102 protein-coding genes, 1 tRNA gene, 1 pseudogene and 1 riboswitch (2 of these 105 only partly in view) are annotated in these 112,198 nt (G+C 69.1%); of the genes and pseudogenes, 55 read left to right on the forward strand and 49 right to left on the reverse strand.

The window, feature by feature from the left end; genetic code table 11:
* Positions 1–719, forward strand: partial view of a 1,4-alpha-glucan branching protein GlgB gene (glgB, locus tag ACLNGM_RS08880; protein WP_416358023.1) — the 3' portion only. Its footprint begins 1,501 nt before the window's first position; 719 of the gene's 2,220 nt are visible here — the last part of the coding sequence; the start codon falls outside the window, past its left edge; it ends in the stop codon at positions 717–719.
* Between the two features lie 4 nt (positions 720–723).
* On the opposite strand, the gene ACLNGM_RS08885 is transcribed toward glgB, so the two are convergent.
* The 4 genes from ACLNGM_RS08885 to ACLNGM_RS08900 all read right to left on the reverse strand — a co-directional run bounded on the left by ACLNGM_RS08885 (position 724) and on the right by ACLNGM_RS08900 (position 8,548).
* Entirely contained in the window at positions 724–1,860 is a 1,137-nt protein-coding gene (locus tag ACLNGM_RS08885; RefSeq protein WP_416358024.1) for a diguanylate cyclase, read from the reverse strand.
* Between the two features lie 97 nt (positions 1,861–1,957).
* A complete protein-coding gene (locus ACLNGM_RS08890; RefSeq protein ID WP_416358025.1) occupies positions 1,958–2,857 on the reverse strand; it encodes a transglutaminase family protein in 900 nt (299 codons plus the stop codon).
* A 2-nt stretch (positions 2,858–2,859) separates the two neighbouring features.
* Positions 2,860–5,238 (reverse strand): circularly permuted type 2 ATP-grasp protein, encoded by a 2,379-nt coding sequence (locus ACLNGM_RS08895; protein WP_416358026.1) that lies wholly within the window; start codon positions 5,236–5,238, stop codon positions 2,860–2,862.
* Positions 5,228–8,548 carry a DUF2126 domain-containing protein gene (locus ACLNGM_RS08900; protein ID WP_416358027.1) on the reverse strand — a complete coding sequence of 1,107 codons (3,321 nt, stop codon included), beginning with the start codon at positions 8,546–8,548 and terminating at the stop codon, positions 5,228–5,230. The genes ACLNGM_RS08895 and ACLNGM_RS08900 overlap by 11 nt, the downstream gene beginning before the upstream one ends.
* Positions 8,549–8,743: 195 nt before the next feature.
* Here ACLNGM_RS08900 and ACLNGM_RS08905 point away from each other — a divergent pair, with 195 nt between their 5' ends.
* From ACLNGM_RS08905 to ACLNGM_RS08955, 11 genes are all read left to right on the forward strand, one after another.
* Positions 8,744–9,898, forward strand: a complete 1,155-nt coding sequence (locus ACLNGM_RS08905; protein WP_416358028.1) for a zinc-binding metallopeptidase family protein — start codon at positions 8,744–8,746, stop codon at positions 9,896–9,898.
* 191 nt (positions 9,899–10,089) lie between these two features.
* Complete coding sequence (gene treZ, locus ACLNGM_RS08910; protein WP_416358029.1) at positions 10,090–11,967, forward strand: malto-oligosyltrehalose trehalohydrolase; 1,878 nt, start codon at positions 10,090–10,092, stop codon at positions 11,965–11,967.
* Complete coding sequence (malQ, locus tag ACLNGM_RS08915; protein WP_416358030.1) at positions 11,967–13,826, forward strand: 4-alpha-glucanotransferase; 1,860 nt, start codon at positions 11,967–11,969, stop codon at positions 13,824–13,826. Before treZ ends, malQ begins: the two co-directional genes overlap by 1 nt.
* Positions 13,823–16,531, forward strand: a complete 2,709-nt coding sequence (gene treY, locus ACLNGM_RS08920; RefSeq protein WP_416358031.1) for a malto-oligosyltrehalose synthase — start codon at positions 13,823–13,825, stop codon at positions 16,529–16,531. Before malQ ends, treY begins: the two co-directional genes overlap by 4 nt.
* 64 nt (positions 16,532–16,595) lie before the next feature.
* Positions 16,596–17,381, forward strand: coding sequence for a ThuA domain-containing protein (locus tag ACLNGM_RS08925; RefSeq protein WP_416358032.1), 786 nt, complete (start codon positions 16,596–16,598; stop codon positions 17,379–17,381).
* Positions 17,378–18,436, forward strand: coding sequence for a Gfo/Idh/MocA family protein (locus ACLNGM_RS08930; protein WP_416358033.1), 1,059 nt, complete (start codon positions 17,378–17,380; stop codon positions 18,434–18,436). The genes ACLNGM_RS08925 and ACLNGM_RS08930 overlap by 4 nt, the downstream gene beginning before the upstream one ends.
* Positions 18,437–18,743: 307 nt before the next feature.
* Positions 18,744–19,634 (forward strand): DMT family transporter, encoded by an 891-nt coding sequence (locus ACLNGM_RS08935; RefSeq protein WP_416358034.1) that lies wholly within the window; start codon positions 18,744–18,746, stop codon positions 19,632–19,634.
* Positions 19,635–19,756: 122 nt separating this feature from the next.
* Positions 19,757–20,152, forward strand: coding sequence for a VOC family protein (locus ACLNGM_RS08940; protein WP_416358035.1), 396 nt, complete (start codon positions 19,757–19,759; stop codon positions 20,150–20,152).
* Positions 20,153–20,275: 123 nt separating this feature from the next.
* The gene (gene pyc, locus ACLNGM_RS08945) at positions 20,276–23,740 is read left to right on the forward strand and encodes a pyruvate carboxylase (RefSeq protein ID WP_416358036.1); all 3,465 of its coding nucleotides are present in this window, start codon (positions 20,276–20,278) and stop codon (positions 23,738–23,740) included.
* Between the two features lie 95 nt (positions 23,741–23,835).
* The gene (locus tag ACLNGM_RS08950; protein WP_416358037.1) at positions 23,836–24,651 is read left to right on the forward strand and encodes a DeoR/GlpR family DNA-binding transcription regulator; all 816 of its coding nucleotides are present in this window, start codon (positions 23,836–23,838) and stop codon (positions 24,649–24,651) included.
* The gene (locus ACLNGM_RS08955) at positions 24,648–25,859 is read left to right on the forward strand and encodes an MFS transporter (protein WP_416358038.1); all 1,212 of its coding nucleotides are present in this window, start codon (positions 24,648–24,650) and stop codon (positions 25,857–25,859) included. The genes ACLNGM_RS08950 and ACLNGM_RS08955 overlap by 4 nt, the downstream gene beginning before the upstream one ends.
* Before the next feature lie 28 nt (positions 25,860–25,887).
* On the opposite strand, the gene ACLNGM_RS08960 is transcribed toward ACLNGM_RS08955, so the two are convergent.
* Positions 25,888–26,046 carry a DUF3309 family protein gene (locus ACLNGM_RS08960; RefSeq protein ID WP_082505214.1) on the reverse strand — a complete coding sequence of 53 codons (159 nt, stop codon included), beginning with the start codon at positions 26,044–26,046 and terminating at the stop codon, positions 25,888–25,890.
* A gap of 88 nt (positions 26,047–26,134) precedes the next feature.
* A complete protein-coding gene (locus ACLNGM_RS08965; RefSeq protein ID WP_416358039.1) occupies positions 26,135–26,293 on the reverse strand; it encodes a hypothetical protein in 159 nt (52 codons plus the stop codon).
* Between the two features lie 198 nt (positions 26,294–26,491).
* Here ACLNGM_RS08965 and ispG point away from each other — a divergent pair, with 198 nt between their 5' ends.
* From ispG to ACLNGM_RS08980, 3 genes are read left to right on the forward strand one after another with little or no spacing between them, the layout of a single operon-like run.
* Positions 26,492–27,757 carry a flavodoxin-dependent (E)-4-hydroxy-3-methylbut-2-enyl-diphosphate synthase gene (ispG, locus tag ACLNGM_RS08970; RefSeq protein ID WP_090966613.1) on the forward strand — a complete coding sequence of 422 codons (1,266 nt, stop codon included), beginning with the start codon at positions 26,492–26,494 and terminating at the stop codon, positions 27,755–27,757.
* Entirely contained in the window at positions 27,754–28,602 is an 849-nt protein-coding gene (locus ACLNGM_RS08975; RefSeq protein WP_090966611.1) for a lytic transglycosylase domain-containing protein, read from the forward strand. Before ispG ends, ACLNGM_RS08975 begins: the two co-directional genes overlap by 4 nt.
* Before the next feature lie 5 nt (positions 28,603–28,607).
* Positions 28,608–29,063: a GNAT family N-acetyltransferase gene (locus ACLNGM_RS08980; RefSeq protein ID WP_090966608.1), complete on the forward strand. Its 456-nt coding sequence runs from the start codon at positions 28,608–28,610 to the stop codon at positions 29,061–29,063.
* Here the strand turns inward: ACLNGM_RS08980 and ACLNGM_RS08985 are convergent.
* Genes ACLNGM_RS08985 through ACLNGM_RS08995 form a run of 3 tightly spaced genes read right to left on the reverse strand, consistent with a single transcriptional unit; the run spans position 29,060 to position 30,908 of the window.
* The gene (locus tag ACLNGM_RS08985; RefSeq protein ID WP_090966606.1) at positions 29,060–29,356 is read right to left on the reverse strand and encodes an AzlD family protein; all 297 of its coding nucleotides are present in this window, start codon (positions 29,354–29,356) and stop codon (positions 29,060–29,062) included. The two genes, ACLNGM_RS08980 and ACLNGM_RS08985, sit on opposite strands and share 4 nt — an antisense overlap.
* Positions 29,353–30,054, reverse strand: coding sequence for an AzlC family ABC transporter permease (locus tag ACLNGM_RS08990; protein WP_416358040.1), 702 nt, complete (start codon positions 30,052–30,054; stop codon positions 29,353–29,355). The genes ACLNGM_RS08985 and ACLNGM_RS08990 overlap by 4 nt, the downstream gene beginning before the upstream one ends.
* Entirely contained in the window at positions 30,051–30,908 is an 858-nt protein-coding gene (locus ACLNGM_RS08995; RefSeq protein WP_416358419.1) for a polyprenyl synthetase family protein, read from the reverse strand. Before ACLNGM_RS08995 ends, ACLNGM_RS08990 begins: the two co-directional genes overlap by 4 nt.
* 214 nt (positions 30,909–31,122) lie before the next feature.
* Here ACLNGM_RS08995 and mtgA point away from each other — a divergent pair, with 214 nt between their 5' ends.
* Together mtgA and rpmF are read left to right on the forward strand one after the other, a co-directional pair.
* The gene (gene mtgA, locus ACLNGM_RS09000) at positions 31,123–31,806 is read left to right on the forward strand and encodes a monofunctional biosynthetic peptidoglycan transglycosylase (RefSeq protein ID WP_416358041.1); all 684 of its coding nucleotides are present in this window, start codon (positions 31,123–31,125) and stop codon (positions 31,804–31,806) included.
* Between the two features lie 230 nt (positions 31,807–32,036).
* Positions 32,037–32,222 (forward strand): 50S ribosomal protein L32, encoded by a 186-nt coding sequence (gene rpmF, locus ACLNGM_RS09005; protein ID WP_090966598.1) that lies wholly within the window; start codon positions 32,037–32,039, stop codon positions 32,220–32,222.
* A 120-nt stretch (positions 32,223–32,342) separates the two neighbouring features.
* Here the strand turns inward: rpmF and phaR are convergent, their stop codons facing one another.
* Positions 32,343–32,939, reverse strand: a complete 597-nt coding sequence (phaR, locus tag ACLNGM_RS09010; RefSeq protein ID WP_090966596.1) for a polyhydroxyalkanoate synthesis repressor PhaR — start codon at positions 32,937–32,939, stop codon at positions 32,343–32,345.
* A gap of 303 nt (positions 32,940–33,242) precedes the next feature.
* Here phaR and ACLNGM_RS09015 point away from each other — a divergent pair, with 303 nt between their 5' ends.
* From ACLNGM_RS09015 to ACLNGM_RS09055, 9 genes are all read left to right on the forward strand, one after another.
* Positions 33,243–34,430, forward strand: coding sequence for an acetyl-CoA C-acetyltransferase (locus ACLNGM_RS09015; protein ID WP_090966594.1), 1,188 nt, complete (start codon positions 33,243–33,245; stop codon positions 34,428–34,430).
* 177 nt (positions 34,431–34,607) lie between these two features.
* Positions 34,608–35,333, forward strand: coding sequence for an acetoacetyl-CoA reductase (phbB, locus tag ACLNGM_RS09020; protein ID WP_090966592.1), 726 nt, complete (start codon positions 34,608–34,610; stop codon positions 35,331–35,333).
* A gap of 125 nt (positions 35,334–35,458) precedes the next feature.
* The gene (locus tag ACLNGM_RS09025) at positions 35,459–35,800 is read left to right on the forward strand and encodes a hypothetical protein (RefSeq protein ID WP_090966590.1); all 342 of its coding nucleotides are present in this window, start codon (positions 35,459–35,461) and stop codon (positions 35,798–35,800) included.
* A 138-nt stretch (positions 35,801–35,938) separates the two neighbouring features.
* Complete coding sequence (locus tag ACLNGM_RS09030; protein ID WP_416358042.1) at positions 35,939–36,283, forward strand: PepSY domain-containing protein; 345 nt, start codon at positions 35,939–35,941, stop codon at positions 36,281–36,283.
* Positions 36,284–36,345: 62 nt separating this feature from the next.
* Entirely contained in the window at positions 36,346–39,600 is a 3,255-nt protein-coding gene (locus ACLNGM_RS09035; RefSeq protein WP_416358420.1) for a helicase-related protein, read from the forward strand.
* Positions 39,601–39,612: 12 nt separating this feature from the next.
* Positions 39,613–39,921: an RNA-binding S4 domain-containing protein gene (locus ACLNGM_RS09040; protein ID WP_416358043.1), complete on the forward strand. Its 309-nt coding sequence runs from the start codon at positions 39,613–39,615 to the stop codon at positions 39,919–39,921.
* A gap of 195 nt (positions 39,922–40,116) precedes the next feature.
* The gene (gene fdxA, locus ACLNGM_RS09045; protein ID WP_416358044.1) at positions 40,117–40,455 is read left to right on the forward strand and encodes a ferredoxin FdxA; all 339 of its coding nucleotides are present in this window, start codon (positions 40,117–40,119) and stop codon (positions 40,453–40,455) included.
* A gap of 412 nt (positions 40,456–40,867) precedes the next feature.
* Entirely contained in the window at positions 40,868–41,479 is a 612-nt protein-coding gene (locus ACLNGM_RS09050; RefSeq protein ID WP_416358045.1) for a CarD family transcriptional regulator, read from the forward strand.
* Between the two features lie 300 nt (positions 41,480–41,779).
* The gene (locus ACLNGM_RS09055) at positions 41,780–42,646 is read left to right on the forward strand and encodes an RNA polymerase factor sigma-32 (protein WP_055886390.1); all 867 of its coding nucleotides are present in this window, start codon (positions 41,780–41,782) and stop codon (positions 42,644–42,646) included.
* 76 nt (positions 42,647–42,722) lie between these two features.
* On the opposite strand, the gene ACLNGM_RS09060 is transcribed toward ACLNGM_RS09055, so the two are convergent.
* From ACLNGM_RS09060 to thiB, 4 genes are all read right to left on the reverse strand, one after another.
* Positions 42,723–44,222: a M48 family metalloprotease gene (locus ACLNGM_RS09060; RefSeq protein ID WP_090966581.1), complete on the reverse strand. Its 1,500-nt coding sequence runs from the start codon at positions 44,220–44,222 to the stop codon at positions 42,723–42,725.
* Positions 44,223–44,417: 195 nt separating this feature from the next.
* Entirely contained in the window at positions 44,418–45,143 is a 726-nt protein-coding gene (locus tag ACLNGM_RS09065; RefSeq protein WP_416358046.1) for an ATP-binding cassette domain-containing protein, read from the reverse strand.
* Positions 45,140–46,783: a thiamine/thiamine pyrophosphate ABC transporter permease gene (gene thiP / locus ACLNGM_RS09070; protein ID WP_416358047.1), complete on the reverse strand. Its 1,644-nt coding sequence runs from the start codon at positions 46,781–46,783 to the stop codon at positions 45,140–45,142. Before thiP ends, ACLNGM_RS09065 begins: the two co-directional genes overlap by 4 nt.
* Entirely contained in the window at positions 46,759–47,769 is a 1,011-nt protein-coding gene (gene thiB, locus ACLNGM_RS09075; protein ID WP_416358048.1) for a thiamine ABC transporter substrate binding subunit, read from the reverse strand. Before thiB ends, thiP begins: the two co-directional genes overlap by 25 nt.
* Positions 47,770–47,818: 49 nt before the next feature.
* Positions 47,819–47,920, reverse strand: a riboswitch (TPP riboswitch).
* A gap of 98 nt (positions 47,921–48,018) precedes the next feature.
* Here thiB and ACLNGM_RS09080 point away from each other — a divergent pair.
* Positions 48,019–48,651, forward strand: coding sequence for a thiamine diphosphokinase (locus tag ACLNGM_RS09080; RefSeq protein WP_416358049.1), 633 nt, complete (start codon positions 48,019–48,021; stop codon positions 48,649–48,651).
* 817 nt (positions 48,652–49,468) lie between these two features.
* Here the strand turns inward: ACLNGM_RS09080 and ACLNGM_RS09085 are convergent.
* Positions 49,469–49,780 carry a helix-turn-helix domain-containing protein gene (locus tag ACLNGM_RS09085; RefSeq protein WP_055889399.1) on the reverse strand — a complete coding sequence of 104 codons (312 nt, stop codon included), beginning with the start codon at positions 49,778–49,780 and terminating at the stop codon, positions 49,469–49,471.
* Positions 49,781–49,972: 192 nt separating this feature from the next.
* Between ACLNGM_RS09085 and ACLNGM_RS09090 the strand changes: the two genes are divergently transcribed.
* A complete protein-coding gene (locus ACLNGM_RS09090; RefSeq protein WP_416358050.1) occupies positions 49,973–50,629 on the forward strand; it encodes a hypothetical protein in 657 nt (218 codons plus the stop codon).
* A 382-nt stretch (positions 50,630–51,011) separates the two neighbouring features.
* Complete coding sequence (locus ACLNGM_RS09095; protein WP_416358051.1) at positions 51,012–52,964, forward strand: AAA family ATPase; 1,953 nt, start codon at positions 51,012–51,014, stop codon at positions 52,962–52,964.
* A gap of 131 nt (positions 52,965–53,095) precedes the next feature.
* Here ACLNGM_RS09095 and ACLNGM_RS09100 read toward each other — a convergent pair whose 3' ends face one another.
* The 4 genes from ACLNGM_RS09100 to ACLNGM_RS09115 form a co-directional block, all read right to left on the reverse strand.
* The gene (locus tag ACLNGM_RS09100) at positions 53,096–56,269 is read right to left on the reverse strand and encodes an efflux RND transporter permease subunit (RefSeq protein ID WP_416358052.1); all 3,174 of its coding nucleotides are present in this window, start codon (positions 56,267–56,269) and stop codon (positions 53,096–53,098) included.
* The gene (locus tag ACLNGM_RS09105; protein ID WP_416358053.1) at positions 56,266–57,771 is read right to left on the reverse strand and encodes an efflux RND transporter periplasmic adaptor subunit; all 1,506 of its coding nucleotides are present in this window, start codon (positions 57,769–57,771) and stop codon (positions 56,266–56,268) included. Before ACLNGM_RS09105 ends, ACLNGM_RS09100 begins: the two co-directional genes overlap by 4 nt.
* On the reverse strand, positions 57,771–58,175 hold the full coding sequence (locus ACLNGM_RS09110; protein ID WP_416358054.1) for a FixH family protein: 405 nt from the start codon (positions 58,173–58,175) through the stop codon (positions 57,771–57,773). Before ACLNGM_RS09110 ends, ACLNGM_RS09105 begins: the two co-directional genes overlap by 1 nt.
* A gap of 126 nt (positions 58,176–58,301) precedes the next feature.
* Positions 58,302–58,742 carry a hypothetical protein gene (locus ACLNGM_RS09115; protein ID WP_416358055.1) on the reverse strand — a complete coding sequence of 147 codons (441 nt, stop codon included), beginning with the start codon at positions 58,740–58,742 and terminating at the stop codon, positions 58,302–58,304.
* Positions 58,743–58,954: 212 nt separating this feature from the next.
* Here ACLNGM_RS09115 and ACLNGM_RS09120 point away from each other — a divergent pair, with 212 nt between their 5' ends.
* The gene (locus ACLNGM_RS09120) at positions 58,955–59,377 is read left to right on the forward strand and encodes a hypothetical protein (RefSeq protein WP_416358056.1); all 423 of its coding nucleotides are present in this window, start codon (positions 58,955–58,957) and stop codon (positions 59,375–59,377) included.
* A gap of 101 nt (positions 59,378–59,478) precedes the next feature.
* Here ACLNGM_RS09120 and ACLNGM_RS09125 read toward each other — a convergent pair whose 3' ends face one another.
* Positions 59,479–60,516: a helix-turn-helix domain-containing protein gene (locus tag ACLNGM_RS09125; protein WP_416358057.1), complete on the reverse strand. Its 1,038-nt coding sequence runs from the start codon at positions 60,514–60,516 to the stop codon at positions 59,479–59,481.
* Between the two features lie 340 nt (positions 60,517–60,856).
* On the opposite strand from ACLNGM_RS09125, the gene ACLNGM_RS09130 reads away from it, so the two are divergent.
* From ACLNGM_RS09130 to ACLNGM_RS09140, 3 genes and pseudogenes are all read left to right on the forward strand, one after another.
* Positions 60,857–61,168, forward strand: coding sequence for a type II toxin-antitoxin system HigB family toxin (locus ACLNGM_RS09130; protein ID WP_416358058.1), 312 nt, complete (start codon positions 60,857–60,859; stop codon positions 61,166–61,168).
* A pseudogene (locus tag ACLNGM_RS09135) lies at positions 61,159–61,512 on the forward strand (helix-turn-helix domain-containing protein); the annotation flags it as partial. The gene ACLNGM_RS09130 and the pseudogene ACLNGM_RS09135, both read left to right, overlap by 10 nt.
* Before the next feature lie 438 nt (positions 61,513–61,950).
* Positions 61,951–62,352: an ImmA/IrrE family metallo-endopeptidase gene (locus ACLNGM_RS09140; protein WP_416358421.1), complete on the forward strand. Its 402-nt coding sequence runs from the start codon at positions 61,951–61,953 to the stop codon at positions 62,350–62,352.
* Between the two features lie 148 nt (positions 62,353–62,500).
* On the opposite strand, the gene ACLNGM_RS09145 is transcribed toward ACLNGM_RS09140, so the two are convergent.
* The gene (locus ACLNGM_RS09145) at positions 62,501–63,856 is read right to left on the reverse strand and encodes an Nramp family divalent metal transporter (protein ID WP_416358059.1); all 1,356 of its coding nucleotides are present in this window, start codon (positions 63,854–63,856) and stop codon (positions 62,501–62,503) included.
* Between the two features lie 117 nt (positions 63,857–63,973).
* Between ACLNGM_RS09145 and mntR the strand changes: the two genes are divergently transcribed.
* Complete coding sequence (mntR, locus tag ACLNGM_RS09150) at positions 63,974–64,402, forward strand: manganese-binding transcriptional regulator MntR (RefSeq protein ID WP_416358060.1); 429 nt, start codon at positions 63,974–63,976, stop codon at positions 64,400–64,402.
* A gap of 64 nt (positions 64,403–64,466) precedes the next feature.
* Here mntR and ACLNGM_RS09155 read toward each other — a convergent pair whose 3' ends face one another.
* Entirely contained in the window at positions 64,467–65,483 is a 1,017-nt protein-coding gene (locus ACLNGM_RS09155) for a L,D-transpeptidase family protein (protein ID WP_416358061.1), read from the reverse strand.
* 144 nt (positions 65,484–65,627) lie between these two features.
* Complete coding sequence (locus ACLNGM_RS09160) at positions 65,628–66,050, reverse strand: MerR family transcriptional regulator (RefSeq protein WP_416358062.1); 423 nt, start codon at positions 66,048–66,050, stop codon at positions 65,628–65,630.
* A gap of 68 nt (positions 66,051–66,118) precedes the next feature.
* Here ACLNGM_RS09160 and ACLNGM_RS09165 point away from each other — a divergent pair, with 68 nt between their 5' ends.
* Genes ACLNGM_RS09165 through ACLNGM_RS09190 form a run of 6 tightly spaced genes read left to right on the forward strand, consistent with a single transcriptional unit; the run spans position 66,119 to position 71,226 of the window.
* Positions 66,119–68,302, forward strand: coding sequence for a heavy metal translocating P-type ATPase (locus ACLNGM_RS09165; protein ID WP_416358063.1), 2,184 nt, complete (start codon positions 66,119–66,121; stop codon positions 68,300–68,302).
* A complete protein-coding gene (locus tag ACLNGM_RS09170; RefSeq protein ID WP_416358064.1) occupies positions 68,299–68,901 on the forward strand; it encodes a methyltransferase family protein in 603 nt (200 codons plus the stop codon). The genes ACLNGM_RS09165 and ACLNGM_RS09170 overlap by 4 nt, the downstream gene beginning before the upstream one ends.
* Before the next feature lie 21 nt (positions 68,902–68,922).
* The gene (locus ACLNGM_RS09175; protein ID WP_416358065.1) at positions 68,923–69,417 is read left to right on the forward strand and encodes a copper chaperone PCu(A)C; all 495 of its coding nucleotides are present in this window, start codon (positions 68,923–68,925) and stop codon (positions 69,415–69,417) included.
* Positions 69,414–70,109, forward strand: a complete 696-nt coding sequence (locus tag ACLNGM_RS09180; RefSeq protein ID WP_416358066.1) for an SCO family protein — start codon at positions 69,414–69,416, stop codon at positions 70,107–70,109. Before ACLNGM_RS09175 ends, ACLNGM_RS09180 begins: the two co-directional genes overlap by 4 nt.
* Positions 70,106–70,576: a disulfide bond formation protein B gene (locus ACLNGM_RS09185; RefSeq protein WP_416358067.1), complete on the forward strand. Its 471-nt coding sequence runs from the start codon at positions 70,106–70,108 to the stop codon at positions 70,574–70,576. Before ACLNGM_RS09180 ends, ACLNGM_RS09185 begins: the two co-directional genes overlap by 4 nt.
* Positions 70,573–71,226, forward strand: a complete 654-nt coding sequence (locus tag ACLNGM_RS09190; protein WP_416358068.1) for a DsbA family protein — start codon at positions 70,573–70,575, stop codon at positions 71,224–71,226. Before ACLNGM_RS09185 ends, ACLNGM_RS09190 begins: the two co-directional genes overlap by 4 nt.
* 34 nt (positions 71,227–71,260) lie before the next feature.
* On the opposite strand, the gene ACLNGM_RS09195 is transcribed toward ACLNGM_RS09190, so the two are convergent.
* The 5 genes from ACLNGM_RS09195 to ACLNGM_RS09215 are packed head-to-tail and all read right to left on the reverse strand — an operon-like array spanning position 71,261 to position 75,239.
* Positions 71,261–72,430, reverse strand: a complete 1,170-nt coding sequence (locus ACLNGM_RS09195) for an MFS transporter (protein WP_416358069.1) — start codon at positions 72,428–72,430, stop codon at positions 71,261–71,263.
* Positions 72,427–73,731: an arsenic transporter gene (locus ACLNGM_RS09200; protein WP_416358070.1), complete on the reverse strand. Its 1,305-nt coding sequence runs from the start codon at positions 73,729–73,731 to the stop codon at positions 72,427–72,429. Before ACLNGM_RS09200 ends, ACLNGM_RS09195 begins: the two co-directional genes overlap by 4 nt.
* Before the next feature lie 22 nt (positions 73,732–73,753).
* Positions 73,754–74,479: an arsenical resistance protein ArsH gene (gene arsH, locus ACLNGM_RS09205; RefSeq protein ID WP_416358071.1), complete on the reverse strand. Its 726-nt coding sequence runs from the start codon at positions 74,477–74,479 to the stop codon at positions 73,754–73,756.
* Positions 74,476–74,889, reverse strand: a complete 414-nt coding sequence (gene arsC, locus ACLNGM_RS09210; RefSeq protein WP_416358072.1) for an arsenate reductase (glutaredoxin) — start codon at positions 74,887–74,889, stop codon at positions 74,476–74,478. Before arsC ends, arsH begins: the two co-directional genes overlap by 4 nt.
* Positions 74,886–75,239, reverse strand: a complete 354-nt coding sequence (locus tag ACLNGM_RS09215) for an ArsR/SmtB family transcription factor (protein WP_416358073.1) — start codon at positions 75,237–75,239, stop codon at positions 74,886–74,888. The genes arsC and ACLNGM_RS09215 overlap by 4 nt, the downstream gene beginning before the upstream one ends.
* A 254-nt stretch (positions 75,240–75,493) precedes the next feature.
* Here ACLNGM_RS09215 and ACLNGM_RS09220 point away from each other — a divergent pair, with 254 nt between their 5' ends.
* Positions 75,494–75,772: a metal/formaldehyde-sensitive transcriptional repressor gene (locus tag ACLNGM_RS09220; RefSeq protein ID WP_416358074.1), complete on the forward strand. Its 279-nt coding sequence runs from the start codon at positions 75,494–75,496 to the stop codon at positions 75,770–75,772.
* 14 nt (positions 75,773–75,786) lie between these two features.
* Positions 75,787–76,773 carry a CDF family Co(II)/Ni(II) efflux transporter DmeF gene (gene dmeF / locus ACLNGM_RS09225; RefSeq protein WP_416358075.1) on the forward strand — a complete coding sequence of 329 codons (987 nt, stop codon included), beginning with the start codon at positions 75,787–75,789 and terminating at the stop codon, positions 76,771–76,773.
* A 92-nt stretch (positions 76,774–76,865) separates the two neighbouring features.
* Here the strand turns inward: dmeF and ACLNGM_RS09230 are convergent, their stop codons facing one another.
* The 14 genes from ACLNGM_RS09230 to ACLNGM_RS09295 all read right to left on the reverse strand — a co-directional run bounded on the left by ACLNGM_RS09230 (position 76,866) and on the right by ACLNGM_RS09295 (position 89,707).
* Entirely contained in the window at positions 76,866–78,260 is a 1,395-nt protein-coding gene (locus ACLNGM_RS09230; protein ID WP_416358076.1) for a hypothetical protein, read from the reverse strand.
* Positions 78,223–79,329: a nucleoid-associated protein gene (locus ACLNGM_RS09235; protein WP_416358077.1), complete on the reverse strand. Its 1,107-nt coding sequence runs from the start codon at positions 79,327–79,329 to the stop codon at positions 78,223–78,225. Before ACLNGM_RS09235 ends, ACLNGM_RS09230 begins: the two co-directional genes overlap by 38 nt.
* Positions 79,330–79,580: 251 nt before the next feature.
* On the reverse strand, positions 79,581–80,501 hold the full coding sequence (locus ACLNGM_RS09240) for an NAD(P)/FAD-dependent oxidoreductase (protein WP_416358078.1): 921 nt from the start codon (positions 80,499–80,501) through the stop codon (positions 79,581–79,583).
* 268 nt (positions 80,502–80,769) lie between these two features.
* Positions 80,770–81,144, reverse strand: a complete 375-nt coding sequence (locus ACLNGM_RS09245) for a hypothetical protein (RefSeq protein ID WP_416358079.1) — start codon at positions 81,142–81,144, stop codon at positions 80,770–80,772.
* 148 nt (positions 81,145–81,292) lie between these two features.
* A complete protein-coding gene (locus ACLNGM_RS09250; protein ID WP_416358080.1) occupies positions 81,293–81,616 on the reverse strand; it encodes a hypothetical protein in 324 nt (107 codons plus the stop codon).
* Positions 81,617–81,716: 100 nt separating this feature from the next.
* The gene (locus ACLNGM_RS09255) at positions 81,717–82,001 is read right to left on the reverse strand and encodes a copper-binding protein (RefSeq protein WP_416358081.1); all 285 of its coding nucleotides are present in this window, start codon (positions 81,999–82,001) and stop codon (positions 81,717–81,719) included.
* Between the two features lie 38 nt (positions 82,002–82,039).
* Positions 82,040–82,531 (reverse strand): cupredoxin domain-containing protein, encoded by a 492-nt coding sequence (locus ACLNGM_RS09260; RefSeq protein WP_416358082.1) that lies wholly within the window; start codon positions 82,529–82,531, stop codon positions 82,040–82,042.
* Between the two features lie 43 nt (positions 82,532–82,574).
* Positions 82,575–83,963: a multicopper oxidase family protein gene (locus tag ACLNGM_RS09265; RefSeq protein WP_416358083.1), complete on the reverse strand. Its 1,389-nt coding sequence runs from the start codon at positions 83,961–83,963 to the stop codon at positions 82,575–82,577.
* Positions 83,964–83,977: 14 nt separating this feature from the next.
* Positions 83,978–85,432, reverse strand: a complete 1,455-nt coding sequence (locus ACLNGM_RS09270) for a TolC family protein (protein ID WP_416358084.1) — start codon at positions 85,430–85,432, stop codon at positions 83,978–83,980.
* Positions 85,429–85,671 carry a hypothetical protein gene (locus ACLNGM_RS09275; protein ID WP_416358085.1) on the reverse strand — a complete coding sequence of 81 codons (243 nt, stop codon included), beginning with the start codon at positions 85,669–85,671 and terminating at the stop codon, positions 85,429–85,431. The genes ACLNGM_RS09270 and ACLNGM_RS09275 overlap by 4 nt, the downstream gene beginning before the upstream one ends.
* 189 nt (positions 85,672–85,860) lie before the next feature.
* Positions 85,861–86,268 (reverse strand): hypothetical protein, encoded by a 408-nt coding sequence (locus tag ACLNGM_RS09280; RefSeq protein ID WP_416358086.1) that lies wholly within the window; start codon positions 86,266–86,268, stop codon positions 85,861–85,863.
* Positions 86,269–86,460: 192 nt separating this feature from the next.
* The gene (locus ACLNGM_RS09285; protein ID WP_416358087.1) at positions 86,461–86,661 is read right to left on the reverse strand and encodes a heavy-metal-associated domain-containing protein; all 201 of its coding nucleotides are present in this window, start codon (positions 86,659–86,661) and stop codon (positions 86,461–86,463) included.
* Positions 86,662–86,720: 59 nt separating this feature from the next.
* Positions 86,721–87,185, reverse strand: a complete 465-nt coding sequence (gene cueR, locus ACLNGM_RS09290; protein WP_416358088.1) for a Cu(I)-responsive transcriptional regulator — start codon at positions 87,183–87,185, stop codon at positions 86,721–86,723.
* Positions 87,186–87,217: 32 nt separating this feature from the next.
* Positions 87,218–89,707 (reverse strand): heavy metal translocating P-type ATPase, encoded by a 2,490-nt coding sequence (locus tag ACLNGM_RS09295; protein WP_416358089.1) that lies wholly within the window; start codon positions 89,705–89,707, stop codon positions 87,218–87,220.
* Between the two features lie 221 nt (positions 89,708–89,928).
* Between ACLNGM_RS09295 and ACLNGM_RS09300 the strand changes: the two genes are divergently transcribed.
* The 4 genes from ACLNGM_RS09300 (at position 89,929) to ACLNGM_RS09315 (ending at position 92,472) form a co-directional block, all read left to right on the forward strand.
* Positions 89,929–90,384 carry a DUF411 domain-containing protein gene (locus ACLNGM_RS09300; protein ID WP_416358090.1) on the forward strand — a complete coding sequence of 152 codons (456 nt, stop codon included), beginning with the start codon at positions 89,929–89,931 and terminating at the stop codon, positions 90,382–90,384.
* Positions 90,385–90,508: 124 nt separating this feature from the next.
* Positions 90,509–90,874: a hypothetical protein gene (locus ACLNGM_RS09305; RefSeq protein WP_416358091.1), complete on the forward strand. Its 366-nt coding sequence runs from the start codon at positions 90,509–90,511 to the stop codon at positions 90,872–90,874.
* Positions 90,875–91,103: 229 nt separating this feature from the next.
* Positions 91,104–91,556, forward strand: coding sequence for a DUF305 domain-containing protein (locus ACLNGM_RS09310; RefSeq protein ID WP_416358092.1), 453 nt, complete (start codon positions 91,104–91,106; stop codon positions 91,554–91,556).
* Between the two features lie 130 nt (positions 91,557–91,686).
* Positions 91,687–92,472 carry a glutaredoxin family protein gene (locus ACLNGM_RS09315; RefSeq protein ID WP_416358093.1) on the forward strand — a complete coding sequence of 262 codons (786 nt, stop codon included), beginning with the start codon at positions 91,687–91,689 and terminating at the stop codon, positions 92,470–92,472.
* Positions 92,473–92,631: 159 nt separating this feature from the next.
* On the opposite strand, the gene ACLNGM_RS09320 is transcribed toward ACLNGM_RS09315, so the two are convergent.
* From ACLNGM_RS09320 to ACLNGM_RS09330, 3 genes are read right to left on the reverse strand one after another with little or no spacing between them, the layout of a single operon-like run.
* On the reverse strand, positions 92,632–93,333 hold the full coding sequence (locus ACLNGM_RS09320; protein ID WP_416358094.1) for a hypothetical protein: 702 nt from the start codon (positions 93,331–93,333) through the stop codon (positions 92,632–92,634).
* Entirely contained in the window at positions 93,326–96,394 is a 3,069-nt protein-coding gene (locus ACLNGM_RS09325; protein WP_416358095.1) for a VPA1269 family protein, read from the reverse strand. Before ACLNGM_RS09325 ends, ACLNGM_RS09320 begins: the two co-directional genes overlap by 8 nt.
* A 48-nt stretch (positions 96,395–96,442) precedes the next feature.
* Positions 96,443–97,951 (reverse strand): tyrosine-type recombinase/integrase, encoded by a 1,509-nt coding sequence (locus ACLNGM_RS09330; RefSeq protein ID WP_416358096.1) that lies wholly within the window; start codon positions 97,949–97,951, stop codon positions 96,443–96,445.
* A 1,046-nt stretch (positions 97,952–98,997) separates the two neighbouring features.
* On the opposite strand from ACLNGM_RS09330, the gene ACLNGM_RS09335 reads away from it, so the two are divergent.
* A tRNA-Arg gene (locus tag ACLNGM_RS09335) sits at positions 98,998–99,087 on the forward strand.
* 114 nt (positions 99,088–99,201) lie between these two features.
* The gene (locus ACLNGM_RS09340) at positions 99,202–99,624 is read left to right on the forward strand and encodes a ribonuclease H family protein (RefSeq protein ID WP_246717011.1); all 423 of its coding nucleotides are present in this window, start codon (positions 99,202–99,204) and stop codon (positions 99,622–99,624) included.
* Between the two features lie 250 nt (positions 99,625–99,874).
* On the opposite strand, the gene ACLNGM_RS09345 is transcribed toward ACLNGM_RS09340, so the two are convergent.
* From ACLNGM_RS09345 to ACLNGM_RS09360, 4 genes are all read right to left on the reverse strand, one after another.
* Complete coding sequence (locus ACLNGM_RS09345; RefSeq protein ID WP_416358097.1) at positions 99,875–100,936, reverse strand: SDR family oxidoreductase; 1,062 nt, start codon at positions 100,934–100,936, stop codon at positions 99,875–99,877.
* A gap of 73 nt (positions 100,937–101,009) precedes the next feature.
* The gene (locus ACLNGM_RS09350) at positions 101,010–102,071 is read right to left on the reverse strand and encodes a ketopantoate reductase family protein (RefSeq protein WP_416358098.1); all 1,062 of its coding nucleotides are present in this window, start codon (positions 102,069–102,071) and stop codon (positions 101,010–101,012) included.
* A gap of 52 nt (positions 102,072–102,123) precedes the next feature.
* Positions 102,124–103,854, reverse strand: coding sequence for an extracellular solute-binding protein (locus ACLNGM_RS09355; protein ID WP_416358099.1), 1,731 nt, complete (start codon positions 103,852–103,854; stop codon positions 102,124–102,126).
* A 68-nt stretch (positions 103,855–103,922) separates the two neighbouring features.
* Complete coding sequence (locus tag ACLNGM_RS09360; RefSeq protein WP_416358100.1) at positions 103,923–104,861, reverse strand: NAD(P)-dependent oxidoreductase; 939 nt, start codon at positions 104,859–104,861, stop codon at positions 103,923–103,925.
* 298 nt (positions 104,862–105,159) lie between these two features.
* Here ACLNGM_RS09360 and ACLNGM_RS09365 point away from each other — a divergent pair, with 298 nt between their 5' ends.
* The 7 genes from ACLNGM_RS09365 to ACLNGM_RS09395 all read left to right on the forward strand — a co-directional run.
* Positions 105,160–106,296, forward strand: a complete 1,137-nt coding sequence (locus ACLNGM_RS09365) for an ABC transporter substrate-binding protein (protein ID WP_416358101.1) — start codon at positions 105,160–105,162, stop codon at positions 106,294–106,296.
* A gap of 66 nt (positions 106,297–106,362) precedes the next feature.
* A complete protein-coding gene (locus ACLNGM_RS09370) occupies positions 106,363–107,853 on the forward strand; it encodes a sugar ABC transporter ATP-binding protein (protein WP_416358102.1) in 1,491 nt (496 codons plus the stop codon).
* 14 nt (positions 107,854–107,867) lie between these two features.
* Positions 107,868–108,827 carry an ABC transporter permease gene (locus ACLNGM_RS09375; RefSeq protein ID WP_416358103.1) on the forward strand — a complete coding sequence of 320 codons (960 nt, stop codon included), beginning with the start codon at positions 107,868–107,870 and terminating at the stop codon, positions 108,825–108,827.
* Positions 108,824–109,804, forward strand: coding sequence for an ABC transporter permease (locus ACLNGM_RS09380; RefSeq protein ID WP_416358104.1), 981 nt, complete (start codon positions 108,824–108,826; stop codon positions 109,802–109,804). The genes ACLNGM_RS09375 and ACLNGM_RS09380 overlap by 4 nt, the downstream gene beginning before the upstream one ends.
* 14 nt (positions 109,805–109,818) lie before the next feature.
* Complete coding sequence (locus ACLNGM_RS09385; protein ID WP_416358105.1) at positions 109,819–110,607, forward strand: glucose 1-dehydrogenase; 789 nt, start codon at positions 109,819–109,821, stop codon at positions 110,605–110,607.
* 65 nt (positions 110,608–110,672) lie between these two features.
* Positions 110,673–111,440 carry an SDR family NAD(P)-dependent oxidoreductase gene (locus ACLNGM_RS09390; RefSeq protein ID WP_416358106.1) on the forward strand — a complete coding sequence of 256 codons (768 nt, stop codon included), beginning with the start codon at positions 110,673–110,675 and terminating at the stop codon, positions 111,438–111,440.
* A 13-nt stretch (positions 111,441–111,453) separates the two neighbouring features.
* Positions 111,454–112,198: the 5' portion of a 2,3-butanediol dehydrogenase gene (locus ACLNGM_RS09395; RefSeq protein WP_416358107.1), read on the forward strand. 338 nt of this gene lie beyond the right edge of the window; only the first 745 of its 1,083 coding nucleotides appear in the window; its start codon is at positions 111,454–111,456; its stop codon lies off the right edge, out of view.

Genomic DNA, 112,198 nt, shown 5'->3' on the forward strand with positions numbered 1-112,198 from the left:
TGCACGACACCCTGCATTTCATGCAGGAGGACCCGATCAACCGCAAATACCACATGCACCACATGACCTTCGGCATGGTGTATGCGTATTCCGAGAACTTCGTCCTGCCGCTGTCCCACGACGAGGTGGTCTACGGAAAGGGCTCGATCCTCGGCAAGATGCCGGGCGACTGGTGGCAGAAGTTCGCCAACCTGCGGGCCTATTACGGGTTCATGTGGACCCATCCCGGCAAGAAGCTGCTCTTCATGGGCGGCGAGTTCGGGCAGTCGGCGGAGTGGAACCACGACCAGTCGCTCGACTGGCACCTCCTCCAGTATCGCGAGCACGAGGGCGTGCAGCGCCTGATCCGCGACCTCAACGCGCTGTATCGCGGCGTCCCGGCGCTCTACGAGAACGACTGCGAGCCGGCCGGCTTCGAATGGGTCGACACGTCCGACGTCGACCAGTCGATCCTCTCGTTCCTGCGCAAGGACAAGCACGGCGGCGCGGCGCTGGTTGTCTGCAACTTCACGCCCAACGTCCACCACGGCTATCGCGTGGGCGTGCCGCATGGCGGTTTCTGGGCGGAGGCGATGAACACGGACGCCGAGATCTACGGCGGCTCGAACGTCGGCAATTTCGGCGGGCGGGAGGCGGAGGAGGTCCACGCCAACGGCCGGCCGTTCTCGCTATCGCTGAGCCTGCCGCCGCTGTCGACGATCGTCCTCGTGCCGCGCTGAGGCGTCAGGCCGCCAGCGCCTCCGGCTCGACCCGGTTCCGGCCGAGCCGCTTGGCGCGATAGAGGGCGCGGTCGGCGGCCGCCATGGTCTCGTCGAGACCGCGTCCCATCGTGGAGGCGACGCCGACGCTGACTGTCACGGGGATGGCGCGCGCGCCGGCCTCGGACGCGTCGCGGAAGCGGCGACGGAGGCGGTCGGCCATCTCGGCTCCCTCCCGCATGTCGCAGGCCGGCACGAAGGCGACGAACTCCTCGCCGCCGAGCCGCCCGATCACCGCGCTCGACTTCATCTCGCTTTCCGCCACCCGGGCGAAGAGCTTCAGCACGTCGTCGCCGGCCTGATGGCCGAACGTGTCGTTGACCTGCTTGAAATGGTCGAGATCGAAGACGAGGAGGATGCCGGCCGGTAGATCGGGTCCGATCCGCTCGCTCGCCTGCTGGGTGAAGCTGCGGCGGTTGGCGAGCCCCGTCAGAAAGTCGGTCTGGGCCGCCACTACGAGACGGTTCTCGCCCTCCTCGCGCACCATGGCCAGAAGCGCCATGGGCGCCGCGACGGCGTAGAGGACGCCTTCGCCCATGGTCAGGATCGACAGGACCTTGATGATCCCGGCGTCCGCCACCGTGTCGAGCAGCGGCATGGCGATGACGCGGATCATGTAGACCGCGCCGTGGATGGCGAAGACGGCGACGGCGAGGGGGCGCGAGCGCATGGCGCCGAGCGTCGGCGACAGGAGCGCGGCGACGCCCGCGAACTGGATGCAGGCGATCACCAGCGCTGCCATTGCATGCCAGATCGGTAGCGGAAGGTTCGGCCCCACCCAGAGCCAGAGGGCGGCACCGCCCACAAAGGCGGCGAGCGGCGGGGCAACGTCGCGGCCGCCGATGCGGGTGATGCCGGCGACCATCAGGCCGTAGCCCGTGAAGATCAGGATGTTCGACAGGCCAGAGCCGATGACGGTCGGCAGTTCCTCCCGCCAGGACACGAGCATCGATCCGGCGAGGAGAAACAGATAGGCGAGCGACCAGAGCCGCAGGACCCGCTGGTGGCGCGGATTGAAGAGGCTTTCGCCGAAGGCCATGGCGCTGGCGACGCCGAGAACGGCCGCGCAGAGGACGTAGATGGTGAACAGGTCGATCTGCATGGGCCCCGCGCCTTTCCGATCGGCGGGACTGTGTGCCTCGATCCGCGAAGGAAGTCTTATGGACGGTGGCCGGGCAGCGTGTCGGATGGCGGTGTCGTTAAGACGCTGTTACCTCGGGCTCGACCGGCACCATGTCGACGGCGTGGTGGTGCTTCTGCGGGCCCGCCGTGATCAGGACGCCGTCGATCGGCGCGACGTCGGCATAGTCGCGGCCGAGCGCGACGAGGACGTGGTCCTCGCCGGCGAGGCAGCCGTTCGTCGGATCGAGGCCGATCCAGCCGGCATCCGGGCCCGCCCAGGCCTCGACCCAGGCATGCATCGCGTCGGCGCCCGCGAGACGTGGCCGGCCGGGCGGCGGCTCGGTGCGCAGGAAGCCGCTGGCATAGGCGGCGGGAACGCCGCAGCCGCGAAGGCCCGCGATCATCATGTGCGAGAAGTCCTGACAGACGCCGCGGCGCATCGCGAACGTCTCCTCGACGCGCGTCGCCACCGACGACACGCCGGCCTGGAAGCGGAACTCGGACCGGATGCGCCGGGCGAGCATGAGGAGCCCGAGGCCGATCGCAGGTGCCGCCTCCAGGGTCTCCGCCGCATAGGCGGCGACCATGGCCGATGGCGAGACGAGGCGGCCGGCCCCGCCGAAATGGATCGGGCTGTCGCCCTCGCTCTCGACGGAGGACGCGCTCCATTCGCGGACCTGCCGCAGCGTCGGCGTGCCTTCGAGCCGCGGTGCCGGACGCTCGACGCGAACGCGTGTCTCGAGTTCGACCCGCAGCGCGTCGTGCGGGCGCGCGATCAGGCCGTGGGCGGTGCGGTTGCCGAAGAAATCCGTCTCGCGCTGCAACTCGCTCGGGGTCGGCTCGAACCGCAGCCGGCTCGCGAGGACGCGCTGTCCGCGATCCTCGCGCGGCTCGACGCGCAGGATGTGACGGGCGTCCGCCACGAAGCCGGGATAGTGGTAGGCGATCAGGAGGCGGATGTCGTAGATCACGGGCACGCCTATTCGCTGCCGAAGCGTTCGATCGACCCTTGCGGGGCGACGGCGAAGTAGCGCTCGGAGAGAAGGTCCGAAATGTCCCGAAGATCGCGTGCCACGCGGGTGAGGAAGGCAGGCGTGATCTCGGCAGGCACGGCGGTCTCGAGACGCACGTGGAGGCGCGCGATGCGCCGCGCCGCCAGATCGAGGCTCTCGCCGGCATGGGTACCCGGCAGGTCCGCCATGGCGCGGCGCGCCGCGGCGACCTGATAGGCGACGGAGCGCGGGTTGAGGGGGTCGAGCAGGCAGAGATCGAGGACGGTCTCGGCATGGAGCTCGACCGAGAAGCGACGTCGGTAGGTGAGGCGGCTGTCGGTGAATTCGAGCAGCGCCTCGAAGACGCCTTCGCCGCCGGCGGCGAGGAAGTCGGCCGTCGCCGTCGCCGTCGCCTCGCCGCGCTCGATGCGGCGGCCGCACTGGAGGAAGCGCCAGCCGGAGAACTGGTACATGTTCTCTTCGACGAGACCGGAGAAGCCGGCGAGCCGCGTCAGAAGGCGGCCGGCCAGCGCCGGATGGTCGGCCGGGTCCTTGCGGCGGCGGGCCTCGTCGAGGAGTTCCACCACCTCGGCCAGGACGCGCCAGGCGTCGGGCGAGAAGCGGTCGCGGATGCGCGATGCGATGTCGAAGGCCGAGCGCGCGGCGCGATGAAGCCCGGCAAGCGGGTCGTCGTCGCGAACGCCGGACCGCTTGAGAAGCGCACGGCGCGCGGCGTCGACGGCGGTCTCGCGCTCTTCGCCGCGACGCTCCAGCGCCGCGCGCCAGAGACGGACCGCGACCTCGATGCGCTCGGCGCTGCGGCCGAGCCAGAACAGGTTGTCGGCCGCGCGCGCCGGAAGCGATCCCGGCAGGCGGCGGCGGAATTCGCGGCCGGAGCTCAGAAGGGTGATCGGCGCGTCCGGTTCGTCGCCGGGGATCCAGACATCCATCGAGCGCCCGCCCGCACCGATCGCGGGCGTCGCCTCGCCGCGGTGCGCCGCTCGCGCGAAGCCGCCGGGCATGACGTCCCAGCCCTCGCCCGAGCGCGCGAGGAAGACGCGCAGCGTGACGGGCTGGCCATCCATCGCGCCGTCCGCTTCGACGGGGACGCAGGAGAGGGGCGGGGACCTGCGGGCGACGAGGTGATCGGCATCCCCGCTGGCGGGAAGCCGGGCGACGGCCGGCTCGAGCATCTGTCCGGGAAAGGCGGAGCCGAGCGTCCAGCCGGGCTCGACGGCCGCGCGCGCGCGCGAAGCGGCGTCGCCGCACCAGAGCGTTTCGACCGAGCGAAGCGCCAGCGGCTCGCCGACGAGCCGCGTCGCCAAGGCGTCCTCGAAGGCGGCGAAGGCCGGCGTCTCCAGGATACCGGAGCCGAGCGCGTTGACGAGTTCGAGATGCCCGGCGCGCACGGCGCGAAGAAGGCCGGGCGTGCCGATGCGGGACTGCGAGAACAGCTCCAGCGGATCGGCATAATCGGCGTCGAGGCGGCGCCAGAGAACGCCGACCGGGCGCAGGCCATCGACAGTTCGCAGCTTGGCCCGGTCGCCCTGCACCACCAGATCGCCACCTTCGAGAAGGTGGAAACCGAGATAGCGGGCGAGATAGGCGTGTTCGAAATAGGTCTCGTTGAAGGGGCCGGGCGTCAGCAGCCCGACGCGGGCGCCGTCCTGGTCGTTCAGTCCCTCCAGCGTCTCGCGGAACCGCGCGAAGAAGCCGGCGAGGCGGCGCACGTGGAGCTGCCGCGCGAGATCGGGCAGGGCGCGCGAGGTCGCGACGCGGTTTTCCAGGGCGAAGCCTGCGCCCGAGGGGGCCTGCGCCCGGTCGCCGAGAACGCGCCACACGCCATCCGGCCCGCGCGCGAGATCGACCGCGATGAAGCGGATCAGCGGGTTCCCACGAAGGGCCTGTCGCGCCAGCGGGCGCAGGAACTCCGGATTGCGGCCGAGGAGACGGCCGGGAAGGATGCCTTCGCGCACCAGGGCCCGCTCGCCGTAGAGGTCGGCGAGGAGACGCTCCAGATAGGTCGCGCGCTGGCGCAGGGCCGCTTCGAGGCCGCGCCACTCCGTCGGGTCGATCACGAAGGGCGGAAAGGCGAGCGGCCATTGCCGCGCGCCGCCGTCCTCGCCCGCCCGGTAGTAGACGCCGGCTTCGCGCAGGTACTGCTCGGCGGCGCCGAACCGGGCCTCGCGCTCGGGCCGAGACAGGGCGGCGAGCGCGTCGACGATTGGCCGGTAGACCGGCCGCACGCTGCCATCGGGCGCCAGCATCTCGTCGTAGGCCCCGGCGACGGGGCGCCTCGGGGGCTCGACGGCCGCACCGAGCCGCCCCTGCGACTGCGACTGGCGCTGGGTTCCCTCAGTGCGCAAGCGAGGCGGGCCGCCGGAGGTCGAGCGTCGTCGGGAAGCTCGGATCGGGCATCTCGGACGCCGGCCGGAACGAACCCGGCGTATGGCCGATGTCCTCGAAGCGCGCGAGGCGCCGCGCCTCGGCCTCGTAGGCGTTGACCGGGAACGTGTCGTAGTTGCGCCCGCCGGGATGGGCGACGTGATAGACGCATCCCCCGAGCGAGCGTCCCGACCAGCGGTCGAAGATGTCGAAGGTCAGCGGTGCGTGGACCGGGATCGTTGGGTGGAGACCGGAGGCCGGCTGCCACGCCTTGAACCGCACGCCGCCCACCGCCGTCCCCGACTCGATGCCTGGGCTGAGCGGCACGGGACGCTGGTTGCAGGTGACGACATGGCGCGAGGGATCGAAGCCGGACAGCTTCACCTGAAGCCGCTCGACCGAGGAATCGACGAAGCGAACCGTGCCGCCGATCGCCCCCGTCTCGCCCATGACATGCCACGGCTCCAGCGCCTGGCGCAGTTCCAGCGACAGGCCACCCTCGCGGGTCACCTTGCCGCAGAACGGGAAGCGGAACTCCCATTGCGCCTCGAACCATTCGGACCGGACGGGATAGCCGGCAGCGGCAAGTTCATCGAGCACGGACAGGAAGTCGGCCCAGACGAATTCCGGCAGCATGAACCGATCGTGGAGCTGCGTTCCCCAGCGCGCGAAGCGGCCCGCCAGCGGCCGGCGCCAGAAGGCGGCGACCATCGCGCGGATCAGAAGCTGCTGGGCAAGGCTCATGCGCGCGTCCGGCGGCATCTCGAAGCCGCGGAACTCGACGAGCCCGAGCCGTCCGGTCGGCCCGTCCGGCGAGTAGAGCTTGTCGATGCAGATTTCGGATCGGTGGGTGTTGCCCGTCACGTCCACGAGGAGATTGCGGAACAGGCGGTCCACCAGCCAGGGCGGCGGCGCCGCGCCCTCGCCGGGGCCGGGAACCCGCGCCATGGCGATCTCGAGCTCGTAGAGCTGGTCGTGCCGCGCCTCGTCGATGCGCGGCGCCTGGCTGGTCGGGCCGATGAAGAGCCCGGAGAAGAGATAGGAGAGCGACGGGTGGCGCTGCCATTGCAGCACCAGCGACTTCAGAAGGTCGGGCCGGCGCAGGAACGGGGAATCGGCCGGCGTCGCGCCGCCGACCACGACGTGGTTGCCGCCGCCTGTGCCGGCATGGCGGCCGTCCACCATGAACTTGTCGGTGCCGAGCCTCGACTGGCGCGCCGCGTCGTAGACGGCGGTGGTGATCTCGACCGCCTCGCCCCACGATCGGGCAGGGTGGACGTTGACCTCGATGACGCCGGGATCGGGCGCGACGCGCACGACGTCGAGCCGCGGGTCGAACGGGGGCGCGTAGCCCTCGATGCGCACTGGTTGCCCAAGCGCGCGGGCCGCGTCCTCGATCGCGGCGAGAAGGTCGAGATAGGCCTCCACCGTTTCGAGCGGCGGCATGAAGACGTGGAGGATGCCATCGCGCGGCTCGATGCCGAGCGCGGTGCGCACGGCGCCCACGATCTCGTCGTCGGCCGACGCTTCCGGAGGCGTCCAGGTCGGCGGGTCCTGCTTGTCGATGCGCGCCAGAGCCTTCCCAAGCGCTTCGGGCTCGGGCAGCGGCGCGAAGGACTGCTGCGGGTCTGCCGGGTGGGTGTAGGGGTAGCGCGCCGGCGGCAGGTGGGCGAGCGAGGAGAGTGGCAGGCGATAGCCCATCGCGCTGTCGCCCGGCACTAGGAACACATGGCCGCGCCGCGTCGCCCAGCGCTCCGACATCCAGCGCCGGGGCAGGGCCTGCCACGCCTGCACGGGCAGCACCACGCCGACCGGCCGGCCGAGCCCCCGGTCGAACACCTTGGCGAGGCGCGAGCGCTCCTCGGCGTCCTCGAGGCGCGAGTCGCCGGGCGTCACGTTTTCGGGCAGCTTCGCCTCGCGGGCGATCCAGTAGGACGGGTCCTCGAAGGTTTTGAGCGCGTTCGCGGGATCGATGGCGAGCCGCTCGGCAACGCTGCGGATCAAGGTCTCGGCAGCCTCGACGGTGGCGCCGGCGGGCGGCGCGCCGTCGGCGGCGAGCAGCGCCGGGTCGCGCCAGATCGGCTTGCCGTCGCGCCGCCAGTAGATCGAATAGGTCCAGCGCGGCAGGGTTTCGCCGGGATACCACTTGCCCTGACCGTGGTGCAGGAAGCCGTTCGGCGCAAAGCGCGCCTGAAGGCGGCGGAGCAGCCCGTCGGCTAGCCCCGCCTTGGCCGGGCCGGTGGCGTCGGCGTTCCACTCCGCGCCCTCGAAGTCGTCGATCGACACGAAGGTCGGCTCGCCGCCCATCGTCAGTCGCACGTCCATCGCCCGCAGGTCCTCGTCGACCCGATGCCCTAGCGCGTCGAGCGCCTCCCAGCTCTCGTCGGAGAAGGGCTTGGAGACGCGCGGCGCCTCCGACACGCGTGTCACGCTCATGTCGAAGTCGAACTCGACGTCGGCCGGGTCGACGCCGCCGACGATCGGGGCGGCGGAGCGATAGTGCGGGGTCGCAGCAAGCGGCACGTGGCTCTCGCCGGTCATCAGGCCCGAGGTTGGATCGAAGCCGATCCAGCCGGCGCCCGGCACGTAGACCTCGACCCAGGCATGGAGGTCGCAGAAGTCGTGGCTCGTACCGGCCGGGCCGTCCAGCGCCACGAGGTCGGGCTTCAGCTGGATCAGGTAGCCGGAGACGAAGCGGGCCGCGAGGCCGAGGTGTCGGCACGCCTGGACGAGGAGCCAGGACGAGTCGCGGCAGGAGCCCGACGCCTTCTCCAGCGTCTCCTCCGGCGTCTGCACGCCCGGCTCCATACGGATCGTGTAGTCGACCGCCGCCTCAACCCGGCGGTTGAGGGCGACCAGGAAGTCGATCGTGCGCACGGGCGTCCGGTCGACGGAATGCAGGAAGGTCTGGAGCCGGGGGCCCGCCGCCTCGGTCTGGAGGTAGGGCTTCAGGTCGGTCGAAAGGTCGTCGCCATAGGCGAAGGGGTAGGTCTCGGCCCATTCCTCGACGAAGAAGTCGAACGGGTTGTAGACCGTCATGTCGGCGAGGAGATCGATTTCGATGCGCAGCTCGCGCGCCTTTTCGGGAAAGACGACGCGCGCCAGCCAGTTGCCGAACGGGTCCTGCTGCCAGTTGATGAAGTGCTCGGCCGGCTCGATCTTAAGCGAGTAGGCCGGCGTTCTCGTGCGCGAGTGCGGGGCCGGGCGCAGCCGGATCGTCTGGGGTCCCAGCGTGACCGGCCGGTCGTAGCGGTAATGGGTCAGGTGACGGAGCGCTGCGAGGATCGGCATCGGTTCCCGGACTCGACGAATGGATTCGACCACCCGCAGTCTATGCACAAGGTGCGCCGTCTGGAACTGCTGCAATGCGGCATGGCGCGATTTCCTCGATCGATCCGTCACTTCCGGTCACGGGAACCGTTTGGGCACGCCCGTGTTACCGCGCCACACCCGCCGACCGGCCGGCGGGGGCGCGAGGGATCCCCGATGAAGCTGTTCTCATGCCCGTCCTGTGATCAGGTCGTCTTCTTCAACAACGTTCGCTGCGAACGCTGCGGCCATGCCCTGGGCTACGAGCCGCGCACCAACCGCGTCCTGGCGCTGGAGCCCGCCGGAACCAACTTCGTGTCGGTCGGCCGCGGCAGCGACGGATCGCATTGGCGCTACTGCGACAACTACCAGTACGGCGTCTGCAACTGGCTGGTACCGGCCGACAGCTCCGAGCTTTACTGCCTCGCAGACCGGCACAACCTCATGGTGCCGGACCTGTCCAACCCCGACAACCAAGTGCTCTGGGCGAAGATGGAAGCGGCCAAGCACCGCCTGTTCTACACGCTCCTGCGCCTGCGCCTGCCGCTCTACACGCAGGCCGAACATCCGGAAGGGCTCGGGTTCAAGTTCCTGGCCGACGATCCGGCGAGCGGCGAGAAGGTGATGACGGGGCATGCCGACGGCGTGATCACCGTGGCGCTCGCCGAGGCCGACGACGCCGAGCGCGAGAAGCGCCGCACCGCGATGGGCGAGCCCTACCGCACGCTGCTCGGCCATTTCCGACACGAGGTCGGCCACTGGTACTGGGACATCCTGGTCCGCGACGGCGGTGCGCTCGACGAATGCCGGGCGATCTTCGGCGACGACCGCCAGGACTACGGCGAGGCACTGAAGACGCACTATGCCAACGGGCCGAAGCCGAACTGGCAGGAGGAGTATGTCTCGTCCTACGCCGCGGTGCACCCTTGGGAGGACTTCGCCGAGACCTGGGCGCACTATCTCCATATCGTGGATTCGCTGGAGGTCGCCGGTTCCTGGGGCATGACGATCCATCCGCGGCTCGACCGCGACGGCATCCTCACGACCGACCTCGACTTCAAGGTCTACGACGAGGCGACCACGATCGAGCAGATCAACGACGGCTGGCTCGCCGTCAGCCAGGCGCTGAACTCGATGAACCGTGCGATGGGCCTACAGGATCTCTACCCGTTCGTGCTGTCGCCCACGGTGATCGGCAAGCTCGGCTTCATCCACGACCTCGTGCACGGCCGCATCGGCCATGCTGCCCGGCCGGCCGAGCGCGCGGCGCCTGTCGAGCCCGTGCCCGCGGCGGGCGCCACGGCCTCGGCCGAACAGCCCGTCGCCGCCTGACGAGAGCCGCCACGACGCGGGGGTGCGATCCACTTATCCCGCTATGCAATAAAGCGTCGCCCGGCCCCTGCCGGACGGCGCCCACGCTCCACTTACCCACACGCTGGCCGGGCACCGAGGGGGATCCGGCGCGGCGTTCAGCGCGGGCGCCCGGCGTGCCCGCTCCCCCATCGACATGAGGCACAGCGGGCATGAGCGGCGGCGACACCTTCTCCTTCGACACAAGCTGGGGAGCACGCTACGCTCCCGAGGGCAGCCGGTTCCGTCTGTGGGCGCCGAGCGCCAAGAGCGTCGAACTGGCCGTGGCGGAAGTCGATTCCACCGAGCCCGACCATTTCCAGCCGCTGACGAAGTCGGACGACGGCTGGTGGGAAACGGTCGCGACCTCGATCGGGCCCGGCATGTCCTACGGCTACCGTCTGGACGGCGAGACGCTGGTCGCCGACCCCGCGGCGCGCGCCCAGTCCGGCGACGTGCACTGGCTGTCGCGTCTCGTCGACCCGCGCGCCCACCAGTGGCGCACCGCCGACTGGAAGGGGCGGCCGTGGCACGAATGCGTCTTCTACGAGCTTCATGTCGGCACCTTCACAGAGGAAGGTACGTTCGACGCTATCATCCCGAAGCTCGATTACCTGCGCGACGTCGGCATCACCGCGATCGAGCTCCTGCCCGTCGCCCAGTTCGGCGGCCAGCGCGGCTGGGGCTACGACGGCGTGCTCCTCTACTGCCCGCATCAGGTCTATGGCGGGCCGGAGGGGCTGAAGCGCCTCGTGGACGCCGCGCACGAGCGCGGCCTCATGGTCTTCCTCGACGTCGTCTACAACCACTTCGGGCCCGACGGAAACTACATCCCCACCTACATTCCGGAATTCTTCCATCAGGAGATCTCGACGCCCTGGGGCGCGGCAATCGCCTATGACGAGAAGCCGGTGCGCGACTTCATGATCGAGAACGCGCTCTACTGGATAACCGAGTACCGGATCGACGGCCTGCGGCTCGATGCGATCGACTCGATCAAGGACACGACCGACACCCCGCTCGTGAAGGAGCTCGCCGCGCGGGTGCGCGAGGTGATGTCGGACCGCCATGTCCACATCACCACCGAGGACGATCGCAACATCACCTGGCATATCGAGCGCGGCGAGGATGGCTCGATTCCGCTGGTATCGGGCGAATGGAACGACGACTTCCACCACACGGCCCATGTTCTCGCGACGGCCGAGCAGGAGTCCTACTACTCCGACTACACGCGCGAGACCGCCGCGCAGATGGCGCGTTCGCTCGCCACCGGCTTCGTGTTCCAGGGCGACATGTCGAAGCACCGCGACCGGGAGGTCGGCAACCCGTCGGCGCACCTGCCGCCGACGGCCTTCGTCAACTTCATCCAGAACCACGACCAGATCGGCAACCGGGCTTTCGGCGACCGCCTGCGCTCCCTCTCGTCGGCGCGCATCTACGACTGCGTGCAGGCGATCCTTCTCCTGTCGCCGCAGATCCCGCTGATGTTCCAGGGCGACGAGTTCGGCGACTGCAACTCCTTCTGCTTCTTCACCGATTTCGACGGCGAGTTGGCGAGCGCGGTCTCGCTGGGCCGCCGCAAGGAGTTCCGCAAGTTCGCCGCCTTCGAGGACGAGGAGGCGGCCGAGGTTTTCCCGGACCCGAACTCGGAGCGCACCTTCGAGATCTCGCGGATCGACTGGGATCTCGTCACCCGGCCGATCCAGCGCCGTCGCCTGCAGGTCACGACGAAGCTTCTGAAGCAGCGTCAGGACGTTCTGATGCCGCTGCTCGACGGCGCGCGCGGCGGCTGCGGCAAGTCGTTGGTGGACGGTCTCGGCTTCGTGGTATCCTGGGAACTGCAGCCCGGTCGCGTCTATCACCTCTTCGCCAATCTATCGGACGAGGCGTGGACCATCCCGGAAGCCCTCGACACGGCCAGATTGTCGGGCGCCGAGATCGTCTACGCCAACCACAAGCAGTCGCACGAGGAGCTCAGCGCCGGCCGCGTGCCGGCCATGACCGTCGTCTTCGCGCTCGCCGACGGGCAACTCTTCGGCGGGGTGCAGTGATGGCTGGTGTTCCGCTCGACGATCTCGCCGATAGCCACGGCATCCAGATCCGCTACAAGTCCGAGCTCGGCGAGGCCAAGGCGATCCCGGACGAGGCGAAGTCGGCGCTCCTGAAGGCGCTGAAGGTCGATCCCGCGTCTGGCGAGGCGGGGGCGTTCGGCGAGGCCGAGCACCGCCCGTCGCTCGCCTGTGCGCTGCCCGATGCCGCGCGCGCCAAGCGCTGGGGCGTGACGTGCCAGCTCTACGCGCTCCGTTCGGCCCGCAGCCTCGGGATCGGCGACTTCCAGGATCTCGGCCATCTCGCCGAGATCGCGGGTGCCGAGGGCGCGAGCTTCGTCGGCGTCAATCCGCTGCACGCTCTGTTCCTGTCGGACGCCGGACGCTACAGCCCCTACTCGCCCTCGACCCGGCGCTTCATCAATCCGTTCTATCTCGCGGTCGACGATCTCGCCGGCGGGGCGGAGGCGATCGCGAAGGCGCGCGAGAGCGACGCAGCCGCATTCGAGGCGCTCGGCGGCGATCTCGTCGACTATCCCGCCATGGGCCTTCTGAAGCACCGCCTCCTGCGTGCCGCCTTCGAGACGGCGCGCGGCGGGCTCGACGCGGACGAAAGCTTCCGCGCCTTTCAGGAGAAGGGCGGTCCGGCGCTCCGCGACTTCGCGCTGTTCGAGGCGATCTCCGCTCACATGCGGGGCGAGGGAGGCAGTGCCGGCTGGCACAACTGGCCGGAGGCCTTCCACAAGCGCTCGAGCGATGCCGTGAAGGCGTTCGAGGCGAGCCAGGCGGAGGACGTCCTCTTTCACGAGTGGCTGCAGTTCGAATGCGACCGGCAGCTCGGCGAGGCGCAGCGCCGCGCCAAGGCCGCCGGGATGGCGATCGGCCTTTATCTCGATTTCGCGGTCGGCGTGTCGCCGGATGGCGCCGAGACCTGGGCCGATCCCGAACTGACCGTGCGCGAGGCGCGCGTCGGCTCGCCGCCCGACATGTTCAACTCCGACGGACAGGACTGGGGGCTCGCGCCCCTGTCGCCGCGCGCCTTGGCCGAGCGCCACTATGCGCCGCTCGCCTCGGCCTACGCGGCGCTCATGGAGCATGCCGGGGCGATCCGCATCGACCACGCGATGGGCCTTGCGCGGCTCTGGTGGATCCCCGAGACCAGCCGCTCCAGCGGTGGCGGCTACGTGCGCTATCCGCTTGGCGAGATGGTGGACGCGCTTGCGCGCGTCTCGCAAGACAACCGGTGCCTCGTGATCGGCGAAGACCTCGGCACCGTGCCGGAAGGCTTCCGCGACGTGATGCACGACGCCAACATCCTCGCCTACAAGGTGCTCTACTTCGAGCGCTGGGACGACGGGCTGTTCAAGGCGACCGGCGAATATCCCGAGCGCTCGCTGGCCTGCGTCTCGACCCATGATCTCGCGACCCTCGCGGGCTGGTGGCGCGGCGCCGATATCAAGCTGCGCTCCGAGACCGGACGCCAGGACGAGGCGGCGACGGCGCGAGACCTCAAAGGCCGGGCGCGCGAGCGCATGACGCTGCTCGCGGCGCTCCAGCACGAGAACCTGCTGCCGCCCGAATGGCATGCGGCGGCGCGCGGCGAGGGGGACCTGCCGGCCGAGCTTGGACAGGATCTTGCGCTCGCCGTCCACCGTTTCGGCGCCCGCACCGGCTCGATGCTCTTTGCGGTTCAGGTCGAGGACATGGTTCTGGCCGAGCGCCAGCCCAACCTGCCCGGCACGATGGACGAATATCCCAACTGGCGCATCCGGTCCGACGTGGCCCTCGAGGACCTCGCCTCGGATGAACGCTTCCAGGCAATGGCGCGCGCGATGCGTCAGGAAAGACCGGAGACCGCATGAGCCGACCCCTTGTCGCCACCTACCGCCTTCAGTTCCGCGAGGGCACCGGCTTCGGGGAGGCCCGGGACCTGATCCCCTATCTCCAGACGCTCGGCGTCAGCCACCTCTACGCCTCGCCGATCTTCGCGGCTTCGCCCGGCTCGACGCACGGCTACGACGTCGTCGACTACAATCACTTCGAGGAAGACCTCGGGGGCGACAAGGGCTTCAACACGCTGTCGGACGCGCTGAGCGCCGCCGATCTCGGGCTGATCCTCGACTTCGTACCCAACCACATGGGCGTCTCGCCGGCCAACGCCTGGTGGGAAGACGTCCTGCGCTGGGGGCAGGACAGCCACTTCGCGCAGACCTTCGACATCTCGTGGGAGGCCGAGAAGATTCTCGTCCCGACCCTCGGCAAGCCCTATGGCGAGGCGCTGAAGGACGGCGACCTGTCGGTGGTCTACAACGAGGATCGCCGCGAGCTGCGTTTTTCGGCCGGCGGCTACGAGCTGCCACTCGATCCGCGCACGCTCAGCCACGTCTTCGCCTTCGTCGATCATCCCGAGCGCGACCGCATGGTGCGTCGCTTCTCGGCCGCCGTGCCCGCCGACGGCGAGGAACTGAACGAGCGTTTCGCCGAGCATGTGGCCGACCCCGCCTTTCTGGCGGCGCTGAAGGCCGGCGTCGCGGCGATCAACGCCGACAAGGACGCGCTCCACGCGCTGCACGAGGCGCAGGCCTGGCGCCTCGCATGGTGGCGGCTGGCGCGCGAGAAGCTGTCCTATCGCCGCTTCTTCGAGATCGCCGACCTGATCGGCGTCCGCCAGGAAATGCGCCGCGTCTTCCGCGAGTCGCACCGCACGATCCTGCGGCTGGCCCGCGAGCGTCGGCTCGACGGCATCCGCATCGACCATGTCGACGGCGTTGCCGACCCGAAGAACTATCTGGCCGATCTTCACCGCGCCTTCGAGACGATCGGGCGCGACGTGAAGATCCATGTCGAGAAGATCCTGACGGGTCCCGAGCGCCTGCGGCGCGACTGGAACATCGCTGGCACCACCGGCTACGAGTTCATCACGGCGCTCTCCGGCCTCTATGTCGATGCCTCCAGGGAGGAGGCGATGACCAAGGCCTATGCCGACTTCATCGGCACGGAGGAGGACCTCCGCCAGATGATCGTCGAGCAGAAGCGCCTGATCTTCAGCCACAATCTCGCGGGCGAACTCGCCTTCCTCACCGATACGGCGCTATCGGTCGCCGCGCGCGACCTCGACACGCGCGACTTCGGGCGCGACGCGATGATGCGCTCGATCGTCGAGGTCGCGGCCGCGCTACCGGTCTATCGCACCTATGCAAGCGTCGACGGGGTGCCGGAGCCCGACATCCAGGTGATCGACGACGCCGTGGCGCTTGCCCAATCCCGGCGCGAGGTCGAGGCCAACCGGCCGGTCGCCTTCGTCGGTCGGCTCCTGAAGCTCGATTTCGAGGACGGGCAGGACGTGACGGGCGCGCTCACCTTCGCCCGCCGCTTCCAGCAGACCACCGGCGCGGTCATGGCGAAGGCCGTCGAGGACACGACCTTCTACCGCTACAACCGCCTGATCGCCCTCAACGAGGTGGGCGGCGAGCCGGATCACTACGGCGCCGACGTGCCGGCCTTCCACCGCGAGATGGCGATCCGGCTGGAGGACCAGCCCGAAGGTCTGATTGCCTCCTCGACGCACGATACCAAGCGCGGCGAGGACGCCCGCGCACGCCAGTACACGATCAGCGAGGCGCCGGAGCGCTGGGCCGAGATCGCGGCGAAGGCGGCCGAGACGCTGGCGCCTTGGCGCAAGGACATCGGCGAGACCGGGGTCTCCCCCGACCCGGCGACCGAATGGGGCTTTTATCAGGCCCTCGTCGGCGTCATTCCCGCCGATTTCGACCCGGCCGACGGGGCGATGCGCAAGGAACTGTCGGACCGTCTCGCCGCCTTCGCCGAGAAGGCGGCGCGCGAGGCCAAGCGCTTCACGACCTGGACCGCGCCGGACGAGGCCTATGAGGGGGCGCTGAAAGGCTTTGTCGAAGCCGCCCTGTCGAAGAGCGGCAGCGGCGACTTCCTGGAGGCGTTCTGGCGCGACGTCCAGCCGTTCGTGGTGGCCGGTGCCCTGACCTCGCTGTCGCAGACGCTGGTGAAGCTGACCGCGCCCGGCGTGCCGGACATCTATCAGGGCACCGAGTTCTACGACCTCAGCCTGGTCGACCCCGACAACCGTCGCAAGATCGACTTCAAGGCCCGCGAGGCCGCGATGACCGACGGGCACGGCGTCGCCGAGGCGCTGCTGCACTGGCGGGACGGCCGGGTCAAGGCGAAGCTGACGGCTGCCGCCCTCAAGGCGCGCATCAAGGCGCCGGAGCTTTTCACGACGGGCAAGTACATGCCGCTCGAGGTGACGGGCGAGAAGCGGGACCACGTCCTCGCCTTCGCGCGCAGCGACCGGGAAGGGCGGTTCGCCGTCACGGTGGTGCCGCGCCTGGCGCTCGGCCTCCTCGGCGACCGGGCGGAGATGCCGATGCCCGATCCCGCTGCGTGGGGCGATACCGCTGTGCGGCTGCCGTCGCAGCTGTCGGGCGCTAGGTTCGAGGACATTCTCAACCTCAAGCCGGTGTCAGGCGCGGCGTCGCTGCCGCTCTCGCGCCTCTTGGCCGATCTGCCGGTCGCGCTATTGATAGCCGACTGAGAAAGCCCGGCGGCGACCGCTGCCGCGCCGGCCCTCGCATCCGCCTGATCTGGAAGGAACGCCCATGCCGATCCGCACCGTCGTCTGGAACGAGTTCCTCCACGAGAACGAGAACGAGGCCGTGCGGTCGATTTATCCGCACGGCATCCATCGCACCATCGCCGACGCGCTGTCGCGCGACGGCGGGATCGACGCGACGACCGCCACGCTCGAGGAGCCCGAGCACGGCCTGCCGCAGTCGCGGCTCGACGAGACCGACGTCCTCATCTGGTGGGGACACAAGGCGCATGGCCGAGTCTCCGACGAGATCGTCGATCGCGTGCAGCAGCGGGTGAACGAGGGTATGGGACTCCTTGTCCTCCATTCCGGCCACTTCTCGAAGATCTTCAAGCGGATGATGGGAACGCCCTGTTCGTTGCGCTGGCGCGAGGCGGGCGAGCGGGAGCGGCTCTGGGTGATCAACCCGTCGCACCCGATCGCGCAAGGCATCGACAAGGCGATCGAGCTTCCGAACTCCGAGATGTACGGCGAACCGTTCCTGGTGCCCGAGCCGCTCGAGACGGTGTTCGTCTCCTGGTTCGAGGGCGGCGAGGTCTTCCGCTCGGGGCTGACCTACCAGCGCGGTGCCGGGCGGATCTTCTACTTCGAGCCCGGCCACGAGACCTATCCGATCTACCATGACGCGCAGGTCCAGACCGTGCTGCGCAACGCGGTGCACTGGGCCAACAACCCCGCGAGGCCCTGGAAGGACGTCTCCAACGCGCCGAACGTGCCGATCGACGCGGCGCGCGAGCGGATCGTCAAGAAGGGCCTGTCGCTGCACCAGGCCGGGGAGGAGGGCTTCCGGTGAGCGGAGACAAGCGGATCCTGATTCTGGGCACGGGGTCGATCGCCCATCGCCATGCCGAGCATTTCGCCACCATTCCCGGATGCCGACTGGCGGCCGCCGTCGACACCAACGAGGTGCGCGCCCGCGCCTTCGCCGAAGAACATGCGATTCCCGAAGCCTTCGGCTCGCTCGACGACGCGATCGCATGGGGCGCCTTCGACGCCGCCGTGAACTCGACACCGGACGGCGCGCACAAGGCCACCAGCCTCAAGCTGATCGCGGCCGGCAAGCCGGTCTTCTGCGAGAAGCCGCTGGCGGTGAACTACCCGGATGCCATCGAGATGACGGACGCCGCCGAGAGCGCCGGCCTCGTCAACATGGTCAATCTCACCTATCGCAACGCCCATGCGATCCAGATGGCGCGGCGGCTGGTGGAGGATGGCCGGATCGGCACCATCCGCCACTTCGAGGCGAGCTACCTCCAGAGCTGGCTGACGAGCCCGCACTGGGGGGACTGGCGAACCGATGAGCGCTGGCTCTGGCGCCTGTCCTCGCAGCACGGCTCGAAAGGGGTGCTCGGCGACATCGGCATCCACATCCTCGACTTCGCCTGCTTCGGCACGACGCTTAGCGTCGCCGCGCTTCAGGCGCGCATGAAGACCTACGACAAGGCCGAGGGCGGGGCGATCGGGGCCTATACGCTCGACGTCAACGACAGCGTCGCGATGACGGTCGAGATGGAGAACGGCGCGCTCGGTACCGTCCATATGACGCGCTATGCCACCGGCAATCTCAACGATCTGAATCTTGCGATCTACGGCGAGAGGGGTGCGCTGCGCATCTGGGCGAACCACAAGGACTCGCGGCTCGAGGCGTGTCTCGGCGCGGACATCGAGACGCAGACCTGGCGCCCCGTGGAATGCCCGGTCACGCCGCGCAACGAGCATCGCTTCGCCATGGCGCTGATGACCGGCGAGAACGGCCAGCCGGACTTCCGGCACGCCGCCGAGATCCAGAAGCTTCTCGATCTCTGCTTCGTCTCGGACCGGGAAGGGCGCTGGCTCCAAGCGCTCTGAGCGGCACGCTTCGCTGAGCTGCAACACCTCCGCATTTCTTTTGGCCGACATGCCGTTTCCATGCTTTCGCCGCAATGACGGCGGGGCACGAAGCGTCATCACGCGTCATGCCGCTCGGTAAGAGAAGATGATCGGAATCAGGCATTTGGCGGCGTTGTCGCAGCCGAGATAAACGGACTATCAACCGTCATGCGCGATGTTGCGCATGCCGACCGCCTCAACACGAAAACGCGCCCTACGGGGCAGATGATCGCCAGATCGCGACGCCGGCTCGTCCCTGTTCCCGCACCCTCGAAGCCGCACTGCGATGCATACCGGAATCCTTCTCGCCTTCCTGGCCTATCTCGCCTATTCCTGCTCGGACGCCGCCGCCAAGGCCCTCGGCTCCTCCTCGATGCCGGTCTTCGAAATCGGCTTCTTCATCTCCCTCTTCGCCCTGTTCCCGGCGCTCCTGTCGAAGCGCCCCGAGGACACATGGCGCTCGATCGTGACGCCGAAGCGCCCCTGGCTGGTGCTGGCGCGCATGGCGACCGGCACGATCGGCGGCATGACGGCGACCTACGCGTTCGTCTCGCTGCCGCTGGCCGAGGCCTACGCGCTGATCTTCCTCCTGCCGGTCTTCGTCGCCATGCTTTCGGCGATCTTCCTGAAGGAGGTCGTCGGGCTCGGGCGCTGGGCGTCGCTCCTCGGCGGTCTGGCCGGCGTCCTCCTCGTCGTGCGTCCGGGCTTCAACGCCCTGTCGCTCGGGCATCTGGCGGCGCTGGCCTGCGCCTTCGTCGGCGCGCTGACGGTCATCATCCTGCGCACGCTCGGACCCACCGAGAAGCGCCTGACGCTGGTCGGCGCCGTGCTCCTGGCGGCAGTCTGCGTCAATGGCCTCGCGATGATCCCGCATTTCGTCGTGCCGACGGTGCGCGACATGCCAATCCTCGTGTTCGGCGGCCTCTGCGCCGGCATCGGTCACATCGCGATCGTCATGGCGGCCCGCGTCACGCAGGCGAGCCAGATCGCGCCGACGCAGTATAGCCAGATCGTCTGGGCTGCGGTGCTCGGCGCCCTGTTCTTCGGCGAAGTGCCCGATCCGATCGCGGTCGCTGGCATGGCGCTCGTCGGCTTCTGCGGCCTGTCGACGCTGGGTGGCGGGTCCACGAGCGCGACGCCCGCCCGCAGCTGGCGAGCCCGGTTGCTGCGCGCCTGATCCTGCGCCGCACGCCCACATGATCTTAGAAAGCCCGCCCGCGCCTCGCGCCGGCGGGCTTCGTTTTGTCCGGCCATCGGCCTATCTCCCGCTGCCCAACCGGCAGCACAGGAGCCCGTATCGTGGCCAAGCTCATTCATTCGATGATCCGCGTTCGCGACGAGGCGCGCTCGGTGGAGTTCTACACGCGAGCCTTCGGCCTTGAGATCGCCGATCGCATCGACTTCGAGACCTTCACGCTGATCTACCTGTCGAACGCGGAGTCCGGCTTCGAGCTGGAGCTGACGGTCAACAAGGACCGCGCGACACCCTACGACCTCGGCGACGGCTACGGCCATCTCGCCGTCAGCGTCGCCGACCTCGAGGCCGAGCGGGCGCGGCTGGAAGCCGAAGGGCTGGCGCCCCAGGGCATCCGCGAGCTGACGCCTCCGAGCGGCGGCAAGGCGCGCTTCTTCTTCATCGCGGACCCGGACGGCTACAAGATCGAGGTGCTGGAGCGCAGCTGGCGCTTTGCTTGAGCGCTCTCTCCCGAAATTTGGTCGCAAGCGATCCTTCCGCGCTGCGCTTGCTGCATTGCAACGGACGCGGTTTCGTATTTAGCTCGCGAGTTGAAGAATCTGCGAAGTCCGGGGGGAGCGTTCGTGCCCATATCCAAGATCCTTGTCGCCAACCGGTCCGAGATCGCGATCCGCGTGTTTCGCGCGGCGAACGAGCTGGGCTTGAAGACGGTGGCGATCTGGGCGGAGGAGGACAAGTACGCCCTCCACCGGTTCAAGGCGGACGAGAGCTACCAGGTCGGCCGCGGGCCGCATCTGTCCCGCGACCTCGGACCGATCGAATCATATCTCTCGATCGAGGAGGTGATCCGGGTCGCCAGGGAGTCCGGGGCCGACGCGATCCATCCGGGCTACGGCCTTCTGTCGGAGAGCCCGGAATTCGTCGATGCCTGCGCGCAGGCCGGCATCACCTTCATCGGCCCGACGGCCGACACGATGCGCCGCCTCGGCAACAAGGTCGCCGCGCGCAACCTCGCGACGCAAGTCGGCGTGCCGGTGGTGCCCGCGACCGATCCGCTGCCCGACGACATGGAGGAGGTCAAGCGTCTCGCCGAGACGGTCGGCTATCCCGTGATGCTGAAAGCCTCATGGGGCGGCGGCGGGCGCGGCATGCGCGCCATCCGCAAACCGGAGGACCTCGCGCGCGAGGTGACCGAGGCCAAGCGCGAGGCCAAGGCCGCCTTCGGCAAGGACGAGGTCTATCTCGAAAAGCTCGTCGAACGCGCGCGCCACGTCGAGGTGCAGATCCTCGGCGACACGCACGGGACGGTGGTCGATCTCTTCGAGCGCGACTGCTCGATCCAGCGGCGCAACCAGAAGGTCGTGGAGCGCGCGCCGGCCCCTTATCTTGATGACACGAAGCGGCGCGAGCTCGCGTCCTACGCGCGCGCCATCTGCGCGGCGACGAACTACGTGGGTGCCGGCACCGTCGAGTTCCTGATGGATGCCGACACCGGCGCCTTCTACTTCATCGAGGTGAACCCGCGCATCCAGGTCGAGCACACCGTCACCGAGCAGGTGACGGGCATCGACATCGTGAAGGCGCAGATCCACATCCTCGACGGGCATGCGATCGGCACGCCGGAATCGGGTGTTCCCCGGCAGGAGGACATCCGCCTCAACGGCCACGCCCTCCAGTGCCGCATCACGACGGAAGACCCCGAGCAGAACTTCATCCCCGACTACGGCCGCATCACCGCCTATCGCGGCGCGACGGGCTTCGGCATCCGGCTCGACGGCGGCACGGCCTATTCGGGCGCGGTCATCACCCGCTTCTACGACCCGCTTCTGGAAAAGGTGACGGCCTGGGCGCCGAGCCCGGAGGAGGCGATCGCGCGCATGCACCGCGCGCTGCGCGAGTTCCGCATCCGGGGCGTCGCGACCAACCTCACCTTCCTCGAAGCGATCATCACGCACCCGGCCTTCGCCGACAACTCGTACACGACGCGCTTCATCGACACGACGCCCGAGCTCTTCGCGCAGGTGAAGCGCCGGGACCGCGCGACGAAGCTCCTGACCTATCTCGCCGACGTCACCGTCAACGGCCACCCCGAGACGCGCGGTCGCCCGAAGCCGCCGGCCGACGCCCGCAAGCCCGTTGCACCCCGCTTCGACAAGCCCGTCCAGCCCGGCTCGCGCCAGCGGCTGGAGGAACTGGGGCCTAAGGGCTTTGCCGACTGGATGCTCCGGCAGCGCGAGGTGCTCGTCACCGACACGACGATGCGCGACGGCCACCAGTCGCTGCTCGCGACCCGCGTGCGCACCCACGACATTGTCGGCATCGCGGATGCCTACGCCAGAGCGTTGCCGCAGCTCCTCTCGCTCGAGTGCTGGGGCGGAGCGACCTTCGACGTCGCCATGCGCTTCCTGACCGAGGACCCGTGGGAGCGCCTTAGCGCGATCCGCGAAAAGGCGCCGAACATCCTTCTCCAGATGCTGCTGCGCGGCTCCAACGGCGTCGGCTACACCAACTATCCCGACAACGTCGTGAAGCGCTTCGTCGCGGAGGCCGCAAGCGGCGGCGTCGATCTCTTCCGCGTCTTCGACTGCCTCAACTGGGTCGAGAACATGCGCGTCTCGATCGACGCGGTGATCGAGTCCGGCAAGCTGTGCGAAGGCGCGATCTGCTACACGGGCGATCTGTTCGACCCCGCCCGCTCGAAGTACGACCTCAAGTACTACGTCAGCCTCGCCAAGGAGATGGAGCGCGCGGGCGCGCACATCCTCGGCGTGAAGGACATGGCGGGCCTCCTGAAGCCGGCGGCGGCCCGCACGCTGATCAGGACGCTGAAGGAGGAGGTGGGCATCCCGATCCACCTCCACACGCACGACACGTCCGGCATCGCAGCCGCGACGATCCTCGCGGCGGTGGATGCCGGCGTCGATGCGGTGGACGCGGCGATGGACGCCTTGTCCGGCAACACGTCGCAGGCCTGCCTCGGTTCGCTCAACGAGGCGCTGAAGGGGTCGGAGCGCGACCCCGGCCTCGACCAGGACGCGATCCGTCGCATCTCCTTCTACTGGGAGGCCGTGCGCAACCAGTATGCCGCCTTCGAGAGCGACCTGAAGGGGCCGGCGTCGGAAGTCTATCTCCATGAGATGCCGGGCGGCCAGTTCACCAACTTGAAGGAACAGGCCCGCTCGCTCGGCCTCGACACGCGCTGGCACGAGGTGGCGAAAGCCTATTCCGAGGCGAACCTGATGTTCGGCGACATCGTGAAGGTGACGCCGTCCTCCAAGGTCGTCGGCGACATGGCGCTGATGATGGTGGCGCAGGACCTGTCCGTCACTGACGTCCAGAACCCCTCGCGCGACATCGCCTTCCCGGAATCGGTCGTCTCCATGCTGCACGGCGATCTCGGCCAGCCCCCCGGCGGCTGGCCGGAAGGGCTGCAGCGCAAGGCCCTGAAGGGCGAGGCGCCGATCACCGAGCGCCCGGGATCGCTGATCCCCGACGCCGACCTCGACGCCGAACGCGCCAAGGTCGAGGAGAAGCTCGGCCGCAAGGTGAGCGACCAGGAATTTGCCTCCTACCTCATGTATCCGAAGGTCTTCACCGACTTCGCTGTTGCCGCCGACACCTACGGTCCGGTCTCGACGCTGCCGACGCCGAACTACTTCTACGGCATCGAGACGGAGGAGGAGATCCTCGTCGACCTCGAGCCCGGCAAGACGCTCGTCATCCGCTCGCTCGGCTCGGCCGATACGGACGAGAAGGGCAAGAAGACGGTGTTCTTCGAACTGAACGGCCAGCCGCGCCGCATCAAGGTGCCGGACCGCGCGAAGGGCTCGGGCTCGGGCGCCGCGCGCCCGAAGGCCGAACCCGGCAACGCGGCGCATGTCGCGGCCCCGATGCCCGGCGTCGTCTCGACGCTGGCCGTGCGGCCCGGCCAGAGCGTCAAGGCCGGCGATGTCCTCCTGTCCATCGAGGCGATGAAGATGGAGACCGCGCTCCACGCCGAGGCCGACGGCACGGTGGAAGCCGTCCAAGTCAAGGCCGGCGACCAGATCGACGCCAAGGACCTGCTCGTCGTGTTCGCCGCCGGCTAGCGCCATCACAAGCAGTCCCGGCGCTCACGCCGGGTTCTGCGTGTTTGACGAATCGTGCATGATCGTGCATGAGGCTCCTCGAGTAAGGAGGCCGCATGACCGAAGTCCTGCCCCATCTCATGGCCGAGCAGCGTCAGGCCGTGATCCGCGAATGGCTGAAGCGGGACGGGCGCGTGCTCGCCGCGCAGCTTGCGGCCAATTTCGGCGTCTCGGAGGACACGGTCCGACGTGACCTTCGCGAGCTTGCCGGGCGCGACGAATGCCGGCGTGTCTATGGCGGCGCCCTGCCGCCCGCGCCGCTCGACGGGTCGCTGAACACGCGGCGGATGCAGGCGCAGGACCGCAAGGCCTTGCTGGGTCATGCGATCGCGCGCACGCTCGTGCCGGGTTCGTCCGTCTTCATCGATGCCGGCTCGACCAACCTCGCGGTGGCCGAGGCGCTGCCGCCGGACTCCGGCATGACCGTCATCACCAACGCCCCGTCGATCGCCTGCGCCCTGCAGGACAAGTCCGGCATGTCGGTGGTGCTGCTCGGCGGACGGCTCGACCCAGGAAGCGGCGCCTGCCTCGGGAGCCAGACGCTGCGCGAGGCCGAGCGCATGCGCCCGTCCGTGCTGGTGCTCGGCGTCTGCGGCGTCGACGCGGAGGCCGGCGTGACCTCGCACGATCTGGAGGAGGCCGATCTGAAGTCGCTCCTCGCATCGCGGGCCGGCGAGATCGTGTTGGCGGCCACCAACGAGAAGATCGGTACCGCGGCATCCTTCTTCGTCGCCCCGATCGACCGGCGCGTGCGCCTGTTCGTCGAGCACGATTGTCCGGTCGAGGCTCTTGCGCCCTTCGAGGGCTTGGACATCCCGATCACCCGCGCGGCCGCCCCCGGCTCGCGCATGCCGGCAAGGACCGTTCGATGACCGCAGACGCACTGTCCCGTCCCGCCTCCTGGCGCGATGCCTGGCCGCGCGAGCGGCTGGCCGTCTCCGGCGCCTTTCTCGCCAACGGCTTCGTGCTCGGCAACTGGACGCCGCAGATCCCGCTCTTCCAGCAGCGGCTCGGCCTGTCGGAGGCCCATCTCGGGCTCATGATCCTTGCCTTCGGCATCGGGGCTGTCGTCGCCATGCCGCTTCTCGGGGCGGCCACCGCCCGCTTCGGCTCGCGCCGCGCGACGCTCGCGATGCACGCGATCCTCGCCCTGTCGCTGCCGCTCCTCGTGCTGGCGCCGAACGTTCCAGTCGCGGCGCTCGCCATCCTCCTCTTCGGGGCGTCGATGGGCGGCATGGACGTCGCGATGAACGCCAATGCGGTGTCGGTCGAACGCCAGCGTCCGCGCGCCATCATGTCGTCCTGCCACGGCTTCTGGTCGGTCGGCGGCTTCATCGGGGCCGCGACGGGAGGCTTCCTCATCGTCTCGCTCGGGCCGGTCGGGCATTTCCTCTTCGTGTCGGCGTTGCTTCTCGCCGCGCTCTGGCCGATCGGGCGTGCGATGCTCGAGGACCGCGACCTCGCTGGCGTCTCGGCGCCCGCCAACGCGGAAGGGGAGGGGCCCGCGGCGCCGTCCGCGGCACGTCTTGCCGTTCTCGGCATCGGCATCTGCGCCCTGTTCGGCATGGTGCCGGAAGGAGCGACGATCGACTGGAGCGCGATCTACCTTCGCTCCGAACTGGGGGCCGATGTCGCCATGTCGGGCTTCGCCTTCGCCGCCTTCTCGGCGGTCATGGCGCTGTTCCGGTTTCTCGGCGACGGCATCCGCGACCGGCTCGGCGCCGTGCGCACCCTCCGACTGTCGGCAGTCGCCGCCATCGGCGCGCTCCTCGTCGTCGGTCTCGCGCCCAATCTCGGCGTCGCGATCCTCGGCTTCGCGCTTCTCGGGATCGGGCTCTCCAACATCGCCCCGATCGCCTTCTCGGCGGCTGGGAACGTGCCGGGCCTGAAGCCCGGCGTCGGCATCTCCATGGCGACGACGATCGGCTATTCCGGCATTCTGATCGCCCCGTCGGCGATCGGCTATCTCGCCGAACACTTCGGCTTCCAGGCCGTGTTTCTCGGCCTCAGCCTCTGCCTTGTCGGCATTCTCGTGCTGTCGCCGCTGACCAGAGGCGCCGACGGTCCGCCGACGTCCTGACGGACGCCGGCGAGCATTCGGGCGTGCGTCAGATCCGCCCGAGCAGAAGCAGGATCAGGACGACCACGAGGAGGAAGCCGAGGATGCCGCTCGGCCCGTAGCCCCACGACCGGGAGTAGCCCCAACCCGGAAAGGCGCCGATGAGAAGCAGGATCAGGATGATGAGGAGGATGGTGCCGAGAGACATGTGCGACTCCATGACGCGTGACGATACGCGATCACAACGGCGTCATTGTCACACGCGTTCCATGGTTTCGTCACGCCATCGTCATGATTCAGATCAGCACAGTCACCCACACCATCACCGCTGCCGTGAACAGCACGCCGAAGGCGATCGCCGGACGCCAGCTCCAGCCGCGCGACCACGGCCAGACCGGAATGATCGCGGCGAACATCAGGAGCGCGAAGAGGGCGAGGGCGGCGCCGGGCGTCATGTGGGTTCCATCGCGGGAGGCAACTCGGCGTCGGGATACGGGGCGGCCGGCGCCATCGCAAGCCTTTGCGACGCCGCTGTCACGGTCGCGACACGATGATCCTCTTTTCATGGCATCGCCGAACGGCGATATAGCTGTCGACCCCTGCCGAGGCGGAGACGCCCGGCCATTCCTGACGATCCGCGAGACGAGCCCCCGATGACGCTCCAAGCCCCCGTCGAACCGGTTCTGGCCGATCCCCTCCCGCGCCGCCGCACCGTGGGCGTGTCCGTCGGCGGCGTGGTCGTCGGCGGTCCGGCCCCGGTCGTCGTCCAGTCGATGACCAACACCGACACGGCCGACATCGACGCGACCGTGGCGCAGGTGGCGCAGCTCGCCAAGGCGGGGTCCGAGATCGTGCGCATCACGGTGGACCGCAACGAGTCGGCCGCCGCCGTGCCGCGCATCCGCGACCGCCTGGAGCGGCTCGGGATCGACGTGCCCCTCGTCGGCGACTTCCATTACATCGGGCACAAGCTTCTCGCCGATCACCCGGATTGTGCGGCGGCGCTCGCCAAGTACCGCATCAATCCCGGCAATGTGGGCTTCAAGGACAAGAAGGACCGGCAGTTCGTCGAGATCATCGAGATGGCGATCCGGCACGACAAGCCGGTGCGCATCGGCGTCAACTGGGGCTCGCTCGACCAGGAACTCCTGACGCGCCTGATGGACGAGAACTCGAAGCTCGCCCAGCCGCTCGGCGCGCGCGCCGTGATGCGCGAATCGATCATCCAGTCGGCGCTCCATTCGGCAGCACTCGCCGAAGAGACGGGCCTCGCTCGCGAGAAGATCATCCTCTCGGCCAAGGTCTCGAACGTTCAGGACCTCATCGCCGTCTATCGCGACCTGTCGCGCCGCACGACCCACGCCCTGCATCTCGGCCTGACCGAGGCTGGCATGGGTTCGAAGGGCATCGTGGCCTCCTCGGCCGCGCTCGGCATCCTCCTGCAGGAGGGCATCGGCGACACGATCCGCGTGTCGCTGACGCCCGAGCCCGGCGGTGACCGCACCAAGGAGGTGCAGGTCGCGCAGGAAATCCTGCAGACCATGGGCTTCCGGCAGTTCATTCCGATCGTCGCGGCCTGCCCCGGCTGCGGGCGTACGACGTCGACGCTGTTCCAGGAGCTCGCCGAGACGATCCAGACCGACATCCGGGTCAACATGCCGGTGTGGCGCGAGCGCTATCCCGGCGTCGAGGCGCTGTCGGTCGCGGTCATGGGCTGCATCGTCAACGGTCCCGGCGAATCCAAGCACGCCGACATCGGCATCTCGCTGCCCGGCACGGCGGAAGTCCCCTCGGCGCCGGTCTACATGGACGGCGAAAAGGTCGCGACGCTGCGCGGACCCAATATCGCGCGGGACTTCCACGAGATGGTGCTCGCCTATATCGACCGCCGCTTCGGTCGGCCTGCCGCGGCGGAATGATCCGCCGCCTGGCTCTCGCTCTCGTCGCGGTCGTCTTCGCTCTTGCCCCGGCCGGGGCGGCCGAGCCGAAGGCGGACCCGCGCGTCGGCCGCATCTGCGATCTCATCGCCGAGAACGCGGCGGCGGTCGGCATGGCCCCCGACTTCTTCGCCCGGCTGATCTGGAAGGAATCGCGCTTCGACGAGGGCGCGCGCTCGCCCGTCGGCGCGCAGGGCATCGCCCAGTTCATGCCTTATACCGCCCGCGAGCGGGGTCTCTCCGACCCTTACGACAAGGAACAGGCGCTGCGGCACTCGGCCGAATATCTGCGTGACCTGCGCGCCGAACTCGGCTCCTGGGGACTCGCGGCGGCCGCCTACAACGGCGGCATCAACCGCGTGAAGCGCTGGATGGTGTCGGGCGGGCGGCTTCCCTACGAGACCGAAGACTACGTTCTGTCGATCACGGCCCAGCCGGCGGCCTGGTTTCGCGAGGAGAAGCGCGAGGCGGAGGTGAAGCCTCTGGTCGCCGATCTCGAGTTCGCGCTCGCCTGCCGCCGCCTGCCGATCCTGCCGACGCGCGCCGTGTTCGCGGTGGCCGAAAGCGCGCCGATGCGCCCCTGGGGCGCGCAGGTGGCGGGCCACCCCAACGAGGCGATCGCGGTGCGCATCTATCGCAAGCTTCAGGACCAGTATCCCGCCGTTCTCGGCGGCGTCGAGCCGATCGTGATGCGGGCGCGCCCGATCTCCGGCCCGCGCCGGATCACCGCGGTGCGCATCGGCGCCGATTCGCGGCGCGAGGCGGAAAGCTTCTGCAACAAGTATCGCGGCGTCGGCGGCTCGTGCGTCGTCACCCGGAACCGCTAGCCGGCATGGGGATGATCGGTCTGCGCGATCTGCGGCCGAACGACGTCGGCGGGCTCGCGGACATCTGGCATGCGAGCGCGAGCCTCCCCGGTGTCGGTCCCCCGGTGCTGCCGTCGCGCGAGGCGATGCGCTGGCGTTTCGAGCACGAACTCATGCCGGCTTGCCGCATCATCGTCGCCGAGCAGGGCGGCGAGGCCGCGGGCTTTGCCGCGATGAAGCTTGGGGAGCGGGTGCTCGACCAGTTGTTCGTCCGTCCCGGTCTCCTCGGCAGCGGGGTGGGACGATGCCTTCTCGACGCGGTGAAGCGCGAGATGCCCAGCGGTTTCACGCTCTTCACCCGGCCGACCAATCCGCGCGCCTGCCGCTTCTACGAGGCGGCCGGGTTGCAGATCCTGAGGCGCGAGATCCATCCGCGCTTTGGCGATCCGATCGTCGTCTACGGTTGGCGGCCCGGCGCCTAGAGCCCGAACTGGCGCAGGAGCGCCATCGCGACGACGCCGATGGTGACGCTCGCCAGCACCGAGAGGCGGAGCGACAGGAGTCCGGCCGCGACGATCACCAGCCGCTCCAGCCAGCCGCCGTCGACGAAGACGGGCGTGACGATGGTGATGAGCATCGCCGGCGGCACCGCGTCGAGCGCGGCCTCGACGCGCGGGGGAATGCGCTCGAAGCGCGACAGCACGAGATGGCCGGCGACGCGCGTTCCATAGGTGAGAACGGCGGCGAGAAGGGCGAGAAGCCAGATGTCGTTCATGGCGCGGGCCGTTCGGAGGGCGCTCGCAACACGGCGGAGAGAATGCCGGCGAGGCCGCCGAGCGTCACGTGCCAAGGGGAGCCGAGCGTCAGGTAGACCGCGACCGAGGTGATGGCCGAAACGGCAAAGACCGTGAGGAAGCCGTCGCGTCGACGGAAGCCGAGCGTCAGGGCGAGGAAGTAGATCGGCAAGAGCACGTCGAGCCCGATCGCCCGCTGGTCCCCGATCAGCTTGCCGAAGACGATGCCGCCATAGGTCGAGGCGAGCCAGACGACGTAGAGCACCGCGGCATAGGTGAAGTAGAAGCGCTTGGTGAGGGTGCGGTGCGCGGCGCGCTCCTCGGCCGCCGCGAAGGTCGGGTCGACGAGGAGGTAGAAGGCCAGCGCCTTCTCGCCCGTGTTGAAGCGTCCGAGCTTGCGGCCGACCGAAGCCGAATAGAGGACGTGGCGGAAGTTGAGCGCGACGACGGCAACGAGGATCGACCAGAGCGGCGTGCCGAGCGCCACGAGCTGGAGGATGACGAGCTGCGAGGCGCCGGCATAGATCGCCGCCGAGAAGCCCATCGCCTGGAAGGCCGTCAGCCCGGCGTCGATCGCCAGCGCGCCGAACACCATGCCGAACGGCACGATGGCGATCAGGACAGGCAGGACCTCGGAGAGGGCCGCCGCGACCTCGCCGCGCTGCGCCTCGAGGATCATTTGCTGCGCCGGGCGACGAAACGCGCTGTGGCCCGCAGCGTCTCCGCACGCTCGCCGAAGGGTTCGAGCAGACCCTCCGCCTCGGCGACGAGCCGTTCGAGTTCGGCGCGCGTCCACGCGATGCCGCGGAGCGCGGGCAAGGTCTTCTTGCCGCGTGCCGCGTCCTTGCCCGCCGCCTTGCCGAGCGTCGCGGCATCCGCCGTCTCGTCGAGAAGATCGTCGGCAAGCTGGAACGCGAGCCCGACGACCTCGCCGTAGCGGCGCATCACGCGGCGGTCGGCCGGCGAGGCGCCGGCGAGGATCGCGCCGGCCTCGGTCGCAAAGGCGATCAACGCGCCGGTCTTCATCGCCTGCATGCGGGCGATCTCGGCCTCGTCGAGGGTCGTGGTCTCGGCGGCGAGATCCAGCGCCTGACCGCCCGCCATGCCGGCGGCGCCCGCCTCGCGCGACAGAAGGCGGATCAGCGCGAGGCGCGCGGCGGGCTCGATCCCGCCATCGCCCTCCGCCACCAGCCCGAAGGCGAGCGTCAGGAGGGCGTCGCCGGCAAGAATCGCGGTCGCCTCGTCGTAGGCCCTATGAACGGTGGGACGGCCGCGACGAAGGTCGTCGTCGTCCATCGCCGGAAGGTCGTCGTGGATCAGCGAGTAGCAGTGGATGCATTCCAGCGCCTGCGCCACCGGCGCGGCCGTCGCGGCATCCGCGCCGAAGAGGGCAGCCGATTCTTCCACAAGAAAGGGGCGGAGGCGCTTGCCGCCGTCGAGCGACCCGTGCCGCATGGCCGCCAGGAGCCGCTCGGGCGCGCCGGCGAGAAGGAGTGACGTGCCGGAAAGCGCTGCGGTGAGGCCCTCTTCCATGCGGGCGGCGGCCTGGCCGAGGCGCGCCTCGAAGGCGGGGTCCACGCTCTGGCTCATCTCACACGTCTCCTGTCGCTCGCGAGGACGTGTGTGCCCATCCTCGCCCGTGGCGGCAAGGGGAAAGCGGACTTGTTGCCGCGCTTTCCCAGCCTTTGCTAAGAGGGGACGCGAGCCCAAGGGGGGATCTCGACCTCGGCACCAAGACAGGACGCGAATGATCCGACGCATGCTCCATGCCGCCGCGTTCGCGATCGTGCTCCTCGCCGCCATCCCGCTGGTGCTGGTGCCGATCTACGCCCTGCCGTTCGTGCGCCCCGTCTCGACGCTGATGCTGGCCGAGCATTTCAGCTTCCAGCCGTTCGAGCGGGAGTGGACGCCGCTGGAGAAAATCTCGCCTGTCCTCGTGCGTTCGGTGATGATGTCGGAGGATGGCCAGTACTGCTTCCACGGCGGGGTGGACTGGAACGCGATGCGCAGCGTCGTCGACCAGGCGATCGGCGACGGGGAGGCGAGTCGCGGCGCCTCGACGATCCCGATGCAGACGGTGAAGAACCTCTTCCTGTGGAACGGTCGGTCCTACCTGCGAAAGGGGCTGGAACTGCCGCTCGCGCTCTATGCCGACTTGATCTGGTCGAAGAGCCGGACGATGGAACTCTATCTCAACATCGCCGAGTGGGGGAACGGCATCTACGGGGTGGGCGCCGCCTCGCGCTACTACTTCAACAAGCCGGCCTCCGAACTCAGCGCCCGGCAGGCGGCGCTGCTCGCCGTCGCGCTGCCCTCGCCGCTGACGCGCGACCCGGCCAATCCGTCGGCCGGACTGCGCCGGCTGGCGGGCACCGTCGAGGCGCGGGCGCGCGCGTCGGGCGACTATATCGGCTGCATCGACGGGGTGTGAGCCGCGATTTCGGCAGCCTCCCCTTTGCAAACCGGGCCGGGTTTGCTATGCGACCCTCGATTTCCCGTCAGTGCGAAGGGCAGGATCGATCCTCGTCAAGGGTCGGCCGCCGGTCGTCGGTTCGGGAAGGGCCGGGCGCACGGTGCGCTGCCGGCTCGCCAGAGATGAACCACTTGAACGGCGCGACGCTCCTTCGGGAATTCGCGCCGGCGACCTGAACGGAGAGACCGATGGCCGTCCCCAAGCGAAAGACTTCCCCCTCCAAGCGCGGCATGCGCCGCTCGGCCGACGCGCTCACCGCGCCGACCTACATCGAGGACAAGAACTCCGGCGAGCTGCGCCGTCCGCACCACATCGACCTGAAGACGGGCATGTACCGCGGCAAGCAGATCCTGACGGTCAAGGAAAACGCCTGATCCGTTCCGGCCGATGCCCCGGGCGGGCATCGCCGACATGACAAAGGGCCGGTCGCTTCGAGCGCCGGCCCTTTTTCGTTGAATGGGCGCGGCGACGACTCAGCGCCGCCGGCCCCGCGATCAGTTCTTCTTGGCGTCCAGCGCCTCGATGCGGCGCTGCATCTCGGCCAGCTGGTCGCGCATCGCCGAGAGGTCGTCCTGCGTCGGGGCCGGCGGGGCGGTCGGCTTGGGCGGCGCGCTCGCGCCCTTCGCGGCCTCGGCGGCGGTGCCCAAAGCATTCGCCATGAACGGGTTGAACACCGCCATCGCCTCGCGGAACATCTCGGTGTTGCGGCGGACCTGCGTCTCCATCATCTGCAGCGGGTTGGCCGAGGTCGCGCGGAAGCTCTCCTGCTCGCGCTGGAAGGCGGCCATCGACTGCTCGAGATAGGCCGGCACCACCATCTGCATCTGGTCGCCGTAGAAGCGGATGAGCTGGCGCAGGAAGGTGATGGGCATCAGGGTCTGCCCGCCCTTGTTCTCCTGCTCGAAGATGATCTGGGTCAGGACGGAATGGGTGATGTCCTCGCCGGTCTTGGCGTCCTGCACCACGAAGTCCTCGTTGCCCTTGACCATGGCCGCAAGGTTCTCGAGCGTGACGTACATGGACGTGCCGGTGTTGTAGAGCCGCCGGTTGGCGTACTTTTTGATCACCGTCGGTTCGTTGCTGCGTGCCATCCGCTCTCTCCCACATGCTGGCCCGGGGGCGGCCTCGCGGCCGTGCTGCCCCTGCGAAGACTTGACCACAGTTTTGCGGCGTTTCCAAACGTTCCGCAGCGCACAGAGCCGTTTGTCCGCAGACCTTTGGACGGGATGCCGCGCGGCATCGGCTCCCCTGCGCCTGCACGCGCGGCGGACCGGGCCGTGGGTGCAACGCAATCTCAGGCTGCAACGTTTGACAGCCGGCGAACCCGTCTGCGAGATAGCGACGGCTGACGCGGCGGCAGGGCCGCGAGCATCCTGCGGGAGGAAAGGCATTCCATGAGCTCTTCTGGACAGTCCATCGTCATCGTCGGTGCGGCGCGCACCCCTGTGGGCGCCTTCAACGGGGCCTTCGCCACCGTCCCGGCGCATGAACTGGGGGCTGCCGCCATCACCGCGGCCCTGCAGCGCGCGGGTGTCGATCCGGGCGAGGTCGACGAGGTGATCCTCGGCCAGGTGCTCAGCGCCGGCGAGGGGCAGAACCCGGCTCGTCAGGCCGCGATGGCGGCGGGCGTGCCGAAGGAGGCGACCGCCTGGGGTCTCAACCAGCTCTGCGGCTCCGGGCTTCGCGCCGTGGCGCTCGGCCTGCAGCAGATCGCGGGCGGCGACGCGCGCATCGTGGTCGCCGGCGGGCAGGAGTCCATGTCCATGGCCCCGCACGTCGCGCATCTGCGCTCGGGCACCAAGATGGGCGACATGAAGCTCGTCGATTCCATGCTGAAGGATGGCCTGATCGACGCCTTCCACGGCTATCACATGGGCAACACGGCCGAGAACGTCGCGCGCCAGTGGCAGATCACCCGCGACGAGCAGGACGAGTTCGCCGTCCGCTCGCAGAACAAGGCGGAGGAGGCCCAGAAGGCCGGCCGCTTCAAGGACGAGATCGCGCCCTTCACGGTGAAGAGCCGCAAGGGCGACGTCGTCGTGTCGGACGACGAGTACATCAAGGCCGGCACGACGCTCGACAAGGTGCAGAAGCTGAAGCCCGCCTTCGACAAGGAAGGCACCGTGACCGCGGCCAATGCCTCCGGCATCAACGACGGCGCGGCCGTCGCCGTCCTGATGAGCGAGGCGGAAGCCTCGCGCCGCGGTCTGACGCCGCTCGCGCGCATCGTCTCCTGGGCGACCGTCGGTGTCGACCCCGCCGTGATGGGCACCGGGCCGATCCCGGCTTCGCGCAAGGCGCTGGAGAAGGCCGGCTGGTCGCTCGACGATCTCGATCTCGTGGAAGCCAACGAGGCCTTCGCGGCGCAGGCCTGCGCGGTGAACAAGGACCTTGGCTGGAACCCCGACATCGTCAACGTCAACGGCGGCGCCATCGCGATCGGTCACCCGATCGGCGCGTCGGGCGCGCGCGTCCTCAACACGCTCCTCTTCGAGATGGCGCGCCGCGATGCCAAGCGGGGGCTCGCCACGCTCTGCATCGGCGGCGGCATGGGCGTCGCCATGTGCTTCGAGCGCGGCTGACGCGGCTCTGAACGCCGGCCGGCTCGCCGCTTAGCGGGCCGGCGTCTCTTCGACAATCGCATCCGACAGCCGGCACGCGCCTTCCCGGAAGGCGCGGCGGGTCGTCGTGCGTCTCCCGTCCGGCCTGTCCGGGCGGGGGAGGGCCATCGCATCGTCACGTGAAAAGGGAGGAATGGCATGAGCAGGGTTGCGATCGTCACGGGAGGCTCGCGCGGTATCGGCGCGGCGGTATCCAAGGCGCTGAAAGCGGCGGGCTACAAGGTAGCCGCCAACTATGCGGGCAATGACGAGGCGGCGAACGCCTTCAAGGCCGAGACCGGCATCGACGTCTTCAAGTGGGACGTCTCGGACTACACCTCCTGCGGCGAGGGCATCGCGGCCGTGGAAGCCGCGCTCGGGCCGGTCGACATCCTCGTCAACAATGCCGGCATCACGCGCGACGCGATGTTCCACAAGATGACGCCCGAGCAGTGGAACCAGGTCATCGGGACCAACCTCACCGGCGTCTTCAACATGACGCGTCAGGTCTGGGACGGCATGCGCTCGCGCAAGTTCGGCCGCATCGTCAATATCTCCTCGATCAACGGCCAGAAGGGTCAGGCGGGGCAGGCGAACTATTCCGCCGCCAAGGCCGGCGACATCGGTTTCACCAAGGCGCTGGCGCAGGAGGGCGCGCGCGCCGGGATCACGGTCAACGCGATCTGCCCCGGCTATATCGGCACGGAGATGGTGCGCGCGATCGACGAGAAGGTGCTGGCCGAGCGCATTTTGCCGCACATCCCGGTCGGTCGCCTCGGCGAGCCGGAGGAAGTGGCCCGCAGCGTCCTCTACCTCGTGGCCGAGGACGCCGGGTTCATCACCGGATCGACGCTGACGATCAACGGCGGCCAGTACTTCCACTGACCTCCGTTTTCGATGGTCGGCAACACGGGAGGAACCGAACCGGTTCTCCCGTGTTCTTCCCCGCGATATCGGGCGCGCGATTGTTTCGAACCCATGGCGCCCTCCTTGTTCGTGGAGGATTTCTTATGATCCGCAAGCATCTGACCATTGCCGTCCTGGCGGCTGCCACCATCGCCAGCGCCGCTCCGGCCATGGCGCAGGGCATCGAGATCGGCCGTGACGGCGTTCGTCTCGTCGACCCCAACCGCGACGACATGCGTCGTGATGACATGCGCCGCGACGATCGTCGTGGCCGCGAGATCGGCGAGCGTGACGCGGTCCGTATCGCCCGCGCCGAGGGCGTGCGCGAGGTGGACGACGTCCGTCGCACCAGCCGCTCCTACCGCGTGATCGGCACCGATCGCCGCGGCGACGACATCCAGGTCGATATCGACCGCCGCAGCGGCGACGTCATCGGCGTCCGCTAATACCGGCATCGATGGGACAGGAAAGGCGGGTCGCTCCGGCGGCCCGCCTTTTTTTCGTGCGGCCCTTCGCCGGTCTTGAAGCCGCCACGGGTTCCCGCAAATTTGCCGGCTAGGGACATCCTCTCTTACGGAACCGCCATGTCGAAGCCCCTGCGTTTCTCGCTTGCCCTCGCCGCCACGCTTCTTGCGGCCACCGCGCCCGCCCTGTCCCAGACGCTGGAGTTCGGGCCGAACGGCCTGCAGATCGTGCCCAACGACCGGCGCGGACCGGACTACGGCTACGACCGTCCGCCCGAGCGCCGCGGACCGCCGGGCATCAGCGAGCGGCAGGCCGTGCGCATCGCGCGCTCGGAAGGCATGCGCGAGATCGACGACGTGTTTCGCCAGCGCCGGACGATTCGCATCGAGGGCGCCGACCGTCGCGGCGACGACATGACCGTCATCATCGATGCCCGCACAGGCGACGTGATCGACGTTCACTGAGAAGCTTCCAGGCGGGGGCGTTTGCGTTTCGTCCATTTCGACCCACCTATGGTGCGATCATGATGGACAGCCACTTCCCCGCCCAGCCGACGCGCCGCTCCGAAGCCGGAGCGGGCGGGCGTGGCGTCACCGCCGTTCTCGGACCGACCAACACGGGCAAGACCTTTCTGGCGATCGAGCGGATGGTCGCCCATTCGTCCGGCGTCATCGGCCTGCCGTTGCGGCTTCTGGCACGCGAGGTCTACCAGCGCGTCGTCGAGCGCGTCGGTGTCGGCGCCGTCTCCCTGATCACCGGCGAGGAGAAGATCAAGCCGCCGAACGCGCGCTATCAGGTCTGCACGGTCGAGGCGATGCCGCGCGAACCGGGCGCCGCCTTCGTGGCGATCGACGAGGTGCAGTTGGCCGCCGATCTCGAGCGCGGCCATGTCTTCACCGATCGCATCCTCCATGCCCGCGGGCGCGAGGAGACGCTGCTTCTCGGCTCCTCGACGATGCGCGGCGCGCTGGAGCGCCTCCTGCCGGGCATCCAGTGCGTCACCCGGCCGCGCATGTCGCAGCTTCTCTACGCCGGATCGAAGAAGATCACGCGCCTGCCGCGGCGCTCGGCGATCGTCGCCTTCTCGACCGAGGAGGTCTATGCGATCGCCGAACTCATCCGCCGCCAGCGCGGCGGGGCGGCCGTCGTGCTCGGAGCGCTCAGCCCGCGCACCCGCAACGCGCAGGTCGAACTCTACCAGAACGGCGAGGTCGAGTTCTTGGTGGCGACCGATGCGATCGGCATGGGGTTGAACCTCGACGTCGACCACGTCGCCTTTGCCCAGGACTGGAAATATGACGGGTTCCAGTATCGCCAGCTGACGCCGGCCGAATACGGACAGATCGCGGGCCGGGCCGGGCGACACGTGCGCGACGGCACGTTCGGCGTGACGGGCCGCGTCGATCCGCTCGACCCGGACCTCGCCGAGGCGATCGAGGCCCACGACTTCGCCTCCGTGAAGGTCCTCCAGTGGCGCTCGCGCAAGCTCGACTTCGCCTCGGTCGACGCCTTGAAGGCGAGCCTCGATGCGCTCCCGCCGAGCCCGGAGCTCGCCCGCTCGCTACCGGCGGTCGACCAGCGTGCGCTGGAATTCCTGTCGCGCGACGATGCGGTGATGGCGCGGGCGAAGGGCGCACGCAACGTCGAGCTTCTATGGGAAGCCTGCAAGCTGCCGGACTACCGGCGCATCGCACCGGCCCAGCACGCCGAAATCATCGCCTCGATCTACGGCGACCTCGTCCGGCGCGGCCACGTGGCCGAGGACTACATGGCCGAGCAGGTGCGGCGGGCCGACCTCACGGAAGGCGACATCGACACCCTGTCCCAGCGCATCGCCGAAATTCGCACCTGGACGTATATTTCCCATCGTCCGGGCTGGCTGGCCGATCCGACACACTGGCAGGAAAAGACCAAGGCAATCGAGGACCGTCTGTCCGACGCGCTACACGAGCGGTTGACGAAACGCTTCGTAGATCGCAGGACAAGCGTCCTTATGAGGCGGCTGAGAGAGAGCGCATTCATGGAAGCTGAAATCGGCAGCGACGGCACCGTGCGCGTTGAAGGCCACGAGGTCGGGGAGCTGCAGGGGTTCAGGTTCACGCCGGACACCAAGTCCGACGGCCCGGATGCCAAGGCCGTTCGCGCCGCCGCCCAGAAGGCGCTCGGCGGCGAATACGACAAGCGCGCCGAGCGCTACGCCAACGCCCCGAACGGCGATCTGGCCATTGGCTCCGACGCCCTGGTGCGCTGGCTGGGGGCTCCTGTGGCCTCGCTCGTCTCGGGCGACGATCCCTTGAAGCCGCGCGTCGTGCTTTTGGCCGACGAGCAGCTTGCCGGTCCGGCCCGCGACAAGGTCGTCCAGCGCACCGAGCGCTTCGTCACCTATCAGGTCTCGACGATCCTCAAGCCGCTCGCAGACCTGCGCGATGCCGAGGGCGTCGACGGTGCGGCGCGGGGCATCGCCTATCGCCTCTACGAGAATTTCGGCCTGCTGCAGCGTCGCGACATCGCGGACGAGGTCCGTGGGCTCGACCAGGATGCGCGCGCGGCGCTCCGCCGCCTCGGCGTGCGCTTCGGGGCCTACCACATCTTCGTGCCGGCGCTGGTGAAGCCGGCGCCCGCGGCGCTGATGACCCTTCTCTGGGGCATCGCCAAGGACGGGCGCGACAAGCCGGGCTTCGGCGAGGTCACGCAGCTTCTGGCGACCGGACGCACCTCGGTGGCACCCGATCCGACCTTCGATCCGGTGTTCTACGCGTTGTCCGGCTACCGCCCGCTCGGGCGCCGCGCCGTGCGCGTCGACATTCTGGAGCGTCTGGCCGACCTCATCCGTCCGGCGCTCGCCTGGGCTCCTGGGGCCGCCAAGCGGCCGGACGGCGCCTACAACGGGCGTGAGTTCATCGTGACCCCGGCCATGATGTCGATCCTCGGCGCCACCGCCGACGACATGGACGAGATCCTGAAGGGCCTCGGCTATCGCTCGCATGCCGTGCCGCAGCCCGAGGTCGATGCCGAACTCCGTCGCCAGGACGAGGCGCAGGCCGCCAAGGCTGCGACCGAGACGGCCCCCGCTTCTGACACCGTGGCCTCGGCCGCTGAGGAGGAGGCTCCGATGGATGCCGCCGACGCCTCGATCGACGGTGAGGCTGGCGCCGACGTGAGCGGTGGCGATTCGGTCGTCATCGATGCGACAGCCGAAACGGCCGATGAGCCTGCAGTCGCGGACATCGCGGAGCCGGTAGCGGCTTCGTCCGAAGGCGATGCGACCGCCGAGTCGCTTGCTTCGGGCGTGCCGGTCACTGACGCTCCGGCCAGCGAGGCTGCCGCCGAGGCCGAGCCGGTCAAGATGGTGCTCCTCTGGAAGCCCTCGCGCGGCGAAGGCCGGGGTCGCCCGCAGCAGGGACGCGGCAACAACCGTCCGCAGGGTCGCGGCCAGAACGCGCGCGGTGGCGATGCGAGCCCGGCCGAGACCGGCGGCGATCGCGCGCCCGGTCGTCAGGGGCGCGGCGGCGGACGGCGCGAGGACGGGGAGGGCGGCGAGCGCCGCTTCCCGCGCCGCGACGGTGGCAAGCCGGGGCAGGGACGACGCGACGGGCAGGGCGAGGATCGGCGCGAGGATCGCGGCGGTCAGGGCCGGGGCGGTCGTCCCGCCTTCGGCAAGGACCGCGAGGCGTCGCGCCCCGCTGCCGAGACCCGGCGGCCCGAGCGCGCGAACAAGCCGATCGATCCCGATTCGCCGTTCGCCAAGCTCGCCGCGCTCAAGGACAAGCTGGGCAAGTAGGGGCAGGCGAGCATGGCGGCAGGCGAGCAGCGCATCGACAAGTGGCTGTTCTTCGCGCGTGTCGTCAAATCGCGCAGCCTCGCCCAGAAGCTCGCCATCTCGGGCGCCGTCCGCGTCAACCGCGAAAAGATTTCGCATGCTGCCCGACTGGTTCGACCGGGCGACGTGCTGACCATCTCGATTCACGATCGCGTGCGGATCCTCAAGATTCTCGACCCCGGCGACCGCCGGGGACCTGCGCCCGAAGCCGCACTTCTTTTCGAGGACCTGACGCCGGTGCGTGCCGACACGGCGCCGGTGGCGGTCTCGGAAGACGGTTGAGCGTCGACCTCGCGGCGGGGAAGGACATTCCGTCGCCGGGGCGTTCGACGAAACGGCTCGCTCTTGCAAGCGGCGAAGCGAGACGGTACCTCCGCCGGTGGAGCGCTTCGCGACCCGAACGGGTCCGGCGGCCGCCCCGATCCGCAACGATCCGTCCGTTCCGGCGTTGCGGACCAACTGTTCCGGGAATTCGCCATGACCTACGTCGTCACCGACAATTGCATCCGCTGCAAGTACATGGACTGCGTCGAAGTGTGTCCGGTGGACTGCTTCTACGAGGGTGACAACATGCTCGTCATCCACCCGGACGAGTGCATCGACTGCGGCGTCTGCGAACCGGAATGCCCGGCCGAGGCGATCAAGCCCGATACCGAGCCGAATCTCGACAACTGGCTGAAGATCAACGCCGAGTATGCCGAGAAATGGCCCAACATTACCGTGAAGCGCGACGCGCCCGCCGACGCCAAGGCGATGGACGGTGTCGAGGGCAAGTTCGAGAGGTTCTTCTCCGCAGAGCCCGGCCAAGGCGACTGAGCCCAAGGCTCTCCCCACTTATGCCCTTGCGCGCGCAGGGAAATCCTGTCGCGCCCCGCGCTGCCGACATCTCGATACCGGTCTCAACCCGTTGCGATGCAGGGGTTGCGCGGCCGGGCGCGCCATATGCGCAAGTCGGTTGAAATTTCCAGACTGATAGGGTATTATTTGTGCAACAGTCGGACGTCGGATGAAGGGTCATGAGACCCGTTCCGGCGTCCAGGTGCTTCTGAAAGGCTTTCCTCCCGCCCGTCCCCTCACTTGAGCGTCCGTTCCGGGCGCCTTTGGGGCTTGCGAAGGAGTTTCCCGAAGTTCCGGACTGCGGCCGGCCACCGAACCGGGATGCTCAATCCGCGGCCCTCGGGTCGTTTCGTGCATAGCGATCTTCCCCGCTCTGCACAACAGGGAGTTTATGAAGCGTATGAGCAGTCAGAAGAAGACCTCCCAGCGCCAGGGTTTCAAGACCGGCGAGAGCATCGTCTATCCGGCCCACGGCGTCGGCCAGATCGTTGCGATCGAGGAGCAGGTGGTCGCGGGCATGAAGCTCGAACTCTTCGTCATCGACTTCGAGAAGGACAAGATGCGTTTGAAGGTGCCGGTCGCGAAGGCCGAAGCCGTCGGCATGCGCAAGCTGTCCGAGACGGATTTCGTCGAGCGCGCCCTCAAGGTGGTGCAGGGCCGTGCCCGCGTGAAGCGGACGATGTGGAGCCGCCGCGCGCAGGAATACGACGCGAAGATCAATTCGGGTGATCTCATCTCGATCGCCGAGGTGGTGCGCGACCTCTACCGCGCCGAGTCGCAGCCCGAGCAGTCCTATTCCGAGCGTCAGCTTTATGAGGCCGCCCTCGGCCGCATGGCGCGCGAGCTGGCCGCCGTCAACGAGATCAGCGAGACCGAGGCGGTCCAGCTGATCGAGGTGAACCTGAACAAGGGTCCGAAGCGCGGCGCCAAGGTCGTCGACGAGGCGGATGCCGACGCCGAGGACGAGGACGACGTGGAAGTCGAGGCCGACCAGGCCGCCTGACCTTCCGGTCCCACGCTTTGCGACATTCGGGCCGGCCGCTGACACCAGCGGCCGGCTTTTCTTTACGCTGCGGCAGTGCTAGAGAAGATCAAGCGGTCGAGACCTATCTCCCGCCGATTCCTCGCTTTTTTCCGCCGGCCCTTCCCTCTTTGCCGCACCCCGCTATTTCGCGAAAAAAACTTTCCCCTACCGGGAACGTTCCGCGACGCCGCCCGTTTCCAGACTAATAGCGCAGTGTCCCAAGGGGCACGACGCGCCGAGTTCATCGCGTTTCCAGCGTGACATGGAAGGTCCGGGCCCATGAAATCCCAATCGACGCGTCGTCACCTCATCCAAGCCGCCATGGCCGCCCCCTATCTGCAGCGGGAAGAGGAATACGAACTGGCGGTGCGTTGGAAGGAGCATCAGGACCAGGCTGCCCTTCACAAGATCACCTCGGCGCACATGCGTCTCGTCATCTCGATGGCGTCGAAATTCCGCCATTTCGGCCTCGCCATGAACGACCTGATTCAGGAAGGCCATGTTGGTCTTCTGGAAGCTGCGGCCCGCTTCGAGCCGGAGCGCGAGGTGCGCTTCTCGACCTATGCGACGTGGTGGATCCGCGCCTCCATCCAGGACTATATCCTGCGCAACTGGTCGATCGTGCGCGGCGGCACGTCGTCGGCGCAAAAAGCCCTATTCTTCAACCTCCGTCGTCTTCGTGCGCGCCTGAACCAGGGAACCGAGAAGATTTCGAGCACCGAGATGTATCGCGAGATCGCGACGGCGCTGAAGGTGTCGGAAGGCGACGTGGCGCTGATGGACTCGCGCCTCTCGGGCCCCGACAGCTCGCTCAACGCACCCCTGATGGAAGACGAATCGGGCTCCGCCGACCGCCAGGACTTCCTGGTTTCGAACGATCCGCTGCCGGACGAGATGGTGTCCGCCTCGATCGATGACGAGCGTCGCGTGATCTGGCTTCGTTCGGCGCTCGGCGTCCTGTCTGAGCGCGAGCTCAAGATCATCCGCGAGCGCCGTCTGCAGGACGATGGCGCGACGCTGGAAGCGCTGGGCTCGAAGCTCGGCATCTCCAAGGAGCGCGTGCGCCAGATCGAGACGCGTGCCATGGAAAAGCTGCGCGTGGCGCTTCTCCAGGCCAACCCGGACGAGGCGGCGTTCATCGCCTGACCCTCACTGAAAGTCCGTGAAAACGAAGAAGGCCGCCCTCGAGGGCGGCCTTCTTCGTTTCCGGAGACGCTTCGGCCTATTCCGCGATGATCTTGTAGCGCTCGCCTGTGCGCACACCCGACCCGTCTTCTAGGTCGTTCAGGAGACGGAACATCTCGACCTTGCGATCGACGCCCTGGATGCGGTCGGCGATCGAGCGTTCGGTGTCGCCGGCTCGCGCGGTGACGATGCGAACGCGCAGCGGCTTCAACTGCTCGCGCTCTTCCGGCCGCAGCACGCGGAACGACCCGGCGACGCTGTCGGCGATCTGCGGAAGGCGCGCGGCGGCGTCCGCCGGGAGCGCTGTCAGGAACCGGTAGACCTGGCTCCCGACGCGGATGACCGTGACGTTGAAGACGTAGGACCCGCCGACCGCCTGTGCCGAGACGGCTTCGAGATCGCCGATGCGGATCGGCCGGATCGTCGAGGCGTCGAGACCGCCGACCCAACCGCTCTGGATGTAGTCCGCAAGCGTCGTCGAGGGCGGCAGGGCGACGCCGTCGAAGCGGATCGCCGTGTCGCCGGGACCGGTCGCCAGCACCGCCTCGGCCGTGTTGTCGATCACGAAACCGTCCGGCACGCCGAAGGTGATGCCAAGGCCCGGATGGTAGAAGGTCCGTCCGCGCACGTAGCCTTCCGACGCGGTGTCGCCGAACAGCATGCCGTCGATCCCGGCGAGATAGCGGTCGCGGTCGGTGACGCCGGTGCCGGGGGGGCCGAACGCGCTGGCATGGCGGCGCGCGAGTTCGACGCGCTGGGGCGCGGCGGGGTGCGAGGCGAGGAAGTCGAGGTTCGGGTTGCTGGCCTGGAACGCGTTGCGGAACGAGGAAAACGAGTCCATCGCCTTCAGGAAGCGCGCGGCGGCATAGGGATCATAGCCGGCGTCGCCGGTCTGCTTGATCCCCATCGCATCGGCCTGCAGTTCCTGATTACGCGAGAAGCTGGCGAGGTTCAGCCGGCCGCGTGCCAGTGCCGCGCGCGCAGCCGTCGTGTCGGTCGCCAGAACCTCGGTCACCACGCGGCCCGCAAGCTCGGCAGCCTCCTCGCGCTGCTGACGCTCGATGCCGTGGTTCGCCTTCACGTGACCCATCTCATGGGCGAGCACCGCCGCGACCTCGGCCGAATCGTTGGCGAGCGCCAGAAGGCCGCGGGTCACATAGAGGTAGCCGCCGGGCAGGGCGAAGGCGTTGATGTTGGGCGAATTGAGGACCGTGATCGAATAGGCGCGGCCGGGATCGCTCGACACGGCATTCAGCTTGCCGACGATGCCGGCCAGCATGCGCTCGAGCTTCGGGTCGGAATAGGCGCCGCCATAGGCCGCGAGGATGCGCGGGTGCTGCGACTTGCCGATGGGCGACTGGGGATCGTTCGACTGCACCGCCTCGAACGACACCGGCGCGCGGTTGACCGGGGCGACGAGGCTCGATTCCGTGCCCGCGCCGCTCGCCACGTCCTCCAAGCCGCCGGTCAGCGTGGTGCAGCCAGCCAGCCACAGCGCGAAGGGCAGTGCGAAACCTGTGCGCAGGGCCCGGCCCATGCCGTTCCTCGCCCGCTCCGTTCCCGCTGGCCGCGCCCGTTGTCGCATTCCAGAATGTCCCCACACATGCCGATCCGTCCGGATCGTCTTCCGGTCTAGCCGATCAGGGCCGAGCCGTGGAAGGGCCGGCGCGTCACAGGATGCCATGAAACGCCTCGCCCGCACGCTGCCCCATGAGAGAGGAAAGGGACCAAATTAGGGTTCGGATCCGCGCGTCGCGCCGAGATAGGCGGCAACGCGGGGATGGCGCCCCGAAAGGACCTCGTCCGGCGTGCCGCTGAGGACGATCCGTCCCGCCTCCAGAAACGCCAAACGGTCGGCGTGTCCGAGCGCGTCGCCCGGATGATGCGTGACCATGACGATCGCGGGCGGCCGCGGGGCCTCGACCCGCAGGCAATCGATGAGGTCCAGCATCTCCTTGCGCAGAGCCGGCCCGAGGGCTGCGAAGGGTTCGTCCAGCGCAAGGATCGGTCGCTCGCGCAGGAACGCGCGGGCCAGCGCCACGCGCTGGCGCTCGCCGCCGGACAGTTCGCCCGGCAACCGCCCGGCGAGGGCACCGAGCCCGACGCGGGCCAGCGCATCGCGCGCCCGGGCGAGGGCGGCTTCGGGCAGCCGCCAGGTCGGGCTGATGCCGAGCGCGACGTTTCGCTCGGCCGACAGGTGCGGGAAGAGGTTGTCGTCCTGGAACACCACGCTGATCGGACGCTCGGCCGGCGAGCGGTCCGTCACATCGCGCCCTTCGAGACGTACCGTGCCGGATTCGGGCTTCAGGAAACCGGTGAGGATGTCGAGCAGGGTCGATTTCCCCGCGCCCGACGGACCGATCACCGCCAACCACTCGCCCGGCGCGACGTTGAGGTCGAAGCGCATCCCGCTCGTCTCGTGCGCGAAGGTGACGGCGTCGAGTTCGATGGCGTTCATTCGGGTGTCTTTCGGCCGCCGAGACCGCGCTCGGCGAGGAGAATCAGTCCGAGGCACAGGAGCGCCAGAAGAAGCGCGATACCTTCCGCATCGGTCGAGCGATAGCTGCCCATGCGCTGGAGCAGGAGATAGGGGAGGGTGACGAGGTCGGAATTGCCGAAGAGGGCGACCACCCCGAGATCGCCGAGCGAAACCGCCATGCCGAAGGCGCCGGCGAGCGCCAGCGGACGGCGCAGCGCCGGCCATTCGACATGCCGCAGCCGGGCGAAGCCTCTGAGGCCGAGATGATCGGCGAGGCGGCCATGCCGTCGCGCGACCGCGGCGACTTCGGGAGCGAGGATGCGTGTCGCATAGGGCACGACGAGGATCGCGTTGCCGATCACGACGATGGCCGGCGCGAACCGGGCGACGTCGCCGATTTCGCGCAAAGTGAGGAACCAGCCGGCGCCGACGACGATCGGCGGCACGACCAGGACGAGGCTGCTGGATAGCGACAGGAGGATGCCACCGCCGCGACCCGCGCCGCTGGTGCCGAATGCGAGGGCCGCGGAAAGGACCAGTCCGAGAATCGAGGCTGCGACCGCGATGGCAAGGCTGCGCGAAAGCGCGGCAAGAAACGCCGGATCGGCGACGATCCGCGGGAGATCGGCCTGCAGGCCCGCCACGAGGATCGCGAGAAGTGGCGCGAGAAGAAACGCGGTTGCCGTCGCGACCACTGTGGCGTCCCAGGCGAAGGCCGGCACCGACCGGCGATCGAAGCGTCGACTGGCCTGCGCGAGGCCGAACCCTGCGTCCACGCCACCGGTCCAGCCCGTCGTCGGCAGGAGGAGCAGCGCTACCAGCCCGACCTGGACGAGCGACAGCGTGAGGGCGCGCGCCGGATCGAAGTCGTAGCGCAGCGACTGGTAGATCGCGACCTCGAGCGTCGTCGCACCCGGCCCGCCGCCCAGCACGAGCACGAGCGTAAAGCTCGTGACGCACAGCATGAACACGAGGCCAGCGGCGGGACCGAGCGTGCGCCGGACCACCGGCCATTCGACGATGCGGAATGTCGCCCAGCGCGACAGCGACAGCTGCCCGGCGATCTTCCAGCTTTCCGCCGGCACGCCGGAGAGGCCGCCCAGGGTCAGCCGGGCGACGAGCGGCATGTTGAAGAAGACGTGCGCGACGAGGATGCCGGTGAGGCCGTAGATCGAGGGGCGCGGGAGGCCCGCGAGCACGAAGGCGTCGGCGACGACCCCGTTTCGGCCGAACACGGTGATGAGCCCGAGCGCGCCGACCAGGACGGGCAGCGCCTGCGGGAGGAAGAAGAGGCGCAGGAGCAGGGCACGGCCGGGGAAGCGGAGGCGATCAAGCGCCAGCGCTAGGGGCACCCCGAACGCGACCGAGAGGAGGGTCGACAGGACGGCCTGCAGAAGCGTGAAGCCGAGGACCGTGCGCAGATAGGGATCGGCGAGAAGAGCGACGGGCGAGGCCGGCGGGATGCCGGCGAAGAGCGGCAGGAATGCGAGGGGCAGGAGGCAGAAGCCGAGCACGAAAGCGGCCGCCAGCATCCCGGCCCGGCGCCGGCGCCGGGCATCGTCCCCGATGCGCGCGCCCGGTCGTTCGCCCGTCCTCAGCGCCCGAGACCCCGCAGCCATTCCGCCGTCCATTCGGCGCGATGGGTGGCGACGTCGGCAGCCGGAATCTCCAGCGGACGCGACGGCTGGACGAGGGTGTCGAAGGCGGCGGGAAGCGGCTCGCCGGTCGGGGCGGCGGGCAGCGACCAGTTACCGGTCGGGATGATCGACTGGAACTCCGGCGTCAGCATGAAGGCGAGGAAGCGGCGCGCGAGCTCGGGCTGGCGCGAGGTCCGCAGCATCCCCGCAAGTTCCACTTGGAGGTAGTGCCCTTCCGAGAAGGCGGCGGCCTTGTACCGGTCCGTTCCCTCCTCGATCTGGTGGTAGGCCGGCGAGGTCGTATAGGACAGGACGATCGGCACCTCGCCCTTGGTGAAGAGGCCGTAGGCCTCGCTCCAGCCGGGCGTCACGGTGAGGACGCGGCGGGACAGCTCGGCCCACTTCGCCTCCGCCTGGTCGCCGAAGACCGCCTTCATCCAGAGGAGCAGGCCAAGGCCCGGCGTCGAGGTGCGCGCATCCTGGATCGCGATCTTCTGGTCGGGATCGCCGGAAACAAGTTCGGCAAGGCTCTTCGGCGGGTCGGCGATGCTCTCGGAATCGTAGACGAAGGCGAGATAGGAATAGTCGAAGGGCACGAACGTATCGTCGGAAAAGCCACCGGGGATCGTCAGCGGCTTAAGGTCGACGCCGGACGAAGCGAACAAGCCCGTCGCCTTCAGTTCGGGCACGAGCTCGGCGGTCATCCCGAGCGCCACGTCGGCCTGCGTGCCCTCGCCTTCGAGCTTCAGCCGGTTGAGGATGGCGACGCCGTCCTCAAGGCCGACGAAGCGGAGATCGCAGCCGCACTGCGCCTCGAACGCCTTCTCGATGCGCGGGCCCGGCCCCCAGTCCGGCGTGAAGCTCTCGTAGGTGTAGACGGTGAGCACCGGCCGGTCGGCGTCTTGCGCAAGAGCGATCGACGGCAGGACGGCGGCGGCGGCGCAGAACGCGGAAAGGGCCAGGCGCATGAATGGAACTCCTCTTGCCGGAGTTCGATGCGCGCTCCCTCGACCACCTGCCGCGGAAGCCCCCCATCCCTCCGCCGGTACGAGCCGGATCAGGTTCAGCGGGTTGGCGGACAGCCTCTCAGCCCCGGCAAGGGCACCCCGTGTGAGCGGCCACAACGTTGCCCGGATCACGCCGGGAGAGCAAGGGGTTGGTGGCCCGCGACGTGCAACTCTCCCCAGCCGCGCGGCAATACGCTATGCGCTGGCGCGATGAGCCGCTTCACGATCCTTCTCGCCGGTCCGATCCACGCGTCGGCGCGCCTTCTGGCCGAGGTGCGCGGTACGCGTACGATCGCGGCCGATGCCGGCATCGCGCATGCCGCGACCCTGGCGCTCAGCCCGGAACTCTGGGTCGGCGATTTCGACTCGCACGAGGGCGAAGACCCCGTCGACGTGCCGCGCCACGAATGGCCGCGCGACAAGGATCGGACCGACGGCGAGATCGCGATCTCCGAGGCCTTCGAGCGGGGCGCCAGCTCCGTGCTTCTCGTCGGTGCCTTCGGCGGGCGAACGGATCATGTCTTCTCGCATCTTGTCGTGGCCCTGCGCGAAAGCGCGGCGGGGCGCCCCGTGACGATGTTCGACGGCCGCGAATGGGCCTTTCCCCTCGCGGCAGGGCGACAGGCCTTCGCGTCCGAGCCCGGCGCGCAGTTCTCGATCCTCAAGTTCTCCGACCTTCGCGGCCTGACGATCGAAGGCGCACGCTTCCCGCTGGATCGCGCCGATATCGCGTTCTCGTCGATCCTGACACAGAGCAACGAGGCGATTGGCCGGGAGGTGACGATCGACCTCGCAGATGGGCGAGCCGTTTTCCTGCTGCAGGCCGATCCCGCGCGGCGCTGACGTCTTGCGGCAAGGCTGGCCCTCGGCGGACCGTTCGTATAAGCTTCGTCCCGGTCGGTCTCATAGCTCAGCAGGATAGAGCAAGTTCCATAGGTGACCAGCTTACCAGTCGCTGCTTTCAATGGCTTTCGAGGGTGGTAAAGTTACCGACGACCGTTCGTCGCTCGTCACAACGCAAGGCGTCCGCAGACCAGTCCCCTCACACCTCGGACGTGATCGCTTGTGTCAGGGCATTCGATGCGGTACGGTCCTGCGATGACAGACGGGGCGCCCACCAGCGGTCGTCGTCGTTTTCGTCTGCGTAGCTCAGCAGGATAGAGCACAGGATTCCTGGTATCAAATTGGGCGGCGCGCTTCGAAAGTTCGCGTCGGATCTGCTCAAAGTCGGGGAACGCTTCTCGCGCTCGCGAGGTGCCGATCCCGAGCCAAGCCGGAGCGATCCGGAAGGTGTAGAGACTGGTAGGGCAGCACCTAAAGGCTTCGGTCCACGGTGAAGGGACAGTCCAGACCACGAACGCCGTGAGGCGGCGGCGAAAGTCGAAGTGGTATGAATCCTGGGGTCGTGGGTTCGAATCCCGCCGCAGACACCATCTCCTTCGATCCGAGCCATAGGTTGGGCCCGCGCGCCGGCGCGGACGCCCGCGCCTTCTCGCGAAGTCATTCCGAAGCTGGTTCGGCACGCCGTCGCCAAGCATGGGTTGCCGACGCGTCGCCTGTGCCCGCGCCATGCCACCCGACGGTCCGCCGGGGGTGCCGACGTTCCCGCGGCATCAGCCCGCGACCTCCCGCACGATGCGCGACGGCGTGCGGCCGAGCCTCAGCCGGGAGCCTCGACCTTCTTCTTCTTGCGGCTCCGCGCCTGCGCCGAGCGCGTCCGCGTCCAGCCCGCCGCGACGTCCCGCGTGACGCGCAGGCCGGGGCCGTGGAACTCGGTCTCGCCGATGAAGACGACGCCCGCGGCCTCCAGGGCCTGCTTCACGTTCTCCATGGTCGACAGCATGCAGTCCCCCTTTCCCGCCTCCATGTTCAGCAGCGAGCGGCGGGCGACCTTGGCCTTTTCGGCAAGGTCCTCGAGGGACAGGTCGGCCAGCAGCCGGGCGGCTCGCAGGAGGTTGGGATCGACGGGCATCGCGGCGGAGGATCGCTCACGGGACGCTCTTGTCAACAATTACGATAATAGTGCACTCGGGTATCCCATGAGGGCATTCAGTTGCACCGAAGCGCGCGCCGTCGTAAGGAATCGCCGCCGACCCATGCCAGGGTGATTCGCGGGCCACCACCGGGCCGGCGGCCCTGCCGCGCCGAGACGGGAGTTCGCGACGTGCCATCCGTACCGCCCGCCCTCGACGAGATCCTCGGCATGGCGCAGGCCCGCCGCGACCGCGCGGCCGCCCGCGCGGCGGACAGGGAGCGGCGCGGAGCTGCCGCGTCCGGCTCGATCCTCCCTTCCGCCGACCAGCTCCTGCGCGGGCATCCGCCGCTGGGCGGCGACATCCGGACCGACATCCAAGGATTCGTGGGCTCCGTGCCCGCGGAATCGCTGGACCGCGAGGCCGCCGCGTCCCTCCGCGCCCTGTCGGAAGCCGCACGCCGAGCCGCACCGGGCGGCGGGATCGACGGGGCCGCGGTCCTCTCGGTCCTGCGGGCATGCCGCATCCCGCCGCAGTCGGACCCCGACGGGACGTTGCGCCTGCGCTGCGTGATCTACGCGGCCCTTCTCGGCGACGCGGACGCGGCGCTGGCGGTCGCGGGCGAGGCGGCCCTCCTGGCCTACGTGCAGGACTGGCACCGGGAGGGGGACGGCACGGAACTGGTGTGGCAGGCGGCGGCCTGGGCGGCGTTCGGCTCGTCACGCCTCGGGCCATTGCGGCGGCTTCCGTGGTCGATCAGCGAGATGGCCTCGACGAGGGACCGCGTTGACGCGTTCGCCGACGAGTTCCGGCTGAAGGTCTCCCGCCACCTGCCGGAGCTCGAGTGAGCATGCGATCCGGACGGGGAACCTCCCGCGGCGGCGAGTGGCCGGCTCGCGCCCGTCTACGCGCAAGGACGGCACGGCACGCATGGCCGCGTGCCGCCACGTGCGTGACGGGCCCGTCCGTGACCGGGCCCGGACGCCCCATAGGCCCCTTTGACTGATCCCTCGCGAACCGTCAGTCCGAGGCCGTCAAAACGGCGGCCGCATCCAGGGTCCTTTGAATGCCTGCCATTTCTGCCAGCGGCCCTTGGCCGTTCGAACCCCATCCCGAGGCCAGCCACGCCCCGCCCGCCAACCACGGTATCGCGCGACCGCGCGACCGTGCGGTGACCTGCGGACGGTTTCGCCGGTCGGCGCCACCGTCGCCCTCGGGGAGGGCGTCGTCGTGAACCGCCGTCTCCGCCTCGACCCCGACGCGGGGTACTTCGCAAGACGCCTCGTTCCCTCCGCGCGGATCGCGGACCACCTCCTTCGCGAAACCGTCGAGACTGCGGGCTTCACCCGTCTCCTCGAAGGGAGGGCATGCGTCGTCGTCATCCACGGCGTCCGCCCGGCGGACGCGGTCACAATCCACCAAGCGGCCCAGGACATCACCGGGGGAACGCCGGACGACGCGTTCGCGCTCGACGCGATGGTCCTGGACTGGACAGATCCGAAGAGCCTCCGCCCGAACCATGTCGAGCGGCTCCTGCTCGAGGCGAGCACCAGCACCCGGCCGATGGTCGTCCTCTGCCGGGCAAGGTCGGCCGTGCCCCCGGTCGTCTCGGCGGTGGCGGACGCGATGCTCCCGCTTGCAAAGCGCGAGGGGGCGATCCGGGATTTCGTCGCCGAACTCGCCGGGTTCCTCCCCGACGACGCGCTCATGGCCCGGCTCGCGCGCCTGCCGCTGGCGTACCTGAACCTCCTCCTGCGGCCGGGCATGTCCCGCGACCGGATGTGGTCGGTCGCCGGCCGCCTCGGGCGGCATTCCTTCGTGGAGGAGGACGGGAAGCGGAACCCGAAAAAGGAGAAGGAAGGGGGAGCCGCAAGGGCGGACCGGAAAGCCTCGCTGGCCGGGGATGCGAGGCCCGAACGCCTGGACGACCTGCCGGGCATGGGCGAGGCGCGACGCTGGGGGCAAGCCCTCGCAAACGACCTCGTCCGGTACCGCGCGGGCACGCTGCCGTGGGCCGACGTCGAGGCGGGCGCCCTCCTACACGGGCCGCCGGGAACGGGCAAGACCTTGTTCGCCCGTGCGCTGGCGGGATCCTGCGGGGTGCCGCTCCACGCCCATTCCTTCGCCTCCTGGCAGTCCCGAGGCCATTTGGGAGACCTCCTCAAGGCCATGCGCTCGGCGTTCGAGGAGGCGCGGAAGACCGCGCCCTCCATCTTGTTCTTGGACGAGCTCGACTCCGTCGGGAGCCGCGACGAGCAACTCGGCGACCATGCCTCCTACCAACGCCAGGTCGTCAACGGTCTCCTCGAGTGCCTGGACGGCGCGACGGCACGCCCCGGGGTCGTCGTGGTGGGCGCCACGAACAACAGGGACGCGATCGACGCGGCGGTGCTGCGGCCGGGACGGCTCGGCCGCCTGATCGAGGTCGCGCTTCCCGACCGGGACGGGCGCGCCGGGATCCTTCGCCACCACCTGCGCGGCGACCTGCCGGGCATGGACCTACTGGCCCTCGCGGACGAGATCGGCGAGGCCTCGGGCGCCGCGTTGGCGCAGGTCGTCCGCGAGGCACGCGGCTCCGCCCGACGGGACGGGCGTGCCCTGGTCGCCGCCGACCTCTGGAACGCCCTTCCCGAGGGGACGCTGCTGTCGGACGCCGCCTTCCGCCGCCTGTGCGTCCACGAGGCGGGGCACGCCGTGGCCGGGCTGGAGCTCGCCGCGGTCTCGGGGCTGACGCCGACAAGGGTCGCGGTACGCCGCCGCATCCGGCATGCCGACGCGAACCGCACGGACTTCCGCGTGGTCGAGGGGCACGACCACGCACGCGAGAACGTGGAGGCGCAGGTGTCGGTGCTGTTGGCCGGCATGGCCGCCGAAGAGGTGCTGCTAGGGTCCCGCGGCAGCGGCTCCGGCGGCACTCCCGAGGCCGACCTCGTGCGGGCGACGCGGCTCGCCGAGTCGATCGAGTTCTCGCTGGGCCTCGGGGAAGGTCTCCATTCCGTTCCCGCGGGCGCCCTCTCGAAGGCCGTCGCCGCCGCAGGCGGCAACCCGGCGCTCAGGGACCGCGTCGAGCGCGTGCTCGAGCGGTGCCACCGGGAGGCGAGGTCGATCGTCGAGCGGAGGCGCGAAGAGGTCGAGGACCTGTCCAGGGCCTTGGCGGAGCGGTCGGTCGTCGACCTGCCCTGACGGGACTTCCGCGCTTCCCGGCATCGAGCCGGGCGGGCGGCGTTCCCGGCGCGGCACCCGCACGGCGGAGCCGCCGCGACCTCCGATGGGGTCGCGGCGTTCCCGCTTGGCGATACCGTGCCGCGGCGGGTTCACGATCGCCGCGCGACCATGTCCGGGGTCGGCCTCCCGGCCACGCCACCGCGTTTCACCGCCTCCTCCAACCCCCATCCCTTCACCACCGCGAACACGGCCGGGATGACCACGAGCGTAAGGACTGTCGACGAGACCATGCCACCGATCATCGGCACCGCGATCCTCTGCATCAGCTCGGAGCCCGCCCCGTGGCTCCAGAGGATCGGGAGGAGGCCCGCCATGATCGCGACCACCGTCATCATCTTGGGCCTCACCCGCTCCACCGCCCCGATCATGATGGCCTCCCGCAGCGCCCCGCGGTCGAACGGCCTGCCTTCGGCCACGCGCCGCTGCCGGACCTCCTCCACGGCGTGCTGGAGGTAGATCAGCATGATCACGCCCGTCTCCGCCGCGACGCCCGACAGGGCGATGAAGCCGACCGCCACCGCGACGGACATGTCGAAATCCAGCCACCACATCAACCACACGCCGCCGACCACCGCGAACGGCAGGGACAGCATGACGATCAGCGTCTCCGTCATCGACCGGAAATTCAGGTAGAGGAGGAGGAAGATCAGGAGCAGCGTGACGGGCACGACGACCCTCAGCTTCGCCTCGGCGCGCTGGAGGTACTCGTACTGCCCGCTCCAGGCGACGTGGTAGCCGGGCGGAAACGTCACCTCCCGCGCCACCGCCTCCTGCGCCTCGGCCACGTAGCCCCCGAGGTCGCGACCCGCGATGTCGACGAAGACGTAGATCGCGAGCTGCCCGTTCTCCGTCCGGATCGAGGTCGCGCCCCTCGTCAGCTCGACCTTCGCGACCTCGCCGAGCGGGACCGTCCCGCCGCCGGGGAGCGCGACCTGCACGTCCCTCGCGACGGCGTCGGGGTCGGACCGGAGATCACGGGGATAGCGGACGACGACGGCGTAGCGTTCGCGTCCCTCGACGGTCGTCGTCACCGTCTCCGCCCCGAGCGCCATGCCGATCGTGTCCTGGACGTCGCGGACGGACAGCCCGTACCGGCCGAGAGCCTCGCGGTCCGGCACGATGTCGAGGAAGTAGCCGCCGACCACGCGTTCCGCGTAGGCGCTCGAGGTTCCGGGCACGCCCTTGAGGACCCGCTCGATGTCCTTGGCGACCGCTTCCATGCCCGCAAGGTCCGTGCCGAACACCTTCACGCCGACGGGCGTGCGGATGCCCGTCGAGAGCATGTCGATGCGGGCCCGGATCGGCATCGTCCAGGCGTTCGACACGCCGGGGAACTGGAGCGCCCCGTCCATCTCCGCCTTGAGGCTGTCGATCGTCACGCCCGGCCGCCACTCCTCCTCCGGCTTCAGGTTGATCAGCGTCTCGAACATCTCGGTCGGCGCCGGATCCGTCGCGCTGAGGGCGCGCCCGGCCTTGCCATAGACCGAGGCGACCTCGGGAAACGACTTGATGATGCGGTCCTGCGTCTGGAGGAGTTCGGCGGCCTTGGTCACCGACAGGCCGGGCAGCGTCGTCGGCATGTACATCAGCGTCCCCTCGTTGAGGTTCGGCATGAACTCCGAGCCGATCTGACGCGCCGGCCACACCGTCACGCCGAGCGCGACAAGGGCGAGGAGGATGGTCAGGGTCTTCGCCCGCAGGACGGCGCCGATGACCGGACGGTAGGCGCAGACCAGGAAGCGGTTCACGGGGTTGCGGTGCTCGGGAACGATGCGTCCCCGCACGAAGACGACCATCAGCGCCGGGACGAGCGTCACCGACAGGAAGGCGGCCGCCGCCATGGCGAACGTCTTGGTGAAGGCGAGCGGACCGAACAGGCGGCCCTCCTGCGACTCCAGCGTGAAGATCGGCAGGAAGGAGACGGTGATCACGAGGAGGCTGAAGAACAAGGCGGGACCGACCTCGCTCGCGGCCTCGACCAGGATCTCGACCCTCGGCTTGCGGGGCGGCGCGCGCTCCAGGTGCTTGTGGGCGTTCTCGATCATGACGATGGCGGCGTCGATCATCGCGCCGACGGCGATGGCGATGCCGCCGAGGCTCATGATGTTGGAGCCGAGCCCCGCCAGCTTCATCGCGCCGAAGGCCATCAGGATGCCGACGGGCAGCATGAGGATGGCGACGAGCGCGCTCCTGAGGTGGAGGAGGAACACCACGCAGACGAGCGCGACGATGAGGCTCTCCTCGAGGAGCGTCCCCTTCAGGGTCTCGATGGCGCGGCCGATGAGCTGCGAGCGGTCGTAGACGGGGACGATCTCCGTCCCCACGGGCAGGCTCGGCAGGATGGCGGAGAGCTTCGCCTTCACGTCCTCGATCACGTCGAGTGCGTTGGAGCCGAAGCGCTGCATGACGATGCCGCTCGCGACCTCGCCCTCGCCGTCGAGTTCCGTGATGCCGCGGCGCTCGTCGGCGGTCGTCTCCACCCTCGCGACGTCCGACAGCCGCAGGGGCACGCCACCGGGGCTCATGAGGACGATGTCTTCGATGTCCTGCGTGCCGCGCAGGTAGCCCCTGCCGCGCACCATGTACTCGAACTCGGACATCTCCACCGTCCGGCCGCCGACGTCCATGTTGCTGGCGCCGACCGCCTCCTTCAGCATGTCGAGCGTCACGCCCTGGCTGCGCATGCGGTTCGGGTCGACGACGACGGAATACTGCTTCACGAAGCCGCCGACGCTCGCGACCTCCGCCACCCCGTCCGCGTCGGAGGCGGCGAAGCGCACGACCCAGTCCTGGAGGGACCGGAGCTCGGCGAGCGTCCGGTCCTTCGCCACCACCGCGTATTGGTAGACCCAGCCGACGCCCGTCGCGTCGGGCCCGAGCGTCGGGGTCACGCCGGGCGGGAGCCGGCGCCCGGCCGCGTTCAGGAACTCGAGCACGCGGCTGCGGGCGAAGTAGGGGTCGGTGCCGTCCTCGAACACGACGTAGACGAACGACACCCCGAAGAACGAGAAGCCGCGCACGACCTTCGACTTCGGGACCGTCAGCATCGCCGTCGTCAGCGGGTACGTGACCTGGTCCTCGACGACCTGCGGCGCTTGGCCGGGGTATTCGGTATAGACGATGACCTGCACGTCGGAGAGGTCGGGGATCGCGTCGAGCGGCAGCGTCCTCAAGGCGTGGATGCCTCCCGCCACGGCGAACAGCGTGCCGACGAGGACGAGGACGAGGTTCCTCGCCGACCAGGCGATGATGCGGGCGATCACGGCTTCGCCTCCGCCGTCGGAATAAGTGCCTGCCCCTGCGCGCCGAGGGCCGACAGCGCCGCCCGGATGTTGCTTTCCGCGTCGATCAGGAAGTTCGCCCCCGTCACCACCCGGTCGCCCTCGAGGACGCCCTTCGCGATCTCCGTCACGTCCGTCCCGCGGACGCCCAGCGTCACGGGTCGCGGCTCGAAGCGGCCCCCGCCCAAGTCGAGGATGATGACCTGGCTCGATCCCGTGTCGACGACGGCGTCGTTCGGGACGGCGACCACGGCCTCGCCGGCCCCGGTGTCGATCCCGACGTCGGCGTACATGTCGGGAAGGAGGAGGCCGTCCGGGTTGTCCACCCCGACGCGCACCTTCACCGTCCGCGTCTCGGGCGAGACCTGCGGGTAGACGAGGTCGACCCGGCCCTCGAACGTCCGGCCCGGCAGGCCGCGGAAGGTGACCCGCGCGGCGGCGCCGAGCCGCAGGTTTCCGACCTCGCGCTCGGGCACGTCGGCGACGACCCAGATCCGCGAGACGTCTCCGAGGCGGAAGAGGACGTTCCCCGCCTCGGTCATCATGCCGTCGACGGCGGACCTCTCGAGGACGATGCCGTCGCGCGGCGCCGTCCACGTCATGGAGGTCGGGACCTTGCCCGTCCTCTCGATCCCGCGGATCTCCTCCTCCGGGACGCCGAGGTTGCGAAGCTTCAGGCCCGCGCCGCCCGACCCCGCGGCGCCGCCGCTCCTCAGCTCGATTACGTACTGGGCGCCGGCGGCGGCGACCTCCGGCGAGTAGAGGCGCACCAGCGGCTGTCCCTTCCGCACGGCCGAACCCGTGGTGACGTCGCCGACCTCCTCGACGAAGGCGTCCGCGCGCGTCGTCACGACGGAGACCATGCGCTCGTCGAGCCTCACGACGCCCGGCACGCGCAGGGGGCGGCCGACGACCCGGCGGGACACGGGCTCCGACCGGACGCCCGTCCTCTGGAGGCGGCCGGGCGTGATCGCGACGACGCCGTCCTCCTGCTCCGGACCGTCGTAGACCGGGATGTAGTCCATCCCCATGGAGTCCTTCTTCGGCACCGGCGAGGTGTCGGGAAGGCCCATCGGGTTGCGGTAGTAGAGGATCCGCTTGGCCGGGGCCGCGTCGCTCCGCTCCGGTGCCGCCCCTTCCGCCGTGCCCGGTCCGGCTTTCGCGGCCACCGCGCCCGGCCCGGCCGCGTCGTCGTGGACGGGCACGAAATCGCGCCCGTCGTCCGTCTTCCTCGGTGCGGCCGAGTAGATCGGCTTGCCGTCCGGATCGCGCCAGTAGAGGACGCGCTCCGGCGATGCCGGGCCGACGGGCGCCGCGGCGGGCATCCCCGCCGCCTCCGCGCGTTCGGCCGCGACCGGCGGCGTCCCCGACAGGCCGAGCGTCTCCCCGAGCCGGGCGACCGTCAGCCCGGCCTGTCCCGCTTGGTAGCCTCCGGCGCCCGCCGCGACTGCGACGAGGGCGAGGCCGACAATGGCCGTGCGCATCACTCGGCCGCCTGGAGGACGACCTCGTCCCTGAGGGTGCCTTCCTCGCCCTGGACCTTCGCCCCGAGCGAGATGCGCCAGCCGCCGTCCATGACGAGGGCGACCCTGAAGCGGTAGACGCCGGGCTCGTCCGACGGGAGCGCCTCGATGGGCGTCGTCATGGTCTCCATGCCGTCCGGCGCCATGTCGGCCCGGGTCTCGAAGACGACGGCGTCGGGAACGGTCTTTCCCGTCCTCCGGTCGACGAGGCGCACGGCCACGACGGCGTCCTTCCCCGACTTCACCTTCGCGTCGACGAGCTGGAACTCGTAGTCGGTCATCGCCGCGATGGCGGAGGTCCCGGCGCCGAGCCACAGGAGGGTCGCGACGGCCGCCGCGGCGACACGCATGCTGGTCTTCTTCATCTGTTGAATTCCCGATCGATCCCCGTCCGCGGCGCTGCCTGCGGCGGGATGGCGAAACGCCATGCGTCAGCATCGGCACGGATCGCTCCGCACCGCTCGAACGGCGCCACGGCGCCGGCTGGTCGATCAGGGTCTGGGAGGTCGGGGCGGCGGCGCGCGGGCGAGCGACACAAGCCTGCGGACGCCCGGCTGGCCGAACGACGGCTCAGACGTCCGGGGCGACCCGAGGCCCGACGCCGAAGCGGGACCCGCGGGGATGCACTGGGAGGCGCAGGCCGCCATCGTCGGGCAGGCCGACTTGCCGCAACCGTCCTTCGCCGGGGCCGGGTCGTCGGGACAGCAGGGCATTCCGGCCTCGGCCGCCATGCCCTCCATGCCGGCCATGCCCTCCATGCCGGCCATGTCCCCCATTGCGCCCATGTCCGCCGCAGTGGCCCGCTCGGAGGGGATGTCCGCGACCGTCCGCGTCGCATCGGCATGGGCCATGGCTTCGCCCATCGGCATCAGGGCCAACGCGGCGACGACCAGGGTCGCGAGTGCGGTCTTGAGGCGGGACGTTCTGCTCACGGGACAGTGATGCCACGTCGCGGGCCGCCGGAAAAGGTGCATGCGAAGGACGCGCCCTTTGCCGCGGACGACGGCTGCCGGGATCCGTGCGCGCCGCGAGGCGTCCCGCCGCGCCGGGAAAACGGAAACGGCTCGGATTCGAACGATTTCCTTCAGGCCAAACCCATCGCCCGTGACCCATGGTCCTCCGAAGCAACGAGGGGACTTTGAACATGGCGAGCGGAGCGGAAGTCGCGGAGGACGGGGCGTCGGCGGGGCCGCAGCGGCGCAGGCGCGTCAGGATCGCGGCCGCAGCCCTCCTGGGTGTCCTTGCCCTCGGGGCCGGGGCCACGTTCGCGGCGCCCTCCATCGTGGCGGCGTTCGGGGCCGAGGAGACGGCGGTCGCGGAGACCGCGCCCGCGCCCGCGCTGCCCGACGTCCTTCCCGCCGAACCCCATCCGGCCGGGCCGGCTTCGGTCGGTGACTACCAGATCGTCCTGGTCGGCGACGGCGAGGCCTTCCTCGCGACCGCCTCGAACCTGATCCGCGTCAAGGTCGGCAGCCAGGTGGCGGGCCTCGGCGAGATCGTCTCGATCGTCCCGTCCCCGACGGGCGGCGTCGTCACCGGATCGCTCGCCACCCTGAAGACGACCTGAAAGGAACCCGGACCGAGTGCGAAAACAGTGACGGGAGTGTCTCCGCGCATCCGCGTGGCAGCCCGCCCGAACGGCGTGGCTGTCCCGCCGTCTCCCGTCGCCTAGCGCCTGGTTCGCCCCCTGCGGGCCGAGAGCCTCGGATTGGCGGGTCGCCGGGCTTCCGCGGCATCGCGTTCGTCCAGCTCGTCGGCGGTTTCGAGCAGGCGCCCCTCCTCGAAGCTGTGGGTCGGGATGGAAACGTAGTCGAGGGCATGCGGATTGATGAAGATGATCCGGTGGCTGCCGGCCGTCGGCAGGCGAAGCATCTCGTCGCCCGGAAGGTCGCCGCCGAAGTCCGTGAGCGGATAGAAGGCCTCGTAGAGAACCCTTTCGTCGTAGACTTCCTCGCTGCGCCGGCGTCCGGTCGAGAACTGCCAGACCGTCTGAGTCGCCAGCGCGAAGAGGCGGTCCGTCAGGTCCCGCATCCTCGCGCGCTCGGCCTCGAGCTCGTCCGGTTCGATCCTCCTGTCCGCGACGAGCTTTTCGAACTGCTCGTCGGTGACCATCAACCACCCGCGGACCCGTTCGACATCCTCTTCGGCAAAGTCCTCCGCCCCGACCTCGTCGCCGGCAAGGGCCGCGACGATCTGCCAGTCGCGCGGATCCGCCATCTGCTGGCCCGTGAACCGACCGTAGCGCTCCGTCTCGGGCCCATAGTCGTCGTAGGCCTCGCTGGAGAAGTAGAGGTCGGCGATCGCCTTGGATCGGATGGCCACGGTCTCGTTGCACAGGCTCCGCACGATGAGGAACGGGGTGTCCCGCTGGACGTCCGCGTGGAGGCGCTCGAAGGCATCCTCCGAGATGGAGAGAAGCAGCGGTTCGCCGCCGCCGGCGAAATGGACCGCCACCTCTCCATAGTAGCTCAGGGCCTTCTCCACGCTGTCGTCGTAGAGCCCGACCCTGACGGGCGCATGCCGTCCGAGAATGGTCGCCGGGTCCGTTCCGAGCGCCTCGGCCAGCTTGTCGAGCTTGTCGCCGGGGATCGGGGCGGCACCCGTTTCCCAGCGCTGGTAGTTCGGCTGCGAGACGCCGACGGCGGCCGCGACCATGGACTGCGTCAGGCCGGCTTCCGCCCGCAGTTGCTTCAGCTTGTTGTTCATTGGCCCTCCAATTAAACGTATAATATACGTATGAACGTGGGGAGCAAGGGGCGATCACGGGCGCGGGCGCGACGAACGTCATGTGCTCACGTCCCCACGGGACCCGCCGTCGACATCCGTCCCGCGACGCCGGGCGCGGCATCGCGCCGGCGCCGGCCCCAAGGCGCCCCTTTACCCTTCGGGCGCGATCGGGCACCGTCCCCGTGTCGCCCGTGCCAACGCGCATGTCCCGCTCGGATGCCCGCCCATCCGTCCCCGAGAAAACGCGCGCCCGGCACGGAACATTGTTCCCTCCAAGGGAATTTCGGCATTGTGCCCTGTGGGGGAACCCTATATCGATATGCGTGTCCTCTCCAAGAAGACGCTGAGGGAGTTCTGGGAGTCGGAGCGCAAGCATGCCGTCTCGCAGGGGCCGCTCGAGGCGTGGCACCAGGAGGCGTCGGCGGCGAGCTGGCAGAATCCGAACGACCTGAAGGCGACCTACAAGAACGCGAGCGTCCTCAAGGGCGGGCGCGTCGTCTTCAACATCAAGGGGAACGACTACCGCCTGGTTGTCGAGATCAACTACGCGGCGCAGATCGTGTTCGTTCGCTGGGTCGGGACGCACGAGGACTACGACGAGATCGACGCGGAGACGGTGCGATGCACGTGAGGCCCATCAAGTCCGAGAGCGACTACGAGACCGCGCTGGCACGCGTCGGCGACCTCATGGCGGCCGAGCCGGGCTCGCCCGAGTTCGACGAGCTGGAAGTGCTGTCCACGCTCGTCGAGGCGTGGGAGGCCAAGCACCACGCCATCGCCCATCCCGACCCGATCGAGGCAATCGCTTTCCGCATGGAGCAGGCGGGCCTGCGCCAGCGCGACCTCGTGCCGTACATCGGCAGCGCCAGCAAGGTGTCCGAGGTCATGAAGCGTCAGCGGCCGCTGACTCTCGCCATGATAAAGAAGCTCCACGCGGGGCTGGGCATCCCGGCCGACGTGCTCCTGCGCGAGCCCGCGCCCGGCACGGAGGCCCTCGACGCCTCGCGTCTGCCCTGGGGCGAGATCGTGAAGCGCGGGTGGATCCCGAACTTTCCGGGCACCGCACGGGAGGCCAAGGCCCGCTGCGACGAGCTGGTGGCCTTCCTCGTCCCGCAGTCCGCCAGCTCCTGCCTCCAGCCCGCCCTCTACCGCAGGTCCATCCGCAGCGGGGCAGCCATGGACGACCATGCCGTTACGGCCTGGACGGCGCGGATCGTGTCGCTGGCCTGCGCGCAGACGCTGCCCGGCAGGTACGAGCGCGGCGTCGTCGACGACGCCTTCGTGTCCGGGCTCGTGCGCCTCAGCTTCCTCGACGACGGGCCGCGGCTCGCCCGCGAGTACCTCGGCAAGCACGGCATCCACCTCGTGGTCGAGAGGCAGCTCCCGAAGACGAGGGTCGACGGCGCCGCCACCATGCTGCCCGACGGCTCCCCGGTGATCGGGCTGTCGCTCCGCTATGACCGCCTCGACAATTTCTGGTTCTGCCTCGCTCACGAGCTGGGGCACGTGGCCCTGCACCTCGGCGAGGGCGGGGAACAGTGGTTCGTCGACGACCTCGACTCCGAGGCCGGGGCCGGCGAGAGGACGCGCGAGGACGAGGCCGACGCCTGGGCCCGGGAGGCGCTGCTGCCCGGCGAGGCATGGGCTGCCGCCGGATCCGTCCGGCGGGAGGCGGAGGTGCGGGCGCTCGCGCGCAAGCTCAACGTCGGCCCGGCGATCATCGCCGGCCGCGTCCGGTTCGAGCAACGTAACTACAGGCTGCTCAACGACCTGGTTGGCCAGGGGGAGGTACGGCGCCTGTTCGGCGTGGCCTGAAGCATCCGGTTGCGCAAGGGAGCGACGGCGGTCGCGTCCCGCATCGACGCCGTCAATTCGGCGAGAGCATCCACGCGCGGCGACCACGTCGTTCCCGTGCCGGGAAACGCGGCAGGGCTCCGGCGGCTTGGGGACGGGCTACGGCGGGTCAATGCGACCGGGCGCCCAGGACGAAGTCGAAGAGCAGCTTCACGTTCAGGAGCGCGATGGCCACGGCGATCGCCAGCGCCACGCCGGCGAGCCAGCGCGGGGCCACGAGCTCGCCCATCTTGCGGCGGTCCATCGTGAACATGACCAGCGGGAACACCGCGAACGAGAGCTGGAGGCTGAGGATGACCTGCGTGAGGATCAGGAGGCGGGCGGTGCCGCTCTCGCCGAACCAGATCGTCACCGAGGCCGCCGGGACGATGGCGATGATCCGGGTGATCAGGCGCCGGAGCCAGGGCGCGAGCCGGATGTCGAGAAAGCCCTCCATCACGATCTGCCCGGCCAGCGTCGCCGTGACGGTGGAGTTGATGCCGCAGCACAGGAGGGCGATGCCGAAGAGCGTCGGCGCGACGGCAGCCCCGAGGATCGGCGCGAGCAGGCTGTGGGCCTCGCCAAGTTCGGCGATTTCCGTTCGTCCGGTCGTGTGGAAGGCCCCGGCCGCCAGGATCAGGATCGACGCGTTGACGAGGAGCGCGAAGCAGAGCGCGACGGTGGAGTCGATCGTCGCGAAGCGCAGCGCCTGGCGCTTCTCCGGCAGGGTCGTCCCGTAGTCGCGCGTCTGCACGATGCCCGAATGGAGATAGAGGTTGTGGGGCATCACGGTCGCGCCGAGGATGCCGAGCGCGAGGTAGAGCATCTCGGGGTTCGACACGATCTCGGTGGTCGGGGCGAACCCGCGGATCACGTCGCCCCAGTTCGGGTCGACCATGGCGATCTGGACGGCGAAGCACACCGCGATGACGCCGAGCAGCGTTACGATCAGTGCCTCGACCCAGCGGAAGCCGAGCCGCTGGAGCCAGAGGATCAGGAACACGTCGACGGCGGTGATCAGGACGCCGATCTCGAGCGGGATCCCGAACAGGAGGTTGAGGCCGATGGCGGTGCCGATGACCTCCGCGATGTCGGTGGCGACGATGGCGATCTCGGCCAGGAACCAGAGCGGCAGCGCGACGTAGCCCGGGTATGCGTCGCGGCAGGCCTGTGCGAGGTCACGGCCCGACGCGATCGCCAGGCGCGCGCAGAGCGACTGCAACACGATCGCCATGACGTTCGACAGGAGCGCGACGAAGAGCAGGGTGTAGCCGAAGGCCGAGCCCCCGGCGATCGACGTCGCCCAGTTGCCGGGATCCATGTAGCCAACGGCAACGAGGTAGCCCGGACCGAGGAAGGCCGCCGCCTTGCGCCACGGCGGCGCGTTGCGGTCGACGCGGACGGTGCGGTGCACGTCCAGAAGCGACCCGTCCCCGCGGTCCCGTCTCCACCCGGCCTCGTCCGTGCATTCGTTCGAACCAGACATCGTTTCGCGCCCCGCTCCGAGATCGCGTAGAGTTGTTCCTCGGCACATGGTTTGTCCAGTGACAAACTTTGTGCCTATGGACGATTTCTGCTACCTGCGGGAGACGGAGGATGGCGGATGACGGGCGGGATCGACGGAACGGATGCGACGACGACGGCGGCGCGCTTCGCGCGCGTGCGCAAGGCCAACCAGTCGGAGCTGTCGGAGGACTACGTCGAGATGATCGACGACCTGATTGCGGAGCGCGGCGAGGCAAGGGCGGCCGACCTCGCCGAGCGCTTCGGCGTCTCCCCCGGCACCGTCGCCCGCACCGTGCAGCGGCTAGCCCGGGACGGTCTGGTCAGCTCCGAGCCGTACCGGGCGATCTTCCTGACGACGGAGGGAAAGGAACTCGCCGAACGGGTCAGGGCGCGGCACCGCCTGGTCGTCGATTTCCTGAAGGCGATCGGCGTCGCGCCCGCATCGGCGGAGATGGATGCCGAGGGGATCGAGCACCATGTCGGGAAGGACACGCTCGACGCCTTCCGCAGGTTCCTAACGCGCTGAGGGTCAAACACGGCGGGACGTCCGATCCGGAGCGACGGCGCGGGGCCGGCCGGGCCTAGCCGCCTCAGCGCTCGGCGTCCGCCGGATCCTCGGCCAGCGCTTCGGGCCTGCTGACGGGCACGGCGTCCATCGACGTCTCGACGGCGAGGCCCTTCGTCCCCATCCGCTTGAGCATGTCGCGGTACCGCGGGTGCATCCCGCCGTCGACGTACGCCATCGGCATGCCCGCCCGCCCCTCGGACAACAGGGATTGAAGCAACCTGTCGTCGCGCTCGCGCTTGGCCGCCACCTCAGGTGCGACGCGTGTCTCGAGCGGCGGGCAAGACGCCGCCGGATCGATGGGCTGGCCGTCCTTGCGCCGCGCGTCGAACACATAACGCCCGCCGCAGGCCGACACGTCGGGCTCCTTCCGCGTCACCTCGAAGATGTCGTAGCCGAGCTTGAGGTTGCGCCAAAAGGCGATGTTCGGGTCACTCCTGTGGCGCGCCATCTGCGCGGCCGTCATCCGGAACGGGAAGGACTGGACCTGGAAGTCGCCCTGGCCGAGCGCGAAGGCCCTCTCGGCGTCGGCGTAGACCTCGCCGACGCCCTCGTCGGTCATGGCGAAGCATCCCGACGACGAGCAGGCCCCGTGCACCATCAGCGAGTCGCCGGTGTAGCCGAGCGACCTCTCGAGCGGGTTCGGATAGCCGAGGTTGAAGGAGCGATGGTACTTCGAGTTCGGGTTCATCAGCGCGCGGGTGACCCGGTAGAACCCCTCGGGCGCCTGGCGGTCGCCGTTCGTCTTCTTGGGGCCGAGCTTGCCCGCCCAGCGACACAGCGGGTGCGTCTTGTGAAGGGCGTATCGACCGTCCGCGCCGAGCTTCCAGACCTCGAGCTCGCTCTCCTCCTTGAAGATGCGCACCAGGATCGAGCCCGGCGGACGGGCCTTCGCCTCGGCGTAGGCCGTGGGCACGAGGTCCTTGTAGGTCTCGTCCGACACCGACATGCAGCCGCCCGCGGACGCGAGACCGAGAAGGGCGACGGCCAGCGCGGCTCGTCGCGTGGCGGTGCGGGCGCGGCGTCGTGCGGGAAGGTGCATCTCGTTCCGAGGGTTGGACGTGGCGGGTCTCCGTCCATCATCGACGGCCGGGCTGTCGCGGGGATGACCCGGAGGGCACAACCGTCGCGGCCACCAGGAGACGCCTCGATCCGGCGGAAGTGAGGCGACCGCAGCCGCCGGTCCTCAATGCGTCTCGTGCAGGCACTCGCCGTGGTCGCCGAGGACCTCGATCACCCGGCACTCCGCGACCGAGTGGTTCGAGCAGTCCGTCATCCGCGCGACCTCGGCCCTGAGCGCCGTCAGCCGGGCGATCTTGTGGTCGATGTCGGCGAGATGCGCGGCCGCGATCCGGTCGGCGCTCTCGCACGGACGGTCCGGCTCCCCGGCCAGCGCCAGGAGTTCGCGGATCGGCTCGATCTCGAAGCCGAGCTCGCGCGCGTGCCGGATGAAGCGCAGGCGTCGCAGGTCGCCCGCGTCGTAGAGGCGGCGGTTGCCCTCCGTCCGCGGCGGCGCGGCCAAGAGACCGATCTGCTCGTAGTACCGGATCGTCGGCACCTTGATGCCGCTCGCCCGCGAGGCCTCGCCGATCGGAACGCCGTTCGTCATTTTTCCCCTTGCTCCTCTAGCCACTGGAGGAAGTACGCCTCTCCCGACATGCACGCAAGGAGAGCGCCATGAGCGCCGTCATGAACGAGAGCCGCTACCGGGTCACCGGGATGGACTGCGCGGCCTGTGGGAACAAGGTCGACACCGCCATCCGCCGCCTGCCTGGCGTGGAGGACGTTGCCGTGTTCGTATCCGCCGGGACGGTGAGGGTCAGCCACGCCGACGGCTTCGACACCGCCGCCGTCGTCCGCCAGGTCCGCAACCTCGGCTACGGCGCGGAGCCGGCCGGGGACCGTGCGGCAGCCGCCGACGGGCATCCGTCCGCTTCCCACGGCGCCGACGGCCACGACCATGCGGGCCACACCCACGACGAGCCCGGCGAGGCGGGCAAGCCGTGGTGGCGGACGCGCAAGGCGGGCCTCACCGCCGCCTGCGGCGTTGCCCTCTTGGCCGCCTACGTCCTCGGGCATGCGGTTCCCTCGCTCGAGCGGCCCGCGTTCCTCGCGGCGCTCGCCATCGGCCTGGTACCCGTCGCGTGGCGGGCCATCACGGCCGCCCGGTTCGGAACGCCGTTCTCGATCGAGACGCTGATGTCGATCGCCGCCGTCGGCGCGGTGTTCATCGGGGCCGAGGAGGAGGCCGCCGCCGTGGTTCTGCTGTTCCTGGTCGGCGAGATGCTGGAGGGGGTCGCTGCCGGGCGCGCGAGGGCGAGCATTCAGGGACTGACGGCGCTGGTGCCGAGGACCGCGATCGTCGAGGTGAACGGCGAGACCTCCGAGGTGACCGCCGACAGCCTCGCCGTCGGCTCGATCATCCTCGTGCGTCCCGGCGACCGCATCCCGGCCGACGGCGCTGTCGTGGAGGGATCGGGCCAGGTCGACGAGGCCCCGGTCACGGGTGAGAGCGTCCCCAAGCGCAAGGTCGTCGGTGATCCGGTCTTCGCAGGAACGATCAACGCCGGGGGCGTCCTGCGCGTCCGGGTGACCGCCGCGGCGGCCGACAACACGATCGCGCGCGTCGTCCGTCTCGTGGAGGAGGCTCAGGAGGCGAAGTCGCCGACCGAGCGCTTCATCGACCGCTTCTCCAAGGTCTACACGCCCGCCGTGCTGGTGGTCGGCTTCCTGGTAGCCGTCCTGCCTCCCCTCGTCGCCGGGGCGGACTGGAGCGAATGGATCTACAAGGGCCTCGCCATCCTCCTGATCGGCTGCCCCTGCGCGCTGGTCATCTCCACTCCGGCGGCCATCGCTGCGGGCCTCTCCGCCGGAGCGCGGCGTGGCCTCCTGATGAAGGGCGGCGCGGTGCTCGAGAGCCTCGGCCGGATCACCGCCGTAGCCTTCGACAAGACGGGCACGCTGACCGCGGGCAAGCCCGTCGTCACCGACATCGTGGCGGGCAGCCGCTCGGCCGCGCAGGTCCTGTCGCTCGCGGCCGCCCTCGAGAAGGGGTCGAGCCATCCGCTGGCGGTCGCGATCCTCGAGCGGGCGAAGGTCGACAGGGTGCCGACCCCGCCCTCGTTCGACGCGAACGCCGTGGCCGGCGAAGGCGTCGAGGGGGGAGTCGGCGGCGAGCGGGTGTTCCTCGGGTCGCCGCAGGCGGCCGGGAGGCGCGCGGTCCTCGCGCCCGAACAGGAGGCTGCGATCGCGGCGCTGAACGCGGACGGCAAGACCGTCTCCGTGGTCGTGGTCGCCGGGTCCGTCGCCGGGTTCATCGCGATGCGGGACGAGGCGCGGCCGGACGCCGTGGAGGGCCTGGCGGCTCTCAAGGCATCCGGCGTCCGGGCCGTCATGCTGACCGGCGACAACCGCCGCACGGCCGAGGCGGTGGCGGCGGGCCTCGGTATCGAGGCAAGGGCCGAACTCCTGCCGCAGGACAAGCAGCGCATCGTGCGCGAACTTCAGGCCGAGGGGCTCGTCGTCGCCAAGGTCGGCGACGGCATCAACGACGCGCCCGCGCTCGCCGCGGCCAACATCGGCATCGCCATGGGCGGCGGCACGGACGTAGCGCTGGAGACGGCGGACGCGGCGGCGCTGCACGGACGGGTCCGCGACGTGCCGGACATGATCGCCCTGTCGAAGGCGACCATGGGCAACATCCGGGCGAACATCGCGATCGCTCTCGGTCTGAAGGCGGTGTTCCTCGTGACCACAGTCCTCGGCGTCACGGGCCTCTGGCCGGCGATCCTCGCCGACACGGGCGCGACCGTCCTCGTGACCGCCAACGCCATGCGGCTCCTTGCCTGGAAGCCCCGGTGAACGCCGCCGTCGACCAGGTCCTGCGGTTCGGCCCGGCGATCGTCCTCGCCGTCACCGTGGCGTGGCTTGCGCTCGCCACCCGTCGGACGTCCCGGGAGATCGGCGGGCGCGCCTATGGCTTCGGGAGGAGCCCCCGCCAGACGCTGGCGCGCGTCCTGTTCGCGGCGACCGTCGTGGGCGGTCTCGCGGCCCTCGGGCTCCATACGGCGGGGAGCGCGTCGGCCGCGATCGCACCGCTCGCGGGCGAGGCCTCCGCCGTCCGCTTGGCCGGGTTGGCGCTGGCCGTTGCGGGGCAAGTCCTGACGGTCGTAGCGCGGAGCGAGATGGGCCGACGGTGGCGGGTCGGCATCCCCGACGAGGCGCCCGATGCCTTGGTCACGACGGGTTTATTTGGCCTGAGCCGCAACCCCGTGTTTCTCGGGATGCTCGCGATGGCATCCGGCCTTGTGGTCGCTGTGCCGTCCCCGGCTGTCATCGCCTGCGCGCTCGCCTTCTGGATCGCCTGCGAGGTCCAGGTGCGCGACGAGGAGCGCTTCCTCGAACGCTCCTTCGGCCCGGCCTACACCGCATACCGAAGCGCCGTGCGGCGCTGGATCTGACACACCTGGAAAGATGACCCCATGAAAGCTCCATGGTCGACGCAGCTCGCCGCGATCATCCTGTGCGTTGCCCTTGGCGGCCCCGCCATGGCGCAGGAGTTCAAGGCCGGGGACCTGACGATCGCCCGTCCCTCGTCCCGACCGACGCCGCCGGGCGCGAAGGTCGGCGTCGGCTACGTCTCGATCCGAAACGACGGGACAGAGGCCGATCGGCTGGTCGGCGGCTCGGCAGCCGTCGCCGGGCGGTTCGAGATCCATTCGTCGTCGGTGGAGGACGGCGTCGCGCGTATGCGCCGGGTGGAGGACGGGATCGTAATCGAGCCGGGCGCGACCGTGGAGCTCGTGTCCCGCGGAACGCACGCCATGCTGCTCGACCTGAAGGAGCCGATCGTGAGGGGGCAGTCCTTTGACGGGACGCTCGTCTTCGAGCGTGCCGGGACCGTGCCCGTCCGCTTCACGGTGGAAGGGTTCGGCGGGGCCGCACCGGCGTCCGCCCACGAGGGGCACAAGCCATGACCTTGCGCACCGTCCGCCTTCTGCTCTGGGGAGCGGTGGCCGTGACCGCCGGAGCGCTCGTCGGCGCCGCCTGGATGCTTCCAGGCACGGCCTCGGCCCCAACCGCCGCCACGGCGTCGATCACCCCCGTAGGCGGCGAGTTCGCGCTGGTGGACGACGACGGGAGGCCGCGGACGTGGTCCGGCTTCCGCGGCAGGCCCGTCGCCGTGTTCTTCGGCTTCACGCACTGCCCCGACATCTGCCCGACGACGCTCGGCGAACTCTCGGTGCTTCTCGCCGAACTCGGCGAACGGGGCGACGACCTCCAGGTGGTGCTCGTCAGCGGCGACCCCGAGCGGGACACGCCGGAGGTCCTGAACGCCTACCTCCAGTCGTTCGACCCGCGGATCGTAGGGATGACCGGCACGGAGACGGAGGTCGACCGCGCTTTCTCCGCCTTCAAGGCCTATCGCCGGAAGGTTCCGACGGAGAGCGGCGACTACACGGTCGACCACTCCGCCGGGGTCTACCTTTACGATCGGGACGGCGGCTTCGCGGGCACGCTGGACATGCACGAGGACACGGAGGTCAGGCGCGCCAAGGTGATGCGCCTTCTCGAGGGATCGGGCGGCGGGTCGGCGTCCTTGAACGGGCTTGGTGACGCATGGTCCACTGAACGGGACAGCATCGACCCGGCGAGGAGGACAGGATGACCGCGCGAACGATCGAGCGACCGGGCCGGGGCACGGTCGACGGCAGCTCGCTCCACCCCGACCTCGTGCGCCTCCACGCGGCATGGGTCGTCGCGCTCGTCGCGACGCTCGGTGCGCTCTTCGTCGGCGAGATCATGGGACAGGCCCCTTGCGTCCTGTGCTGGTACCAACGCATCGCGATGTTCCCGCTGGCCATCCTGCTCGGCGTCGCCGCCTTCCGGGGCGACCGGGGCGTGCGGGTCTACGCGCTGCCGCTCGCGCTCGCCGGACTTGCGATCGCGGCCTTCCACGGGCTGCTCTACGCCGGGATCGTGTCCGAGGCCATCGAACCATGCGGGGCCGGGCCGTCCTGCGCGAGCGCCGACATGACCATCCTCGGCGGCCTTCCGCTGCCGTTCCTCTCGCTCGCGGCCTTCGTCGCGATCACCCTTCTCCTCGCTCCCGTTCCCGGAAAGAAGCGCGCATGAACCGCCGCACCTTCGTCGCCTCCACCGCCGCCGCGGCCCTCCTCGCCTTCGGCGGGGGAGCGGCCTGGTACCGCGCCAGCCGTCCCGAGACCGCCCCCCTATCGGCGGAAGGGGACCGCCTCGTCCGTCCGCACTCGCCCGCGATCGGCCCGGCCGCGGCTCCCGTGACGCTCGTCGAGTTCTTCGATCCCTCCTGCGAGGCCTGCCGCGCGTTCCACCCGATCCTCGGGCAGATCCTATCGCGGCACCCCGAGAACCTCCGGCTGGTGCTGCGCTACACGCCGCTTCACGAGGGATCCGACGAGGCGGTGCGCATCCTCGAGGCGGCGCGTCGACAGGATAGGTTCGAGGCGGTCCTGGACCGCCTGTTCGAACGGCAGCCGGAATGGGCGATCCACGGGGCGCCCGACCTCGGCAAGGCGTGGGAGATCGCGGGCACGGCGGGCATCGACCTCGCCCGGGCCCGACGCGATGCCGCGCTGCCGGAGGTGACGGCAGTCCTCGATCGGGACGTGGCCGACATGAAGGACGTCGGGGTCCAGAAAACGCCGACGTTCTTCGTCAACGGAAAGGAGCCGGCGGAGTTCGGTCCGCAACCGCTCTACGAGGCGATCACGTCAGAGGTCGCCCGGGTGTCCGGTGCCGCCTGATTCCTCGGAAACGGCCGGGTGCCGACGCGTAGCCTCAGTTCGGGTGGTCCATCCGGCTTTGGTGGAGGAAGGCCGTGGCGACCACGGCGCCCAGTGACAGTGCCGAGAGCCAGATGAGGGTGGCGGCAGTTCCGACACCCGCGATGACGATCGCTCCGACCGTCGGCGCCAGCGCCTGCGCGACCTGCGCCGGACGCGCGAGCCGACCCATGACGCTCGCGTAGCCGACTGGGCCGAACAGCGCCAGCGGCACCGTCCCGCGGGCGATGGACAGGATGCCATTGCCCGCCCCGTAGAACACCATCGCCGCTGCGATCGGGAGGACGTCGAAGGCGAGCGCGCAGACGCCGACGGCGGTGAGCGCGACGGCGGCCCGCATCGTCCACATCGGATGGTGGCGCCCGCGCCCGGCCATCTCCAAGACCCGCGCGCCGACCTGCGAGGGGCCGACCATCGCTCCGAACGCAACCGCCGCCGCGAGCGTCTCGCCGCGGGCCTGGAGAAGCGTCAGGAGGTGAACGGAGACCAGGCCGAAGATCGTGCTGCACAGGACGAGGACCCCGACGAGCAGCAGGAAGTCGCGGTGTTCCCCGGTCGATGGCGCGATGGGTTCGTCACGCCGCGCGGATGCGGCGGCCGGACCCGTGCCGACAGGGATGAATAGCAAGGCCAACGGAAACGTGACGCAGACGTGGAGCGCGGCGTAGGCAAGGCAGGCGCCGCGCCAGCCGACGTTCTCCACTAGGAACGCCGACAGCGGCCAGCAGACCGTGCTGGCGAACCCGCCCCAGAGGGTCAACGTCGTGATGGCGGACCGGGCATCGGCCCCGTAGAGCCGCCCGAGCGTCGCGAAGGCCGGGTCATAGAGCCCCATCCCCATGCCGAGGCCGACGACGACCCACCCGGCGAGAAAGACGGGCAGGTTCGGCGCCAGGCCGAGGACGGCGAGGCCAAGCGCCAGCAGCACGGCCCCGAGTGCCAGTACCGACCGTCCGCCGCGCGCGGCGATGGTCGCGCCGACCCGTGGAGAGGCCGCGGCCGACACGAGGAGGCCGACGCTGACGCCGCCGACGACCCATGGAAGGGGCCAGCCCGTGTCCTGCGAGATCGGGAGTGCCAGTACGGCCGGGAGGTAGACCGACGATCCCCAGGCTAGGATCTCGAAGACCCCGAGCGCCGAGATGACCTGCCAGCGCGGCCTCACGAGACGACCGGAAGCCAGATCCACAGGGCGATGAGCGTTGCCAGCAGCACGGGCGGGGTCAAGACAAGGCCGACCCGCATGTACTGGCCCCAGGTGATCCGCTGCCCCTTGCCCGCGAGGACGTGGAGCCACAGGAGCGTCGCAAGCGATCCGATGGGCGTGAACTTCGGCCCGAGGTCGTTGCCGACGACGTTGGCGTAGACCATCAGCTCCTGCGTCAGCGGGTCGAGGACCGCGCGCTGGATGGCGAGCGCGCCGACTAGCGTGGCGGGCATGTTGTTCATGACGGAGGCGAGGGCCGCCACCACGAAGCCAGTCCCGACGGTGGCAATGAGCGTGCCCTGCTGGCCGAGGCAGACGAGGACCTTGGCGGCGATGTCGGTCAGCCCGGCGTTCCCGAGGCCGTAGACGACGAGGTACATGCCGATCGAGAACAGGACGATCTGCCACGGCGCCCCGCGCAGGACCTTCGGTAGGTCGACCACCGCTCCGCGGCCGCCGGAGAACCACCGTCCCGCGACCGCCGCGAGTACGAGTGCCGCCGCCCCTGTCACGAACGCGATCGGCACGCTGAGCGGCCCTGTCACGAAGTAGGCGACGAGTAGGAGCCCGAGGAGCGGGAACGCGGCGCGGAAGACCGCCCGGTCGCGGATCGCGCTGCGCGGCTCCTCGAGCTGGCGCACGTCGTAGGTCGCCGGGATGTCCTTCCGGAAGTACGCCCACAGGACGAGGAGCGTGGCGGCCAGCGAGACGAGGTTCACCGGAACCATGACCGCGGCATAGCGGCCGAAGGACACGTCGAAGAAGTTCGCGGTGACGATGTTCACGAGGTTCGACACGACGAGCGGCAGGCTGGTCGTGTCGGCGACGAACCCGCAGGCGACGACGAAGGCGAGCGCCCCGGCGGGCGGGAAGTCGAGGCGCAGGAGGATGGCGAGCACGATCGGGGTGAGGAGGAGCGCCGCCCCGTCGTTGGCGAAGACGGCGGCGATGGCGGCGCCCAGCACGACGACGAGCGGGAACAGTTGCCGCCCGTTGCCACCGCCCCAGCGCGCGACGTGCAGCGCGGCCCAGGCGAAGAACCCGGCCTCGTCGAGGACGAGCGAGATGACGATCAGCGCGACGAAGGTGAACGTCGCGTCCCACACGATCTCCCAGACCGTCCCGACGTCGCCCCAGCCGACGACGCCGGTCGCCAGCGCGACGGCGGCGCCGGCGAGCGCCGACCATCCGATGCCGAGGCCTCGGGGCTGCCAGATGACGAGGACGAGGGTGGCGACGAAGATCGCGAGGGCGAGCATGGACGGTCCGGGGACAAGAGGATCAGAGGGTGCACTGGTTCACGCGCGTCGAGAGTTGCTCGGCGCTCTCGACGCGCTCGGAGTAGCGATCCGTCAGGGTGTGCGAGCGACCGCGCACCAGCCAGGTGAACTTCACCAGTTCCTCGCAGACGTCGACGACGCGGCTGTAGAGGGCCGACGGCTTCATGCGTCCCGCCTCGTCGAACTCGAGGAACGCCTTCGGGACCGACGACTGGTTCGGGATCGTCACCATGCGCATCCAGCGTCCGAGGATGCGCATCTGGTTCACGGCGTTGAAGGACTGCGAGCCGCCCGACACCTCCATGACGGCGAGCGTCTTGCCCTGCGTCGGACGCTTGGCGCCAAGCGCCAGGGGGATCCAGTCGATCTGCGCCTTCATGATCCCGGTCATGGCCCCATGGCGCTCCGGGCTGACCCAGACCATGCCCTCGGACCAGTCGGCGAGGTCGCGGAGCTCCTTGACCTTCGGGTGGTCCGGCTCCGCCCCGTCGGGGAGCGGAAGGCCGCGGGGATCGAAGGTGCGCACCTCGCAGCCGAACCAGCGAAGGAGGCGCCCCGCCTCCTCGGACAGGAGGCGAGAGTAGGACCGCTCGCGGATCGAGCCGTAGAGGACGAGGATGCGCGGCGGGTGCGTCGGAGCACCGGGGCCGGCGAGCGCGTTCCCGTCGATTGGTTGGAGCTGGTCGAGATCGACGGCGGGCAGGTCGAGAGCGGCGAGGTCTGTCACGATGCCGATCCGGACGCGCTCACGACCTCGCCGTCCTCCTTGGTGAAGGTGGTGACGGGCTTGTCGAGGAGCGGCAGCACCTTCTCGGACGGGCGGCAGAGCGCCGCACCCTTGTCGGTCACGACGATCGGGCGGTTGATCAGGATCGGGTGCTCGATCATCGCCGCAAGGAGTTCCTCGTCCGTCAGATTGGGGTCGGCGAGGCCGAGTTCGGCGTAGGGTGTGCCCTTCTCCCGCAGGATGTCCCGCGGCTTCAGGCCCATCATGCCGAGGAGTTCCGCGAGGACCTCGCGGCTCGGTGGGTCCTTCAGATACTCGATGATCTGCGGCTCCTCGCCGGACTGGCGGATCATCTCCAGCGTGTTGCGCGACGTGCCGCAGGCGGGGTTGTGGTAGATGGTGACGGTCACGGGCAGGTCTCCGACGGGCAGGACGGGGCGAGGAGGTCGGCGCCGAGGTTCCCGCAGATCTCCGGGTTCCCCGAACAGCAGTCCTCCGTCAGGAAGGCGAGGAGTTGGCGCATGTCGTCGTAGCTCGCCGCGTAGAGGATGCGGCGGCCGTCGCGCCACGAGCGCAGGAGCTTGGCGCGCTCCAGCGTCGCCAGGTGGAAGCTCATGCGCGTCGGCGGGATGGACAAAGCCTCCGCGATCTCTCCGGACGCCATGCCGTTCGGGCCGGCACGGACGAGCATCCGGAAGGCCGCGAGGCGGTCGGCGTGAGCGAGGGCGGACAGGGCGGCAACGGCTAGATCGTCGTTCATCACTCCGATATTGCAAACATCGTTGCATTATTCAAGTGTCGAGGGTGGCCGATGGGTTGGCGAGGGACCGGGAGGTGCGTCCGCGAATGTTTGAAGACGACCCGAGGCCGTTCCGCCGATCAAGCACCGAGCGGCCTCAACGCCCGCCGCTTCTGGGCATGCGGGGACGACGCCGGGCCGGAAGCGGAACAAGGCTTCGCCGATGCGTCCACAGTCCTGGCCAACGCCCTTCGTATAGGATAGGGGGGTATGCTATGGGACACCTCGCCAAAGACAAGACAAAGCTCATCGCCCGCGTCCGCCGGCTCCAAGGGCAGCTCGAAGCCGTTGCCCGGAGCCTCGACGAGGAGGCTCCCTGCGGGGACACGCTCCAGCTCGTTGCGTCCGTCCGCGGCGCCCTCAACGGGCTGACGGTCGAGCTGATCGAGGAGCACGTGCGCAACCACGTCGTGGACCCCGAGCACGAGCCGGACCCCGAGCGCGCGAAGGGCGCGGCCGACCTCTTGTCGGTCGTCCGGACTTACCTGAAGTGACGGAGAGGCAGACAATGTCGACGACGAACCACGCGCCCGGTCATGCCCACGTCTTCCTTGGGGACGGGCACGCCCGCAACGAGCGCAAGGTGTGGGCGGTGATCGCCCTGACGGTCGCCATGATGGTGGTCGAGATCGTGGCCGGCACGGTCTACGGCTCCATGGCGCTCGTCGCCGACGGGCTGCACATGTCGACGCACGCCGCCGCCATGCTGATCGCGGCGGGCGCCTACTTCTTCGCCCGGAAGCACGCGACGAACCCGCGCTTCACCTTCGGGACGGGCAAGCTCGGCGACCTCGCTGCCTTCGCCAGCGCCGTGATCCTGGCGCTGATCGCCCTCTTCATCGCCTACGAGAGCGCCCTGCGGCTTGCCTCGCCCGTACCGATCTCGTTCGGGCAGGCGATCGGCGTCGCCGCGGTCGGGCTCGTCGTCAACCTCGTCAGCGCGTGGCTTCTCAAGGACGACCATCATCACGGTCACGGGCACCGTCACGGCCATGGTCACGACCATCATGACCACGCCCACGACGAACGCCACGGCAACGGGGACGCGGGCCACGCCGGCGGACGGGACAACAACCTGCGGGCCGCATACCTCCATGTCCTCGCCGACGCGCTGACCTCCGTGCTGGCGATCGCCGCGCTCGCGCTCGGCAGCCTCTACGGTTGGGTGTGGCTCGATCCCGTCATGGGCATCGTCGGCGCCCTCGTGATCGCCCGCTGGTCGTGGGGCCTCGTGCGCGACACCGGGGCGGTGCTCCTCGACTACGTGCCGGCGGGCGAGGACCTGCCGGAGGAGATCCGCGAGGCGATCGAGTCCGACGGGGACAGGATCACCGACCTCCACGTCTGGCAGGTCGGTCCCGGCCACCACGCCGCCATCGTCTCGATCTCGACCGATCGGCCGCTGCCGCTCGACGCCTACCGGGCGAAGCTCTCCCACATCCACGACCTGTCCCATCTGACGGTCGAGGTGGACGCCCGTCCTCGGGCGGCGTAGCCGCGCCCGTAGGGGGCGTCGGCGCCATCGATCGGCCGGACGCAATCCCCCGGGGCGGCCGTGACGGGACGCGGGACGCCGACCTCGAGAGGCTATCGCGTCCCCAGGAGCGGAGCGACCAGGACCAGCAGCACGAACACCCACGCGGCCACGTGGAAGGCCTGGCGCGTCCGTCGGCGCGTCTCGTTGTAGAGCTTCACCGCCTCGATCACCGGAGAGACGGCCAAAGCCCTGTATTCCGCCCGGGTGAGGCTCTGGTGGAGGCGCGAGTGCCAACGGCGCAGGTGCCGGAGGTCGGAGACCAGGGAGCGCGTCGACACCAGCTCGTTCAGCCGCAGGCCCGACCACGTCACGAACAGGACGACGGCGCAGAAGACCAAGGTGGACAGCGTTCCGGCCTGCGAGGCTGCGGAGGTGGCGATCCGCACCCCGAGCCCCGCCGCAAGCACCCCGAGCCCGCCGACGAACGCCTGGGACATGCGGTTCGTCCGCCCGACGATCCTGTCGACATCCTCGGCGACGCCCTTGCGCACCTCGGTCATCGTCTTCAGGAGGTCGGCGGACTTCGAGGTCACGAAGGTGCGGTACTCGGTCCGGGCGCCCGAAAGCGCCTCGCCGACGTGCGGGGAGATCGCTCCCCACCAGTCGTCCTCCCGTCCGTCCGGCACCAGCGGCTCGAGCCGCCTGACGAGCATCTGGTGGCGCGCCTCCGCGTCGCGTGACGGCACCAGGAGCCACTGCGCCGCTTCCCGCAGCGCCTCGAAACGGGAGGGAGGGCACTCGCCCGGCGGAGCCGCCCCGAAGGAACGCTTCCTCAAGCCGTTCAGCACGACGCGCAGCGAGCCGTCCTCCGCCGTCTCCACCTCCGAGGCGAGCGCCAGCATCAGCCTGCCCGCCGCGGCGCGCATGAAGGCCGCCGCGAAGCCGTCCGCGGGCAACGGCTCCGGCGGGGTCCACCGGAACAGGTCGCCCGGCATCCGCCCTCCCGAAAGGTCGCGGACGATGCCCCGCCTCACGTCCGAGACGGCGTCGGGCTCCTCCGTGGCCGTCCCGCGGACAGGAGGCGCCACGGCGGTCCCGTCCCAGGGGACGACAGCCTTCGCGCCGGCGCGGAACGCGCCGAAATCGCCGAGGACATGGATCGTGTCGGACTGGCCCACCCGGGCGTCGTCCCAGGCCCTCAGGGCGGCGCTCGGCGCGAGGAACCAGGCGGCCGACCCGCCGACGGGCTTCGTCAGGATGATGTTGAGGTCACGGGGCACGTCGCCGTCGAGGAGGGTCCCCTCGGGGATCCGCTCGAACTCGCCGTCACGCACCTCGATCGACCAGCCGTTGGCGAAGGCGAAGTCGTGCGCCGCGCGCAACGCCTCGGCCTCGCCGGGCTTGGAGATCCCGGCGTAGCGCCAGCGATCGGCATCCTCGAGGACCCCGTCCCCGACCGGGTGCAGCTCAGCCAGTGACCTTAGGGAGGGCGTCGGTCTCGTCATCCTGCACCAGCTTGGCGGTCCTCAGCGTGATCGTGGCCGACCCGTCCTCGTCGCGCTCGACCTTCACGATGCCATTCTCCTCGTGTTCCTCGCGAAACCAAAGGGCGAAACCCTCCCTCGCGACGAGGCGCTTGTACTCGCGCTTCGGGAGCGTCCTCCGGTCGAACTCGAACGACTCCGTGGAGATGGCGCGGTTCGCGAGCTCGCGGCCGAAGGTCTTCAGGACGGCCTCCTTCGCCGGGCCGTCCAGCCCGCCCGCCAGCGCTCCCCAGAGTTCCTCCGGCGTGTCGCTGTCGAACCCCTCCAGCCGCTCGAAGGTCTCGCGCAGCCGGCGCGTCGGCGCCTTCGCCAACTCGGGCGGCATCGCGTCCCTGTGCTTGTCGATGGTCGCCCTCGCCGCCTCGAACAGCTTCTGGGTGAGGTCGGCCTTCTCGAACGTCCGCCGCACGTCCAGGAAGTTCTCGAAGTGCTGGGTCGCGTCCCGGTACCTCGACGACGACCTGTCGATCACCACGACACGGTGGCGGCGACGCTCGGCGTCCGCATGGCCGGGGTCCGCCAGGCGGATCACGACCGACTTCTGCATGGCCTTCCGGTCCTGCGAGAAGTTCTCCTTCACGCTTTCCATGAGGGGCTTCGGATCCGCCCCGTCCTTGTTCTCCAGGCTGTACCTGATGACGGCGTGGTGGTCGAACTTGATCAGGGCGACCAGCCTCGAGTCCCGCGTGCTCATCGCGAGCAGCATCAGGGCGCCCGCCGCCATGCGGTTGTCGCCCTTCACCTTTTCCTTGAAGCGTCGCGCGAGGCTCCTCGACGTGACGAGGAACCCGTCCTCCCCGTCGGCGCGCGCGTCGGCGAGCGCCGCGGACACGAGGGCGGGCATGCCCGATCCCTCGTTGAAGTCGTAGGAGGCCCCGCGGAGGGTGTCGACCACCCGCTTGACGAAGAACTCCGGGAATTGCGGGGGCACCGCCTCGGCCAGGAAGAGCGGCTCCGGCACGTCCGGACGCACGACGTGGAACACCATCCGGTCGATCGAGAGCGTCCCGATCTCGTCTTCGCTCAGCATGATTCCTCCGACGCTCTGCCGACGGATCCCTAACAAGCCGCGCCGAATCCTACAATCGAGGATACTACCCGCGATTGTGGGGGCCGTCCGAACCCGGCGGGCCGCGAGACCACGCCCATGCAAACGGGCATGGATCGGTGGATCGGTCGGCCAGCCTCGAAGGGAAGTGGGTGGCCGCAGGCCGCTTCGGCAGCGGTAGCCACTTGCGTCCGCCATGAATCGGCGTTCGCTACCCTGAGGCGGGCCGTCCCTCAGGCGCCGCGCAGGTGGTTGTGGATGTCCGTGGCCGCGATGGCGGCCTGTCCCCAAGCCACCGAGACCTGGTTCAGGCTGCTCGCCACGTCCCCTGCCGCCCACAGCCCCGGCACGCCCGTTCTCTGGTGCCCGTCGACGACGACCGCCCCGTCGGCGGCCACGAGCTCGGCGCCGAGCGCCGCCGCGAGACCGGAGCGCGCCCGCGAACCGAGCGCCGCGTAGACCGCGTCGAACGCCAACCCGGCGCCGCCCGCCGTGCGCACGACCATCCGATCGGCGTCGTCGCGCGCGAGCGCCGCGATCCCCTCCTCGACGATCCGGATGCCCTGGCCGCCCAGGCTCGCGCGGTCGTCCGGCGACAGGCACCGCGCGCCGCCTGACAGGAGGAGCGTGACCCGCTCGCTGTAGGTCCGCATGAAGACCGCCTCCGCGGCGGCGCCCGACCCGTCGCCGAGGACGGCGATGTCGGCGTCGATCGCCTCGTAGGCGTCGCAGACCGGGCAGAGCCGGACCGATCCTGCCGAGATCGCCTCGGCAAGTTCCGGCATTTCCGGCTCGTTGTCCTGGACGCCCGTGGCGAGGAGGACCGTTCTGGCGCGGACGGTGGCGCGTTCACCGCTCTCGCCCGCCATCAGGCACGTGAAGCCCCCGTCCTCCGCCAAAAGGGTTCGGACGTTGGCACTTCTGGGAACGATGTCGAAGGCGGCGGCCTGCTCGACGTGCCGACGCAGGATGTCGGGACCGGAGATGCCGTCCGCGAAGCCGGGGATGTTGTAGCTCCACGGGATCCTGGACGCCCTGCTCGTCCCGGTGTCGACGACGACGACGGAACGGCGGAAGCGAGCGAGGTACACGGCGGCCGTCAACCCGGCGGGGCCGGCTCCGACGATCAGGCAGTCATGGGTTCGGTCTTCCAAGGCCCGGCGATCCGACTGGTTGGCACCCCGTCGAAAGTGTCGGCAACACCCTCCGGTTCGATGCGCGTCGCGTAGCCGTCTCGTGGTGGTGAGCTCCCGTCGCCGGGCGCCGACGGAAGTCGGGGGAAGCGGCGCCGCCCTTGCGCAGGGACATGGATGGCGGCGGACGGAAGACGACCGCTCGCCGCCGTGCCACGGGGACCGCCCGACCCGACCGGGACGGGGCCTGATGCGGTCGGGCCGGCATCGCCGGCCCGACCCCTCACGATCAGCGGTTGCCGTAGCCCGATCCCGGCACGAGCGAGCGCTTGCCGAGGGCCGTCTCGGCCATCTCGCCGTGGCTGGTGCCCTGGAGGACGGACAGCCCGGCCTGGGTGTCGACCGCCTTCGTTTCCATGCGCGAACCCGGCACCAGTCCGGGCGTGCCGCTGACGGACGAGGCCGCGGGGAAGCCGTACGAGGACGCCGAGTGCGTCAGGTTCGTCGCCGACGGCATGGCGCCCGCGTGGGCGTCGGTCGCCGTGTCGTGCAGCGCCTGCGCCTCGGCCTGCCCGAGGAAGGTGTCCGACCCGGGGACCAGCGACTGGGCCGAGGCGGCGGCGGTGGCGAGGGAAAGGGCGGCGGCGAGGATGAGGGTCTTCATGTCGTGTTCCTTCGATGCCGGGCGCGTGGCGGCCGGCGTGTGATGTCTGGGAGGTTTTCGGACGCACGTTCCCGGTCCCCGGCGCATGGCTCGGGGGCGTTCCGGCGGAACGGAGCGGGTTGGATGGAAGCGGGCCGTGTCGGGCGGCTCAGGCCCGCGGGGGGCGCCGCGGCACGGGATGCACGTACCCCTCGGGGATCGGCGCCGCCGCCGCGACGAGCGGCAAGGCGTGCCATTCGATCGGCTCGGAGGTCGCGGGGAGCCTGGGAACGATGCTCGGGCAGGCGACGCCGCAGTGCATCGACGGCTCCGCTCCCGGCGACGCGCCGGGATCGGGGTGGCCCGCGACGGACAGTGCATGCCCGTCACGCGGCAGGGCCTCGTCCGAGACGGCGTGTCCGCGTTCGAGGAGTCCGCCGGCAGCCGTCGCGAGGGCGAGCAGGCAGGCGAGCACGATGCCGAACAGTCTCATGGGCGCCTCCATTCGTCGGGCATCCGCGATCGGGTGCCGGGAGCGTCCGCGCGGCGCGCGGTGCCCCCGGCCTTCATGGGTTTCGGGGTATGGGCCGATGCTACTTGACGTCGGTCACGGTCAGCTTGCCGCGGACCTTCTCGGCCACGAACTCGACCGACTTCCCGACCGACAGCTTCTTCAGGGTGGCCTCGTCGGGGACCGCGAAGACCATCGTCATCGCGGGCATCTCGAGGTCCTTCAGCTCCCCGTGCTTGATCGTGACCTTCTTGGCCTTCTCGTCGACCTTGGTGACCTCGCCCTTGGCGTACTCGGCGGCGACGGCGGGGGCGGCGGCGGCGAGCGCGACGAGTGCGGCGGTCGCGATGGTGCGGATCGTCTTCATGTCTCGGGTTCCTCGTTTCGTGATTGGGTGGGTTCGGTTCATTTCATGACCACAAGGGGGCCGTGCATGCCCGCCTCGTAGTGTCCGGGGATCAGGCACGCGAACTCGAAGTTGCCGGCCTTGGAGAAGGTCCACACGATCTCGCCCTTGGCGCCCGGCTCGAGGCGGATCGCGTTCGGGTCGTCGTGCTCCATCTCCGGGAACTTCTGCATCAGCGCCTTGTGCTCGGCGTTCTTGGCGGGCTCGTCCATGACGAACTCGTGGGCGTTCTCGCCGGAGTTCGTGAACTGGAGGCGCACCGTCTCGCCCTGCCGGACCTGGATCTTGGCGGGCTGGAACAGCATCTTGCCGTCCGGGGTCTCCTTCATGGTGACCTTCAGCACGCGGGCGCTGGCGCCCTTCTCGGCGGCCTTGCCGACGGCCAACTCGTCGTGGCCGCCCGCATGGGTGCCCGACGCGGACGCCGGGGCGGACGCGAAGCCGACGAGCGCGGCGGCGGCCGCGGCGAAGGCCATGTGCGTGAACTTCATGGTGTTCGTTCCTCTGGTGGGGTTGGTGGGTTCGCGGCCGCGGTCAGTGGCCGGAATGGTCTGCCGCGCCATCCGCCGCGGCGGTCTTGCCCGCGGGGCGAAGCGAGCTTCCGTCGGCGCTGCCGGCGGGTGCGGAGGGCGCCTCGGGGAGCGCGCCCGTCCATTCGTAGGCGACGGTGCCGGGCGGGTGCGCGTAGTCGCCGGGATCCTCGTAGGAGCCCTTCTCGATGCCCTCGCGCACCTTCACCACGGTGAACATGCCGCCCATCTCGAGCGAGCCGAACTGGCCCCAGCCCGTCATCATCGGGATGGTGTTGTCCGGGAGCGGCATGGACATCTCCGCCATGTCGGCCATACCCTTGGTGCCCATCGGCATGTAGTCCGGCTGCACCTGGCGGATCTTCTTGGCGACCTTGGTCTTGTCGACGCCGATGAAGGTCGGGATCTCGTGGCCCATGGCGTTCATTGTGTGGTGCGACTTGTGGCAGTGGAGCGCCCAGTCGCCCTCGTAGACAGCGTCGAACTCGTAGGCGCGCATCGCTCCGACGGGAATGTCGATCGTGACCTCCGGCCAGCGCGCCTCGGGGCGCACCCAGCCGCCGTCCGTGCACGTCACCTCGAAGTCGTAGCCGTGCATGTGGATCGGGTGGTTGGTCATGGTGAGGTTGCCGACGCGCACCCGCACCCGGTCGTCCTTGCGCACGACCAGCGGCGCCACGTCGGGGAAGACGCGGCTGTTGATGGCCCACAGGTTGAAGTCGGTCATCTCCATGACCCGGGGCACGTATGTGCCGGGGTCGATGTCATAGGCCGAGAGAAGGAACACGAAGTCCCGGTCGACGGGCATGAAGTTCGGATCCTTCGGGTGGATCACGAAGAAGCCCATCATGCCCATCGCCATCTGGACCATCTCGTCCGCGTGGGGGTGGTACATGAACGTCCCGCTCTTCTTCGCCTCGAACTCGTAGACGAAGGTCTTGCCGGACGGGATCGGCGGCTGCGTCAGGCCCGCCACGCCGTCCATGCCGCAGGGCAGGATCATGCCGTGCCAGTGGACGCTCGTGTGCTCGGGAAGCTTGTTGGAGACGAAGATGCGCACGCGGTCGCCCTCGACGCACTCGATCGTCGGGCCCGGGGACTGGCCGTTGTAGCCCCAGAGGTAGGCGGTCATCCCTTCGCCCATCTCGCGCTCGACGGGCTCGGCGACGAGGTGGAACTCCTTCACGCCGTTGTTCATTCGGAACGGCAGGGACCAGCCGTTCAGCGTCACCACGGGATTGTAGTGGGGACCTTCGGACGGCACGGGCGGGACCTGCGTCGCCGCGCTGTCCATGACGGGCGCCTCGGGCAAGCCCATGGCGGAGGTGCGCGACCAGGCCGCGGCACCCACGAGCGCCGCGCCGGCGCCGATGAAGCCTCTTCTCGAAACCATGTCCATCTCTCCGATCAGTCGTCGTCGCCGGCCGCGGCCGTCTCGACCTCGGCGGCCTCGCCGCCATCCGCTTCCCCGCCGCCGAAGACGGCGCTGGTCAGGCCCTCGTCGGCCAGCCAGAAGTCCTTGCGTGCCTCGAGGGCGGCGATGTTCGCCTCGATGCGCTCGCGCGTGTCTGTGATGAGCTCGAAGGTGGAGGTGATCATCCCGTTGTAGGTGAGCACCGCCTCCTTCTCGAGCGTCGTGCGCAGGGGCAGCACGCTGTTCTGGTAGTGACGGGCGATGTCGAAGCCCGAGCGGTAGGCCTGGTAGGCCGAGCGCGCCTCCGACCGGACGTTCACGCCGCGCTCGGCGAGGAGGTTGGCGGCACGCAGGTACTCGAACTCCGCCTTCCTCAGCCGGGCCTGCCCGCTGTCGAAGATCGGGATCGTCAGGCTGGCCTCGACGGCGGGCGAGATCGTCGTCTTGCGCTCCTTGCCGCCGTCCTCGTCCTCCTCGACCTCCTCCTCGGCCTCGATGCCGGCACCCAGCTCGAGGTCGGACACGTACCGCGTGGCCTTGGTCAGGCCGTAGGACTTCGCCAGCGCGTCGAGTTGCAGCTTCGCCAACTGGACGTCGACGCGGCTGCGCAGGGCCTCGGCCTCGATGCCCTCGCGCTTGGCGACGGCCCTCGGAAGGCGCGGGAGCGCGTTCGGCACCTCGAAGTCGACGTCGCGGCCGTAGAGGCCGAGCAGGCGGACGAGCCGTTCCTTCGCGAGCCTCGCCTCGAGACGGGCCGTCGCGGTGCGCCCGGCGAGTTCGGCGTAGAAGACCTGCTCGCGCGCCTGGTCGGCCTTGGTCATGGCGCCGGAGCCGCCGAGCCCCGCCGCGAGCTCGGCCGCAGCGTCGGCGGCGACCTTGGCGCGGTTGAGGAGGGCGACGTTCTCCCAGGCGGCCACCGCCTCGATCCAGGCGCGCCGCGTCTGCGACGCCACCTCGAGCGTGCGCAGGACCGCCCCGAGCTGCGCGGCGTGGACCCGCGCCGTCGCGACGTCCAGGCGACGCTCGCGGGTGATCAGCGCCATGATGTTGGAGACGACCAGCCCCTCGACGGTCCGCGTGAAGTCCACGGTCCCGTAGCTCAGGGAGATCGTCGGGTTCAGCGGAGGCAGGGTCTCCTGCCAGAGGTCGGCGACCGAGATCCCGATGTCGGCGTAGGAGGCTTGCAGCCCCTTGTTGTTGAGGAGCGCGACCTGGACCGCCGCGTCCGACCCGAGGTACTTGCCCTCCATGAGGCGGCGGACCTTCGCGTCGACGGCCGCGGCCTGCTGGCGGTCCTGCACCCAGGCCGTCTCCTTGCCCGTCACCTGGCCGGAGCGCAGGGCGACGGTCTCGAAGCCGTCCTGCGGCAGGAACGCGTTGTCGTTCGCGAGGCAGCCTCCGAGGACGAGGGGAGCGAGGAGCACCGAGGCCTTGAGGTACGGAATCATTCGCCGCCCTCCGCACCGACGGGCGCGATCTCGACGCCCGTCTTGCGCCAGTCCTTCGGCTCCACGGGCATGCGGTGAGTGTAGGAGCCGACCACGGAGCCGTAACGGGCCGGGGCGACGCCGAGGGACGCGTCGGCCTGGGGCGTGGCCGTGCCGAGATCGGACAGGCCGACGGGGCCTGTGGCGGTGCAGCCTGCGAGGAGCAGCGCTGCCACGCACGGGAATGCGAAGCGGTACATGGGACGGGTGACCTGAGGACGGCATGGCGGTCCAACCGGGCGTGTCGCCACGGGACGCGGACCATGCATGGGCCGGAACATGCGGCTGCCTGGCCCGAAGGACCGGCGGACGCAGCACGACGCTTCCCGAAGCCCGTCGCGGGGACGGGCAAGCGGAAGCCGGGCGCCGACGCGCGGCGCCCCGTCAGGTCAGGTTCGGGGGGGCCTGTCGGCGGTCGGTGCGGGGAGTCCCGTCAACGAGGCATGGACGGACGCGCTCGTGCCCTGTCGCGACCAGTCGCGCAGGACTCCGTCGGTCCCGGTCGGCACGAACACCGAGGGGCAATGGCTGGCGCACTTCGTGTCGGAGGGACCCGTGTGGTCGCCCGCCTTGGAATGCCCGTCGCGGTCGCCGTGCGCGTGCCCGGACGCCTCGTCGCCGTGGTCGGCTGCCGCGTCGGAGGCGTGTGCCGCCACCGAGTGCTCCGACCGGGCGCCGTCCGCCTGGACGAACGGGACGCTCGCATGCGCCATCTGCGACAGGACGACGGACAGGCACAGGAGGGCCGCAGAGAGCAGCCTCCTCACCATCGCCGTCGTGTTCGTCCTGTCGAGCATGTGAATCCCGTAATCGATCCTTGATGCCGTGTCCATCCGGATGGCGGCACCCCGTCCAGTCCCGCGCCAGCGTCGGCAACCCTTCAGGTCTCCGACGGGCCGGGCGGTTCATCCTGCCGCGGCACGCGGTGCCGTGGCAAGCGGGGCGACCTCGGTCAGTCGGCGACCCCGCCGTTCGTCCTCTCCCGGCGGTCAGGCCGCCGGGGCGTTGGGGTATCCGGCGGTCGCGACGGCCGAACCCACGGCGTCGGCGCCCGCGGAGGTGTCCACGGTCACGAGTCCGGACCCGAGGTCCACGCTCACCTCGGCTGCCGGGTCGACAGCCTTGATCGCCTTGGTGACCGAGGACGCGCAGTGCCCGCAGCTCATCTTCTCGACCTTCAGCTTCAGCATCGTCGGCTCTTCTCGTTGCGGGGAAGATGGGGCTTGCCATCGTTGGAAGGTCAAGGGCCTCAGCGGATCCCGCCGACCTTCGTCAGCGCGTTCGCCGGACGGCGCCGCGTGCGGGCGACGGGTTCGGCCGCCGCGGATCCGTCCGACAGGCTGCCGATGATCGGGCAGTCCGGGCGGTCGTCGCCGTGGCAGTTGCGCGCGAGGTGGCGGAGCGTGCCCGCCATCTCCTCGAGCTCCCGCATGCGCGCCTCCAGCATCTCGACCTGCTCCATGGCGATCCGCTTCACGTCCGCGCTGGCCCGTCCGCGGTCGCGCCACAGGGCGAGCAACTGGCCGATCCGCTCCATGGAGAAGTTCAGGTCGCGCGCCCGGCGGATGAAGCGCAGCGTCGAGACGTCGGCGGCGGAGTAGACGCGGTAGCCCGACTCCGCCCGGTCCGCGGGCTGGATCAGCCCGACGCTTTCGTAGTGGCGGATCATCTTGGCGCTGACCCCGGTGGCCTTCGCGGCCTCTCCGATGTTCATGTTCGTCTCCTTGCGGTTCGGGGGCGGTCGGGTCAGGCGGCGGCAGGGGAGAAGCGGCGCAGCCGCAGCGCGTTGCCGAGCACGAAGACGCTCGACAGCGCCATGGCGCCTGCCGCCAGGGCCGGCGACAGGAGCGTGCCGTCGAGCGGATAGAGGGCACCGGCCGCCACCGGCACGAGGACGACGTTGTAGGCGAAGGCCCAGAAGAGGTTCTGCCGGATGTTGCGGATCGTCGCGCGCGAGACCCGGAGCGCCGTCGCGACCGCCCGGAGGTCCCCCGACATGAGCACCACGTCGGCGCTCTCGATCGCGACGTCCGTGCCCGTCCCGACGGCCAGCCCGACGTCCGCCGCCGCGAGCGCGGGGGCGTCGTTGATGCCGTCGCCGACGAAGGCGACCTTGCCCGAATGGCGCAGGCTCTCGACCGCGGCGACCTTCCCGTCGGGCAGCACCTCGGCGCGGACGTCGTCGATGCCGAGCCCGGCGGCGACCGCGTTCGCGGTGCGCGCGTTGTCGCCCGTCACCATGGCGACGCGCAGCCCCAGCGCGTGGAATGCGCGGATCGCCGCGAGGCTCGTCGCCTTCACGGGATCCGACACCGCGACGAGGGCGGCGAGGCGCCCGTCGACCGCCGCGTAGAGCGGCGACTTGCCCTCCCTCGCCAGGCGCTCCGCGTCGGACGCGAAGGCCGCGGGGTCGAGTCCCAGCCGGACCATCAGGCGGTCCGCCCCGACGGCGACGGCGTGCCCGCCGACGACGGCCTCCACGCCGTAACCCGGAACGGCCCCGAAGCGGTCGACCGACGCCACGGGCAACCCCTCCGCCCCGGCGGCCGCGACGATGGCGGCGGCGATCGGGTGCTCCGACTTCGCCTCGACGGAGGCGACGAGACCCAGCACGTCGCCGCGACCGAAACCGTCCGCGAGGACGAGGTCCGTCAGCACGGGCCGCCCCTCCGTCAGTGTCCCGGTCTTGTCGAGGGCGATCACCCCGACGTCCCGCAGGGACTGCAAGGCCTCGCCGCGCCGGAAGAGGACGCCGAGCTCGGCCGCGCGTCCCGTCCCGACCATGACCGACGTCGGCGTCGCGAGGCCCATGGCGCAGGGGCACGCGATGATGAGGACGGCGACGGCGTTGACGAGCGCGAAGCCGAGCGCCGGGTCGGGTCCGAGGACCATCCAGACCAGGAAGGTCAGCGCGGCGGCGGCCATCACGGCGGGGACGAACCAGCGCGTCACGCGGTCGACGAGCGCCTGGATCGGCAGCTTGCCGCCCTGCGCCTCCTCGACCATGCGGATGATCTGGGCGAGGACGGTGTCCGCCCCGACCCGATCGGCCCGGTACGTGAGGCTGCCGGTCTTGTTGATCGTGCCGCCGACGACGGTCGCGCCGCCCTCCTTGGAGACGGGGACGGGCTCGCCCGTGATCATCGACTCGTCGACGAAGGAGGAGCCGGAAAGCACCGTCCCGTCGACCGGAACCCGCTCCCCGGGGCGCACCTCGACGGTGTCGCCGGAGACGACCTCTTCCAGCGGAACCTCGGCGAAGCCCGAGGGGCGTTCGACGCGCGCGGTCTTCGGGCTGAGGCCGACGAGACGCTTGATGGCCTCGCCCGTGCGCCCCTTGGCCCGCGCCTCGAGGACGCGGCCGAGGAGGATCAGCGTGACGATGACGGCGGCCGCCTCGAAGTAGACGTTCGCCGTCCCGGCGGGCAGCGCGCCGGGCAGGAAGGTGGCGACCACGGAGTAGCCCCACGCCGCGAGCGTGCCGACGGCGACCAACGAGTTCATGTCGGGCGCGAGCTGCGTCAGTGCCCGCAGTCCCTTGCGCAGGAAGCGCAGGCCGGGGCCGAACAGGACGAGCGAGGCCAGGACGAACTGGAGGACGCGGCTCTCCCACATCCCGATCCGGTCCATGACGAGGTCGTGAAAGGCGGGAATGAGGTGCGCGCCCATCTCGAGGACGAAGAGCGGCGCGGTGAGGACCGCGGCGACGAGGAGGTCGCGGCGGAGTCTCGCGTACTCGGCCTCCCTGGCAGCCTCGCGAGGGTCCGCTGCCGCGTCGGTCCTCGCCGCCGACGCGCGCGGCTCGTAGCCCGCGTCGCGGATCGCCGCCTCGACCGCGCGCATGTCGGCCGAGGGAAGGACGCGCAACGTGGCGCGCTCGGTCGCGAGGTTCACCGCGACGGACGTGACGCCGGGAACGGCCGCCACGGCACGCTCGACGCGGCCGACGCACGAGGCGCAGGTCATGCCCTCCACGCCGAGCTCCACCGTCTCCTGGCGGACCGCGTAGCCCGCCTCCTCGACGGCGTGGATGACCGCGGCCCCGTCCACGGCGCCCGCGAAGGACACGTCGACGCGCTCGGCGGCAAGGTTCACGGATGCCGAGGAGACGCCCGGCACGGCCGCGACGGCGCGCTCGACGCGGCCGACGCAGGAGGCGCAGCTCATGCCCTCGACGTCGAGGCGAAGGACGGCGGCGGTCTTCTCGAACTTCTCCGAGGGAACGGTCTGGTTCATCGGTTTCGTCCCGGGAAATTTGCGACTTGCCGGAAGATGGGGGTTCCCACCATGGGAAGGTCAAGGGGCGCGGACCGTTCGGTTCCAACGGCCGGGAGGTCCGGTTCCTGCCGCCCACAGCACGGATCCGTGAACGCGTGCCGGACATGCGGCGCGCTTCCGTCTTGATCGTGCCACGGCCGTGCTGGCAGGCTGTGCCGACGACCAACCGGAGCCCTCGCATGTTCTCGCCCAAGCCGATCCTCGCGGCCCTCGCCCTGGCCGCCCTGTCCGGCCCCGCCCTCGCGGACCATTCCCCGAAGCACATGCACGTCTTCAAGTCGGCGACCTGCGGGTGCTGCGCGGCATGGGCCGACATCGCCCGCGGGCACGGCTTCGACGTGACGGTCGAGGACCGCGAGGACATGACGGAGGTCAAGCGCTCACTCGGCGTGACGGAGGCGGTCGAGTCCTGCCACACGGCGAGGATCGGCGGCTACGTCGTCGAGGGCCACGTTCCGATGGAGGCTGTCGACAGGCTGCTCGCGGAACGGCCGCAGGTGGTGGGGATCGCCGCGCCCGGCATGCCCGCCGGCTCGCCGGGGATGGGCGACGACCCTGACGCCGAGTTCGACGTCCTCTCGTTCGGCGGCCCGTCCGCCGCGCCGGCGGTCTTCCACCGCGCGGGCAGGGACTGAGGGCCTGATGCCGCCGTGGGGCTCCGCCAGGAGCCCCACGGCGGCCACCGAACGTCCACCGGAGCGGTGGACGGAACCTCTGTGATCCCGCCGGGTTCTCGGGCATCGACTTACGGAAGGTTCGATGCTCGGAAAGTGCCTGCGCAGTCTCGTCGTCCTGCTGTCGCTGGTCGCGGTCGCCGCGTTCGCCGGCCACGGCACCGCGATGGCCATGCCCGGGCAGATGGGCATGCCGGGTCACCACGGTTCCGCCGGACCCGATGCCGCAACCCATGCTGACGGCCACGCGGACCATGCGGGCAAAGGCGCCGCGAAGGCGGGCGCCGACGGCATGTCCTGTTGCGGCAAGTCCTGCACCAGCCTGCTGCCGTTTCCGCAGCCCCCCGAGGTCGCCGAGCGCCTCCCGGTCTCCGGCCCCGTCGCCGCCGTCTCCGACGCCCGCGCGGGCGTCCTCCCTCCCGGCTTGAAGCGCCCCCCCAAGCTCGCCTGAGCGGCCACACGCCGCACCCGCGCCCGCGCTGGACCCCGCGTCCCCGCCGCGCGACCTGACCCAACCGACCAGAACCCGACGGGCTTCAGGCCCACGTGTCGCCGCGCCGAGAGCTGCCGAGAGACGGCGGCCCCGAGGCGGCGCACCCGACGACGGCCGCGGGAGGTCCCGCCGCCGATCCCGAACCCATGACGAACGGTCCCGACGGACCCCGAAAAGGAACCAACCCATGCGCAAGATCACGATCCTCTCCGCCGTCCTCGCCGCCTTCGCCGTCTCCCACGCGTCCGCGCAGGACAAGGGCGGGATGGCGATGTCGTCCGAGCAGGTGACGCTCCCCGCGGCCTGCGAGGCCGCCGCCGGATCCATGGACATGTCGTCCATGATGGGCGGCATGCAGGACATGATGTCCGGCGGCCAGATGGACGCGGTCCAGAAGGGCAACATGGACGCGATGATGAAGATGCACGGCCCGATGATGAAGGCCGCGATGATCAAGGACCCGGACCTCGCCTTCAACTGCGGGATGATCGCCCACCACCAGGGCGCCATCGCCATGTCCGAGGTCGAGCTGAAGTCTGGCAAGGACGAGAAGTCCAAGGAGATGGCGCGGATGATCATCGACGCCCAGAAGAAGGAGATCGAGGAGATGACGGCCCGCGTCGAGGCCCTCGCCAAGTAAGCGCCCGACCGATGCCCCGGGCGCGGCCGCGCCCGGGGCGACCCGACCGCGCGGGGCTTGGCCGCGCCCGCCGACCCGCATGTCCGAGGCCGCGATCGCGGCCGGCAACTGACCGGGAAAGGATACCGACATGTCCACGACCATCGCGGACGGGGCCGCAGCCCCGTCGACCGCAGCAAGGGCAAAGACGGCGACCGTCTACCGGATGGTCATGCCCAAGCACGTCTGCCCCTGGGGGCTGCGCGCCGTCGACCTCCTGAAGCGCGAGGGCTTCGAGGTCGACGACCGCTGGCTGACCACCCGCGAGGAGACGGACGCCTTCAAGGCGGAGCACGGCGTCGCGACGACGCCGCAGACGTTCATCGAGGGCAAGCGGGTCGGCGGGTACGACGACCTCCGCCGCTTCCTCGGCAAGTCCGTCGCGGACCCGAAGGCCGTCACCTACAAGCCCGTCGTCGCCATCTTCGCCATGGCCGCCCTCATGGCGGCGGCCGTCACCTGGGCGCTCCTCGGAACCCCGCTGGCGGGGCGCACGGTCGAGTGGTTCGTCTCGATCGCGATGTGCCTCCTCGCCGTCCAGAAGCTGCGGGACGTGGAGGGCTTCGCCACGATGTTCCTCGGCTACGACCTCCTCGCGCAGCGTTGGGTCCGCTACGCCTACCTCTACCCCTTCGGCGAGGCGCTGGCGGGCGTGCTGATGCTCGCGGGCGCCGCCATGTGGCTGTCGGTGCCCGTCGCCCTGTTCATCGGCACGGTCGGGGCCGTCTCGGTCTTCAAGGCGGTCTACGTCGACAAGAGGGAGCTGAAGTGTGCGTGCGTCGGCGGGGACTCCAACGTGCCGCTCGGCTTCGTGAGCCTGACCGAGAACCTCATGATGGTCGGCATGGCGCTCCGGATGGCGGCGCGCATGCTCTAGCGCGGGAGCCCGGTACGGGAATTCGCCTGCCCCGATCCCAAGGGCGCGCGGCGACTGCATCCTCCCCAATGTGAGGCAGGTTCGGTCGGTCATCGCCGAGAAGGTGCGGGGACATTCGTTCACGCGGTGCGGCGATGCCTGCGCCTGCCGCACCGTGCCTCATCCGCCCCCGTCCGATGCAGCCAGGATGCGGAGCATGGCGATGACCTCCAACGGCATTATGCGGGGCGTCGCGCCTGCCAAGCGGGTCGCCCGCAGGCCGATGTCGTCGACCTCGAACCCGGACGATACCCGCTCGATGCCGGCCAGCCATTCGCGCAGCCCCGACAGTTCCGGCATGGGTCGGACCGCCTTCTCCGGCTCCGGCGGGGGAGGGCGACCGGCCGGCGGGGCGGGAACGGACTTCCGGATGATCTCGCGGAGCCTGTTCACCTCGCCGGTCAGGGACCGGATCCTCTGCTCGCCGACCTTGAGGCGCTCGACGGTGCCCGCGTCCAGGAGCATTCCCGGCTCCAGTGTCCGGTTCAGCGGCTCGGCATTGCCTTTGGTGCGGATCGCGGAGACAGACACGATCTCCTCGTATGCCTCCTGCCAGACGTTGCGAAGCCCGCGGTAGTGGTTGTAGATCGTTCGCCCCTTCGGGAATTTTTTCCCGAACTTGATGCGCCCCTCCTCGGCGAGCGACGGCGCGGTCGGCTCGCGAGGGGGCAACTGTTTCAGGAACTGCGTGGCGATCTCCATGATCCACCGCGCCCTCGCGATGCGTTCCCCGCCCAGCCCGGTTTCGGGCTGCTGGAGCAACGCTTCGGACCGAACGGCCGCGCGCCCGATGATCTCATGCACCTTGGATGGCTTAGGCATGGGCGACGGCCCTCGGTGCGGCGGCCTCCATGGGCATCAGCATCGCGGGACGGTCGAGCCTTGCCAACTGAGGGATCAGGTCCGCCACGGCCGGCAGATCCCGCAAACGCAACGCCCCGCTCTCCAATGCGAGCAGTTCCTCCCTCTCGAGTCTTTGCGTCGTCATCGACAGGAAAGCCCTCGTCGCCTCTTCCCTCTCGTCTCGGGTTAGGGAGAGCAGGCTGATCGGGGTGAGGCCATCCGCGTAACAGATCCGGTCGATGAGGTCCTTCGTGGCCGTCTCGGTCGCCTCGTCGCGCAGGCTCGGGTAGATTCGACCGAACGTGTGGGCTACCGCCGACTGCTCGATCTTCGAAACGTCGGCCCATTCCACGAAGGACGAGTCCGGTTGCCTGATCAGCGCTCCGGCCGGATCCAGGTCGGACTTTGCCTCGTTCCGCGAGATCTCGCCAATCTGCTCGAGCAGCTTGAAGGCGTTGCCGAGCGCGCGGGCGAGGAGCTCTTGTTCCTTCGCCAACGCGGTGCGGACGTTCTCGAGCCGGTCAAGCTCGGCGCGGTTGAGGATGGCTTCCTCGCCTTGCAGGTTCCTGCCGGTACGGGTGAGTTCGTCGCGCCGCATCTCGAATTCTTCGAGACGTAGGCTCAGCCGTGCGACCTTCCTGCCCAGATTGGTGCCATGGACCGCCAACGGAAGTGCCCAGGCAGGTCCCGTGACGAAGTGGCGGCAAAGCAGGCAGTTGTTTGCCCCGCCCTCAACCTGCGCATGGGTGCTGGCGTCCCTGCCTGCCTTCGTCTGTTTTTTCACGCAGGGGCCGCCGTCATGGCATCGAGTTCCCTGCCATGGGCAGAGGCCGATCTCGACGTCGGAGATGAGCATCCGCCGCTCTCTCGACGCCAGGGAGAGGTCCGCGACAACCGTGGTGTCGATCGCGACGAGTCCGCCCAGGGAAGGTGATGGATCGAGCGACCGCAGGCGTTGCAGGAGCAAGGCGGCGACGCCGTTCTTCATGTTCTCCGCGGCTTGCGCACAGAGCTGGTGGATGAGGTCGGGACGCAGGTGATAGTAATACAGCGTCATGAGGATCGTTTCATGGCCTGCGAGAAACTTCGATATGACGGTGATCGGGACGCCGGCCTCCGCCAGGGCGGTGATCCCGGCGACCCTCATGCTGTGTGGCTTGAAGACCGAACCGTAAGGTTGACCCGACGGCAAGTCATTCACTCGCTTGACGATCACGATCGTATCGTCCGGGTGGTCAAGGTTGTGTCGACGCTCGAGTTCGGCCATCAAGTCCTGCCAGAACCGATAGGTCGCATTGTTGCTCGGCAGTGTGTAATGACCCTTCAAAAACCTTTTGTCCGGAACCCTGAACAGGGGGAACAGCGAGGGGTACTGCATGAGCGCCTCTTCCGGGACCGAGTCCCGAACCTCGGCATAATCGGCTGGCTCGATGGGGGCCACCATCGGCTGGTGCTTCTCTTGGAACAAGCGTAGTTCGCCCAGCAGCCGAAGTAACACCTCGTTCTGCCACGGCACTATGTATGGGTTTCCCGTTTTGTTCGTATTGACGTAGATGCCAGTTCTTTGTGAGTCCGGGAGCCGCGCCGCGTAACCCCGCTGCGGTCGTTTTGCGTTATATGACCGCCAGAAGCCCGCATGCGGACCCTCGTTTGGTTTCCAGTCGTTGTCTTGGAAATCGAATCGCTCCAAGTCTCCCTCTCCGCTGTCCAGTCGCTTCATTTGCGCCACTCGAAGCGGGAGTTCGAACATCGCGATGTACAGCGTCGGTAGAACCGGACAATATGTCTTCACCCCTCTCGGATATATGTAACAGAGCGTGTTGCGGCCGGGCCAACCCGCTTCGCCCTCCTCGAGGATGAGCCTGGCGCGTTCGTACAAGTCCCGTGGCAGGGGGGTCGATACGCTTTCGACGGGCTTTTGCCCGATCCCCAGCGCCTTGAGCTTTCCCTTCACGCGCTCGATCTCCGAGGCGGTGACGAGCTGCAAGACGGCATCGGTTTGGGGATGCATCAACTCGAAATGTTCGCCGAGCCGACGGACATGGTGCAACGTATCGAGCAAGGCTTGGTCGAAACGGGCCTTGCCGTCATCCACGCGTTTTTGTTGAAGGAAATCGATGAAGCGCACCGAGGGCCGGGGTCCTGTCATGAACGCAACTGGATTGTCGACGTCAAGTGCCCCGCTTTGGTCGTGAAGCCACAATATGAACTTGTGAAAGCTCCCCTTGAAACTCGAACTCACCGTCGGATTGCCCCTGATGAAGCTGTCTATGATTTCCGCCCAGGCAGGGTAACGACCCATCATGGAACTGTACGGTTGGTTTTCGCTGCCCTTGCGCAGGAACTCGGTCCGAATGTTCCTCCCGAAGTTCTCGAACCCGTCGTCGGGGAAGATCTGGCCAAGAGCGACGCAGATGTGGCGGAGTGCCTCGAGGTAGTGCGGCTCCGAACCCGGCCAGAGGTCGGAGCGCCAACGCCTCTCGTCGTCCGGGGACTTGTAGTGTAGCAGCCACGTCTTGATTCCTTCCGCGCCCAAGTCGACCAAGCACTCCGCCCCGTTGGTGGACATGCACAGGGACGCCAGGACTCTCATGACGTGGGAACGCATCAGCGCCCTCGCGCCCTCGGACTTCTTGCGCTTGAGTTGGTCGAAAAGACCCGCTGCCGTCAGGTCGGGGATGGCGCTTCTTCCCAGCGCAGTGCCCTCGCACAGCCACACCGCCGCGGCGGTGGTGATCCCGTCACGGGCGGGCATGAACTTGCTGGGAGAAAGAAGCAACTCGCCTCCGTCGACCGCTTCGCAAATCGAGTTGAGGACAAGTGTCTGGGGGGAGGGAGAGCGGACGGTCTTGGTCGGGGGCGGGATGTTGCGATGGTTGCAGTCCGGGATCGCCGCAAGCAGGCTCTCGAGGTGAGAGCGCCTGCTGTCGGCGCAGTCGAACCAATCCTCTTCGGAGATGTTGATCCGCACGGGTTTCGCCCCGTTGAAGGAGCGGACCACGATGCCATGACCGAGATCGTGCGAGGTGAAGGTGTCCATTGGATTGCCTCGATGAGCGATGGGGTTGGTCCGGATCGTCCCGTTGCGCTAGCCAGGGGACAGGCGGTTCCGGAAGCGGCGGTCGGACAGCCCGTCCAGCGCCTCGCCGAGCGACAGGCGTCCCATGTCGAAGGGGACGACATGTCCCCCTCGGATCCTGTCGCTCGCTTCCTCGAGCAGGGCATGGATGTCTTCCGGAGCGTGCGCGGTGTAGGCGCGCGAGCTCCGAATGCTCCTGTGCCGCATCGCCTCTTGGATCTCGCGTTCGGTGAAACCGCACTTGGCGAGCGTGAATCCATACAGGTGCCTGAGCCCGTGCGGCGTGGTGCCCTTGCGCTTGTCGGGGACCAGCGACGTGTCCCCCACCTTCCGTCCGAGGCGGGTGATGGCGGATTGCCATGCATGGTAGGCTGCGGCCGCGGTGTAGGGGCGACCTATCGCGCCGTCCGGGCCCGATCCGCTCTCCTCGGCGCAAACCAGAAGGTAGGGATGGTCGGGGTATCCGGCACGTTCCCGCTTCGCCATGATCGACGGCCGCACGTTCAGGATGTAGTCGGAAAATAACTCGGCGAAGTACTTCGAGAGGTTCGGGATGGGGCTCCAGTAGATGTCAGCCGAATAGTCGGGCGGCATTTTCATGCCCTTCCATCCGGCCTTCTGACTGCCTCCCAGTTCCGGACGCGGCTTCAGGCCGTACAGTTTGCGAAGCAGGTCCTTGCGGGACATCAACTGCCCGGCCCAGCGTTCGCTGTAGAAGACGGGGTGCCGGAGATGGCCGAGCAGGCGATTGCCGCGGAACTCGAAATCGCTGACCCAGCAGTTCAACCCTTCGCTCAGCCTCATGCCCGAGGCGGCCAGAAGCGCGGCGAACAACCGCCCCGTCTCGTCACGGCATCCACCCGTGGGATCGGCCGCTTGATCGGAAACGAAGCACTCGTGCAGGAAGGTGGTGAGGTGGGTCGGCGGAAAGCGGAGGATTTGTGACTGTGCCGGGTCGCGCCTGTCCGCGTCGGCCCGCGCGACCCAACGGACGGGCGAGGGTTTCGACAGGTGGCGCAGGATGCTGAAATCGTGCTTCCGGTTCGTTCCTGAGGATTCGGCACCATTGTCGAAACGGGCAAGCAGCGAGGAGGACACTTCGTCGGTGTCGGCCAGGAACCGGAAATAGGCTCTCACGTAGTTCGATATCCGGCTTGCCTCGGCTTCCGTACGGGGCGGCCATTTCAGCAAGTTGTGCCAGTGGTAGGTGTTGGCGTCGTCGTCCGTGCCTTTCCGCACATGGGTGCAAAACGCCTTGTAGGCTTGGGGGACAAGTCTTGGGTCGTCCGGTTCTGCCCGTGCCGTCAGGGGCCAGGCGGAGTAGAAATCGTGGAACAACCCCACGGCGTCCGCAACATTGCGTTTGGTTCTCATCGACGACGATGGGTTGTTGCGGAAGAACTCCATCAGGTTCTCCACGCGCTCCCCCTTCTCCGAGTCGCTGTCCCGGTAGACGTACAGGACCGGAATGTCCGACCCGTCCATGTTCTGGGTTACGACGACATGGCGCTGCTTCACGTCTGAGGTGCGCCTCACCGTTCGCCTGCCCAGGCGGCAATATCATGTGCGTGCATACCCAGCATTGCTGGACCCCATCTAAAGTTGCGTACCCGGATTACGGGTGTACCAGGGGGACAGATGGGATCAACTGGTCGTGGGAGCGCTTGGTCAGCTTGAGGCAATGTCCGCTGCGGGGAGATTGCCCGATCTTCTGCCAATTCCCGCTGGAAGGCGGTATGGAGCGGAAGGCGGGCGAAAACATCTCGGTGGATGTCGCTCGGCCACGGGCGGACAGGCTTGGGTTTGTGCTGACGATGTCGAACGATGATCTGACTGCCCCGGACGGCACGGACGGCAACCGCTGGGAAGCGCAAGCCTTGGAGTCCATAGACGCGGAGATGCGTCAACTGACTGCCGAGCGGGACCGGATCGACGCGCGCCTCAAGGCGTTGGCTCGGTTCAGGGCGCAGTTGATCCCGCTTGCCGGGTTGGCTCCCCAGGGAACGGGGGAAGACTCGGTCGCCGGGCAAGGTGTCGCCGAGCCCCCGGGTAACATGTCGAGACGGATCAGGGAGGCGACCCGCCGGTTCCTACAGGAGTGCGGCGCTCCCATGGGGCGCAAGGAGATCCTGAGGCGCCTCGCTGCGGACGGTGTCGTCGTGACCGGGGCGGATGCGGGGCGCACCGTTAGCAAGGTACTCTGGCGGTCGCGCGATTTCGTCCACGTCGGAGACGGGTATTGGCTAGCCCAACCGGAACCCGAAGGGCCTCGAGGCTCCCGAGAGCGCGACGGAAGGGGCAACAATCCCTCGCGTCGCTAGCGGCAGGTCGCGCGTCGCCAATCCTTCGTGAAGCTGTCGTGCCGGTCCTTCGGCTGAAGGGACGGGCGGTCGACTGCAAGCTGCCGCGATCTGGGTAGGAAGTTCAGTTGCAGCATTCAAAGCCCGACTGCGTCGGGTCCAGGGCGCCCGTTCCTGACACGCGGCGCCAGCCCGATGCGGCTTCGGCGCTGAATGGTGGCGCGCCGCATCGGGCTGGCGCCGTGGCATTCCGTTTCTTCCGGTGGTAATGCTTGGTAAGGTCGGAGCGGCACTGAAAAGAGCACCAGATTCCTAATCTGGGGGTCGTAGGTTCGAATCCTACTGGGATCACCAATGCATTCGACACCCGAGCCCGAAATCTCCGAAACGACTCCGAGGGGCACGGCGCTTTCTGTTCTAGTCCGTCGCCATGCGACCATCCACACGGATGGGTCCTGCGCAGGCGGAATGGGCTTCGGCGGCTGGGCGGCGACGATCCGCGTAACGATGGAGGACGGCTCGGTCGGCCCTCCGCTTGTCCTGACCGGCGGCGCTTCGGCGACCACCAACAACCGGATGGAGATGCTGGCCGCCATCGAGGCCCTGAAGGCCTATTCGGACGGTGCCGCGACGGTCGTCAGCGACAGCCAGTACCTGATCCGCGGCATCACCGAATGGGTGCGTCCGTGGAAGTCGCGAGGCTGGAAGAACGCCGAGGGCCGCAAGGTGCGCAACCGCGATCTCTGGAAGGAGCTCGAAGCGCTGACGACAGGACGCCAGATCGCCTGGGTCTGGGTCAAGGGTCACGCCGGTCATCGCGAAAACGAGGAGGTGGACGCGCTCGCAAGCGCCGCCGCGCTGCAGGCCCGTCGAGCTGGCGATCGAGGCTGACCACTACCTCGCGCGTGTTCGCAATTGTCGACTGGGCCCCGAGTTCACGCCGGCGCAGGGCTCGGGCGCACCCGCACTTTCCACTCGGCGTCGAGCGTTTGTGCTGCAGCCTTTCGTCGGGGTGTCGTCGGCCCGGCGAAAGGGCCGGGGCGACGATCGGCGCTGGTGTCGTCGATATGAGCTCGCAGCAGCAGCGGAACCCGAAGGAAGGCGTCCCTTCCATCGGGTTCGCGTGCCGCGGCCGATGTCCTCAAGGGATCAGCTGGTCGGCGCGCAGGCGTTCGAAGAGGTCGAAGAAGGCGTCGTCGGTCGGCTGGTAGTCGAGGAAGCCGAGGCGGCGCGACTTGCCCATGTCGGTGACGACCTCGATCGGCCGCCCGAGGTCGGCGTCCGTGTGCCAGGGCGAGGCGAGGCGATCGAGGTCCGCCTCGGCCAGCCCCTCCCGCTCGGCGATCCGCCGCCAGACCGGCGCGTCGTCACGCATCTGCTCCTCCAGCGGCAGGACCGTCCCGTCGAACGGGGCGGGCTCCAGCCCGAACCACTCGGCGATGCGCGCCCACATCCACTTCCAGCGGAAGACGTCGCCGTTGACGATGTTGAACGCCTCGTTGAAGGCGTCCGGCGTCGTCGTCGCCCACAGGAGCTGGCGGGCGAGCTGGCGCGCGTCGGTCATGTCGGTGAGGCCGTTCCACTGCGCCGCCGAGCCGGGGAAGCGGAACGGGCGGCCGGTCTCGCGGCAGAGCGTCGCGTAGACGGCGAGCGTCGTTCCCATGTTCATCGCGTTGCCGACCGCCTTGCCGATCACCGTGTGCGGGCGGTGGACGCTCCAGGCGAAGCCGTCGCGCCGGGCGGCGGCAAACACCTCGTCCTCCTGCGCGTAGTAGAAGTTGGCGACGTCGAGCCGACCCTGGCTCTCGCGGAACGGGGTCTCGGGCAGCGTGCCCTTCCCGTAGGCCTCGAAGGGTCCGAGATAGTGCTTGAGGCCGGTGACGAGGGCGACGTGGCGCACCGATCCGGCCGGCCGCAGGCCATCGAGGAGGTTGCGCACCATGGCGGCGTTGACGCGGATGTTCTCGGCCTCGGTCGCTTGGCGGGCCCAGGTGGTGATGAACACGGCGTCCGGCGTCAGGTCGCGCAGGGCGTCCGCCGTTCCCGCCGCATCCTGCAGGTCGGCGGCCACGGGCCGGACGCCCGGCTGCTCCACCGGCCGGCGCGCGAGACCGTGGACCGTCCAGCCGTCTGCGGTGAGAAGGTCCGCCGTCGCGCTGCCCACGATCCCGCTCGCCCCCACCACAAGTGCCGATTTCGACATATCAATCTCCTTCATGTGCAGTCTGGATCGCCGACACCCTTCTCAACGAAGGCGGCGTTCAGAGTTCGTTGCCTCAGATGGTGGCCCGTGTCTCGCGGAGCGTCTCGATGAGGGGAGCCGCGTTGGAGGGGTGGGCGGCGAGGCGACCGGCCTCGATGTCGAGGGCCATCTCCACGACGCGAGCGTTCAGCGGTGCAGGGCGGCCGAACCGCCGGAGGGTCTCGACGACGAAGCCGTTGACCTCCTGAATTTCGGCCTTCCGACCCTTGCGCCAATCCTGGAGCGAGGTCGTCAGCGTGTCGGCCTGCGAGAAGGTCTTTAGCACCTCCTCGAAGATCTGGTCGACATAGCGGTCTGGGTCGTTGGTCGTGACGGGGGGCATGCCGATGATCGGAACGATCGTGGCCCCATCGGCGAGCGCCGCGTGCATCGCCTCGTAGCCCGCGACACGCATGACGTCGAGCATGCCGGGCGCACGGGCGGCATCGGCAAGCGGAAGGTCGACGATGGCCGAGGGAATGAGTTCGGCAGCGTTGACGACGAGCTTCATCCATTTGGCTGACCTGATGTCGTCCGTCACCTCGACGGTGCCGCTGTGACGCAAAAGGTCGGCGACCGCCTCGACCCGGTGCTGCACGGCGGGGTCGAGGGCTCCCATCGCGAACCAGGAGGTCTCGGGGTCGTTCTGGCGGTTGGTGACGCCCGGCGTGAACATGTTCGAGGCGATCTCGATCACCGCGCCGATCGTGCGTTCGCGGCCTACGACGGACGCGATGTCCTCATGCGTCATGCCGTTCTGCAGCCCGACGACGAAGCCGTCCTCTGCCAGAACGGGCTCGATCAACTGGCACGCCCATTTCGTGTCGTAGGCCTTCACGACGAGAAAGACGACGTCGAACGGTTCGCGGATTTCGGCGACCTGGCAGAGGTGGAGCGCCGGCACCCGGGCGTTGATCGTGCGCGAGGGCAGGTTCACCGTGATGCCGTTCTCGCGAATGGCGTTCACGTGATCCGGCCACTGCTCGATGAACGTCACGTCGAGCCCGGCGAGCGCGAAGTCGGCCCCGATCGAGGCCCCCTGCGCTCCGGTCCCGAGAAAGGCGATCCTTGGTCCGCGCTCCGAATTCCAGGCCATGTCGTTTCCTTCCACGCTGCGTCTGTTCAGGGGTTGCTGCCGCCCGCAAGGTTCATTGCGCGGGAACCGGGAGCCTGTCGGCGCCCACGGTCGGCTGTCTGAGGACCTCGGCAATGGCGGCGGAGGCATCGGAGAGCGCCGCGGCGTGGCTCTTTCCTCCGGACAGGGCGGCGTGGATCTCCCGGCCGAGCACCCGTTCGATCTGCGTGTAGCAGGGGATGTTCGGCCGCTGCCACGTCGTCAGAAGGTTGCGCTTCACCAGCCCATCGACGAAGCGGACGATGGGCGAGCCCGCCGCGGCTTCCGGATCGGCGCTGGTCGAGAAGCGCGGCGCGACGGGAAAACCGTTGCGCACATGCGCCCGCATGGAATCCTCCGACGTCATCCAGGCGATCGCTTCCGCCGCGATCTCGACGCGCTCCTCCGGCAGATTGGCGGGGATGGCGAGGAGGAACCCGCCGATCGGCGACACGCGCCCGCCGCCCGGGCCGGAGGGCTGCGGCAGGTACTCGACCCGTCGCTTCACGGTGGACTGGACATCGTATTCCATGCGCGATGCCCGCATCGTCCAGCAATAGGCCATGGCGGCGCTGCCCGACAGGAACAGAGAGAGGTTCTGGTCCCAGGCAAGGCTCAGCGCATTGGGCGGTGAAATCTCGAGAAGACGCTGCATGAAGTCGAGCGTGGCGCGCCCGGCGTCCGTGTCGACCAGCGGCACGAGGGTGGAAAGGTCCATGCCCTCCGAGGTGTAGCCGCCCGACCCGTGGCGAAGCGAGATGGGCGGCGAGCCGCAGGCGCCGAGGAAGAACAGGAAGCTGGACGCGATCGGCATGCCCGGCGCGCCGTCCCAGACCGCTCCGTACATGCCTTGCTCGGGCTGGTGGAAGCGCCGGCCCGCGTCGATCACCTCGTCGAAGGTCTTGGGAAAGGCGATGTTGCGCTGCTCGAACAGGTCGCGGCGCGCGGAGAGGATGCCGATCGTGCAGTAGACCGGGATCCCGTAGGTGCGTTTGCGCCATTCCGCCGTGGATCGGATGACCGAATGAAAGTCCGCGACCTCCAGCACCTTCGAGGCGACCATGTCGTCGACCGGTCGCAGAAGCCCCTGTTCGGCCAATTCTCCAAGCCACGGGATGTTGACCGTGATCACGTCGTAGCTCGACACGGGCCGCTGGGCGTTGGCGAGGATTTCGGCATAGAGATCGGGAAGCCTGCGGAGGCTGAAGTCCCGGCTCGACGCGAGGTTGCTGCGCAGGTCGACCCACATGTTGCGCATCGACGAGAAGTAGTTGTCGTCGTTCAGAAGGAAGCGGATGTCGAGGGCCTCGCTGGCGCGGCGCTCGACGAGCTTGGAAGGGGGCATGGGGCGGGAGGCGAGGGGCGTGCCGCCGAAGTAATACTGCTCTTCGTCCTCGGACGAGCCGCGCAGGCCCACGGTGCGGGCGAGCAGCGCCTTGATCCCGCGGGCGTAGTTTCGGAACGACCCGCGCATCTCCGGGCCCGGATGGAGGACATGGCCCTTGCCGTCCTTGCCGCGCGGCACGCGCGCGATCATCCCTGCGTCGACCATCCGCGTAATGAGCCTCATAGACGTCGCGTAGGGGATGCCGGTCACCCCGGCGAGGGCGGATACCGTCACCGTCTGTCCCCGGATCTCGGACTTCATCAGGAACAGGGTGATGTTCCAGATCGGCTGGTCGTCGGTGAGCGCCATGCCCTTGCGGAACGGCTCGCGCGTCTGCTCCAGGAACTCGATGACGCGCAGGACCTCGTAATCGTTCATGTGCGGCGACCCCTCCCGACGTCGACGATGGCGCTCGGCTCGCTACGGCTTGGCCGATGCGGACCTTGTCACCGATCGCCCGCGGCGCGATCAAGGGGGACACCCGCTCCCTTGTCCGCCGGCAGCCCGGCCAGGCGCTCGCACAGTTCCACGAGGACGAAGAAGTCGTCTTGGGCATGCCCCGTCGCGAAGGCGGCCTCGTATTGCTGGCGGACCAGGGCGGCGAGCGTCATCGGTACATGGTCGGAACGGGCAGCGCCGAGGATGAGGTCGAAATCCTTCATCATCTGCTCGACAGTGAAGGCCGGCTCGAAGTTGCGCGAGATGAGGAGGTCCTTCTTGTAGGCGATCAGCGGCGAGGCGACGGCGCTCTGACCGATGACCTCCAGCATCGTTTCGTCGCTCAAGCCTCCGCTTCGTCCGAGCGTCAGGGCTTCGCCGAGGAGCGCCGACGTCGCGCCGACGAGTGCGTTGAGCACCAGCTTGAGATAGCGGGCTTCCTCCTCCAGTCCGACATGGAACTGGCGCGTGGAGAAGGCCTCGAGAAGCGGAAGCACCTTCTGGAAGGCGGCTTTTGGCCCGGAGACCATGACCGAGAGCTGCCCGCTGACGGCGGTCGCCGTGCTGCCGGAGACCGGGGCCCTGAGATAGGAGACGTCCCGCTGCGCGAAGCTCTCGGCAAGCCGGCGGGAGATCGCCGGCGACACTGTGCTCATCTCGAGGAGGATCTGGCCGGGCCGCATGGATTGCACGAGGCCGTCCGGCCCGAAGGCGAGGCTCTCCAGCACGGCGTCGTTCGGAATCGTCAGAGCCACGACGTCGGCGGCGGCCGCAAGATCGGGGAGCGAGGTGGCCATGTCGGCGCCTTCCGCGACCACGCTCGCCCGGTTTTGCGCCAGCGGCTCGTAGACGGTGACGGGCATCCCGCTTTTCAGAACCCGGCGGCTCATGGGCTTTCCCATCTTGCCGATGCCGATCCAGCCCACATGCAGCGTTTTGCTCGTCATCGCGCCTTCCTCCAAAGATGCGGGGCAAGTCCGCGTGGCTCCCCGCCCGCTCGCCCATTCCCAATTGCTTGTCCCAGACCCAGGCCGCGTTGTTTAGAGAAACGATGTCCATTTTGGACAAATCAGTATTTGAGCCGACGATTTGCGCTGTCTAACTAGGAATGCGGGTCGAGAACGGCTTGCAGGGAGAGTTTGGGCAAAAATCGGCAGTATTGATGCGGCGCAATATGTTGCGTCTGCACAGTCCGACTTGTGTCCTCATCGGAAGACTTGGCGACGCTCTGGGAGGAGTTGCAGAATGAAATCTCGATTGCTGAAGATTGCCCTGTGTGCCGCCACCATGTTTGGCGCCGTGGGGTCCGCCTTTGCCGGGCCCTACGAAGGCGCGCCACGCACCTTCCTGTTCAATCCGGCGCAGGAGATCTGTTTCAAGGATACCTCGCAGTACAAGAAAGAGGGGCCCTACGTCATCGGTTTCTCCAACGCAGGTCTCGGCGACAGCTGGCGCGTCGTGATGCAGCATTCGGTGATGAAGGCGGCGGCCGAGCACAAGGACAAGATCAAGCAACTCATCGTCACGGACGCAGGCCATGACGACGCCAAGCAGGTCGCCGATATCCAGGACCTGATCTCGCGCCAGGTCGACCTGCTTCTCGTCAGCGCCAACACCGAGCAGGCGCTCGATCCCGCGATCAGCCGGGCGATGCAGCGCGGCATCCCGGTGGTCATGGTCGACCGGCGCATCGCCTCCGACAACTTCATCTCGTTCGTGACGGCCTCCGACACGATGATGGGCCGCCTCTTCGCCCAGTGGATCGTCGAGAAGCTGAACGGCCAGGGCAACGTCATCATGCTGGCGGGCCAGGCGGGCTCCAGCCCGAACGAAATCCGCACCCGCGCCGCCATGCAGGTGTTCAACCAGCATCCCGGCATCAAGATCCTCGACACGGTCTATTCCGACTGGAGCCCGGTGAAGGGCAAGCAGGTCATGCAGGCCGCGATCTCCAAGTACGGCAAGCAGATCAACGCCGTCTGGTCGGCGCACGGCCTGCAGACGCCGGGTTCGATCGAGGCCTTCATCGAGGCCGGCTGGAAGGACGGCGAGATCCCGCCGCACACGACGTCCGACGTCAACGGCCCGCTGCAGCTCGCGCTCCAGCACAAGGTGCCGATGCTCGAGGTCGGCTATCCCCCGGCCATGGGCGGCGTCGGCATCGACGTCGCGCTGAAGGTGCTCGACGGTCAGACCGTGCCCTGCATCTACGAGATCAACTCGCAGATCGCGACGACGGACGGCGACGAGACCGCCTCGATCCGCCGCGACCTGCCGATCTCGGAGATGGTGGTTCCGAACGGCCCGGCCGACATGCTGGTCACCGGCGGGATGGGTCCAGACTACAACCCGACGACCTACAGTGTCGACTACCCCCGCTGAAGTCGAACGGCGGCCCGGTTCCGGCCGGGTCGCCCATCCCCCCCAGTCTGTCGCGGGAGACCGGCCATGCTGATGCTGAAAGGTATCGCCAAGGGCTTTCCGGGCGTGCGCGCCCTCAACGACGTCGACTTCGAAGCGCGATCAGGCGAGATCCATGCGCTGGTCGGCGAGAACGGCGCGGGCAAGTCGACGCTGACGCGCGTGATCGCGGGCGTCCACCAGCCGGATGCCGGCACGATCACCTTCGACGGACAGCCGACCGTCTGGAAGGGGCCGGGCGACGCCAAGCGACACGGCGTCCACGTGATCTACCAAGAGTTCGTGCTCTTCCCGCATCTCAGCGTCGCGGAGAACATCTTCATCGGCCACGAACGCCGCAACCGGCTCGGCCTCATCGACCACCGCCGCACCCGCGCCGACGCCAAGGCGCTCTTGGAGCGCTTCGGCATCGACATCGATCCGCGCAGCCGCGTCCGCGACCTGTCGGTCGCCGACCAGCAGATGGTCGAGATCGCCAAGGCGCTGATCCACGACGTCAAGCTCCTGATCCTCGACGAGCCGACCGCCGTGATCTCGGGCCGCGAGGTCGACGTCCTGTTCGAGCGCCTCCGGCGCCTGCGCGATGCCGGCGTTGCCATCGTCTACATCTCCCACCGATTGGAAGAGATCTTCGCCCTCTGCGACCGCGTGACCGTCCTGAAGGACGGCGGGTTCGTCGCCAGCCGGCCAATCGGCGAGGTGACGCGGGACCAACTGATCGCGCTGATGGTCGGTCGCAACCTCGCCGAGCTCTTTCCAACGCGCCGCGGGCCGAAGACGCCGGGGGCGGTCGTGGTCGAGGCGCGCGACATCGACGTGCCCGGACGCGTGCGCGGCGCATCGATCGCGCTGCGGGCCGGCGAGATTACGGGGCTCGCCGGCATGGTCGGCGCCGGGCGGTCGGAACTGGCTCTCGCCCTGTTCGGCGCCTTGAAGAAGACCGGCGGCGAGGTTTTTGTGGACGGCAGGCCAGTCGACATCGGCTCGCCGCGCCGCGCGATCGAACTTGGGATCGGGCTCGTGACGGAGGACCGCAAGGGTCAGGGCCTTGCGATGCTCCTCGATGTTGCGGCCAACGTCTCCGCCTCGACCCTGCCGGAGTTCACCCGCTCTGGCCTTTTCGACCACCGCTGCGAGGCGACCGTGGCCGACGAGGCCATCGCCTCCTTCCGCATCGCCTGCCGCGGTCCCGGCACGCCGGTCGCGGTGATGTCGGGTGGCAACCAGCAGAAGGTGATCGTCGCCCGCTGGGCGCGCACATCGACGCGGCTCCTGATCCTCGACGAGCCGACACGCGGCGTCGACGTGGGTGCCAAGACCGAGATCTACCGCATCATGCAGGAACTCGCCGACCGCGGCGTCGCGATCCTGATGATCTCGTCGGAACTGCCCGAGATCGTCGGCATGTCGGAGCGCGTCGTCGTGATGCGCGAGGGTGTCGTCACGGGCGAGCTCGGGCCTGGCGAGATCACCGAGGAAGCCGTGGTCGAACTCGCCACGCGCCGCATGGCCGGCTGAAGGAGGGAGAACGCATGTCCGCCACCCTGTCGCGCGCCCTGACCGGAAGCCGAACCGGCCTTCTCGTGGTCCTCGCGCTCCTCGTCGCCCTGTTTGCCGTCGGCGCCTTCGTCTCCGACCGCTTCGCCACAACGGGCAACATCCTCAACGTCTACGAGCAGTCGACGGGTCTTGCGCTCGTCAGCCTCGGCCAGACGCTGACGGTGCTCACCGGCGGCATCGACCTGTCGGTCGGCTCGGTCGTCAGCCTCCTGTCGATGCTGACCTCCGGCCTCATCGACGGGCGCGCCGAGATGGTCGTGCCGGTGCTGGCCGGCGTGCTCGCCCTCGGCACGCTGATCGGCGCCCTGAACGGCGGCCTGATCGTCGCGACCGGCGTCCATCCCCTGATCGTCACGCTCGGCACGGGGGCGATCGTGCAGGGCATCGCGCTTCTCTACGGGCTCGGCCCGGTCGGCGGCGTGCCGCTGGAGTTCGACGTCTTCGCCTACGGCACCTTCGCCGGTGGCCTGTCGATCGGCGCGACAATCGCGCTCGCGCTGTTCCTCCTCGTGTCGTTCTTCCTGAACAACACCCGCACGGGCCGACGCATCTACGCCGTGGGCGACGACGCGCACGCGGCCGACCTGATGGGCCTGCCGCGCCGTCGCATCCTTGTCGGCGTCTATGCGGCCTCGGGCTTCTTCGCCGCTCTCACAGCGATCTACCTCGTCAGCCGCTTCAGCGCCGGCCAGCCTTATACGGGGGCCAACTACACGCTCGCCTCGATCACGCCGGTCGTCGTCGGCGGCACCATGCTGACGGGCGGGCGCGGCGGCGTGATCGGCACGCTGCTCGGCGTCTACCTCGTCTCGCTTCTCAACAACATGCTGAACTTCCTCGACATCTCGAGCCATTACCAGCTCGTCGTCCAGGGACTCGTCATCATCCTGGCCGTCTCGGTCTACGTGGAAAAGCAGCGGGGGCTGGCATGAGCGAGGCACGGACCACCATGGCCAAGCCGCTCGACGCGGCGCTCGCGCCCGTTCCCTTCCGGCAGCACCTCTCGCGCTATGGCATCCTGATCTTCCTCCTGGCCGTCCTCGCGGTCGGCGGGCTGGCGGCTCCGGGCTTCCTGTCGGGCGCCAACGTCTCCAATATGCTGCTGCAGTTCGCCCCGCTCGGCATCGTGGTGATCGGCCAGACCTTCGTGATCCTGGTGCGCGGCCTCGACCTGTCGGTCGCCTCGGTCATGGCGACGGCCGCCGTCACCGCCACCGCCTTCAACGGCGTCAACGCCGACGTGCCCTTCGTCTTCGCCACAGCAATCGCGATCGGGATGGCGGTCGGCCTCGTCAACGGCCTTCTCGTGACGCGTCGCCGCGTGTCGCCGTTCCTTGCGACGCTCGCCACGATGATCGTCCTCCAGGGCGCGCGCACGGCCTGGACGCAAGGCGCCCCGTCGGGGAACGTGCCGCCCCTCTTCCGCACGATCGGCGCCGGCACCTTCAACGGCATCCCCTACAACATCTTCTTCCTCGTCGCGGTGGCGATCCTCGCGGCCGTCGCGCTTCACCGCAGCGCCTTCGGCCGGCGCGTCTTCATCACCGGCGGCAATCCCGTCACCGCCCACCTCGTCGGCATCCGCTCCGACCTCGTCACCCTCCTCGCCTACGTCGTCAGCGGCGCCTGCGCGGCACTCGCGGGCCTGGTGCTCGCCGGCTTCGTCGGGGTCGTCGACAACTTCGTCGGCCGCGGCTTCGAACTCGACTCGATCGTGGCGGCCGTGGTCGGCGGCATCGCGCTCTCGGGCGGCAAGGGGACGGTCGCCGGCGCCCTCACCGGGGCGGCCATCCTCGTCGCGATCTCCAACCTCGTCGTGATGCTCGGCCTGCCCGTGCAGATGCAGATCATCCTGAAGGGCGTCGTGATCATCGTGGCCGCCAGCTTCTACGTGAAGCGCGGACGCTGAGCGGAGCAACGGACATGACACTCTCTCTTGAAGGCCGCAGCGTCACGGTCACCGGCGCAGGCCGGGGCATCGGCGAGGCCATCGCCCGCGATCTCGCCGCCAAGGGCGCAAAGGTCGCGGTCGCCGATCTAGACGGAGCGCGCGCGGAGGCGGTCGCGGACGCCATCCGGAGCGACGGCGGTACGGCGGTCGGCATCGGCGTTGACGTCTCGCGGCGCGACAGCGTACGCGCCATGGTGGACCGGACGGTCGCCGAGTTCGGTCGGCTCGACGTCCTCTTCAACAATGCCGGCATCAGCCAGACCTGCCCCTTCATGGAGGTGAGCGAGGCCGACTTCGACCGCATCATGGCGGTGAACGGGCGCGGCGTCCTGATCGGGACCCAGGAAGCCGCGCGGCAGATGATCCTCCAGGGCGGCGGCGGCAAGATCGTCAACACCGCCTCGATCGCGGGCAAGCAGGGCTACCCGCTCTTCGCCCATTACTGCGCCTCGAAATTCGCGGTCGTGGCGCTCACGCAGGCGGCCGCCCGCGCCCTCGCCGAGCACCGCATCACGGTCAACGCATTCGCGCCGGGCGTCGTGGCGACCGAACTCTGGAAGCAGCTCGACCGCGAGTTCATGGACCACGGCCTGACCGAGACGCCATCGCAGGCCATCAACGAGTTCTCGCAGTCCATCCTCATCGGCCGGCCCTCGACGCCCGCCGACATCGTGGGGACCACGGCGTTTCTCGCCTCGTCCGCCTCCGACACCATGACCGGCCAGACGGTGATGATCGACGGCGGCATGGTTCTCACCTGACCCCGGAACGGGTCCGGCTCTCCGCGAGCCAACAAGACACAGACGCAATCGAACGGGAGGACATCATGGCACGACTCGAAGGAAAGGTGGCGATCGTCACCGGTGGCGGCACCGGCATCGGTGAGGCGACGTGCCACCGCTTTGCCGAAGAGGGCGCACGCGTCGCCGTGTTCGACGTGGTCGAGGATGCCGGGCGCGAGACGGTGGAGGCGATCCGCCGGACGGGCGCCGACGCCGAGTTCCACCGCTGCGACGTCTCGAAGGAGAGCGACGTCGAGAGTGCGGTCGGCGCCGTCGTCTCGCAGTGGGGCACGCTCGACGTCCTGGTCAACAACGCGGCCATCACCGGCGTCAACAAGCTGGCGCACGAGGTGGCGGTCGAGGACTGGGACCGCATCTTCGCCGTCAACGTGCGCGGCGTCTTCCTCTGCACCAAGCATGCCGTGCGCGCGATGATGGAGAGGAAGCGCGGCTCGATCGTCAACTTCTCGTCGATCTACGGCCTCATCGGCAACGACGACCTGCCGCCCTACCACGCCACCAAGGGCGCGGTGCTCGCGATGACCAAGACGGACGCGATCTGCTACGGCCAGCACGGCATCCGCGTCAACGCGGTGCATCCCGGCTCGACCAAGACCCCGCTCTTCATGAAGGCCGGGGAGACCTATCCGGGCGGTCTCGACCACTACCTTGAGATGATGTCCGCCAAGCATGTGCTGCCGCTGGCCGAGCCCGTCGACATCGCCAACTGCGTGCTCTTCCTCGCCTCCGACGAATCCCGCTTCGTGACGGGCGCCAGCCTCGTCTGCGACGGCGGCTACACGGCACAGTAAGGGGGAGCGTGTCATGAAAGCTGTCCGCTATCACGCCCAGCGCGACATCCGGCTGGAGGACGTCCCGGCGCCCTCCGAAGACCTTGCGCCCGACGAGGTCCTCGTCGAGCCGCTGGTGTGCGGCATCTGCGGAACAGACCTCCACGAATACGTGGCGGGGCCGATCGTGACACCGATCCAGCCGCACGTCTATTCGGGCGCCACGCTGCCGCAGATCCTCGGCCACGAGTTCTCCGCCCGCGTCCTCAAGGTCGGCAGCGAGATCAGCCATGTCGCGCCCGGCGACAAGGTTTCCATCCAGCCGCTGATCTCGCCGCGGGACGACTATTACGGGCGTCGCGGCCTCTATCATCTCAGCGAGAAGATGGCCTGCGTCGGTCTGTCATGGGCCTGGGGCGGGCTCGGGGAACGGGCCGTCCTTAACGGCTACAACGTCTTCAAGGTCTCGGAAGGTCTGACCGACGTCCAGGCCGCCATGATCGAGCCGGCCGCCGTCGCGCTCTACGGCGTCGATCGCGGCCGGGTGGAGGCCGGATCGAGCGTCCTCGTCTCCGGGATCGGCCCCATCGGCGCGCTGACGCTGCTCGCCGTCAAGGCGGCGGGCGCCTCGCCGATCTTCGTCTCCGAGCCGAACCCAAACCGGCGGGCGCTGGCAAAAGAACTGGTGCCCGAGGCCATCGTCTTCGATCCGCGCTCCGACGACGACATTCCCGCCACGATCCGTGCCCGGACGGAGGACAAGGTCGGCGTCGACGTCG

The organism is Aureimonas phyllosphaerae, assembly GCF_047943035.1.
GTDB classification, from domain to species: domain Bacteria; phylum Pseudomonadota; class Alphaproteobacteria; order Rhizobiales; family Rhizobiaceae; genus Aureimonas; species Aureimonas phyllosphaerae.

Excerpts from the sequence above, each read along its gene's own strand:
- ACLNGM_RS09380 (WP_416358104.1), top strand. The coding sequence starts at position 108,824 with ATGAGCGAGGCACGGACCACCATGGCCAAGCCGCTCGACGCGGCGCTC.
- ACLNGM_RS09215 (WP_416358073.1), bottom strand. The coding sequence starts at position 75,239 with ATGAACGACGATCTAGCCGTTGCCGCCCTGTCCGCCCTCGCTCACGCC.
- thiP (WP_416358047.1), bottom strand. The coding sequence starts at position 46,783 with ATGGCTGCGGGGTCTCGGGCGCTGAGGACGGGCGAACGACCGGGCGCG.
- ACLNGM_RS09325 (WP_416358095.1), bottom strand. The coding sequence starts at position 96,394 with ATGGACACCTTCACCTCGCACGATCTCGGTCATGGCATCGTGGTCCGC.
- ispG (WP_090966613.1), top strand. The coding sequence starts at position 26,492 with ATGACGCTCCAAGCCCCCGTCGAACCGGTTCTGGCCGATCCCCTCCCG.
- ACLNGM_RS09190 (WP_416358068.1), top strand. The coding sequence starts at position 70,573 with ATGAACCGCCGCACCTTCGTCGCCTCCACCGCCGCCGCGGCCCTCCTC.
- ACLNGM_RS09165 (WP_416358063.1), top strand. The coding sequence starts at position 66,119 with ATGAGCGCCGTCATGAACGAGAGCCGCTACCGGGTCACCGGGATGGAC.
- treZ (WP_416358029.1), top strand. The coding sequence starts at position 10,090 with ATGAGCGGCGGCGACACCTTCTCCTTCGACACAAGCTGGGGAGCACGC.
- phaR (WP_090966596.1), bottom strand. The coding sequence starts at position 32,939 with ATGGCACGCAGCAACGAACCGACGGTGATCAAAAAGTACGCCAACCGG.
- ACLNGM_RS09230 (WP_416358076.1), bottom strand. The coding sequence starts at position 78,260 with ATGACGAGACCGACGCCCTCCCTAAGGTCACTGGCTGAGCTGCACCCG.
- ACLNGM_RS09285 (WP_416358087.1), bottom strand. The coding sequence starts at position 86,661 with ATGCTGAAGCTGAAGGTCGAGAAGATGAGCTGCGGGCACTGCGCGTCC.
- ACLNGM_RS09385 (WP_416358105.1), top strand. The coding sequence starts at position 109,819 with ATGACACTCTCTCTTGAAGGCCGCAGCGTCACGGTCACCGGCGCAGGC.
- ACLNGM_RS09255 (WP_416358081.1), bottom strand. The coding sequence starts at position 82,001 with ATGAAGACGATCCGCACCATCGCGACCGCCGCACTCGTCGCGCTCGCC.
- ACLNGM_RS09245 (WP_416358079.1), bottom strand. The coding sequence starts at position 81,144 with ATGAAGACCCTCATCCTCGCCGCCGCCCTTTCCCTCGCCACCGCCGCC.
- ACLNGM_RS09280 (WP_416358086.1), bottom strand. The coding sequence starts at position 86,268 with ATGCTCGACAGGACGAACACGACGGCGATGGTGAGGAGGCTGCTCTCT.
- ACLNGM_RS09040 (WP_416358043.1), top strand. The coding sequence starts at position 39,613 with ATGGCGGCAGGCGAGCAGCGCATCGACAAGTGGCTGTTCTTCGCGCGT.
- ACLNGM_RS09130 (WP_416358058.1), top strand. The coding sequence starts at position 60,857 with ATGCGTGTCCTCTCCAAGAAGACGCTGAGGGAGTTCTGGGAGTCGGAG.
- ACLNGM_RS09390 (WP_416358106.1), top strand. The coding sequence starts at position 110,673 with ATGGCACGACTCGAAGGAAAGGTGGCGATCGTCACCGGTGGCGGCACC.
- rpmF (WP_090966598.1), top strand. The coding sequence starts at position 32,037 with ATGGCCGTCCCCAAGCGAAAGACTTCCCCCTCCAAGCGCGGCATGCGC.
- ACLNGM_RS09275 (WP_416358085.1), bottom strand. The coding sequence starts at position 85,671 with ATGTACCGCTTCGCATTCCCGTGCGTGGCAGCGCTGCTCCTCGCAGGC.
- ACLNGM_RS09035 (WP_416358420.1), top strand. The coding sequence starts at position 36,346 with ATGGACAGCCACTTCCCCGCCCAGCCGACGCGCCGCTCCGAAGCCGGA.
- ACLNGM_RS08995 (WP_416358419.1), bottom strand. The coding sequence starts at position 30,908 with ATGGAAGAGGGCCTCACCGCAGCGCTTTCCGGCACGTCACTCCTTCTC.
- ACLNGM_RS09160 (WP_416358062.1), bottom strand. The coding sequence starts at position 66,050 with ATGACGAACGGCGTTCCGATCGGCGAGGCCTCGCGGGCGAGCGGCATC.
- thiB (WP_416358048.1), bottom strand. The coding sequence starts at position 47,769 with ATGCGCCTGGCCCTTTCCGCGTTCTGCGCCGCCGCCGCCGTCCTGCCG.
- ACLNGM_RS09345 (WP_416358097.1), bottom strand. The coding sequence starts at position 100,936 with ATGTCGAAATCGGCACTTGTGGTGGGGGCGAGCGGGATCGTGGGCAGC.
- ACLNGM_RS09120 (WP_416358056.1), top strand. The coding sequence starts at position 58,955 with ATGGCGAGCGGAGCGGAAGTCGCGGAGGACGGGGCGTCGGCGGGGCCG.
- ACLNGM_RS08955 (WP_416358038.1), top strand. The coding sequence starts at position 24,648 with ATGACCGCAGACGCACTGTCCCGTCCCGCCTCCTGGCGCGATGCCTGG.
- ACLNGM_RS09145 (WP_416358059.1), bottom strand. The coding sequence starts at position 63,856 with ATGTCTGGTTCGAACGAATGCACGGACGAGGCCGGGTGGAGACGGGAC.
- ACLNGM_RS09200 (WP_416358070.1), bottom strand. The coding sequence starts at position 73,731 with ATGCTCGCCCTCGCGATCTTCGTCGCCACCCTCGTCCTCGTCATCTGG.
- ACLNGM_RS08925 (WP_416358032.1), top strand. The coding sequence starts at position 16,596 with ATGCCGATCCGCACCGTCGTCTGGAACGAGTTCCTCCACGAGAACGAG.
- cueR (WP_416358088.1), bottom strand. The coding sequence starts at position 87,185 with ATGAACATCGGAGAGGCCGCGAAGGCCACCGGGGTCAGCGCCAAGATG.
- mtgA (WP_416358041.1), top strand. The coding sequence starts at position 31,123 with ATGATCCGACGCATGCTCCATGCCGCCGCGTTCGCGATCGTGCTCCTC.
- ACLNGM_RS09370 (WP_416358102.1), top strand. The coding sequence starts at position 106,363 with ATGCTGATGCTGAAAGGTATCGCCAAGGGCTTTCCGGGCGTGCGCGCC.
- ACLNGM_RS09185 (WP_416358067.1), top strand. The coding sequence starts at position 70,106 with ATGACCGCGCGAACGATCGAGCGACCGGGCCGGGGCACGGTCGACGGC.
- ACLNGM_RS08990 (WP_416358040.1), bottom strand. The coding sequence starts at position 30,054 with ATGATCCTCGAGGCGCAGCGCGGCGAGGTCGCGGCGGCCCTCTCCGAG.
- treY (WP_416358031.1), top strand. The coding sequence starts at position 13,823 with ATGAGCCGACCCCTTGTCGCCACCTACCGCCTTCAGTTCCGCGAGGGC.
- ACLNGM_RS08950 (WP_416358037.1), top strand. The coding sequence starts at position 23,836 with ATGACCGAAGTCCTGCCCCATCTCATGGCCGAGCAGCGTCAGGCCGTG.
- ACLNGM_RS09250 (WP_416358080.1), bottom strand. The coding sequence starts at position 81,616 with ATGAGACTGTTCGGCATCGTGCTCGCCTGCCTGCTCGCCCTCGCGACG.
- ACLNGM_RS08885 (WP_416358024.1), bottom strand. The coding sequence starts at position 1,860 with ATGCAGATCGACCTGTTCACCATCTACGTCCTCTGCGCGGCCGTTCTC.
- ACLNGM_RS09235 (WP_416358077.1), bottom strand. The coding sequence starts at position 79,329 with ATGCTGAGCGAAGACGAGATCGGGACGCTCTCGATCGACCGGATGGTG.
- ACLNGM_RS09260 (WP_416358082.1), bottom strand. The coding sequence starts at position 82,531 with ATGAAGTTCACGCACATGGCCTTCGCCGCGGCCGCCGCCGCGCTCGTC.
- ACLNGM_RS09055 (WP_055886390.1), top strand. The coding sequence starts at position 41,780 with ATGAAATCCCAATCGACGCGTCGTCACCTCATCCAAGCCGCCATGGCC.
- ACLNGM_RS08965 (WP_416358039.1), bottom strand. The coding sequence starts at position 26,293 with ATGACGCCCGGCGCCGCCCTCGCCCTCTTCGCGCTCCTGATGTTCGCC.
- ACLNGM_RS09270 (WP_416358084.1), bottom strand. The coding sequence starts at position 85,432 with ATGATTCCGTACCTCAAGGCCTCGGTGCTCCTCGCTCCCCTCGTCCTC.
- ACLNGM_RS09155 (WP_416358061.1), bottom strand. The coding sequence starts at position 65,483 with ATGCACCTTCCCGCACGACGCCGCGCCCGCACCGCCACGCGACGAGCC.
- ACLNGM_RS09050 (WP_416358045.1), top strand. The coding sequence starts at position 40,868 with ATGAAGCGTATGAGCAGTCAGAAGAAGACCTCCCAGCGCCAGGGTTTC.
- ACLNGM_RS09060 (WP_090966581.1), bottom strand. The coding sequence starts at position 44,222 with ATGGGCCGGGCCCTGCGCACAGGTTTCGCACTGCCCTTCGCGCTGTGG.
- ACLNGM_RS09110 (WP_416358054.1), bottom strand. The coding sequence starts at position 58,175 with ATGAAGAAGACCAGCATGCGTGTCGCCGCGGCGGCCGTCGCGACCCTC.
- ACLNGM_RS09125 (WP_416358057.1), bottom strand. The coding sequence starts at position 60,516 with ATGAACAACAAGCTGAAGCAACTGCGGGCGGAAGCCGGCCTGACGCAG.
- ACLNGM_RS09220 (WP_416358074.1), top strand. The coding sequence starts at position 75,494 with ATGGGACACCTCGCCAAAGACAAGACAAAGCTCATCGCCCGCGTCCGC.
- ACLNGM_RS09375 (WP_416358103.1), top strand. The coding sequence starts at position 107,868 with ATGTCCGCCACCCTGTCGCGCGCCCTGACCGGAAGCCGAACCGGCCTT.
- fdxA (WP_416358044.1), top strand. The coding sequence starts at position 40,117 with ATGACCTACGTCGTCACCGACAATTGCATCCGCTGCAAGTACATGGAC.
- ACLNGM_RS09175 (WP_416358065.1), top strand. The coding sequence starts at position 68,923 with ATGAAAGCTCCATGGTCGACGCAGCTCGCCGCGATCATCCTGTGCGTT.
- ACLNGM_RS09105 (WP_416358053.1), bottom strand. The coding sequence starts at position 57,771 with ATGCGCACGGCCATTGTCGGCCTCGCCCTCGTCGCAGTCGCGGCGGGC.
- ACLNGM_RS09085 (WP_055889399.1), bottom strand. The coding sequence starts at position 49,780 with ATGCCCGTCGATCCCAACCTCCTGCGAGCCGCCCGGCTGCTGGCCGAC.
- ACLNGM_RS08975 (WP_090966611.1), top strand. The coding sequence starts at position 27,754 with ATGATCCGCCGCCTGGCTCTCGCTCTCGTCGCGGTCGTCTTCGCTCTT.
- ACLNGM_RS08980 (WP_090966608.1), top strand. The coding sequence starts at position 28,608 with ATGGGGATGATCGGTCTGCGCGATCTGCGGCCGAACGACGTCGGCGGG.
- ACLNGM_RS09180 (WP_416358066.1), top strand. The coding sequence starts at position 69,414 with ATGACCTTGCGCACCGTCCGCCTTCTGCTCTGGGGAGCGGTGGCCGTG.
- ACLNGM_RS09315 (WP_416358093.1), top strand. The coding sequence starts at position 91,687 with ATGTCCACGACCATCGCGGACGGGGCCGCAGCCCCGTCGACCGCAGCA.
- ACLNGM_RS09340 (WP_246717011.1), top strand. The coding sequence starts at position 99,202 with ATGGGCTTCGGCGGCTGGGCGGCGACGATCCGCGTAACGATGGAGGAC.
- ACLNGM_RS08900 (WP_416358027.1), bottom strand. The coding sequence starts at position 8,548 with ATGCCGATCCTCGCAGCGCTCCGTCACCTGACCCATTACCGCTACGAC.
- ACLNGM_RS09140 (WP_416358421.1), top strand. The coding sequence starts at position 61,951 with ATGCTGCCCGACGGCTCCCCGGTGATCGGGCTGTCGCTCCGCTATGAC.
- ACLNGM_RS09365 (WP_416358101.1), top strand. The coding sequence starts at position 105,160 with ATGAAATCTCGATTGCTGAAGATTGCCCTGTGTGCCGCCACCATGTTT.
- phbB (WP_090966592.1), top strand. The coding sequence starts at position 34,608 with ATGAGCAGGGTTGCGATCGTCACGGGAGGCTCGCGCGGTATCGGCGCG.
- malQ (WP_416358030.1), top strand. The coding sequence starts at position 11,967 with ATGGCTGGTGTTCCGCTCGACGATCTCGCCGATAGCCACGGCATCCAG.
- ACLNGM_RS09030 (WP_416358042.1), top strand. The coding sequence starts at position 35,939 with ATGTCGAAGCCCCTGCGTTTCTCGCTTGCCCTCGCCGCCACGCTTCTT.
- ACLNGM_RS09320 (WP_416358094.1), bottom strand. The coding sequence starts at position 93,333 with ATGCCTAAGCCATCCAAGGTGCATGAGATCATCGGGCGCGCGGCCGTT.
- ACLNGM_RS09310 (WP_416358092.1), top strand. The coding sequence starts at position 91,104 with ATGCGCAAGATCACGATCCTCTCCGCCGTCCTCGCCGCCTTCGCCGTC.
- ACLNGM_RS09295 (WP_416358089.1), bottom strand. The coding sequence starts at position 89,707 with ATGAACCAGACCGTTCCCTCGGAGAAGTTCGAGAAGACCGCCGCCGTC.
- ACLNGM_RS09065 (WP_416358046.1), bottom strand. The coding sequence starts at position 45,143 with ATGAACGCCATCGAACTCGACGCCGTCACCTTCGCGCACGAGACGAGC.
- dmeF (WP_416358075.1), top strand. The coding sequence starts at position 75,787 with ATGTCGACGACGAACCACGCGCCCGGTCATGCCCACGTCTTCCTTGGG.
- ACLNGM_RS08960 (WP_082505214.1), bottom strand. The coding sequence starts at position 26,046 with ATGTCTCTCGGCACCATCCTCCTCATCATCCTGATCCTGCTTCTCATC.
- ACLNGM_RS08905 (WP_416358028.1), top strand. The coding sequence starts at position 8,744 with ATGAAGCTGTTCTCATGCCCGTCCTGTGATCAGGTCGTCTTCTTCAAC.
- ACLNGM_RS09300 (WP_416358090.1), top strand. The coding sequence starts at position 89,929 with ATGTTCTCGCCCAAGCCGATCCTCGCGGCCCTCGCCCTGGCCGCCCTG.
- ACLNGM_RS09025 (WP_090966590.1), top strand. The coding sequence starts at position 35,459 with ATGATCCGCAAGCATCTGACCATTGCCGTCCTGGCGGCTGCCACCATC.
- ACLNGM_RS09015 (WP_090966594.1), top strand. The coding sequence starts at position 33,243 with ATGAGCTCTTCTGGACAGTCCATCGTCATCGTCGGTGCGGCGCGCACC.
- ACLNGM_RS09350 (WP_416358098.1), bottom strand. The coding sequence starts at position 102,071 with ATGGCCTGGAATTCGGAGCGCGGACCAAGGATCGCCTTTCTCGGGACC.
- ACLNGM_RS09360 (WP_416358100.1), bottom strand. The coding sequence starts at position 104,861 with ATGACGAGCAAAACGCTGCATGTGGGCTGGATCGGCATCGGCAAGATG.
- ACLNGM_RS08935 (WP_416358034.1), top strand. The coding sequence starts at position 18,744 with ATGCATACCGGAATCCTTCTCGCCTTCCTGGCCTATCTCGCCTATTCC.
- mntR (WP_416358060.1), top strand. The coding sequence starts at position 63,974 with ATGACGGGCGGGATCGACGGAACGGATGCGACGACGACGGCGGCGCGC.
- ACLNGM_RS08985 (WP_090966606.1), bottom strand. The coding sequence starts at position 29,356 with ATGAACGACATCTGGCTTCTCGCCCTTCTCGCCGCCGTTCTCACCTAT.
- ACLNGM_RS09265 (WP_416358083.1), bottom strand. The coding sequence starts at position 83,963 with ATGGTTTCGAGAAGAGGCTTCATCGGCGCCGGCGCGGCGCTCGTGGGT.
- ACLNGM_RS09080 (WP_416358049.1), top strand. The coding sequence starts at position 48,019 with ATGAGCCGCTTCACGATCCTTCTCGCCGGTCCGATCCACGCGTCGGCG.
- ACLNGM_RS09355 (WP_416358099.1), bottom strand. The coding sequence starts at position 103,854 with ATGAACGATTACGAGGTCCTGCGCGTCATCGAGTTCCTGGAGCAGACG.
- ACLNGM_RS09305 (WP_416358091.1), top strand. The coding sequence starts at position 90,509 with ATGCTCGGAAAGTGCCTGCGCAGTCTCGTCGTCCTGCTGTCGCTGGTC.